Source organism: Arcticibacter svalbardensis MN12-7 (genome assembly GCF_000403135.1).
Taxonomy (GTDB): domain Bacteria; phylum Bacteroidota; class Bacteroidia; order Sphingobacteriales; family Sphingobacteriaceae; genus Arcticibacter; species Arcticibacter svalbardensis.
On record NZ_AQPN01000049.1, the window covers coordinates 1 to 84,418 of the forward strand.

The 84,418-nt window shown below is 38.8% G+C and carries 72 protein-coding genes and 2 pseudogenes; 20 read left to right on the top strand and 54 right to left on the bottom strand.

From position 1 onward, the window contains the following. The 3 genes from ADIARSV_RS05955 to ADIARSV_RS05965 all read right to left on the bottom strand — a co-directional run. On the bottom strand, window positions 1–818 hold an 818-nt coding region (locus ADIARSV_RS05955), incomplete at its 3' end, for an ABC transporter permease (protein ID WP_040299261.1). An 11-nt stretch (window positions 819–829) separates the two neighbouring features. Further along, entirely contained in the window at window positions 830–1,507 is a 678-nt protein-coding gene (locus tag ADIARSV_RS05960; RefSeq protein WP_016194525.1) for an ABC transporter ATP-binding protein, read from the bottom strand. Between the two features lie 10 nt (window positions 1,508–1,517). Beyond that, window positions 1,518–2,771: an efflux RND transporter periplasmic adaptor subunit gene (locus ADIARSV_RS05965; protein WP_016194526.1), complete on the bottom strand. Its 1,254-nt coding sequence runs from the start codon at window positions 2,769–2,771 to the stop codon at window positions 1,518–1,520. Between the two features lie 401 nt (window positions 2,772–3,172). On the opposite strand from ADIARSV_RS05965, the gene ADIARSV_RS05970 reads away from it, so the two are divergent. Further along, on the top strand, window positions 3,173–4,525 hold the full coding sequence (locus tag ADIARSV_RS05970) for a sigma-54-dependent transcriptional regulator (protein ID WP_016194527.1): 1,353 nt from the start codon (window positions 3,173–3,175) through the stop codon (window positions 4,523–4,525). Then, complete coding sequence (locus ADIARSV_RS05975; protein ID WP_040299262.1) at window positions 4,515–5,867, top strand: sensor histidine kinase; 1,353 nt, start codon at window positions 4,515–4,517, stop codon at window positions 5,865–5,867. The genes ADIARSV_RS05970 and ADIARSV_RS05975 overlap by 11 nt, the downstream gene beginning before the upstream one ends. Before the next feature lie 27 nt (window positions 5,868–5,894). On the opposite strand, the pseudogene ADIARSV_RS22390 reads toward ADIARSV_RS05975, so the two are convergent. The 14 genes and pseudogenes from ADIARSV_RS22390 to ADIARSV_RS06035 form a co-directional block, all read right to left on the bottom strand. Continuing rightward, window positions 5,895–6,074: pseudogene (locus ADIARSV_RS22390) on the bottom strand (type II toxin-antitoxin system RelE/ParE family toxin); the annotation flags it as partial. 12 nt (window positions 6,075–6,086) lie between these two features. Next, a complete protein-coding gene (locus ADIARSV_RS22395) occupies window positions 6,087–6,224 on the bottom strand; it encodes a hypothetical protein (protein WP_016194530.1) in 138 nt (45 codons plus the stop codon). Next, window positions 6,214–6,420 (bottom strand): hypothetical protein, encoded by a 207-nt coding sequence (locus tag ADIARSV_RS05985; RefSeq protein WP_016194531.1) that lies wholly within the window; start codon window positions 6,418–6,420, stop codon window positions 6,214–6,216. The genes ADIARSV_RS22395 and ADIARSV_RS05985 overlap by 11 nt, the downstream gene beginning before the upstream one ends. Before the next feature lie 144 nt (window positions 6,421–6,564). After that, complete coding sequence (locus tag ADIARSV_RS05990; protein ID WP_040299263.1) at window positions 6,565–7,233, bottom strand: START domain-containing protein; 669 nt, start codon at window positions 7,231–7,233, stop codon at window positions 6,565–6,567. Between the two features lie 156 nt (window positions 7,234–7,389). Next, window positions 7,390–8,706 carry a DUF4302 domain-containing protein gene (locus tag ADIARSV_RS05995; protein ID WP_040299264.1) on the bottom strand — a complete coding sequence of 439 codons (1,317 nt, stop codon included), beginning with the start codon at window positions 8,704–8,706 and terminating at the stop codon, window positions 7,390–7,392. Between the two features lie 17 nt (window positions 8,707–8,723). Beyond that, window positions 8,724–10,037, bottom strand: coding sequence for a DUF4302 domain-containing protein (locus tag ADIARSV_RS20450; RefSeq protein ID WP_016194534.1), 1,314 nt, complete (start codon window positions 10,035–10,037; stop codon window positions 8,724–8,726). A gap of 11 nt (window positions 10,038–10,048) precedes the next feature. Further along, window positions 10,049–10,903 (bottom strand): zinc-binding metallopeptidase, encoded by an 855-nt coding sequence (locus ADIARSV_RS06005; protein WP_016194535.1) that lies wholly within the window; start codon window positions 10,901–10,903, stop codon window positions 10,049–10,051. 55 nt (window positions 10,904–10,958) lie between these two features. Continuing rightward, entirely contained in the window at window positions 10,959–12,410 is a 1,452-nt protein-coding gene (locus ADIARSV_RS06010) for a RagB/SusD family nutrient uptake outer membrane protein (RefSeq protein WP_040299265.1), read from the bottom strand. A gap of 10 nt (window positions 12,411–12,420) precedes the next feature. Then, on the bottom strand, window positions 12,421–16,050 hold the full coding sequence (locus ADIARSV_RS06015; RefSeq protein ID WP_016194537.1) for a SusC/RagA family TonB-linked outer membrane protein: 3,630 nt from the start codon (window positions 16,048–16,050) through the stop codon (window positions 12,421–12,423). 24 nt (window positions 16,051–16,074) lie between these two features. After that, window positions 16,075–17,037 (bottom strand): FecR family protein, encoded by a 963-nt coding sequence (locus ADIARSV_RS06020; RefSeq protein ID WP_016194538.1) that lies wholly within the window; start codon window positions 17,035–17,037, stop codon window positions 16,075–16,077. 164 nt (window positions 17,038–17,201) lie between these two features. Then, on the bottom strand, window positions 17,202–17,849 hold the full coding sequence (locus tag ADIARSV_RS06025; protein ID WP_016194539.1) for an RNA polymerase sigma-70 factor: 648 nt from the start codon (window positions 17,847–17,849) through the stop codon (window positions 17,202–17,204). Window positions 17,850–18,001: 152 nt separating this feature from the next. After that, window positions 18,002–18,193, bottom strand: a pseudogene (locus tag ADIARSV_RS23140) (QcrA and Rieske domain-containing protein); the annotation flags it as partial. Between the two features lie 35 nt (window positions 18,194–18,228). Next, entirely contained in the window at window positions 18,229–18,657 is a 429-nt protein-coding gene (locus tag ADIARSV_RS06030; RefSeq protein ID WP_016194540.1) for a DUF5777 family beta-barrel protein, read from the bottom strand. Window positions 18,658–18,772: 115 nt separating this feature from the next. After that, window positions 18,773–19,969: a M14 family zinc carboxypeptidase gene (locus ADIARSV_RS06035; RefSeq protein WP_016194541.1), complete on the bottom strand. Its 1,197-nt coding sequence runs from the start codon at window positions 19,967–19,969 to the stop codon at window positions 18,773–18,775. 83 nt (window positions 19,970–20,052) lie between these two features. Here ADIARSV_RS06035 and ADIARSV_RS06040 point away from each other — a divergent pair, with 83 nt between their 5' ends. Beyond that, window positions 20,053–21,378 carry a D-alanyl-D-alanine carboxypeptidase/D-alanyl-D-alanine-endopeptidase gene (locus ADIARSV_RS06040; protein WP_235048368.1) on the top strand — a complete coding sequence of 442 codons (1,326 nt, stop codon included), beginning with the start codon at window positions 20,053–20,055 and terminating at the stop codon, window positions 21,376–21,378. 33 nt (window positions 21,379–21,411) lie between these two features. Continuing rightward, a complete protein-coding gene (locus tag ADIARSV_RS06045; protein WP_016194543.1) occupies window positions 21,412–22,821 on the top strand; it encodes a voltage-gated chloride channel family protein in 1,410 nt (469 codons plus the stop codon). Here the strand turns inward: ADIARSV_RS06045 and ADIARSV_RS06050 are convergent. From ADIARSV_RS06050 to ADIARSV_RS06060, 3 genes are all read right to left on the bottom strand, one after another. Next, on the bottom strand, window positions 22,818–23,231 hold the full coding sequence (locus tag ADIARSV_RS06050) for an EamA family transporter (RefSeq protein ID WP_040299266.1): 414 nt from the start codon (window positions 23,229–23,231) through the stop codon (window positions 22,818–22,820). The two genes, ADIARSV_RS06045 and ADIARSV_RS06050, sit on opposite strands and share 4 nt — an antisense overlap. 90 nt (window positions 23,232–23,321) lie before the next feature. Beyond that, entirely contained in the window at window positions 23,322–23,861 is a 540-nt protein-coding gene (locus ADIARSV_RS06055; protein ID WP_016194545.1) for a DUF2059 domain-containing protein, read from the bottom strand. Window positions 23,862–24,125: 264 nt separating this feature from the next. Further along, complete coding sequence (locus ADIARSV_RS06060; RefSeq protein WP_016194546.1) at window positions 24,126–25,091, bottom strand: hypothetical protein; 966 nt, start codon at window positions 25,089–25,091, stop codon at window positions 24,126–24,128. A 582-nt stretch (window positions 25,092–25,673) separates the two neighbouring features. On the opposite strand from ADIARSV_RS06060, the gene fabF reads away from it, so the two are divergent. Beyond that, the gene (fabF, locus tag ADIARSV_RS06065; protein WP_040299267.1) at window positions 25,674–26,918 is read left to right on the top strand and encodes a beta-ketoacyl-ACP synthase II; all 1,245 of its coding nucleotides are present in this window, start codon (window positions 25,674–25,676) and stop codon (window positions 26,916–26,918) included. Between the two features lie 38 nt (window positions 26,919–26,956). Here fabF and ADIARSV_RS06070 read toward each other — a convergent pair whose 3' ends face one another. Continuing rightward, entirely contained in the window at window positions 26,957–27,562 is a 606-nt protein-coding gene (locus tag ADIARSV_RS06070; RefSeq protein WP_016194548.1) for a TetR/AcrR family transcriptional regulator, read from the bottom strand. A 147-nt stretch (window positions 27,563–27,709) separates the two neighbouring features. Between ADIARSV_RS06070 and ADIARSV_RS06075 the strand changes: the two genes are divergently transcribed. Further along, on the top strand, window positions 27,710–28,564 hold the full coding sequence (locus ADIARSV_RS06075; RefSeq protein WP_016194549.1) for an alpha/beta fold hydrolase: 855 nt from the start codon (window positions 27,710–27,712) through the stop codon (window positions 28,562–28,564). 151 nt (window positions 28,565–28,715) lie between these two features. On the opposite strand, the gene ADIARSV_RS21800 is transcribed toward ADIARSV_RS06075, so the two are convergent. From ADIARSV_RS21800 to ADIARSV_RS06130, 12 genes are all read right to left on the bottom strand, one after another. Then, on the bottom strand, window positions 28,716–28,862 hold the full coding sequence (locus tag ADIARSV_RS21800; RefSeq protein WP_016194550.1) for a hypothetical protein: 147 nt from the start codon (window positions 28,860–28,862) through the stop codon (window positions 28,716–28,718). A gap of 54 nt (window positions 28,863–28,916) precedes the next feature. Then, a complete protein-coding gene (locus ADIARSV_RS06080; RefSeq protein ID WP_016194551.1) occupies window positions 28,917–29,333 on the bottom strand; it encodes a sulfatase-like hydrolase/transferase in 417 nt (138 codons plus the stop codon). Window positions 29,334–29,579: 246 nt separating this feature from the next. Beyond that, entirely contained in the window at window positions 29,580–31,418 is a 1,839-nt protein-coding gene (locus tag ADIARSV_RS06085; RefSeq protein ID WP_152439785.1) for a fibronectin type III domain-containing protein, read from the bottom strand. Between the two features lie 87 nt (window positions 31,419–31,505). After that, a complete protein-coding gene (locus tag ADIARSV_RS06090) occupies window positions 31,506–32,966 on the bottom strand; it encodes a glycoside hydrolase family 28 protein (protein ID WP_016194553.1) in 1,461 nt (486 codons plus the stop codon). A gap of 224 nt (window positions 32,967–33,190) precedes the next feature. Continuing rightward, a complete protein-coding gene (locus tag ADIARSV_RS06095; protein WP_152439786.1) occupies window positions 33,191–34,180 on the bottom strand; it encodes a DUF4466 family protein in 990 nt (329 codons plus the stop codon). Between the two features lie 15 nt (window positions 34,181–34,195). Beyond that, the gene (locus ADIARSV_RS06100; protein ID WP_235048369.1) at window positions 34,196–34,642 is read right to left on the bottom strand and encodes a hypothetical protein; all 447 of its coding nucleotides are present in this window, start codon (window positions 34,640–34,642) and stop codon (window positions 34,196–34,198) included. Window positions 34,643–34,674: 32 nt separating this feature from the next. Then, window positions 34,675–36,492, bottom strand: coding sequence for a RagB/SusD family nutrient uptake outer membrane protein (locus tag ADIARSV_RS06105; RefSeq protein ID WP_016194556.1), 1,818 nt, complete (start codon window positions 36,490–36,492; stop codon window positions 34,675–34,677). A gap of 78 nt (window positions 36,493–36,570) precedes the next feature. Further along, window positions 36,571–39,951, bottom strand: a complete 3,381-nt coding sequence (locus ADIARSV_RS06110) for a TonB-dependent receptor (protein WP_200864723.1) — start codon at window positions 39,949–39,951, stop codon at window positions 36,571–36,573. Window positions 39,952–40,082: 131 nt separating this feature from the next. Next, window positions 40,083–41,231, bottom strand: a complete 1,149-nt coding sequence (locus ADIARSV_RS06115) for a FecR family protein (protein ID WP_016194558.1) — start codon at window positions 41,229–41,231, stop codon at window positions 40,083–40,085. A 116-nt stretch (window positions 41,232–41,347) separates the two neighbouring features. After that, on the bottom strand, window positions 41,348–41,941 hold the full coding sequence (locus tag ADIARSV_RS06120) for an RNA polymerase sigma factor (protein WP_016194559.1): 594 nt from the start codon (window positions 41,939–41,941) through the stop codon (window positions 41,348–41,350). 145 nt (window positions 41,942–42,086) lie between these two features. Next, window positions 42,087–42,803, bottom strand: coding sequence for a 3-ketoacyl-ACP reductase (locus ADIARSV_RS06125; protein WP_016194560.1), 717 nt, complete (start codon window positions 42,801–42,803; stop codon window positions 42,087–42,089). Window positions 42,804–42,837: 34 nt separating this feature from the next. After that, entirely contained in the window at window positions 42,838–43,233 is a 396-nt protein-coding gene (locus ADIARSV_RS06130; RefSeq protein WP_016194561.1) for a GlcG/HbpS family heme-binding protein, read from the bottom strand. 225 nt (window positions 43,234–43,458) lie between these two features. Between ADIARSV_RS06130 and ADIARSV_RS06135 the strand changes: the two genes are divergently transcribed. Continuing rightward, window positions 43,459–45,621, top strand: coding sequence for a polysaccharide lyase 8 family protein (locus ADIARSV_RS06135; RefSeq protein WP_040299269.1), 2,163 nt, complete (start codon window positions 43,459–43,461; stop codon window positions 45,619–45,621). A gap of 128 nt (window positions 45,622–45,749) precedes the next feature. On the opposite strand, the gene map is transcribed toward ADIARSV_RS06135, so the two are convergent. Continuing rightward, window positions 45,750–46,595 (bottom strand): type I methionyl aminopeptidase, encoded by an 846-nt coding sequence (map, locus tag ADIARSV_RS06140; protein WP_016194563.1) that lies wholly within the window; start codon window positions 46,593–46,595, stop codon window positions 45,750–45,752. A gap of 91 nt (window positions 46,596–46,686) precedes the next feature. After that, window positions 46,687–47,253: a sugar O-acetyltransferase gene (locus tag ADIARSV_RS06145; protein WP_016194564.1), complete on the bottom strand. Its 567-nt coding sequence runs from the start codon at window positions 47,251–47,253 to the stop codon at window positions 46,687–46,689. 210 nt (window positions 47,254–47,463) lie between these two features. On the opposite strand from ADIARSV_RS06145, the gene rlmF reads away from it, so the two are divergent. Further along, window positions 47,464–48,405, top strand: a complete 942-nt coding sequence (rlmF, locus tag ADIARSV_RS06150) for a 23S rRNA (adenine(1618)-N(6))-methyltransferase RlmF (RefSeq protein WP_016194565.1) — start codon at window positions 47,464–47,466, stop codon at window positions 48,403–48,405. Here rlmF and ADIARSV_RS06155 read toward each other — a convergent pair. Beyond that, complete coding sequence (locus tag ADIARSV_RS06155) at window positions 48,395–49,444, bottom strand: Atu2307/SP_0267 family LLM class monooxygenase (RefSeq protein WP_016194566.1); 1,050 nt, start codon at window positions 49,442–49,444, stop codon at window positions 48,395–48,397. The genes rlmF and ADIARSV_RS06155 overlap by 11 nt on opposite strands. 222 nt (window positions 49,445–49,666) lie before the next feature. Here ADIARSV_RS06155 and ADIARSV_RS21805 point away from each other — a divergent pair, with 222 nt between their 5' ends. From ADIARSV_RS21805 to ADIARSV_RS06170, 4 genes are all read left to right on the top strand, one after another. Then, the gene (locus ADIARSV_RS21805) at window positions 49,667–49,831 is read left to right on the top strand and encodes a hypothetical protein (protein WP_016194567.1); all 165 of its coding nucleotides are present in this window, start codon (window positions 49,667–49,669) and stop codon (window positions 49,829–49,831) included. 99 nt (window positions 49,832–49,930) lie between these two features. Further along, a complete protein-coding gene (locus tag ADIARSV_RS06160; protein ID WP_016194568.1) occupies window positions 49,931–51,424 on the top strand; it encodes a gluconokinase in 1,494 nt (497 codons plus the stop codon). A 7-nt stretch (window positions 51,425–51,431) separates the two neighbouring features. After that, a complete protein-coding gene (locus ADIARSV_RS06165) occupies window positions 51,432–51,683 on the top strand; it encodes a gluconate permease (protein WP_016194569.1) in 252 nt (83 codons plus the stop codon). A gap of 17 nt (window positions 51,684–51,700) precedes the next feature. Further along, window positions 51,701–52,189 carry a gluconate permease gene (locus ADIARSV_RS06170; RefSeq protein WP_016194570.1) on the top strand — a complete coding sequence of 163 codons (489 nt, stop codon included), beginning with the start codon at window positions 51,701–51,703 and terminating at the stop codon, window positions 52,187–52,189. A 114-nt stretch (window positions 52,190–52,303) separates the two neighbouring features. Here the strand turns inward: ADIARSV_RS06170 and ADIARSV_RS06175 are convergent, their stop codons facing one another. Together ADIARSV_RS06175 and ADIARSV_RS06180 are read right to left on the bottom strand one after the other, a co-directional pair. Continuing rightward, window positions 52,304–53,137 carry an alpha/beta hydrolase gene (locus ADIARSV_RS06175; RefSeq protein ID WP_016194571.1) on the bottom strand — a complete coding sequence of 278 codons (834 nt, stop codon included), beginning with the start codon at window positions 53,135–53,137 and terminating at the stop codon, window positions 52,304–52,306. A gap of 35 nt (window positions 53,138–53,172) precedes the next feature. After that, window positions 53,173–53,925: a ThuA domain-containing protein gene (locus ADIARSV_RS06180; protein WP_016194572.1), complete on the bottom strand. Its 753-nt coding sequence runs from the start codon at window positions 53,923–53,925 to the stop codon at window positions 53,173–53,175. Window positions 53,926–54,195: 270 nt separating this feature from the next. Between ADIARSV_RS06180 and ADIARSV_RS06185 the strand changes: the two genes are divergently transcribed. The 4 genes from ADIARSV_RS06185 (at window position 54,196) to ADIARSV_RS06200 (ending at window position 57,618) form a co-directional block, all read left to right on the top strand. After that, window positions 54,196–55,683: an alpha-amylase family glycosyl hydrolase gene (locus tag ADIARSV_RS06185; protein ID WP_016194573.1), complete on the top strand. Its 1,488-nt coding sequence runs from the start codon at window positions 54,196–54,198 to the stop codon at window positions 55,681–55,683. 221 nt (window positions 55,684–55,904) lie between these two features. Next, complete coding sequence (locus ADIARSV_RS06190) at window positions 55,905–56,480, top strand: Crp/Fnr family transcriptional regulator (RefSeq protein WP_016194574.1); 576 nt, start codon at window positions 55,905–55,907, stop codon at window positions 56,478–56,480. A 79-nt stretch (window positions 56,481–56,559) separates the two neighbouring features. Next, entirely contained in the window at window positions 56,560–56,976 is a 417-nt protein-coding gene (locus ADIARSV_RS06195; protein WP_016194575.1) for a VOC family protein, read from the top strand. Window positions 56,977–56,982: 6 nt separating this feature from the next. Continuing rightward, a complete protein-coding gene (locus ADIARSV_RS06200) occupies window positions 56,983–57,618 on the top strand; it encodes a DinB family protein (protein ID WP_152439787.1) in 636 nt (211 codons plus the stop codon). A gap of 60 nt (window positions 57,619–57,678) precedes the next feature. On the opposite strand, the gene ADIARSV_RS06205 is transcribed toward ADIARSV_RS06200, so the two are convergent. The 6 genes from ADIARSV_RS06205 to ADIARSV_RS06230 all read right to left on the bottom strand — a co-directional run bounded on the left by ADIARSV_RS06205 (window position 57,679) and on the right by ADIARSV_RS06230 (window position 69,177). Further along, window positions 57,679–59,862 (bottom strand): glycoside hydrolase family 3 C-terminal domain-containing protein, encoded by a 2,184-nt coding sequence (locus ADIARSV_RS06205; RefSeq protein WP_235048371.1) that lies wholly within the window; start codon window positions 59,860–59,862, stop codon window positions 57,679–57,681. Window positions 59,863–59,969: 107 nt separating this feature from the next. Then, a complete protein-coding gene (locus ADIARSV_RS06210; RefSeq protein WP_040299271.1) occupies window positions 59,970–61,304 on the bottom strand; it encodes a DUF5125 domain-containing protein in 1,335 nt (444 codons plus the stop codon). A gap of 17 nt (window positions 61,305–61,321) precedes the next feature. After that, a complete protein-coding gene (locus ADIARSV_RS06215) occupies window positions 61,322–62,821 on the bottom strand; it encodes a glycoside hydrolase family 30 protein (protein WP_016194579.1) in 1,500 nt (499 codons plus the stop codon). Window positions 62,822–62,831: 10 nt separating this feature from the next. Next, complete coding sequence (locus tag ADIARSV_RS06220; RefSeq protein ID WP_016194580.1) at window positions 62,832–64,352, bottom strand: RagB/SusD family nutrient uptake outer membrane protein; 1,521 nt, start codon at window positions 64,350–64,352, stop codon at window positions 62,832–62,834. A gap of 12 nt (window positions 64,353–64,364) precedes the next feature. Beyond that, entirely contained in the window at window positions 64,365–67,340 is a 2,976-nt protein-coding gene (locus ADIARSV_RS06225) for a SusC/RagA family TonB-linked outer membrane protein (RefSeq protein ID WP_016194581.1), read from the bottom strand. A 211-nt stretch (window positions 67,341–67,551) separates the two neighbouring features. Then, window positions 67,552–69,177, bottom strand: a complete 1,626-nt coding sequence (locus ADIARSV_RS06230) for a DUF6377 domain-containing protein (protein ID WP_016194582.1) — start codon at window positions 69,175–69,177, stop codon at window positions 67,552–67,554. A gap of 168 nt (window positions 69,178–69,345) precedes the next feature. Here ADIARSV_RS06230 and ADIARSV_RS06235 point away from each other — a divergent pair, with 168 nt between their 5' ends. Continuing rightward, a complete protein-coding gene (locus ADIARSV_RS06235) occupies window positions 69,346–70,560 on the top strand; it encodes an MFS transporter (protein ID WP_016194583.1) in 1,215 nt (404 codons plus the stop codon). A 16-nt stretch (window positions 70,561–70,576) separates the two neighbouring features. On the opposite strand, the gene ADIARSV_RS06240 is transcribed toward ADIARSV_RS06235, so the two are convergent. The 7 genes from ADIARSV_RS06240 to ADIARSV_RS21810 form a co-directional block, all read right to left on the bottom strand. Further along, a complete protein-coding gene (locus ADIARSV_RS06240) occupies window positions 70,577–71,242 on the bottom strand; it encodes a GDSL-type esterase/lipase family protein (RefSeq protein ID WP_016194584.1) in 666 nt (221 codons plus the stop codon). Between the two features lie 131 nt (window positions 71,243–71,373). Further along, on the bottom strand, window positions 71,374–73,107 hold the full coding sequence (locus ADIARSV_RS06245) for an alkaline phosphatase D family protein (RefSeq protein WP_016194585.1): 1,734 nt from the start codon (window positions 73,105–73,107) through the stop codon (window positions 71,374–71,376). Between the two features lie 89 nt (window positions 73,108–73,196). Beyond that, window positions 73,197–74,414 (bottom strand): DUF3999 family protein, encoded by a 1,218-nt coding sequence (locus tag ADIARSV_RS06250; protein WP_016194586.1) that lies wholly within the window; start codon window positions 74,412–74,414, stop codon window positions 73,197–73,199. After that, window positions 74,407–76,761 carry a DUF2339 domain-containing protein gene (locus tag ADIARSV_RS06255; protein ID WP_016194587.1) on the bottom strand — a complete coding sequence of 785 codons (2,355 nt, stop codon included), beginning with the start codon at window positions 76,759–76,761 and terminating at the stop codon, window positions 74,407–74,409. Before ADIARSV_RS06255 ends, ADIARSV_RS06250 begins: the two co-directional genes overlap by 8 nt. An 85-nt stretch (window positions 76,762–76,846) precedes the next feature. Further along, complete coding sequence (locus ADIARSV_RS06260; RefSeq protein WP_040299274.1) at window positions 76,847–77,329, bottom strand: hypothetical protein; 483 nt, start codon at window positions 77,327–77,329, stop codon at window positions 76,847–76,849. A gap of 366 nt (window positions 77,330–77,695) precedes the next feature. Continuing rightward, window positions 77,696–78,262, bottom strand: coding sequence for a dihydrofolate reductase family protein (locus ADIARSV_RS06265; RefSeq protein ID WP_016194589.1), 567 nt, complete (start codon window positions 78,260–78,262; stop codon window positions 77,696–77,698). A 248-nt stretch (window positions 78,263–78,510) separates the two neighbouring features. Then, window positions 78,511–78,684 carry a hypothetical protein gene (locus ADIARSV_RS21810; protein WP_160166644.1) on the bottom strand — a complete coding sequence of 58 codons (174 nt, stop codon included), beginning with the start codon at window positions 78,682–78,684 and terminating at the stop codon, window positions 78,511–78,513. A 182-nt stretch (window positions 78,685–78,866) separates the two neighbouring features. On the opposite strand from ADIARSV_RS21810, the gene ADIARSV_RS06270 reads away from it, so the two are divergent. The 3 genes from ADIARSV_RS06270 to ADIARSV_RS06280 all read left to right on the top strand — a co-directional run bounded on the left by ADIARSV_RS06270 (window position 78,867) and on the right by ADIARSV_RS06280 (window position 80,204). Beyond that, window positions 78,867–79,187 (top strand): ArsR/SmtB family transcription factor, encoded by a 321-nt coding sequence (locus tag ADIARSV_RS06270; RefSeq protein ID WP_016194591.1) that lies wholly within the window; start codon window positions 78,867–78,869, stop codon window positions 79,185–79,187. Continuing rightward, window positions 79,184–79,684: an SRPBCC family protein gene (locus ADIARSV_RS06275; protein ID WP_016194592.1), complete on the top strand. Its 501-nt coding sequence runs from the start codon at window positions 79,184–79,186 to the stop codon at window positions 79,682–79,684. The genes ADIARSV_RS06270 and ADIARSV_RS06275 overlap by 4 nt, the downstream gene beginning before the upstream one ends. A gap of 79 nt (window positions 79,685–79,763) precedes the next feature. Further along, window positions 79,764–80,204, top strand: a complete 441-nt coding sequence (locus tag ADIARSV_RS06280) for a VOC family protein (protein ID WP_016194593.1) — start codon at window positions 79,764–79,766, stop codon at window positions 80,202–80,204. Window positions 80,205–80,631: 427 nt separating this feature from the next. On the opposite strand, the gene ADIARSV_RS06285 is transcribed toward ADIARSV_RS06280, so the two are convergent. From ADIARSV_RS06285 to ADIARSV_RS06295, 3 genes are all read right to left on the bottom strand, one after another. Beyond that, window positions 80,632–82,437 (bottom strand): L-fucose isomerase, encoded by a 1,806-nt coding sequence (locus ADIARSV_RS06285; protein WP_016194594.1) that lies wholly within the window; start codon window positions 82,435–82,437, stop codon window positions 80,632–80,634. A gap of 33 nt (window positions 82,438–82,470) precedes the next feature. Continuing rightward, window positions 82,471–83,967, bottom strand: a complete 1,497-nt coding sequence (locus tag ADIARSV_RS06290) for a rhamnulokinase (protein ID WP_016194595.1) — start codon at window positions 83,965–83,967, stop codon at window positions 82,471–82,473. A gap of 5 nt (window positions 83,968–83,972) precedes the next feature. After that, window positions 83,973–84,418: class II aldolase/adducin family protein (locus tag ADIARSV_RS06295; protein WP_040299294.1), on the bottom strand; the 446-nt coding region annotated here is incomplete at its 5' end.

Sequence of the window (84,418 nt, forward strand, 5' to 3'; positions counted from 1 at the left end):
TCCTTAAGAGGTATCAAATTAATCCTGAAGTAGTTCCCACTTTTCTCAAAAGCCGAATAAGTCGTCTTTAATTCGGCCTGCACTTCCGCACCGCTATGTCGTTGCAAAAAACCGTTTAAGGCACCTTCAAATTGCTGCACATCAGCTCCCTCTTTTAATAACACATAGGTATTAAAGTTACTTCTTAACCATTTATTTTCTCTGCTTTCCGGCAGAGAGGACATGGAAAGAAAAAAATCGAAGTTAAAATGAGAGGTTTTAGGCAGGTCGCTAATTACACCTGTTACTTTATAATTGAGGTGATCATCGAGCAGTAAAGTACGACCAAGCACCTGGGTACTATTGAAATACTTTCTGGCTGTCGACTCTGTGAGGACTACCGTATTGGGCTCCTTTAATGCGTTAAGCGGGTTTCCTTCAATCATCGGCAAAGTAAATACCTGAAAAAGGGACGGATCAGCGTATACTAACTTATTTTCCCGGATGGTAACATTTCCTTTTTTTATACGCGCCGACCAGGCATTTCTAAGACGTACCGCATCTTCTACTTCCGGGAAATCATCCTTCAAAGCTTGCGCCAGTGGAGACATGACCACAGCGTAAAGCACCTCATTGTTGCCAAATTTAAGATCCTCATTTACACGATAGATCCGATCTGCTTTTGTATTAAACCGATCATAGCTCAACTCATCACTGACGTAAAACACGATCAGCAAAAAGGCAGTTAGGCCTAAAGCTAGCCCCAAAATATTAATCGCAGCAAAACCCCTGTTATTTTTAAGGCTCCGGAAAGCTGAGGTGAGGTAACTCTTCCACATATTAGTAAATTTTAAATCAGGATATTTTCTAATACAGTCTGACCATCCAGCAAACGTATAATGCGGTGACTATACCGGGCATCATGTTCGGAGTGTGTAACCATGATAATGGTAGTACCCTGCTCATTGAGGTCCGTTAATAGCTCCATTACTTCATTGCCATTGCTGCTATCCAGATTACCTGTAGGCTCATCTGCCAAAATGAGTTTAGGATTGTTCACCACTGCACGAGCTATGGCAACGCGCTGTTGCTGTCCCCCGGATAACTGCTGCGGGTAATGGTTCCTCCTATGCATGATCTGCATCTTTTCCAGCACCGCTTCCACCCTGGCCAACCTCTCTTTGACTGGTACTTTGGTATAGATCAATGGAAGCTCGACATTTTCAAATACCGTCAGCTCATCAATCAGGTTGAAACTCTGAAACACAAACCCAAGGTTATGTTTACGCAGATGGGCACGTTTACGCTCCGTATAATGTGCAATCTCAGCGCCATTGAATAGGTAACTTCCACCATCAGCATCATCAAGCATCCCCAATATATTGAGCAATGTAGATTTACCACAACCCGAAGGCCCCATAATGGCTACAAACTCTCCGGTATTTATCTCGAGAGATAACTTATTCAAGGCAATAGTTTCTACTTCTTCAGTGCGATAAAATTTTTCGAGATCAGTAATCTTTATCATAATCTATAGCTTATTTTTTTAATATCAGTTCCTGCATGTCACCATACGTTTCATAACTTGAAGTCAGTACCTTATCGCCAGGTTTCAACCCTTGCATCACTTCGTAGTATTCCGGATTCTGCCTGCCAAGTTGAATGTCAGTTCGGTATGCTTTTTTGCCGTCTTCACTTACCTTAAAAATCCAGTTCCCGCCAGTTTGCTGGTAGAAACCACCTTTGGGCACCAATACAGCCTTGGTTTCATCACTCAGGGCAAGCCTGATCTGGAGCGTTTGTCCGCGGCGAATTCCTGCCGGCACTTTCCCTTGAAAGGCCATGTCCACCTGAAAGCGTCCACTAGTAACCTGGGTATACACCTTTTTGATTGTTAACTTATAGGTCTTGTCGGCGAAAGAAAAATCACCAGCCAATCCGTTGTAAATCCGAGGAAGATAATGTTCGTCAATGTCTACCTTGACTTTGTAGCCTGATAAAACATCAATTTGCCCCAGCCGTTCCCCTTTATTTTTATTCTGTCCTACTTCGGCATCCATGGAAGTAAGCTGACCATCAACAGGAGCCCTGACAATAAGATCGCCCACCTTTTTGCGCATCAATGCCAGAGTAGATTTCATATTTGAATACGATTCATTAGATTGATCCAATTGTTTTCGGGTAGACAGGGTATCCTGCTTTAAGATCTGCATGGCCAATTTCATGCGGCGAACCTGGTATTGGTAGGCGTTTTCAGAAGACTTAAACTCTTGTAGCCCGATTGCTTTTTGCTCAAACAAGTGTTTATTCAGTTTATAAACCCGATCCGCTTCCTTCAGACCATTGTCCACGTCAGCCATTTGATTCAGTTTGGAAATGGTATTCTGTTGAGCCTGATCACGGGAAATCTGCATTTGCGTTAACACATTAAATACCTGGGTTTGCTGGTTTGCCAGACTTAATTCCAGATCGGTATTAGCCAGCTGCAGAATCGGATCGCCCTTTTTCATTTCCGCACCATCTTCTACAAATTTACGATCCACCCGGCCGCCTTCTATCGCATCCAGGTAGATCGTCGTTAAAGGCATAACGATCCCGTTAACAGGAATAAACTCCTGAAAGTCGCCTTTTGCTATTTCACTGATGGTGATTCGTTCTACATCCACATTCAGCTTACTTTTGCCAGAACTAAAATAAATACTTCCACCGAGTAATACCACCAAACCTGTGATACCGGCTATAGTCAGTACCCTTTTAACGTTCCACTTCTTTTTTTCAATGACTCTGTCCACTGTTTATTCGCTATTTCCATTAAGAGCTACACAAAGGTATGCCATGATTTAAATTGCTGATTTTCAACAAATTAAATAGTACTAAATAGATAGAGCGTACGCTTCCGTTACAACAGGTGTACGGTAATGATACAGTGGTTTTTATTGATAGAGTTCCTATAGACTAATGGCGTTTATGCACATAAAATGTTGATTTACATACCTAATAACCTGCAATTACCGGCTAGGTTACAGGTCAAAATAAGATTGCAAACTACATTGTGCTCCGACTGCAACAAGCGTTTGGAATAGCTTGACAATAGGTCAATGGATTAAACATATTTGAGCAAAGCAAATGATGCCTTTTTAAAAACTTCGATATATAATTATATATTTATCACAAGTAAAAGCTAAACTCGATCATGATTCTTAAAAAAGCGAATGTATTAATAGTTGACGACGATCCGGATGTTCTTACCGCCGTTAAACTTTTGCTTAAAAAAGAAGTGCACGAAATAATAACAGAAAAGAATCCGGAAAACCTGCATGTTTTACTCCAGCGTAACGCAGTTGATCTGATATTTCTTGACATGAATTATAACAGCGCCATCAACACAGGAAATGAGGGAATTTATTGGTTACGTAAAATAAAAGAATGGAAGCCTACAGCCTGTGTGGTCATGATAACGGCTTATGGCGATATCGATATCGCCGTACGATCTCTAAAAGAAGGAGCAAATGACTTTATAGTCAAACCCTGGCATAATGAAAAGCTGATTGATACCATTAAAGACCTGCTGGATAAAAGAGAAGGAGTCAAAAGTACCAGTGTTGCTCTAAAAGGAAAAGCTGGCACAACTTTTATTCTTGGGGAGTCGGATGTGATGCTGGATATTTTTCATAAAGTAAAAAAAATTGCGCCTACTGACGCGAACATATTGCTACTGGGTGAAAATGGAACAGGTAAAGACCTGATGGCGAAAGCTATACATGAACAATCTTTAAGAGCAAAGTTTCCTTTCATAAAAGTGGATGTGGGAGCACTAACCGATACACTGTTTGAAAGTGAGTTATTCGGACATAAAAAAGGCGCCTTTACCGATGCCCGTGAAGATCGTCAGGGACGGTTTGAGGAGGCTCAAGGAGGCACTTTATTTTTAGATGAAATTGGTAATATCTCCCTGCAGCAACAGGCTAAATTATTGACAGTATTACAAAACAGACAAGTTACCAGACTGGGTACGAATAAAGCAGTTGATATTGACATCCGGCTGATCTGTGCAACCAACTTACCTATTCATGAACTGGCAAACGAAACGAGGTTCAGGAAAGATTTAATCTACCGGATCAATACAGTAGAAATCACCATGCCTCCGCTCCGCAAACGAAAGGAAGACATAGCGGTTCTGGCACAGCATTTTGCCAATTTATATGCGGACAAATATATGAAGCCTGCTGTAGAATTTGATTCGGCAGCTTTGCAAAAGCTAATGGCGTATGCATATCCCGGTAATGTGCGTGAACTTCAATATGCGATTGAAAGAGCGGTTATTATGGCTGATGAACCTATTATTAAAGCAGAAGACCTCCTATTTTCGATACTGGAAAGCCAACCGGTAAGTATAGATCAGGATAATGTACCTCTTAGCGCAATGGAGAAGAATGCTATTTTAAGAGTAATAGATAAGCATAGTGGAAACATCACAAAGGCGGCAAAAGAACTTGGATTAACACGTACAGCACTCTATCGCAGACTGAGCAAGTATGATATTTAAAAAATATGAATGGCGACTGGTGCTGCGGGTTGCCCTGCTATTGGTCGCATTAACGGCCACTTCTTTGGCCTTAATAAAAGGGATGTACCTGTTTCTGCTGATTACACTGCCTCTGGTGGGGTATCTGGTAGTTGACATGATCCGCTTGCAGCGGCGAATTCTGGAGGAGGTAAGGCAATTTATAGAAACCGTACGCTATCGGGATTTCTCACGTCATTTTGATGTACGAAAAGCACCTGCGGAACTTAAGTTAATCCGACAGGGGTTTAATGATATTAACACAACCTTTAAGTCGATTAGTAGGGAAAGGGAAACTCAATATCAGTATCTGCAAAAGATTTTGGAACTAGTTGACACAGGAATTTTGTCGTACGAGATGGAATCAGGAGCGGTCAGTTGGGTAAATGAATCGTTTAAAAGACTGCTTGATATCCCTTATATTAAAACGATCCATTCTCTGGAGAAGCGGGAGGCGGCATTTTATAAGGAGATCATTCAACTTAAACCGGGAGAAAGTAATGTAATCAGCCTGACTCGCAACCAGCAGGTTATCAAGATCCTGGTCTCGGCCAGTATCATGCGGACGGATCAGCAGGTGAATAAACTGATCGCTTTTCAGAATGTAAGTGAGGCTATTGACGAGACAGAATCAAAAGCATGGCAGAAGTTGCTGAATGTGATGACGCATGAGATCATGAATTCGGTAGCCCCTATTTCTTCGCTTGCCGATACACTTAAAAAGCGATTACAGAGTCCTGATTTAGTTAACAGTACGCTTAGCGAAGAGTTGGATGATATTGAACTTGGGATTGACACGATAAAAAAACGCAGTGATGGTTTGCTAAAGTTCACCGAAAGTTATCGAAACCTGAATAAGATTACCAAACCTGATGTAACCAAAATAAGGCTGCGCAACTTGTTTGAGGACCTGAATAATCTGATGCGTCCTACACTTGAAAAAAAAAGGATTGAGTTGGAGATTATACTTCGAGATCCGGGTTTAACGGTGGAAGCGGATGTTCACCTGATTGAGCAGGTGATGATTAACTTGCTGGTCAATGCGATAGAAGCCGTGAAAGATAGTGAGCAGCCCCGTATAACCCTTTCGGCTGAAATACTGAAAAATAAAACGCTTGTAAAAGTGACAGACAATGGTTCAGGGATTCCTTTGGAACTACTGGACAAAATCTTTATTCCTTTTTTTAGTACCCGAAAAACAGGCAGTGGCATTGGATTAAGTTTATGCAAGCAAATTATGCTGTTGCATAAAGGAAACATCCAGGCGCAATCGGCTAAAGATCAGGGAACTGCTTTTATATTGCAGTTTGCAGGGGCGGTATAAATGCTTATCAGTTGTAATTGCTTTTAGCTATTGTGGAATTGCTTTTAGTAATTCTTGCAATTCTTTAGGGGATAAATTTTCTTTTTCGGACTTATCATAAATAGAAATAAGGAAGACTGTACTTTCAGAAACAACAAAATTGGTTATTAACCTTGCACCGCCAGACTTTCCCTTGTTTTTAGAAGCAATTGCAATGCGTATTTTATAGCAGTTATTACCCTATGCAATGCCATGGGTTGGATCTTTTTCTAAAATCTCAAATAAAATAGTTAAATCAGATTTTAGAGAATGGTATTTTTTAGCCAGTTTTTTAAGTTCTTTTCTAAAAGAAGGAACAGCTATAATATCATAACTCATCTAATAATTGCTTTGCAGGGATGCCTTTTAGTTTACCTTGACGAATTAAGATAAGTTCGTCAACAGCTTCCTTTATGTCTTCCATCAACACCGCTTTTTCATTAGAAATCGTTTTGGCTTTCACATAAGATAAACCTTTCAGCACTTCCAATAGGTGCAATGCTTTATCGTCTTTAATGTCTAATAAAACTCTCATCTTTTTCTATTTAACAAGTTCGTTATTTAAACAAATATAGGCAGAAACTTACTTTCATTAAGTATCTCCTAAATAATTAAGGAAAAACGTATTATCAGACGAAATTATTCAAAGAATATTTTCTACTTTATTTGCAATTCAATATTACCAATTCACAATAAAAGGAAGAGTGGCATTTCGATATCTTGGATGCGTTAATTGCTCTTTCATATTCCGGAAACTTTCAAGTGGTCCCTGAGCGGCAAAGGTATTTACTATCCAGGCGGGAATAACTCCTCCGGGATCTACCTGCAGGGTATATTCAAGCTTAACCAGGTTCTGGTCTAGAGGTATAATTTTCCAGAACCCCTTCGAGTGACTGATTCGTACAATTCCCTTTTTAATAGGTATTATACCGGATACTGCCGGAGCATCAACTGTGACAATCTTTGTTTGAGAATTTTGGAAGACACGAATATGAGCAACAAAATCGCGGTTTTCCATAGGCCATGGCAAACTAACTTCTGCGTAGTAATAAATATCTGAAGGTGAAACTTTACGTACTAAAACACAAGTCTTGGTATGATATACCCATTGATCCGTTTCGTTGACATCTAAAAGTAAAGTGACTAGTTGTGAAAGAGTCGTTTTTAACACGCATTCGACTTTAAGTGCTTTGACTTTTGAGTCGGGAACTGTACGGGAGAATACCCGTATTCCGTCCTTTTCTGTGCTTAATTTCCAAGGTGATTGTGCAAAACTATTTGCAATCGGTAAAAGAAGAATTAGAAAAATCACCAGTTTTCCACTTCTGTGATAAAATTTACACCCCATTATTATTCGCCGCATTCATTGCTATAAGTGCAATGTTATAATTAAAATTTTAAATTTTGTGGTAATGAGTAATAATAAACTAGTTATTTAGCTCCAGTAAACAAAAAGGCGCCTCAATAATTTGAAGCGCCTTTTTGTTTACTGCGAAAAATATCTTTATTCTGAGTAACTTCCAAATATCCCTGTAAAATAGATTGATGGGGTTTCTACACTTTTGAATTGTCCTAAAGCCCCAGTAGCTGTATCATAGTAATTCAAGGTATAGGAGCCAGTTTGAATAAGATCGGTGATTGGCTGCATTTCTGCAGATATATAATCTGCATTTCCACCGGTATTAGTCTCTGTGTTGGTAGGCAGTTGCGTAAATTTAAAAGTGCCATTGGCCGATTTAGTATACGAATAACGGTAAGTTCCCTGATAGACCGATGTGAGAGAAAGATTATAGAAATAAACCTTCAGGTCCATAGTTTTATCCGCATCGTTCATATTGAACTCTACTGAATACAGATTAAAACCTGATTCGTATAATCCATCATCTGCGGTTAGCCATAACTCAGTAAAGGCGGGAGACCAACCTGGAAGATCAATAAAGTAGGGAGACCCTAACGAATACTGGAAGTAGCCAACAGTACCTAATAAATATTGAGGTGCAATGACTGGGATATCCGAGAGCTGAATATCCAGTCGTGCACCATCTATTTCCACATATAATTTTTCTCCCTGCGCATCCCAAAGTACCTCATAAACTGCTTTATCATTGATGAGGATCGGGTTGCGAAAATAGATCCCCCTTGAGGTATAGGTATAATCAGATGTTGAGAATTTAATTCCCTTAGTAGTATTGAGCGAATTAGAGGTATATGCCTTACTGATCGGATTGATTGAAATCTGAGTAGTGGTAGCTGCATCTTTTTTGAGGACCATATACACCGTGGAGTATAAATAATCTGAGATGTTACTTTTAATCCCAGCCATTTGTCCGGATGTAAATACCAATGCCGTAGGTGCAGAGGCTTTAATCAGCTTTAACTCGTTACTATACCGATTTCCAAGCAGCATTATCGTATCACCCTTGCTGTACTGGTAGGCGAATTCTTTATCAACTCCAGCCTTTTCCAGACTATCCAGCTGGGAACCTTCTTCAAACGAAAGGGTGGGATTGGTAACCTGTGTAGTTTGCATAGAAAATTTACTTTTCGAAGGTGTAGTAAGGGTTTCATCATCCAGATCCATGTAAAGAGTAGCCTCTTTGGCAACGGTATCCAGCTTGATGAACCCACTTATAATACCATCTTTAGTTTTAAGAAGTGTCGTCCAGCCCTCAGGTGAAGAAGAAAGGGTAGTTTTGAAGGCTGCTAGTTGTTCCGCGGGATCCACAAATGACTTCTCTACTTCAAAAGCCAGATCTTCACTCTTCTTACAGGAGCAAAATAATATGCTCAATAAACCTATATATATTATATTCTTGATCATGATTTGACGTTTATGGATTATTCAAGATTCCCGGTAAAGAAAAATAGTGGACGTTGCTGACTTGTCAGCTGGCCAAGTAAGGAAGTACCCGAATTATAGTAATCCACTTTAAAACCATCCGTCTCTATATATTTTAGTATAGCAGCCATCTCTACTTCAATTAATGAGGCATTGCTATTTGAGGAGAGCCTTGTAAACTGGAATAATCCTGCTGAAGATTTAGTGTAGGAATAATCAAATGTTGCAAGGAAGTTATTTGCACCCTGAGCAATAACCAGAGTGATTCGCATTGCTTTAGCCGTACTGTTAAAACTAAACGTCATATCCTTCATTGTTAAACGATAGCGCCCGTTAAGAATAGCAAGCCTGCTTCTATTGTATTCAGTTACAAATAAAGGGGACGTTCCCGGAAGCGGATTGGTACCTGTACCCTGGGGTACGACTACATCAGCATATACTAGTCCCAGCAGCGCACTCAAAGGAGCAGTAGGAGCAGTTGATGCTTGTACCGGAATCCGGGTACTACCTGATAAGGCATAATAACTTTTAGATTCATCATCCCAGATCAATTCATCAATAGTTACGCTACCCAAGACCAATGGAATGGCAAAATGAATTCCATAGGTAGTGAAGCTGAAAGCTGACCTGACTATTTTATCTTCATTATTTTCAGAGTAGATTAGGGCCAGTGCTTTATTTTCAGGAGAGATAATGGTTTCGTATTTTATATTCCCAATCTGCACAAAACTGAACGGTGTTCCTTCAGTATAGGTTTCAGCGTTTATGTGCATTTGAAGTAGAGCACCTGCCTTGTAAGCATCAGCTTCGGCCTTAGTAGCCCTTACCATTATGAGCTTGCTCCCTAAATTATTCCCGGTAAGCTTGATGGTATCGGTGCTTACGGAATCAATAGAAAACTCAAAATCGGAATACCGTCCATAACCTGCATCCCCTCCCAGTATATCTGGATCGGGGTCTGCTAGCAAGTGGAGATAGGAATAGGTATCAAATAAAATGGAAGGTTTTTGTACCGCTTTTAACCTATAAGAGCTTTCCGCAATGACAGTAGATGACTCATCACCTAAATCGGCATACATCTTCACCCGGTTACTGGTGTTGAACTGAAACATAAAGCTGTAAGCTTCCTCACCATTGGTATATAAAAATGCCTTCCAGCCATTTTCTGCACCCGTGAGTTCTTCGCTATAAGCAGTCATGGCTTTATTCAACCGTTCGTCAGGGTTTTCCCCAAAGACTGATTTATTATCATCCTTTTTGCACGAAGCGAGCACAAGGACAAGAAACAGCATATATAAGTATGTCTTTTTCATGTTGATCTTTTTTATTGGGTGATTACTTGAGCAAGCTCTGTTTGAACATCCGTTTGAAGTTTATAGAAGTCAATTTTCCATGAATCTTTGAAGTACTTGACCACTATTTGTTCTTTTTGTCTTAAAATAGGCTGTACAGCTACTGGTGAGCTGGCTACGATTTCATCAAAACCATCGCGACCTTCGATCAGCATAGTGGAAATCATTTCTACAAAATCTTCATCAGGACCAGATCGTGCATAACTAGTCACAAAGCCTAATTCATTTGCTTCAGCATCAGAATAATTAAACCAGGTGACCGAATATTTTCCTACGGATATATTTTTATAGGCAACCGGATAGAGGATAGTTTGATGAAGGATGTGTGCAAACTCATGATGAATGGTGTGCAACTGTTGTTTCACTTCAGCGACATTATTATATTCGAAAGCATTTACCTTATAGAGGACGATCTTCCTACCACCTTCTGCTGTTCCTAGAGTAATGGTATTGTTGGCATTAAAGGAAGGACTTCCAACAAGCACAAACTGTTTAGGAGCATATTTCTTAATGAAAGCATCACCGGCCTCCTTTGTATATGGATCGATCCAAACCTTCTTTACCGCGTTCATCAGGGGTATTACTTTGTTCTCCATAACGGGCACCAGATTTTTATCCTGATCAAGTTCAAACCGGTCAAAGCGATATTTTACATCAATGTTGTAAGGTTGTACGTAGTTGGTCGACAACCAGTCATCCAGAGGGCCTTTAACCCAGGTCTCGCCTCCAAGTCCTACGATATCACCTGTCAGGTCTTCCTCTTTGGTACAGGAGGCAAAGCTGGCAATGAATGCAAGGAGTATTATATAGAGTTGTTTCTTTTTCATCGTTTTAATTTTTTTGAGGATAAATACATATTCGGGATCATAAGCCGGTGTATGGTTATCTTGGGTTAAGTTCAATTCCTGCCTGTGCTGCTTCCTGTGGAATCTGGAATACGCGGCGCGGATCATTAGCACCAAGAATTATTGGGGTAGTGGTACCCAGAATATTATGCGATACAGGAATATTATGCCTCAGCATATCGAACCATCTTAATCCTTCATGCATAAATTCACCCCTTTTAAAATTAAGGATCGTTTGAATCAAAGCCGTCTTAATATCTAAGCTATTGTAATAGGTGAGTGCTTTAGATGTAGTAAGTTCATCTGATCCAGGATCATAATCCTCTATTCGTGTACTCAAAAAGACATTAACGAGATTTACCGCTTCCTGGTAATTCCCTAATTCTACGTAGGCTTCCGCTTGATTAAACAGTACTTCTTCTGAAGTAAATAAAGGCACCATATTGTAAGCATCCCCGATTTGAGAGTTGGCATCTTCTCTTACAAAATGTTCATAAAACTTTGGAATATTGTAAACGAATTCTGTTCCTCCATACACCTGGTAAGCCAGACCAGTTCTAACCGGATTTTTAATTCCCAAAGCGTCTGTTAATACAGAAACAGAAAGGCCATAACGATAAGAGGCAAAATTCCTTCCCCAATAAGATGGTGTTTCCACGAGTAAGAGATTGGCATTTTCGGTAGACTGGGTATAGGTAGATTGGAGTTCATAATAAGTCAACGCCAGGTAAGTACTATTAATAGGCCTCAAATTGGCTGCAATAGTTCCAGTAGGGAAGGCGGCATTAGCATAGGTCAGTACTTTGGCATAATCTTTCTTAAAGAGATAAAAACGAGTAGCGAATGCATTGGCAGCTATGCTATTAAAATGAAACTTCGGAATTTTATAATAGGAATCCTTGATTAAAGGCAGACCTTCTGTTAAGTCCTTTTCAATCATCTCATATACATATTGCACTGTCTTTCTTTCATACTTGGCGGTAACTACATGTTCGGGACTAGTCACATAAGGAATGCCAGGGTCAGAAGATGCGGTAGCCTGGTTATATGCTTTAGAGAAAAAGGTAACCAACATAAAATGAGCATAAGCGCGGGCTACTAATGCCTCACCTCTTAAATTGGCCGTTGCCGCTTCCTCGGGTAAAAGGTCGAGTGCATGCAATGCTTCATTAGATGCTGCGATGGCTGCATAACAGGCGTTCCAATAATAATCAGGGGATCCTTCTTCTTTGCTTTGCACATCATTAAACAGGTAAGGGCTCTGATTTTTTACATCTACCATTCCGCCACCTTTATCACCTGCGTTGTCTGATATAGATTCTGCAAAGGTGATATAGTCCCCTTTAGGGTAGGCAGTAGCAAGAAGTTCGGAAATCTTTTCCGTCGTATTTAAAGTGCTTCGTTGATCTGGAGTTTGCTCCAGGTATTTTTCACATCCTGATAAAATGATCAGCATGCATAAAGAGATATATCGTAATGTCTTGTTCATGATGTACTATTTAAATACCTACTTTTAAAGAAAGAGTAAACTGACGCGGCATGGGTAAAGCAACACCTCCTGCTCCATAGAACTCTGGATCTTGTCCGTTCAATTGTGAATCTGAATAGATCAGGAACAGGTTATTCCCTACTACACTTACGGAGGCATTATTAAACCCGATCTTACTCATCTGCTTTTGTGGCAACAGATAAGATAAAGAGACCTGTTTCATTCGTACGAATCCTCCATCTGCAACGCGTTCTGTCGAATAATTGTAGTTATTATATGGGTAGGCACTTTGTAACCGGTATTGAGTGGTTACATCCAGAATAGAGGGCACATTGGTTATTGCTTCATCTCCAGGCAACATCCATCTGTTCAGAAATGCTTTGGGCATGGCATCAAGGTCGTTGTAACTTGGCTGATCATTATATAAACTACTTTTAAAAGCAGAGGCCAGTCTGATCTTGTTCCCGGCACTAAAGGTGATTAATGCGGATAGTGATACATTTTTAAAGCGGATGGAGTTAAACCAACCTCCATTTACGGTTGGATCAATAGCTCCTTCATATTTCAGGTATTGGGTCTGATCACTTTGCAGATATACATTATTACTCTCCTCACCCTTTTCGTTAATAAATGTTGGTGATCCGTCTGCTGGATTTAATCCAACAAACTGGATGGAGAATAGTCCGCGGTACGGATACCCTTCTTTAGGTCCTCCATCAGCAGTAACCATATCCCAGATTTGCGGATTATTTTTCAGATTGGTAATCACTCCTTTATTGTATCCGAATGTAACTTGTGTACGCAGGTCCAGTTCTTTTTTCTTGATAATGCCACCACCCAATGTTACTTCTACACCATTCGATTTCATATCAGCGTAGTTTGCACTTTTTTCATACTGACCACCAATTGCAGATGTACGGATTGGGCTGATCAGGTCAAAGCTCTGGTGATTGTAATAGTCAGCCGTAAGGGTCAGCCTTTCATCAAAAAAGGCGATATCAAACCCGGCATTGAACTTATATTGTTTTTCCCAGGTAAGCTCTGAGTTCTGCAGCTGATCAATGGAAATAATAGATTCCTGATCAGTCAAATATGGCCTTAGGGATATACTGTTTTTCAGCAGAAGACTGGAATTTTTGGCATTACCTAAATTTGCTGTTAAGCCGTACGAAGATCTTATGGTTAACCTGTTGATCATACTTTGCTTCTTCATAAATTCCTCGCCATCTACATTCCATGAGCCACTGACATTCCATGTTGGAAGCCAACGTGCTGACCGGTCTTCACCCATTAAGTTAGAGCCGTCATAACGTAGCGTAGTGCTGAAATTATATTTATTATCATAAGAGTAAGACGCATTTGCCATATAAGCCAGGAAGCGATCAAAGTACTTTTGTGCTCCATAATAGGACAAACTGTTTTCTACCCCTTTTTTAATGATATTGGGGTCAATGAAAGGAATCCCTCCCTTGTCAAATTGATAGCCATATCCATCGAAGTTTTTATTCTGACGGTCAGCATAACGCATTTCCTGAACACCAAGGAGTCTGATGGAATGCAGAGAATTGATAGTCGTTCCCCATTCCAGGGAGTTCCTTAACAGATAACTGGTCAGATTGTCCTGATTGGTATTATAGAATCCACCATAAGGCAGAACCACAACAGGCTCAGCTTCCGGATTATTAGGATCCCGATATAAGAACCTGTTTCTTTCCCTGATTGTGGCATCGCCTGCTGCACGATAAGCCATAGGCATATTTGAGTTCTCCCTTACCTCGTGATCCTGATCAGTTTTGGCATATCTCACCGCACCAAGCAGATTATACTTAAATCCCTTAAAGATCTTATAGCTAAAATCTCCCTGCAGCTTTAAATCAATCATCGAGAGATCAAGTGTATTATTATCAAGCTCATTGATAATATTAAAGGGAGCATAATTGCGTTGAAAATATTCCAGGTTACCGTTCTCATCATAAGGAGTCATGGTACGACTGGTATTAATAGCATAACTGAAAGGATTGATATCAAAATCGCGATCGTACTTACCGGTTACGGCATTACTTACCCTTCCTACAGATCCGGGAGCCCGCTGATCGCGGATAGAACCCTGTGTGATCAATCCAAAGGAAATCTTATCCGATACATTAAAGTCTGCACGTACGTTTCCCGTAAACCGCTTTACATGATCACCTATGGTCCATCCATTATCCTGCAGATAACTGGTGGAGACGTATAACTGCGATTTCTCCGTTCCTGAAGAAACGCTAAGCGAATGTTCCTGCATGAATGAGTTTTTAAACAGGACGTCAAACCAGTCTGTATTCGCACTGGCATATCGCTCTAAGAATCCTTTTTTAGCTTCCGTTGTATTCTGAAGACCAAAAGCACCCTCGGATTCATTATACTGTGTAATAAGGTCAGCCATCTTTAAAAAGACGCCGCCATTTTCACTTCTGGATACATCTGAGTAGTTTAACCAACCTTTACGATCGAGTTCAGCATAGATAGACATCTGATCATGAGAGTTCATGATGTCGAACGTGTTATATGAAGGTTTAAGGTAACTGGAGAAGTTGGCAGTATAAGAAACAAGGGGTTTGCCTATTTTACCACGTTTTGTGGTGATTACAATTACCCCATTCATGGCTCTTGCCCCGTATAAAGCAGTGGCTGCAGCATCTTTCAGAATTTGAAAGCTTTCTATATCATCCGGATTTAATCCAGCAACGGAAGAACCAATCAACGTATTAGGGTCTCCTGTAGAAAGTTGTTCATTCGAGATATTGATTACATCTTCAATGATCACATTATCGACTACCCATAGTGGCTTATTGTCGCCAGTAATTGAAGTGGCTCCCCTGATCCTGATTTTAGGAGCAGCACCAAATGTACCAGACACATTCTGCAAGGATACGCCTGCAACACGGCCTTCCAGCATTCTGCTGACATCATTTATTCCTTCTCTCCTTGATTCGGATGCTTTTATGGTAGTGGCCGCACCTGTAAACTTACGCCTGTCGATGTTTTGATAACCGGTTACAATGACTTCACTTAATGCGTTTACATCCTCTTCAAGTGTGACATTAATTGTTGATCTACCTCCTACAACAACTTCAACACTCTTAAATCCAATCATTGTAAATACGAGTGTGGCACCGTCACCTACTGTGATTGAATATTCACCATTCATACCTGAGGCTGTTCCATTTTTAGCTCCTTTTTCTCTGATGTAAACACCGGGAGTCGTCTCTGTACCGGTTTTAGTATGAATTTTCACCACACCGCTTACTCTTATAACTTTCGATGTTGCAGTCATCGCCTGTGCTTTAAGAATAATCTTATCCTCGATAATTTTATAGCTAATCCCATTTTCAGGTAACTGACTTAAAGCTTTTTCAAGCGGTGCAGCATTTTGATCGACGTTAATCTTCTTTTCCTTACTTAGCTGAGAGGCATCATATACAAAACTCACTTTGTACTGTTTCTCCAGGTTATGAATAAAGTCCTCTAATCTGGTTATTGACTTATTGTCTTTGGGGTTTCTTTCTGCGTGTACTGTTGCTCCTGTAAATACGATGGCAAATAAAAAGAGCAGCGTTCTCCATCTGTGTTTGTTTTTTTTGTAGAGCGTTTCATTCATAATCGATGAATTGTTATATAAGATTTATTTGTTTTTTATAATGATGATGCTATCCTTTTGGTTAATCGTTAGCGGATAGGTCTCCTTGATGATCGCTAACACTTCATCAATAGTATTATCTTTAAAACGGGCATTAAACTTGTTGTATGAGGAAAGGGAATCTTGAATCTGAAAGCGAATGTGGTAGTAGTTTTCAAGACTACTAAAGACCTCTGAGAGAGGCGCATCAACAAAGTTGAGTTCATGAGTGAGCCATGCAAACGTACTTCCAGTTTTATCCTGATAACGTATTGTTTTTCGCTTTATGAAATCATATAGCAGCCCTTCTCCTGCTATTAGGATCGAAGTGTTTGAACCATTGGCTAATTCGAACTTTACTTTGCCTGTTTTTACGTTAAGCGCAATTTTTCCATCTGTATTCCTGATGTTAAAAGATGTACCGAGGACGGTAATTCGTGATGACTTAATATCGACAACAAAAGGATGTGTCTTATTGGGTGTAACTTTAAAAAAAGCTTCACCTCTGAGTAAATAAACCTTACGGACTGCTTCATTAAGCTTATTGGGATACTTGATGGAACTTCCTTCGGATAAATAGATTTTTGTACTGTCCTGGAGCGTAATGGAATCAACACCATTCTTTGCCGTTTTTTCCAGATAGATTACTTTTGAAGAGGCTGAATAGATCCAGTACGCCGCTCCCAAAAGCAGCACTATTGCTGCTACATTTCTTAACCAGTAGGTATATTTAAACCTTTTCTCTTTTTTCAACCGAAGTGAAAGTCTTGCTGTTGCCTGTTCAACATCAACCGCATTTAAACTACGAACCTCTGGAGCAAGATTCCAGAGATAGACGATCTGGTTATAAAGATCAAGATTAGCTTCAGAGGCATTTTTTTGAGCTTCAATCTCTTCAAGGAGTAATTTATCCTCCGGATTGTTTAAATGTTTAACTATTTTTTCTAAAAACTCCTTATTTTCCTGCATTTGTAGTATAAATTCATAGGAGAGACAATCAACTATCCCTTATACCACTAGTCAAATTGTAAATTTTATTCATATTTTAACTAAAACATGGACGATATGGCACAAAATGATTAAAAAAGATATTTATTAGCAAAAAGAAAGATTTATAATTAGAAATATTTCAATTAGGGCTTTGAATTCAAGAATAACTCTGAGCAACCTAAAAGTGTGGCAATGGCAATGCAGGCACTTGAATTATAGAGTGTAGTTGTAGTTGAAGCCTCCTGAAGCAACCTTGGACGCAATATTTTTAAGGCATTAACAATATGATTTTCTACTGTTTTTTCAGATATATTTAAAGCAACGGCTATCTCTTTGTATTTAAGCCCTTCAAAACGACTCATTTTAAAAATTCTGCGACATTGTTGAGGCAAACGCTCAATCTCTTTAAAGATAATTACTTTAAGCTCTTGCTCTTCATACAAATCCTGAATATAGGCATCAGTCATCTGCTCTGCTATAATAAAATGATGCCTCTCTATTGTCTTTTGCCTGCTCAGATAATTCAATGACTGATTAACAACGGAACGATAAAGGTAGGGACGTAATACAGTGATAGAATCAAGACTGGATGGGTTTTCCCACATTTTAATAAATACGTCCTGAACAATTTCTTCGGCTACAAAGATATCCTTCACATATTTCTCAGCAGTTAACAGAAGCATTGGAAAATAGCTTGAATAAAGGAGCGTAAATATGCTATGATTAGCTTCTTTTAGGCCCAAAATCATTTCTTTTTCCGAATACTTCCCTATTCCTGAAATGTTTTTCATAGATCTATGCAATATAACAATCATTATTATTATATGAAAAGAACATGAATAATTTATCAAGTTTTTAAAAAAGAGGTTTTAAAGATATAGTATCAACGAAATACTCAGCGTAGATAACCGGCACAAATATCCTAAACTTTGTGCCGGTTTCGTTATGCGGTAACAGTGAATGCACTGCCTGAAATGGCCACGGTATAATTTTTCAATGCGGTTACAGCAGGGCCTTTTAAAACAGCACCAGCAGTGCTGAATTCTCTAAAATGGTTGGAACAAATGAATTTTCCCTGAGCCGTATTGTAATTGATGGAAGTTCCCTGATGAGTACAGGCTACCTGAACGGCAGTAAATGAATCTGTTGCATTGGCTTGCGCTAAGCGAACTAATGGGAAAGTCGCGAAGAGAACTTACGGGCAATAACGGCTTGTACAAAGTAATTCAGCCGGTTGGTGTAATCGTCAAATACATTTGTGCTGACTTCGTAGGGTTTTAATCCTGTTTTCCCGACCAGGGTTATAGCTTTGGGCATGGCATCATTTACTGTTTGTTGCAATAAACTGTACTTAAGACCCATTTCCAGCAGTTGTTCATATTTACTGCGGCCAAAATCTATATCCAGTTTACTAGTCAGACCAAATTCAAACCCAATATAAATGTCGGATGAGTTATCAAAACCCCAAAGAGTTTTGCCTCCCCCATCGGTGCCCGCAATGTCACCAAAGCGATGTATAACCACGAAGTTGAAGTTGTTTTTTTTATTAGTTACTGCCGTTTCTGATAAAATGAGCCGCGTAGATTTAAAGGAGGCCATCACAAAATTAATCCAGCATCCCCTACTTAATAACCGTTTATATCTATCACGGGTGATATTCAAGAAAGGTTGCTTCGTAATTGATTATTTTTAAATAAAAATAATGATGAGGATATTACGCTATCATTACACCATCCTCAAGATAAGTTAAGGTCCCATCCGAATGCTTAATTCTTAAATTGGGTCTGCTGTCAATACTAATTGGCGATAAGACAACTATAGATTCTGCTTCAATTATTTCATAGGCACTAAAAGTAGAAAGGTCTCCAAAATCAGCTATCGTATACAGATGTTCCTTTGTTGAAAATTGCTCGGTATAGTTCAACCCTATGTCTCCAATAATTACTCCGTTGACGGTTTCTATTTTACAATTTTTGATGAGCAGATGAAAGATTTCTTTGTTATTGAAAGGAATCTGTAGATAGTCAATAGGATTTTCATTCCGGTATGCTGTGGAAGCAATCTTTTCAAAAGCATACAAAAGAGCTTGAAATATTAACTTTCTCCCCTTTTGCTTTTCACTAGCACTTCCTCCTGATTCGATCAGTATAGTGGCAATTCCTTTTGTCTGAAAACTCTCCCCTACTGCTCTAGGTTCATATTCATCTCTCCAGCGGCCCACTTCACCTGGAATTTGTTGTTGCAGTAACCTATTCATCGCACAAATGACTTGAATCGCTTTAAGCATGGAAGGTGTAGGTGTACTGGTTGAATCAGCTGGTGGTGCTAACAGAGAAATCGTTGCAGGCTTTTTAGTTCCACTGACAGACCATAAACTATCCTGATCATGCAGATTAAAACCAAAATCTGGTTGTATTTCTTCTTGTAACTTGACTAAGGCACGTGCCTCCGGACTTTGTTGAGCCAGGAAGTCGCGGTTAACATCAATTCCCTGTGCATTACGTCGCTGCCACACTTCTGCTCCATCCGGATTAAGCATAGGGACAAAGTAAAGGCTGCAATGGTCTAAAATTAGTTTTCTTAAGGCATGATACTGATCCTCTGATTGAAAAAACTTAAAAAGATCAAATAAGGCAAGGGTTGCGGTGGATTCATCACCATGCATCTGGCTCCATAACAGCACTTTTATTGACCCTCTACCGGCTTTAAGCATATATATTTCCCTATTTTGTGCAGAACAACCAATTTGCTTAACTTTTAAGATGCCCTCTTCCTTTATTTGTGTAATTCTATTTTTGAGTGTTACATGTTTAAAAAAACGATCCTGAAAGTAATTATCCTGATATAAGACATGATCAATTGAAAGAATATGCAGCATTTTAATAGGTATTTGAGAAAATTCATCAATCATCCTTTAAAATATAGAGTCAATTCAAAAGATGTTGAGTAATTTTCGAAAGTATTACAGAAATGCTTCAAAGATCAAATAAATCAATGAATAGAAGAACAACAATCATCATTATTATGCTGCTCATCTGCACTCTGGCAGCTACAAGTTGTCGGGTTCAGCAGGTCAGCAAAAGTAAAATTCGTAATCTAATTAACCATTCGTCCATCAATGCAGACCATTTCACCGGATTTGCCTTATATGACATAGAAAAAAAGAAGATGGTTTATGATTTAAATGGCGATAAATACTTTACTCCCGCATCTAATACAAAGCTTTTTACTTTTTATACAGCCCTAAATATGTTGGGCGATTCAATTCCCGGATTACGTTATATAACAAAAGGAGACTCACTTATTTTTTGGGGAACAGGTGACCCATCCTTCCTTCATACCACGTTGAAATCTACTAAAGTATATGAACTGTTAAAAAACAGCAAGCAAAAGCTTTATTATTCCTCGGGAAACTATTCCGGCAATTTCTATGGAATGGGCTGGCCTTATGGTGACTTCGACGCTTATTATCAAGCAGAAATTGGCGCTTTACCCATTGAAGACAATGTAGCCGTCCTTTCTGCAGATGCAAAGGGAAAACTTCAAATCTCACCTTCTTTTTTAAAAATCTATTTAAAAGCCGACAGTTCCTTTCATCCCAAGTCATTTACAGTAGAAAGAGATTTGACGAATAACACCTTCCGGTATCCTTTAGGAAATGTGCCACCAGATTATAAGCAGGAAATTCCATGGAAAACAAGTGATGAACTCACACTTGCCCTATTGCAGGATACTTTAAAAAAACCATTGGAACTGATTAGTGTAAATATGCCTGAAACGGCTAGCACACTATACAGCAGCTTGTCTGATTCTGTATATAAAAGAATGTTGTGGCCAAGTGATAATTTTATAGCGGAACAACTGTTACTGGTATGCTCTTCTACCCTGCCAGGACCATTAAGTACCGGCAAAGTAATTGAATACAGCAAGAAAAACTTTTTGAACGACCTCCCACAGGAACCGCAATGGGCAGATGGCTCCGGACTCTCCCGGCATGATCTATTTACGCCCTTCACGATGGTTGCTCTTTTACAAAAGATCTGGAATAAGGTAGGCGATGAAAACAGGCTCCTGGGCATGCTTCCCGCAGGAGGAGTTTCGGGAACGCTTAAGTCCGCTTACAAAACAGATAACGGCAAAGCTTTTGTATGGGCAAAAACCGGATCTTTATCTAATAATCATAATCAAAGCGGCTACCTGGTGACACGAAAAGGAAAAAAATTCATTTTCTCCTATATGAATAACAACTTTACAAGACCAACCGCAGAGATCAGGGCAGAAATGGTTCGAATTATGACTGAGATCCATAACCAATTTTAAACAAATACAGGCATCTTACAGAGCCGTTCAAGCATGACTACTATTACATCAATATCATTAAAGGAGCACTTTGCTATCTTAAAACATCTGGTTAGATGGACCCTGTTTGTGGTACCCATTGCCCTGATTATAGGAAGCATAGTCGCTTTATTTCTTTGGTTACTTACTACTGCCATTCATTTTCGATTTGAACATAAATGGATCCTCTTTTTGCTCCCTTTAGCAGGTCTGCTGATTCACTTTATCTATCAGTATTTTGGAAAATCTTCAGAAAAGGGAAATAACCTGATTATGGAAGAGATCCATCAGGAAGGTGCTGGAGTTCCTATAAGAATGACGCCTATCATCCTGATTACAACTGTCGTTACCCATTTATTTGGTGGATCAGCAGGAAGAGAAGGAACGGCAGTTCAGATAGGGGGAAGTATTGCAGCTCTATTTGGACGATGGTTTAAACTAAAAGGAATGGATATGCGCATGATCCTGACCGCTGGTGTAGCCGCTGGTTTTGGAGCTGTATTTGGTACCCCGGTAACCGGAGCTATTTTTGCCATGGAGGTATTAACTATTGGCAGGATTCAGTACGATGCGTTGATTCCTGCTCTCATTGGTGCGGTTGTAGGGGATATGACGGTTGGTGCATGGCACGTTTCACATATGCACTATTATATCGGCGCCTTGCCTGACAGCCCTTATCTTCTTTCCAATATCATAAGGCCGGATCTCTTATTGATGGGAAAAGTTATTATTGCTTCTGCGGTATTCGGACTGGCAAGCTTTCTCTTCGCAGGGATGGTGAATGAAATCAAAACGATCTGTTTGAACGTATTCAAATTTAAATGGATGATCCCTGTATTTGGAGGTCTGGTTATTATCGGATTAACCATATTGATGGGGAAACCGGATTATCTGAGTCTTGGTGTCGATGCCGAATATCCAGGTTCCATTACCCTAAGTTCTGCATTTCAGGCAGGTGGATCAGACACATGGAGCTGGTTATGGAAGACAATATACACCAGTATAACATTGGGTACAGGTTTTAAAGGTGGAGAAGTAACCCCACTGTTTTACATTGGCGCAACGTTAGGCAATACACTATCTGGTATACTTCATGCACCTGTGAGTCTTTTTGCAGCTCTGGGCTTTATTGCTGTATTTGCAGGGGCAACCAATACGCCATTAGCCTGCACATTTATGGGCGTAGAATTATTTGGTGGTCAGCATGCTTTATTGTTCGCCATAGCCTGTTTTACAGCGTACATTTTTAGTGGACATTCCGGCATCTATAGTTCACAGCGCATTGCTGTTCCTAAAGTTTTTGGTGATTATTTCAGCAATGAGCTCTCTCTAACGGAAGCGACGAAACGAAGGGGTTATATGTATCGAAAATTAGCGAAGTACCACTTATTTAGGAAAAAGAATAAGGATGGAAACAACGATTAAAAAATAAGCACTAATGTTCCAGCGATTATAAGGATTGCACCTACCGCCATTTTTATCGTAAGGGCCTCTTTTAAGATGACCACAGATAATACGATGGTTAAGGCAACACTTAACTTATCTACCGGTGCTACTTGCGATACCTTACCTATTTGCAATGCTTTGAAATAAAAGATCCAGGAAAGTCCTGTTGCTACGCCTGACAAGATCAGGAACAATACATTCGTTTTTGATAAGTCAGCTATTCCTTTTAGTTCTCCCCTTGATAGTGCAATACCCCAAGCCACAAAAAGAATCACTACGGTACGAATGGCTGTAGCCAGATCTGAATTGACTCCGCTTATCCCAATCTTAGCACAGATGGCGGTAAGCGAAGCAAAAACAGCTGATAGTAAGGCATAGATCCACCACATATTCATTTCATTGAATATCAAATTTAGGCTAATTCAATGAAGTTTTTAGTTTGTAAATCCAGTATTTTAAATGAGGCCTAATTTCTAAATTTATTTTTTAGCAGTAGCTGGATTAGAAGCAGGATACTGGTTATGCAATTCTTCCAATTTCGTTTTTAATTTTGATTGAAAAGCAGGCATGTCATTCGCCATAAATGAAGTCATAAACTCTTTTTGGATTGCAGGTGTCATTTCAAGCATCTTTTTCCCTGCTGGTGTAGCATAAAAATCAATATAATATTGTATTTCTTCATTTGTAAAATATTTGGAATATAAAGTCACCATGTCTTCATTCATTATTTTTTTCATCATTACCTTCCCCTCTTGAGTAACATAGTTCATATATTCAGTAAATGCCTTGTTATCTGCTTTATTTTTCAAACTGCCACCTTGTTGTCCCATTATTGCCATCATGTTGTCCATCATGCCACTCATCATTTTATCAGATTTCATAATCTGAAAAAGCTCAACAACTTTCTCATTGCTTGCTTGTGCAAAGGAGCTGAAAGATAGACCGCTTAGCAGAAGAGCCAGCAAAATATTTTTTTTCATAATTCGGTTATTTTTCTCGAAAGGTAATATTATTTCCATCGATAACAGATAATAAAAAAGATATTTTTAGACTGTGTTGAGCAATTACAATAAAAGCAGAAAATGGCTAAAAATTTGTTCATAAACCAAATCAGGATCTTAAAGATGAACTGCGATAACAGACCTTTCCATAATCCCGGTACTTTGAGTCTGCTGTAACATACTCTTTCATTACCAAAATCGGGAGTGTTAAGTAGACATTCATACTTTGCGCTTTCAGAAATGGAAAAACTAAAATGGCCTGTTACAATAAACCAAGCCTCCTCAACCTTTTTTGAACGACACCCGCTTTCCTGGTGAAATATCCGAAATCACCGGTTTTAATTTTATCGTTTTGGGATTCAACTTAGCCAGTTTAACGAACCAGGAATCCAATCCCAGCATCAGGACATTCCCTTTGTAAAACATCTCTTTGATCTTCTCTTCTCTACCTGGGTAGTGAGAAGGTTGCATCTCAACTTCTTTCAATGGATAATCAGAGGGGTTTTCAGATTGAAATGTACCGATGATCGCGCAGGGACTGAATGCTGCGCTGTTTAGCAAAATGCTTTCATTGGTTTGGCTCATAAATGAGTAAAACATCAGCGACATACTCACTAGTGCCAAACAGTCTTTTGGAACTGCTTCATTAAAAGTAATAACTTGTTCTTCGATAGTTTGATACCCCTCTAAGTCCACATCCCGAAAACCCAGGTTTTCATAATATTCTTCCCTGAAGTTAAAAGCAACCAACATCAATCTTATGCGATGTTTCATGTAGGCTCCGCTTACCGCTATAGGCCTTTTAATCCCCTTTTCAGTGTCTAAGGAGCCCAAAGTAACACTAACCAAACCTTCTGCGTTTTTACTTACCGAGTGGCTCATCTGCAGAACTTCATGCAGTTTACTGTTCGCATTAAAGTTTAATCCCTGTAAAAAAGATAGGTCTCCGTCATGCAAATCCCTTTTTCCCTTCTCTCCTGTCACATTATTTAAGATCGACCGGTACACTAGTTGTGTACTTCTGTAAGCTGCTGTCCCATCTTTAAAAAAATAAGCCGGTTCAAATGCAGTTCTTATAACGGCTGCCGAAGAACTTGAAAGTCCAAACTCAATAGCGCTCCTTTTAGTTTTTTCGGTTTGCTTAAATCCTTTTGCCTTGCCCTGTATAATGTTCTTCCCCCGGTACTCCCGGTAGATCACAGAACCAGCAGTTCCATGTACCATTCCCTTATTGTCTATTGTAGCCATATCTTTAAAATTTATATGGTCAAAGGACTTATTTAAAAATTTTAAAGACGAAAGAAAGGCAGAATCTTCCTAAATCTTCTCATATACGGCACATTCTTCCAAAATACGCTATCATTTTATCATAAAGGTCTTTACGGTTGAATTTAAAAGATATATGATTTTAACTCATAGCAAAAACAAAAGCATAAGAATCACGTGTAAGTCCAACTTGAACTATCCAATACCGGACTCATTCTAGATCCTTATTGCATTTTTATTAGATTACTCTACTATCAGGGTTATATGAATAGTAACGTATTGTGCGATTAAGAAACAAAGATATAAATGGACAAAAAGATCCGCATGACACTTCACATCAGTACCTAATATCAAAAACTAGAAACCCATTAACAGGCTTAAATAAATCCTCAATTATTATCGTAAAATCCGTATTTAGAGGACAAAAACTTAATGCGTCTGGCAATTTCTTAACAGTCCTTAATTCGCAATTCATAGCCTCATTCAATAAATTCGAATAAATATACCATTTGGTATTTTATTCCTATCTTTGCCTAATATTGAATTTAATTAATTAAGATATACATGTTAAATAGAGTTGTGATAACTGGCCTTGGCGCCCTAACACCTTTAGGAAATAATATTGCTACTTTTTGGGAGAACATTATCGCTGGAAAAAGTGGTGCGGCAAGGATTACACGTTTTGACCCCTCTCTGTTCAGAACACAATTTGCATGTGAACTTAAGGATTTTAATGCAGCAGATTTCCTTGACAGGACAGAAATAAAGCGGACTGATCCTTTTACACAGTATGCCCTCGTTGCATCAGATGAGGCCATAAAAGATTCAGGTTTTGACCTGAATAAAATGGACCCTTTTGATGTTGGCGTAATTTGGGGAACAGGACAAGGAGGAATGGAAACATTTGAAGAGCAAGTTGAAGCCTATGCTTTAGGCGACGGACATCCCCGTTTTAGTCCATTTTTTGTTCCTAAACTAATTGCTAATATGTCATCCGGTATGATTTCCATCCGCAACGGTTATATGGGCATTAATTATACTACCGTATCCGCTTGTGCTACATCGAATACGGCTATAATGGATGCTTATAACTATATCAGGTTGGGAAAAGCAAAAATCATTATAACCGGTGGATCAGAAGCACCCATTACTGCGGCGTCTGTAGGTGGTTTTAGTTCTATGAAAGCGATGTCTACCCAAAATGATGCCCCTGAGCAAGCATCCAGACCATTTGATGTAGACCGCGATGGTTTCGTAATGGCTGAAGGTGCAGGCGCATTAGTTCTGGAAGATTATGAACATGCTATCAGTAGAGGAGCTCATATTTATGGCGAATTAACCGGGGCTGCCATGACTTCAGATGCCTATCACATGACTTCTACTCACCCCGAAGGTATTGGTGCAGCTAAGGCTATGCAACTAGCCCTACAGGAAGCAGGGATCTCTATTAACGAAGTCGATTACCTGAATATGCACGCAACTTCTACTCATGTAGGTGATATCTCTGAAATCAAAGCATTGCTTTCTTTAACGGGAAATAATAAGACAAACATGATGATCAGTGCGACAAAATCGATGACGGGACATTTACTTGGTGCCGCTGGAGCTATTGAAGCCATCATCTGCCTGCTCTCTATTCGGGACCAGGTCATTCCTCCAACAATCAATACAGAGAACCTTGATCCTATTATCCCCGAGAGCCTGAACATTGTATTAAAAGAAACAATAGACCACAAAGTAAAGGTGGCCATGAGTAATACCTTCGGTTTTGGAGGACATAACGGGATTGTCTTATTTCAATCCCTGTAATTTTTTAAATAGGCACAATTCTAATGGGGTTGTGCCTATTATTTAACCGTCAGCTGATTGATCAGCATTTCTACTGTTTTTAAAATATCATCCAGATTTTTCTGACTATCGGTCACCTTAGCTATCATAACCCCTCCTTCAATTAACGCAATAATGGAAAAGGCTATTTGAGAACTATCCATTACAGGCTTAAATTCGCCTGCAAAAATCCCTTCCTGAATTAACTTTACGATATTTTCTTTCCATTTAAGGATCGCTTCTGCGGCTCTATTTTTCAGCAAACGATTCGTGTCATCTGCTTCAATTGCAGTATTTAAAATGGGACATCCTCCTGTTGGAGATGATCTTTCCATAAAATCATGGTAAACGCTGGAATAGATGAGCAACTTTTCCCTAAAAGAGCCAGCCTGATTAATTAATTCATGAGTTGTGTAATGAATCCGTGCATAATTATAATCGAAAACGGCTAAAGCAACTTGCTCCTTATTTTCAAAGTTTCCGTAAATACTACCCTTGGTTAAACCTGTTGCTTGTGTTAAATCGGATAAAGAAGTGCCGGCATAACCCTTAGTATTGAAAATACTGGCTGTCCTTTCTATAATAAATTTCCTGGTACGCTCTGCCTTTGATAACGTCTCATCCATGAGCCAAATATACCAATTGGTATTGTTATATTATTCCTTATATACTGAACCTGTATGTCATTTTTTTGAATGCTTAAAAAGAGTCACCCTCTAACATTATTGATGATGATTTGTATGTACTAAGAACATAAATTATCTTATCTTATTATGAAATTCATAACTTCTAAACAGAATGATGGAACTGAGGTGAAATTATTCTATCATGACATTGGGCAAGGCAAGCCTGTAGTTTTTATCCATGGCTGGCCGGTTAACAGTATGATGTGGGAATATCAGTTAGCTGAATTACCCAAATATGGCTTACGCTGTATCGCTTATGACCGGAGAGGGTTCGGAAAATCAGATCAGCCCTTTAATGGATATGACTATGATACGCTGACTGATGACCTTAAGGCATTACTTGATGAACTTGACCTTAATGACGTCACTTTAGTTGGATTTTCAATGGCTGGTGGTGAAGTGGTGCGTTACTGCAGTAAATATGAAAGTGCAAGGGTGTCCAAAATCGTTTTGGTTAGTTCGGTAGTACCTTATATGTTGCTAACAGAGGACAATCCTGATGGAATTCCACCTGAGATGGTACAGCAAATTACTGACGGCTTAAATCAAGACCATCCCGGATTTTTAATGGAATTTTTCAAACAGTTCTTCGGCGTCAGTTTATTAAGTCATCCAGTAAGTCAGGGAATACTTGATTCTTCATTGATGTTAGCGATGCAAGCTTTGCTAAAAGGCACTATTGACTGTGTACACAGTTTTGCTGAAACAGATTTCAGAGAAGAAATTAAGCATATCAGCACTCCAGCCTTGATTATTCATGGAGATGCAGATCAGACTGTTCCAATCAAAGTGACAAGTGATGAAACGGCTAAGTTATTACCTAATGCGCAATACATCGTATACGAAGGTGAACCTCACGGATTATACTATACTTCTAAAGATCGACTTAATAAAGATTTAGTTCAATTTATTAACAGAATAGGCTCATTAGAAACGTTATAATACGGTAAATAGTAAAGATTAAAGGCCTATAAATATTTCATTAAGAAGCCTTTAATCTTTCATTTACTCCACCATAACAGTATCAGCTATTAATTTTAGTGTGATCTATATGGTTTGATACTGTTATCATTTTATTGCTTTATAACTTAAGCTACTTTTCAATATCCGACCAGTCAAATTCCTTATTTTCAGGCAACGTTTTAGACGGCTTCATGATTACTTTGAGCTTAGCTACTAATGTTGGGTTAGATGTGATCAAATTCTTTTTTTCGCCTACATCATTCTTTAGATTATACACTTCGTAAACCTCAGGCTGAGACTTTCTCTTAAAACGTAAGAGTTTCCAGTCACCCTATATCAATGCTTCCTGCAGGTATTTTTCATTAAACTGCCAGTAAAAGTGGTCATGTTGATTAACCTGTTTTTTACCTTTCAAAGATGCCACATAGGAAAGGCCATTTATATCCGGTAAAGATTTGGAATGGGTTAATTCAGAAAATGTAGGAAGAACATCCCAAAATGCCCATGGAGTATTACTTACTTTTCCAGCAGGTATATTTTTAGGGGACCATGCAATCAGTGGCACCCTAATTCCCCCTTCATAAAGATCTCGTTTAACGCCCCTGAGAGGACCAGCACTATTGAAATATACCGGATCGGCGCCTCCTTCTTCATGCGGACCGTTATCTCTAGTGAAAAAGATATAGGTATTATCATCTAATCCAAGTTGTTTAACCAAAGCAACTATGTGCCCTACATCCGAATCCAAATATGGGGAGTAGGAATTGGGCTCTTAGGATTAAAACTTTTCACATTTCCATAACCGAGGTCATCAGCCAGAATAAAAATAATATTGGGCTTGCGGGTTTAATGCACATGCCGTGCGCTTAATTATTACACTGCTTTCCATGCTATGGATTTAGAGTTAATAGATATTGGTCACAAAGAACCGCATATAACGATCATTAGCTGCATTAAAGATACGTGTACCCATCCAGTGTCTCCTACAAAAATCTTATTTCTTCTCCTCCGCAAGGTTTCCGTAGGCAGATTTACCATTTACACCTGTTGCCCTTACCCGGTAAAAAAAGGTTCCCTTCGTCGCTTTTTTATCCAGAAACATCGTTTTATTTGCTGGTAAATGGGCTATCAGTTTAAAATCGCTCAATGAATCAGTAGATCGTTCCACTTCATAACCAGTTTCAGAGGGCGAAAGGTCATCCCAACTAATGGTTATGTTTCCTGCTGAATGTATTGCTTTTACTTGTGCAGGTGCATCCGGAGGCATTCCATATTTTAAACGCTCTTTTAATTGAGCCGTATACAAAGACGGGATTAACGGAAGCTCAGCAGTGCCTTCAATATATCCGGTTGGTTGCTTAAAAGGTCCATCTCCTGAAATAATCCCATCACTCATAAAGCAATAATTTTGTCCTGTTGGCGGTTTCTGTAAGATAATCTTTTTCCCGGGAGCCTTCACATTCCATATTACAGAATGAACGGCTGCCCAACCATGACCAGTACCAAATGATCCCCGGTTATAAAGTGCCAGTACTGGTTCTGGTGCAGTGCCCTTAGTAAACGTAATATTATCATAAAGTAAACCCTGACTCCATCGTCTGTGTCCTTCAGAAGTATTCTTCGTAAATTGGGAAAGGCAGTTCAGGAACACCACTCCTGATGTTGTACTGGCACCATTAGAAACAAAGTCATGTCGCGCATTCGTTGCTTCACAATTTTCAAATAAGATATTATTGGAGGCCATATCTGCATTAAAATTATATCTCCTTCCTCCGGTGACTACAGAATGAGGATAGAGTGCCTTACAATTTTGTACAGTAATAAATGTGGCATTTTGGGTAATGAATCCAGACTGTCTAAAATGAAGAGCAATTACCTTTTTCGCCCAGGCATTTTCTACTTTATTAAAAGCTACTGCATTGTTAGCATGCTTTTCGCTCTTCGAATCCGAAGATTCAATATCAATTCTCAAATCCTCTACTCCTACATTGGATACTATTCCGGTACGGTCGTATTTATAGATATAGGATTGCGAAAGACTACGATTGAGGTGATTGTAAACTGGAGCATCTATGGTTATCATATTGCCGTTTATCGCTGTAATAGTTCGATTATATAAGATATCGAGTTTACCTGGAATCCAAACTTTATCGGAATCAGTTCCCCCACCCTGCACGGCGTCTATCCATGCTTTTGTACTGGGATGTTTTATAATAATATTATCCCCAACTTTAAACCGAGAGGCATTACTCACTGTAAAACTTCGTGAACCAACAGGTAGAAATTCAGTCATAATATTGGTACGTGTTCCAGGAATGGAGTCAACCCATTCACTATCTTTCTTTCCTCCAATAACGAGTATGTTACGTTGATGCGGAACATCTCCTTTACCTATCAATATCGTATTAGTAGACGAATCACCATTATCTCCAGCACCCCGGAGAACCACACCGCTGGCATTGATATGCAGAGTCCCCTGGATATTATATTTACCGGCTTTTAAAAAAACTGCTCCACGAAATCCATCCGACCCTAAATCAAGAGTCGACACTTTATCCAGCGCACTTTGGATATGAGCGGTATTGTCACCCTCAATCGCTGAAACAGTTTCTACTATTTTTACTGTAGGAATGGGTACTCCACCCCCTTTGTAACCAGCATAACTAAAATCAGGAACCCTATTACCATCACGGTCTCCAACATAAGTAAGCCTTCCACTCTCCATGTATACTATTTTAGAAGCAGTCTGACTAAACACCTGTCCAGTACCCAATAACAAGAGAAAAAACAATAGGAAACAGGATCTATGTGACAAATTTACAGGGTCGCTCATATTTATATTATCGTTATGTGTTAGATAATGGTTTAGGCTATTAATTGTTTATAAAGATTTTGTAATAGTGTCCATTCATTAAATAATCTATTCAGGGGATACTGGAATACTATTGATCGTAACCTCACGCATGAGCACCTGATCGGTATAACTTATTTCAGGCGCTTTCAGGCCCATATCAATACGAACCTTATTTAAGAACACTTTCGTAATATGCTTATCCGCAACACCCGATATATGAATACTTTTATCCAATGCTTTCCGGCAAGTAATGTCTGATAAGTAAAATCCGCTAAAATCAGGTGGGAAATGTCCACCCCTCCAACTATGGTAGTCCATTTGAAAAAGGATAACATTACCTGAACAGATATTTAAATCGTAGTTCCTGAGGTACACCTCTTTAATATACCCCCCACGGTCTAAATTGCATTTAAAGTTTATTCCATTTTCAGATTTTAACGATTGGCAGTTTTCAAAGAATACATTTTTAACACCTCCTGACATTTCTGAACCGATACAAAAGGCATTGGCTATCTCAGAGTTCAATATGCAATTTCTAATGATAATATTTTTTGTTCCCTTCCGTTTCCATGCATCCTGATCGCGTCCTGCTTTAACTGAAATAGCATCGTCGTTGGTTGAAATAGTGCAATGTTCAATTAATACATTACTGGATGATTCGGGATCTATACCATCATCATTAGTAGTCCCCTTAAGAATGGTTAAGTTTTTAATCATAACATTTTTACAAAAAACAGGGTGCACTGTCCAGAATGGACTACTCTTTAAAGTGAGACTATCCAGTAGTATATGCTGACATTCGTAAAACTGGATCATGTCCGGTCGCAGGTAATGTGGTTTCCCATCTCCATATCCAGGCATTGATTTATCAGACCCTATTTTACCATTTCCGAAAACCCTTTTATTTTCAGAAACGCCATCATTCCCCATCTGCCGAAGTACAACCTTATCACTGTCCTGATTTTTACCTCCATTGCCACTTTTCCATAAACTCCAGGATCCCTCAGTGCCGCCATCTATTGTTCCGCTCCCCGTTATGGCAATATTTTTCTGTTTATACGCATAGATCAGCGGCGAATAGTTATAACAAACAACCCCTTCCCAGCGCACTTTAACTAGTGGAGTATAATAGCCTGGATTGGTTCCAAATTTGAGTAGAGCACCCTTTGTCAAATATAAATTAACATTATTGAGCAGGTGAATAGGCCCGTTGATCAGATAGGTACCTGCTGGAACAGTAACTTTTCCTCCACCATTTTCTGTACATGTTTGAATGGCCTTTTGAAAAGCAGCATGGCAATCTGTAGTTCCATCAGCAATTGCACCAAAAGAAAGTACCGTGAAGATCTGCTCTTTAAATGTAGGTTCTTTAATATGCCTTAATATCCCTGGAACTTTGCCCCAAGCTTTAGATTCCTTTTTTAAAGCTATTTCAGAAGTAAATGACTTGTTTTCCTGTGCTTGAATTCCTTCATATGCAGAAAGGAATAACACGAGCAATACAATACCTATTCTTCTTACTTTCATTTTAATAAGTTAACTAAACAACAACAGAACACCGGTAACAATTCAGGACTAAAGTACGAAAGTTATAAGTTGAAAACCGTTTACCCTTTATAAAACAGAATACAAGTTCATGCCAATAGAATCTTATTTCACAAGAGGTAATTAGGCCCTATATTTTTATAAATAATAATGAATTATTGAATACAGCTAAAATAACATCATTCCATAATTCTTCAAGAATTGAATTAAAGCAGATAGCGCTTCATACTAATAGTCATCTGTTTTGTTGTTCCTGCACTAACACTGTTTACAAATATATATGCCCTGTATTTTCCATCAGCCGTCTCTACCCAAACGCCAGCTTCTACCTTTAAATTAATAGCAAAGTTAGCCGCGGTCGAAAGATCAAGTTGTTGAAAATCAAGATCATCTACATATTCATTATATTGAAGATTAGACAAATCCCGGTCTTGCAAACCATATACTTTAAGTACTTTGGTATTTTTATTTACACCACTAGGTAACGTTACCCCAGGACGATACTGGGCATCAGCCGCAGGGGCAACCAGGGCATGTTCAAAAATAAGAGGAGTTAAAGAACGGTAGAGATAAACCAAATCTATTTTGTCAGCATTTAATGCTGCATCTGCCTGATCATAAACCGCCATATCGGCAATAGAAACATAGCAGTTTGCTCCATCGGTAACCACCATGTTTAACTTATAATCCATTTTTGGAACATCATAAGGCCCCATTTTATACGACACGATTGCACCATCACTGCTCTTTGCTGAAAAGGTAAAGGATACTGTTTTTCCACGGGCAGCTTCAGGTACCACATAATAATAGCGTAGAGTGGCCGCACTGGTATCAACATTAAAAGTAACCGTTGTAACAGCTCCATCATTTACAGATGGCAGTCCAATTGGAACGGCTACATCTACACCACTTCCATTCGTATAGTAAGAATTGTTTTCCAGATAAGTAGTGCTCGCGCCAGCTATAGATGCTTCAACCTGGGCGGAAACTAAGTTGCCTTTTGTTTTAGGAAGTGCCATAGCATACGCAAATTCAATCTTCAAGCCTACCATATTAGGACCTAATGACCTTTTAATGCAATCGTTCTGTAATGCTGTGCCTGCATCCGGTATGCTATAGTCATCATCCTTACATGCCGCCATAAGGAATATAAACAAAAGCAATAAATGTGAATATTGAAAATATTTAGATTTCATGATCAATTTTTTAATTTATAAAGTTGGCGTTTGTACCGTGATAAAAATTGTAAAAGGCGTTCTCACTTTTCTGTTGCCTGAAATAACCGTATAGACTTTAGGATTAGTCATATCAGAGAAGTCAACTTTACCCGTAATTTTTGGATCTAGTTTTGCGTCTTGTGAGAGCGTAAACTGCGGATAGAGATTTTTGAGGTCAGTACCAAAAAGCACCTCCACATTTATAGTTCCTGCAATGGTATCAATTACAGCAGTTTTACTTCTTACCGTAACGAAGTCTGTGCCCAGCAGTTCAAAATTAGTCACAGCACATTCAGTCCTGGTGGTTATAAGTAATCCATCTTCATCTATGGGTTCGTCCTTCTTGCATCCGGCAAATATCGATATCAGCAAAAAGAAACTTGCAGCTAGTACGAAATGATGCTTTATTGCGATGTGTTTTATGATCTTATGTATTTTCATTTTATGATTGTATTAATAAATGAGAAGACGATTTACCGCCAAGGAAGATTTTGAGTTAAGTTGGGATTACGATCCCTTTCTGCCAGTGGTATTTGGAAGATATACATCTGTTGATAAGCCAGCTCCGCTAAATTTTGATAATACCGGGTTACATTAGCTCCCTGAGTATTAATTGTCCACTTACCATCTCCCCCCGGAGCACCCCATACTCTACTCAATGCTCTCCAGCGTCGAAGATCAAATGAGCGTTGTCCCTCACCAATAAGTTCAACAATTCGTTCCTGTTCAATGGCACTAAAGAAAGCAAACTTATCTGCTGTCTTACTCGCTGCAAGAGCAGGCAGATTACCACGGTGGCGAACTTTGTTTACCACGCTAATTGCTTCGGGTAAAGGACCACTTACTTCATTTGATGCTTCTGCATACATTAAAAAAACATCAGCTAAACGCATAACCGGCCATGTCAGGTTTCCATAATTTCTTCCATTCCCCGGATAGTCACGCACAAACTTGCGGAACAAATATCCTGAGTTTACATCTGACGCATTTACTGTTGTATAATTCACTCCGTTAATTTTTTCCACTGCTCCCCACTTCTTAAAAATCCAGGGATGATATCCAGTTTCCGCCAGAGCAGATAGTCCCATCATCATCTCGTAATCCCATAAAATGGTAGATTTCATGCGATAGTCGCGATTCGCATAACTTTGCGGATTAACAGCCGAATTAGGGGTTGTCCTGCCAGCTCCACTCGGATCCATGGGAATTAAGGGAGTGGTAAAGTCGCCGGTAATGGTTGACTGATACCTGTTTGCTATTTCATAACGCGGATGTACCCAAGCCTGTGAATTTTCAGAGGTTCTGCTACCAAAATCACGCATCAGCTCTTCTCCCTGACCTGTACCAGTGACGCCATGCGTAAAGCCCATAATTACCTCCGAATTACCATTAGCAGTAGGTTGAAACAACTCAAAGTAATTAGGAAGAATGTCAGCCTTGCCTAGCGCATCTATCGAACCAGGTTCTCCATTCTTGTACAGCGTTAAACCATAATTGTCAATTACCGCCTTAAAATCAAGAGCAGCGGCAGCATAGGCAGCGGCGGCAACAGCTGCATCCGGAGTAAACGTATCCAGTTCAGGCCATCCGTTTTTATTCCAGCAAGCCCAGAATAGCTGTAACTTCCCACGAAAAGCAAGTGCCGCAGGCTTAGCAGCACGACCTGCTGCAGGAGCCACAACGGGAAGCTTTTCAAAAGCATACGTAAAATCAGCCATAATAGAGTCCTTTACCTGTGCCAGGGGCATACGAGATAGGCTTGATACCTGTGTATTATCAGTAATCACATTTCCAAGATAGGGCACATCTCCCCACAATGAAATTAATCGAAAGTAAACCATACCCCGTAGAAGACGAGCTTCACCAATAGTGGCCTCCAAATTGGCAACTGAAGATGGTTTGGCTGTTGCCAACATCTTAGTCACATTCTCGATTACATAATTTGTTCGGTTCACTCCTCCGTAAAGCGCTGTCCACATGGTACTAAAAGCACTTCCTATTCCTGAAGGGTTAAACCGGCAAAACTCATAATCATGACCACTTGGGGCCTGCCCTCTAACCCTTACAAATTCCCCATGACCATCATAGTAATAATCCCTATCAAAAAGACCTCTTACATCGGCATAGGCACCATTTAAAGCAAACGTTGCATCCTGTTCTGTTTTCCAAAAAGAAGCAGCATCTAATTCAGTAGTAGGTTCCTGATTAAGTAAGTCCTTATTGCACGAACCAGCAAACAAGGACAATCCTATAACTGAAATAAATATTAGTTTTGAATTTATTTTTTTCATTTGAATACTTTTAAATTTGATAGATCTCTCTTCTATCCGCTTCATCTAAATAAATGAACAGAAGATTTTCTTATCTATTTAGAAACCTACATTTAGACCAAAAGACAAAGACTTGTTCAATGGATAGATATCCCGGTCGCTGCTTGATTTTTCAGGATCAAGACCCCGATAAGATGTAAACGTGGCTATATTTTCAGCGTTCACAAACAAACGAAGATTATCAAAGCCTACTCTTTTTATCCATCGCTGAGGTATTTTATAGCCGAACTGAAGATTTTTTACACGAAGAAAGCTCATATCGTCTACCCAGAATGATGAGTTTTCCTGATTACCGCTGGCACCTAATTGAGGCCATGTGCCATCCCGGTTATCAATAGCCCAGGGATTTGTAAAATGACCATACGTAGATGCATAACGGGACACTTGTAAACTACTCGTTAGATTGTAGTTATTCAACCAGAAATCTTTACGTCCTGCCGACCCTTGAAGAAGCATACTAAAATCAAAACCTTTCCATGCCATATAACCATTGAATCCAAAATTGGTCGTTGGTCTGTCAGTTTGATATTTAGGATAAGCCTTCAAATCATTTCCGTCAATACGGCCATCACCATTCAGATCTTTCCTAAGAATGTCTCCCGGAGCACCACCCTGAGGAGTGGTATCATAAACTTCCTGCCAGGTTTGAGCAATACCTGTATCTTCATACGCGTACAAGAAGTGGTACGGCATATTCAAAAACGTACTTCCTCTTCCTAAATATTCGTTCCACTCTTCCAGTGATGTTGAATTATAGGAAACATTTAGATTTACCGAATAATCAAAACTTCCTTTTCTGTCTTTCCATGTGAAGTTCCCTTCAATTCCCCTATTGCGAAGATTACCTATATTCTTTCGAGGTGCGGTATAAGCTCCGGTAAGAAGGGAGGACAAATCTGAAGGACGAAGCATATCAGTAGTCAAACGATCGTAATAATCAATTTCAGTAGTCAAACGATTCTTCAGGAAGCCAAGGTCAAGACCTAAATTTAAAACAGTAGTTGTTTCCCAGGTCAGGTCCTGATTTACCATTTTTTGATAAATAAACCCTTTTGCTATAATATCGCTAATCAGATAGTTACTCGTTCCAAGTGTTTCTTTTTGCTCATATCTTCCAACTCCACTATTATTTCCCAATGCACCATAAGAGATCCGAAGACCACCCTGACTTAGCACATTATGAGTCAGCTCCTTTACAAAGTTCTCTTCTGAGAATCTCCACTTAAAAGCTGCTGATGGGAAAAAGGAAAACTGACTTCCCGGAAGAAATTTAGATGATCCATCATACCGGAAACTAACACCTAAAAGGTACTTACCATAAGCCGAATAATCAAACCGACCAACATAAGAACGGAGTCCTTCTTCATATGAGCTCCCACCTGTAGTCTGCGTATCCATTAATGCACCATCAATTTCATGAAGTGTAGGATACAGGCGGTCAAGTCTCGAAGCATTCAGATTCCGATTATACCAATACTCTTCACTATAAAGTGCCAGAGCATTTATGGTATGGTTTTTACCTAAGGTCCTTTGATAGTTTAAACTTCCACTCAGCTGTGTTTTATAACCACTTTCCGAAATATTTGAAATCCCTTCATTAGCCTTTACATAAGCCCTGTCTGTAAAGGCGCCAGTCTGAAAATTATATGCCTGATTAGGTGTAGCCGCTGCATATTGAAATTGATTATTGTAGTTTAATGCATAATCTATCCTGGCTTTTAAACCCTTAATGGGTGACCAGTCAACATATACATTTCCATTTGCTTCCTGACGATTGCGGTGAGTCAACTGATTTACAAAGTTCGTGTACGGATTAAAAGCATTAGGATCCTCACCATATGCCATTACCCCACCATAATAGCCCGTAACCGGATCAAAAGGAAGAATTCCAGCCACTGCATATTGCATATCTTTGTTTCCGCTATTGGTAAAACCTTCTTCCATAGCGTAAGTGAATTTTGACCAGTTGCCACTAAACTTAGTCCCAATATTTATATTATGACGAAGCTTGGCATCATAATTTGCACGAAAGTTATAACGTGTGTAATCATTATTGATCTGAAGTCCCTTCTGATCCATGATCCCTGCCGAGATAAAGTAATTTGACTTATCGCTTCCTCCCGATGCAGAAAGGTTATGATTTTGAATTGTACCATCGCGCACAATCACATCAAACCAATCTGTATTTGGATAATGAAAAGGGTCAATCATTCCCAATGCCATCCATTGATCAATTGTACCATTCTTAAACTGCTGCTGTGAGGGTAGTGTATTATATGCTGCTGCACGCTGATGCACGGTTAATGCCCGTGGATAATCGGCCATAAAATCAATCCCTTTGGTAGGTTGTTCGACCGAAAATGAACTTGATAACACTATACTGGGGGCAGTTTGGCCTTTACCTGTTTTAGTTGTGATTAAGATGACACCATTCGCTGCCCTTGAGCCGTAAACTGCTGCGGCGGCTGCATCTTTCAATACAGAAATGCTCTCCACATCATTCATGTTCAAGCGATTGATATCTACATCCGGCAATCCATCTACTACAACAAGGGGTGAAGCATTATTAACAGTTCCTAATCCACGAATGATTAGTGACGCGCTATTATTACCGGCCATCCCACTATTTTGACTTACTGCTAATCCTGGCAAAAGTCCTGATAATGCGGATGAAACATTGGAAAGCGCTCGATTTGTAATTTTCTCATCGAACTTAACTGCTGCTACCGAACCGGTTAAATCAACCTTTTTTACAGTTCCATAACCCACTACTACAACCTCATTTAAACCAGTCTGATTTTCTACCATCTTTACATTAATGGAACTTCTTCCATTGACAGGTATTTCCTGAGTTACGAAACCAATATAGGATACCACCAAACTCTCATTTGGGTTGCTAACCAGAATGGTAAATCTTCCCGCTGTATTGGTGCTAACAGATAAGGCGCCAATTTTAAGTTTAATGCTTGCCCCGGGAAGAGGATCACCCTGTAAATCGGTAACAGTTCCCGTAACGGTAGTCTGTTCCATTTCCGTTGCTGAAATTTCAGCAACCTTTTTCTTTATAACAACCGTCTTGTTCTTATCATTTATAATATAGGTTAGTTTCTTATGATCAAGAAGTTTCTCCAGCACATCCTTCAATGGCATCTTTTTGACGTTTATAGATACAGGTGTAATGCTTTTTAGTACCTCAGCATTACACAAAAAGTCATAATCAGTCTGTGCTCTCAGTTGACTGAAAATGTACTCTGCTGTTTGATTTTCTGCGCGTAAAGTAACCACCTGTGCATAAGAACTTGCTTTGGCCTGAAATAATGCAAAAATGAATAGAAGAATGGTTAGTTTCATTTTGAGCCAACGATCAGAATTAGCACAGAATTTAGGTATGCATAACAATGCGACAATAATTTTATACATTTGAATGTTAGTTTTTATAATATGTTGTTCGTAGCAATTATTTGTAACTAATTAACATCTAGTAATTTATCAGGGGCGCTCTAACGCTCCTGGTATTTCTATAATACTATTATCAATTAGTTATGTAATCTTTAATTCATAACAATAATCCTCCTTCCTGTAACCTTAAAATGAACATCGCCTGTCTGTTCCAGATCTTTTAACAGGTCAACTAATTTCTTTGATCTTGAATAAGTACCCCAATAGTAAGTTTCTTCCAGATTATCTTTAAACTCTACATCCACGTCATACCACCTGGAAACTTTATTAAGCATACTTTGCAGATTTTCATTATTGAACTTGAAATAACCTTGTTTCCAGGATATTGCATCGTCAAGATTTACTTCCGCAAGAGTAAATGCACCAGAGTTCACACTTGTTGTAGCCGCCTGTCCTGGTTTTAACATAACCATAACATTATTTTTAATAATTTTTACTGAGCCTTCCAACAAAGTAGTCACCATTAACTTTTCATCCTGATAGGCCATCACATTAAAGTGGGTTCCTAATACCTCAATGACCTGATCTCCTGACTTTACCAGAAACATACTGTTCTTTTTCTTAACCACTTCAAAATAAGCCTCTCCGGTTACCGTAACAACTCTTTCACCTGCTGAAAAAGAAGCAGGATAAGAGATAGAAGAAGCTGAATTTAACCAAACACCAGAGCCATCCGATAATACAAGATGATAATAACCTCCCCTAGGGGTTGACATTTTATTTATGGCTACATGATCATCATGGAGAGAGGACAATTCATTATCCTTATATATAATAGTACCGTTCCTTAACTTGACAACCATTTTTCCAGCCTGATTGGAGATCGTTCCATTTGCAGCATCATCCAGCGTTATATTACGTCCATCAGCAAGAGTTAATGTAGCCCGTTGGAATGCAGGTTCGATTGTTTCATGTTTGCGCTCCACTACCTTTACCTTTGCCTTTTCACCTTCTGCTTTATAAAACAAAAGGGAAACGCCTATAACTAAGGCAATCGAGGCAGCTGCTGCTATCAACCAACGAAAAGAATGACCTTTCTCTCTAGCAGCATTATTAATATGTTGTTGTGTTAAATCCCATATTTCAGCTTTCTTGTCCTCCAGATTAAATTCATTATCAAGAAGCGTGCGTTTAGCGGATTCTTCGGAGTAAAACTTTTCTAGCAGGAGTTCCTCTTCAGGAGAGCAGGTGCCTTTGAGATATTTATTGATTAAAGCTCTTGGCTCTTTACTCCTGTTCATAATTTGGTCTTCTATATTAAAGACACCTACCAGATGAACAGGTAGTATATAAATTATAATTATTTTTTATTTTGAATTAAAGGGCAATGAAGAAATCATTTATTTTAAGAAATGTATTATTTAAAAAGGTATCCAGTCAGAAAAATAATAGTGATAGTACCTTCCAACTTCATTTTAATTCGAAGTATTTTTAAAGCATTGCCGATTTGCTTTTTAACTGTATGATCTGTTATATTCAATTGTAAACCAATCTCTTTATGAGAAAGATGAATATATCGGCTTAATTCAAACACCTTCCGCATTTTTTCCGGAAGATGTGTAATCTCCGATTCTAAAGCAGAGGCAAGTTCCTTTTCGCAAATTTTGTCTATAACTGAATACTGATTCTGATCTATATACAGAGCCAATGCATCTTCAAAGCCTGCACGGGTTTTCTTTTGCCTTATATAATTAAGAACCTTATTTCTAGTTGCCACATACAGGTACCCAGCCAAATTTGTATGCAACTGAAGTTCATTACATTTTGTCCACAAGGAAGCGAAAATATCCTGCACCAAATCTTTTGCTTCATCTTCATCCTCAAGCATTCTTAATGCATGAATGTACATCTTATCCCAATACCGATTAAATACTTCAGTAAATGCTCGATTATCCCCCAACCTCAAAAGGTTTAAAAGATCGATTTCATTTATTGTATTATATGAAGACATAAATTTTTGAGAATGCAATTTTGGTTCGCTTACATAAAATTATGAATTATAATATTAGGAAAAGAATTTATTACTATCAGTGTTTCAATATTTTAAGCAATTGAACTTGGCATTTAAAAGGATATTTTCGACTTACGTTTATTCTTTATGGATTTGTGGACCACATCGCAGCATCTTTAATAAAGACCCGCCTGTTCAATTTCAATTGTGCAACAATCAATTCTGCAAGATCTTCAGGATGCATGACCCGCTCTTCATTGTTATTAATCAGATTGGCACTTTTAGCCAAATCAGTCACTACAGTACTTGGAGTTAATGCTGTAACCCTGATATTATGTTTACGCACTTCCTGCATGAGGGAATCTGTTAAACCCATTACGGCAAACTTCGAAGCACTATACGCACTTGTAGTTGCCGCCCCTCTTAAACCGGCAGTAGAAGAAATATTGATAATATCACCTGTTTGTCTTTCAATCATCTGCGGAAGTACAGCCCTGGTTACATAATACACGCCAAATAAATTAACCTTGATTTGATTTTCCCATTCAGCAGGCTCCAGTTCGAGAAACTTACCAAATGTTGCTGTGCCTGCATTGTTCACCAGGATATCGATATTGCCTAATTCCTGTTGGATACTATCCACTGCTGCATTTACTGATTCGATGTCACTTACATCCGCAATAGCCATAGCAGCATTGACACCCAAAGCCTTAACTTCTTTAGATAAGTTCTGAAGGTCATTTTCGGTACGGGCTACCAGACCTACATGAACACCTTCTTTAGCTAGTGCCAACACAATCGCACGGCCAATACCTTTTCCTGCTCCTGTTACTAAAGCAATTTTTCCTTTTAATGATTCCATATGTGTGCCTAATTTACAAGATTTTTTAGCTTTTTTAAAATGCTGCCACGCCTGCTTCTGCAACGGCATGATCCTGTTCACCCGATCCTCCACTTACGCCAATTGCTCCAACAACCTGTCCATCTTTTTTTAGTGGAATCCCTCCGGCAAATATCATGACCTTGCCATCATTAGAGGCGTGAATACCATAAAACTGCTGTCCGGGTTGCGAATTATCTCCCAGGTCCTTTGTACTAATATCAAAGGCACGTGATGTAAAAGCTTTTTTAATGGAGATATCAATACTGCCTAACCAGGCACCGTCCATTCGCACATGTGCGATCAGATTTCCACCTGCATCTGCTACTGCAATGTTCATAGGCTGTCCAATTTCTTTTGCTTTTACTTCAGCTGCTTCGATTATTTTTTTTGCATCTTCTAATCTGATCATCTTGATTTACTTTTGGCTTGATTATATAATTGTTACTTTTGTTTTTATAAAAGGCTGGCCATTCACCTGAAAGCTACCTTTTTATGTATAAGCAAAATTTAATTTAAAAGTTTTAGCGCTTATTTCTTATTCGAAAAACCAGCGGTATCTTATAATCTAAGCCGTCTTTAAACCAATAACTCCCTTTGGAGCTCAAGCCTGATAGTATTGTAATGATCCAGCTCAATGAAAAATTTAACTAAGAACTTCATCCTCTTCCTATGTTTCACAGCTGTTACTTTTAATAGCAATGCCGGCCCATTTATTACACGCTTAAAACCTGACTCTAATGACCTCTCCGTTATAAAAGAAAGGCTTTATGACAGGTATTTAAATAAACCCAACCTGAACAAGGAGCCTGTAGCCGCTCTCTTAAAGTCAATACAGAAGAATGGAAGCTGGTCAGTATATAATTATGACGAACACCCTAAACTTGGATTGAAGGCTATTGGCCATCTTCAAAAATTAGTCAGCATGTGTATTGCTTACCGTTCGAAAAACAGTGCCTTATTTGACAACAGCAACCTGAAGGACAACATCCATACCGCATTAAATTTCTGGTATGATAAGGATCCTGAAACTGATCACCACTGGTTTAATGAAATTGGTGTCCCCAGAGAATTGACCAAGATCTTAATCCTGATGGAAAATGAACTATCCCCTGCAGAATTAAAAAAAGGCATTCGAATTCTAAAAAAAGCCAATATTAAGGGCGTGCTTCAATATGGTAAAACAAAGGCAACAGGTCAGAATATGATCTGGATCGCAAGGATCCAAATGGAAGCCGGATGTTTGGAACAATCCCAGGAATACGTTAACTTCTCGGTTAAGGCAGTGGAAGAGGAAATTGTAGTGACTACGAAAGAGGGTATCCAGGTAGACTGGAGTTTTCATCAACATGGCCCTCAGTTATATTCGGGAGGTTATGGATTAAGCTTCACTGTTGATTGTGCAGAATTTGCTGCTTTAGTGAATAACACCACATATGAATTGGGTCATGAACAAATTGATATCTTATCACATCATATACTAGATGGTCAGCAATGGATGACCAGAGGAAGTTTTCTGGATTACGGAACAATGGGACGCGAAATTGCTCGCATGGATAAAGATGCTATTCCTATTGCTCTTGCCTGCGAGGATATGGCTTCTCTCAATACCAGCAGAAGACAGGAATTTATTGATTTTAGCACTAGAATACAGGGCTTGCAGTCCATCAGTACAGGACCATCAGGCAACCGTCATTTCTGGCGATCTGACTTCATGGTACACCAAAGACCCCTATATTATACTTCTGTAAAAATGGCCTCTAACCGGGTTAATGGTACAGAGTCAGGCAACGGAGAAGCCAACTTTAATTATCACCTTCCTGATGGCTGTACATACCTCATAAAAACAGGAAAAGAGTACCGCAACATTTTCCCTTTATGGGATTGGCAAAAAATTCCAGGAGTGACTGCTCGCCTATCCAGGCAACCCTTGCCCATTCTAAACTTCGGCAAACAATCAGCAGGAAAAACAAGCTTTGTAGGCGGAGTTTCAGATGGAAAATACGGTATGTCCGCCTTCAATTTCGACAAAGATTCCGTAAAAGCTAAAAAGGCTTGGTTCTATTTCGACAATGAATATGTGTGTTTAGGCACTGGGATCAGCTCAAACGTAAATGAAAATGTTATCACAACTGTGAACCAATGTTTCAGCAAAGGGCAGACAATGGTATCAGACAAACAACTAGAAGGTAATACATTTGCCTTCAAAGGCAAGGGCTGGGTATACCAGGATGGAACTGCCTATCTATTCCCTAATTATACTGACGCTCAAATAAGCGTTGAACAACGTTCTGCCGATTGGAAGGGAATCAACACCTTCCTCGATAAGAATAGAACAGAAAATGGAAAGGTATTTACTTTGTGGATAAATCATGGTTTAAAACCAACTAATCAGTCTTATAGTTACATCGTGATTCCAGATATAGCTCTAAATAAAATTCTTATAGAAATAGCGAAAAAGAACATTTCCATTCTTTCCAATAACACAAAGATCCAAGCCGTAAGGAACCATACCTTGAACTTAACTCAAATTGCTTTTTATGAAGAAGGAAGTATTAATCTGGATGATAAAACTGTAGTTGAGGTCGATCAGCCCTGCCTGCTCATGATTCGTCAGACACAACTAGCTACCAGCATTACCCTGAGTAATCCCGAAAACAAACCATTAGCTGTTAAAGTGAAGCTGACAAGGAAGGAGGGTACAAGTCAAAAAAAGACAGCCAAGGATGTTCAGGTGCTATTTGAATTGCCGGATGGTGCTTATGCCGGACAAAGCATTACAAAGTATTTACACCCCTGAAAATTACCTTTCTTAAATGGACTGATTCACCTTGTAATAGCAGAAGAAATAAAGGGCTGTATCGATTAATTTCTACTATCGATACAGCCCTTTACAAATATTCTATATTTGAAGAAAATTTAATGCATCTAAGCTTCTAATACCGGAGACTGAGCCACTGCCTTTTCAATAGTGTAGTAACTGCTGTTCAAATTAATATTACTTTTTTCAGCTTGTTCAATCAGACTAAAATCAGTAAGAATTTCAGGTTTACCCTTCTTCACACACACATTATGTTCAAAATGAACCGCTAATGATCCATCATCAGTAACAATCGTCCAGCCATCTTCCAATGCATAAACTTCAGGACTTTTCATGGTAATCATAGGCTCTATAGCTAAAACCATATTCTCGATTAGCTTTTTACCATTTCCTCTTCTACCGTAATTAGGAACCTCAGGATCTTCATGCATCTGTCTTCCAACACCATGCCCTATCATTTCCTTCACCACACCATATCCATGGTTACCATTGGTATATTTTTCAATAGCATAACCAATGTCACCATTACGATTTCCAACTATAGCTTGTTGAATCCCAACATAAAGCGACTCTTTAGTAATTCTAACCAGATCAAGGATTGCAGGAGTTGTCTCCCCTAAAATAAACGTATAAGCACTATCCCCATGAAATCCGTTTTTATAAAATACAGTATCAATGGATACCAAATCACCTTCTTTTAACACATACTGACCAGGGAATCCATGAACCACCTGTTCATTAACGGAGATACAGAGTGAATAAGGATATCCATGATATCCTTTACAGGAAGAAACGCCACCATTGTCTTTCATAAATATTTCAGCCATAACATCAAGCGATAAAGTCGTGATCCCAGGTTTCAATATTTTAGCAACTTCAGCAATCGTAGCATCAACCATCAAACAACTCTCCCGTTGTATTTCTACCTCTTCATTCGTTTTATAAAATTTCATTTCAAAAATTTTTAACAGTATTCTAAATGCAAATTTAACATTAAATGAAGGTTTAGCGAGCTTAAATATAAAATGACCTTAAATTTGAGGACTAAACAGATGTTACTCCATTCAATTTGCGGATCACTTTTGCGGGATTTCCAACCGCAAGCGAATCATCAGGAATATCTTTTACGACTACGGAACCTGCTCCTATCACACAACGGTCACCAATTGTTATCCCCGGACATATCGTAACACGCCCACCTATCCAGCAGCGCTCTCCAATAGTAACAGGCTTGCAATCTTCCCACACATCACGTTGGTCAGCATCCAGAGGATGTCCGGCCGTATAAATATGAACGCCTGGGGCAAGCATGGTATGCGCCCCGATCGTAACTTTCGCACCATCCAGAATAACAGCCCCAAAGTTGATGAACACTTTCTCTCCCGCATAAATATGGTCACCATAATCGCAATAGAAAGGTGGCTCCAAGTGGATGTTCTGAGCTGAATTAGGACAAAGTTCATTCATCACTTCTTGTGATTTATCCGTGTAATATTCAGTGACATTCAATTTATGCAGAATCCGCTTCACCTTAGTACGAATAGAAATCATTTCAGCACTATGCGCATCATAAGGCTCACCATCAAACATCTTTTCCTTCTCAGTTTTCATTTATCTTTAATTTAAATCATCAGGAACAATCCCTTTTATGTTTGCATCCTGAACAGGTCTACAAAACTAGAACGATTTTGGTTTTAACTGTTGCAATTTAACAATCCTTAATGAAGCATTTCTTATTTTTAGCACATCAGAATGGACATGAAATTCAAATTTTATACTAATTCTAAATTATAGGTAATTTAGCACCGTAAATAAACGCACATGTCAGTCCCCTCCAATCGCAGTATTGAAATAAAGAATCAGCTCCATCCTCGGAATAAACATAAATATCGCTATGATTTCCCTGAACTGATTGCAGCCTGCCCTGACTTATCAAAATACGTTTCGCTAAATCCATACCAAGATCTCTCCATCGACTTTAAAAACTCTGATGCTGTAAAAACACTTAATAAAGCATTACTTCAGTATTTTTATGGCATTTCATTATGGGATATCCCGGCAGGTTATTTATGTCCCCCTATTCCCGGAAGAGCAGATTATATTCACTACATAGCCGATTTACTGGCCACCACTCAGGAGGGAGTCATTCCCCGGGGAAACACAGTTAAGGTGTTGGATATAGGCGTAGGAGCCAATTGTATCTATCCGCTGATTGGCAACCGCGAGTATGGATGGACCTTTGTAGGCTCAGAAATTGACCCTTTTGCCATCAGTTCAGCAAAAAACATCATTGACGCCAACTCTTTATCCTCCCATATCACCATCAGGAAGCAAAGTTCTACGGCTCAGTTTTTTACCGGAATAATTAAACAAGGCGAACACTTTACGGTCACCATATGTAACCCTCCCTTTCATGCATCCCTGAAGGAAGCTACTGCAGGATCTGAACGTAAATGGAAAAACCTCGGACAAAAAAGCAAAGCAGGAGGAACACTAAATTTTGGTGGCACAAACGCAGAACTCTGGTGTGAAGGAGGCGAAGAACGATTTGTCATCCAAATGATTAAGGAAAGTGCGGACTTTGCACAATCCTGTCAATGGTTTACCTCCCTGATCTCCAAAAAAGACACCTTACAAGGATGTTATCGCGCATTAGATCGAGTCAAAGCAAAAGATGTCAAAGTCATTAACATGGCACAGGGACAAAAGATAAGCCGGATTTTAGCCTGGACGTTTACCGAACCAATTCCCACTAAACCATAATATCCTTCTTAACTGCCAATTCTTTTCTGATCACTGGTGCTACCTGTGTGCCATATAATTCAATAGCCTTAAGTACATCTTTATGTGCGGTAAAACCAGTCACAAATTGAGCTAAAAAGCGAGTATTATGGAACAACTCATACTGACCCATGATTTTGTCGATCGCCTGTTGTACGTTACCAACAATTAAGGGCCCGTCATTCCGCAGAAATTCAAATTGATTCCTATTCATTGGCGACCAGCCTCGATCACGACCCACCCGGTTCATCAAAGCCTCATAAGAGGGATAAAAATCATTTGCAGCCTGTCGGGAATCCTCTGCAACATAAAACTGAGAACTGATCCCCAACTGCAATTTACTCACATCGTGACCAGCCTTACGCGCTGACTCCCTATAAAGTTCCACAAAAGATAAAAACTGTCTCGGTGGACTTCCTAAAATAGCAATCACCATAGGAAGATTAAGTTTACCCGCCCGCACAGCAGAAGCTGGCGTACCACCAACACCTAACCAAATTGGAATAGCAGACTGTAAAGGCCTTGGATAAACCCCTTTATTAGCGATTCCTGCCCTATGTTTACCTTCCCAGGAAACGACTTCCTGTTCATTTATGCGCATTAACAGCTCCAGTTTTTCTGTAAAAAGAGCATCATAATCGCCCAGATCGTAACCAAATAAGGGAAAAGATTCAATAAACGATCCCCTACCGGCTATAATTTCCGCTCTTCCATTTGAAATCAGATCAACAGTAGCAAAATTCTGAAACACACGAACCGGATCAGCAGAACTCAATACGGTAACAGAACTGGATAACCTGATATTTTTAGTAATAGCAGCTGCAGCTGCCATCAAAATTTCAGGAGCAGAGATCACAAAGTCCGGTCGATGATGCTCCCCGAACGCAAATACATCCAATCCAACCTCATCAGCAAGTTTTACTTCTTCCAGTAATTCCTGTATTCTTTGATGCGCATGTACGGCCTTGCCCGATACACCATCCGGTTGAACTTCCCCAAACGTACTTATCCCTAATTCCATGTGACGTCAATTTATAAAAAACACGAATTCTTTTTAACCATGATTTACTTAAACAAACATAATCAAGTTATTGTTCATCTTACTGCCGACCAGGAAAATTCTAAACTAATAAAGAAAAACTAAGCCCTGTAATTCAGTACCAATTGCTTGTTTTTAATAAATGTTATAAATATCTTTAATTACCAATAGAATACTCGTTATATACCTTAAAATCAAGATTCAATGGTTACCCAATTTGAGCAAATCCGTGAACAGCAAAAGCAGTCATGGAACAAATTTTCATCCGGATGGAATAAGTGGAACACCTTTATGATGGCCTTCTTAGGCCCTATAGGCGAAAGTATTATTAGTAGTTTGGACTTAAAAGATAGTTGCCGCCATGTCTGAAGCAGATGAACCAACAAAAGCATTAATAAAACGAGATGTCTCTGAACTATCCTAAACCCAAAATCATTATTTACGGAGAAAAATAGCGCTATGAACTAAATGCTGGAGTATATAATAGGAATTGATATTGGCACTGGTAGCACAAAATGTGTTGCTATGGATCTAAAGGGAGCAGTTATTGGCACCTCCCAACAGCATTACACCATCTCCCATCCGGAGCATGGTTATAGCGAACAGGACCCTGAACTAATCTGGCAGGCCTTTGTCAAATGCTTTAAGGACCTTTTAACCAGACTTAAAGAAGATCCCCTGACCATAAGCCTGAGTACGGCGATGCATAGCGTGATCCCAACGGATGAAAATGGAATGGCACTATCCAATATGATTACCTGGGCGGATATCAGAAGCGAGAGTATAGCCACTAATCTCAAAAACTCAGCTGAAGGCGAAACCTTTTACCGTTTAACCGGCACACCTATCCATCCAATGTCGCCCTTATGTAAACTGATTTGGCTTAGGGAAAATAAAGCAGCATTGTTCAACAACACCAGCCGGTTTATTTCCATCAAGGAATATATCTGGTATAAACTCTTTCATGAATTCCAGATCGATTATTCCATTGCATCCGCTACAGGGCTGTTTGATATCAAGAAATTAAAATGGAACGAAGAAGTTTGCTCTTATGCCGGTATCGACCGTCAAAAGCTATCCACACCAGTTAACACCAGTTATAGCCGGAAAGATCTTAGTCCACATATAACTACTCTTTTAGGTTTAAAGACAAACGTTCCCTTTGTAATAGGTGCCAGCGATGGCTGCTGCGCTAACTTAGGGAGTTTTACCACTAAACCAGGAACAGCCGCACTCACCATAGGAACCAGTGGTGCTGTCCGGATTACAGGCACAGATCCGGTATATAATTATAGCGCCATGATCTTCAATTACCTGCTTGATGAACAAACATTTGTAAGCGGCGGTGCAGTAAATAACGGGGGCAATGCAGTAAACTGGTTGCTGGAAAACTTTCTTAACAAAAGCCCGGTAAGCCCTCAAGACTATGTCAATCTATTTAATACCATTGAAACAGTTCCTGCGGGAAGTAAGGGTCTACTATTTTTACCCTATTTGTATGGTGAACGTGCCCCAATCTGGAATGCTAAAAGTAGCGGAGCTTTTTTAAACATTCGTCCCGAACATGATCAATCCCATTTTTCAAGGGCGGTACTCGAAGGGATTTGTTACGCCTTGAACGATGTGCTAAAAACCCTCGAACAATCATCTCCCCCTATAGAACGCATAAATGTGAGCGGTGGATTCATCAGCTCGCCTACCTGGTTACAAATGTTAGCTGATATCACCGGAAAAAATCTTTATGTGCTCCAATTAGAAGATGCCTCCGCCATTGGTGCAATTTACATGGCTTTAAAAGCCCTATTCCCTGATGTTGCTTATTCAACCCCGGACCAAAACAACACCCTCATTATTAAACCAAACATTCAAAACCACGAGTTATACGCTAAATCCTTCATCATATATAAAAAAGTAGTTCAAAATATGAAGGAATCTATGGATCTTTTCACCTCTTTAACCTAACCAATTCATGGCCCTACTTTATGTCCTGGCCGGTATTATCATCTTGTTAATACTAATCTTAAAGAAGCTTAATCCAATGCTGGCCTTGCTTATCGTATCTATCCTGACGGGATTAATGCTAAGCATGCCGCCAGAAAAACTAATGCTTTCCATTGGCAATGGTATCGGCAATACCCTTGGTGGCATGGTGATGATCCTTACCCTTGGCGCCATGGTGGGTAAACTAGCTGAAGATAGTGGTGGTTACTCATCCCGATAAGTCAGAAGTTTAAAACCATGCAAAGCATAATCATGCAAACGGAAGAGGGACTTCCTTCTTCTTTTAAAAGTTTTGCTATCACCTTAATGCCTATTTTCCTGATTGCTGGAGGTCATATAGGCGCTTTAATTTTCCATGGTAAACTCCAGCAGGTCTTTAGTTTTCTTGCAGCCCCTACAGTCGCCTTACTTTTATCCGTCATCATCTTATTTATCCTGAACATTGAGATAAAGAAGGCAATGGAATCCTGCGTGGAAGGCGTAAAAAGCGTCGCCATGATCATTCTGATCATTGCAGCTGGCGGTGCTTTTAAACAGGTACTTATTGATAGTGGTGTTGGTAAAGAAGTAGAGCTCATTGCCTCAACCTGGCATGCCTCACCCCTATTTCTAGGCTGGGCAATTGCTGCACTTCTACGTATTACACTAGGGTCCTCTACTGTAGCGACACTCACCACTTCAGGCATGGTGATGCCCTTCGTTCATTCAGGCACCTCACCCGATTAGGTAATTGACCGAAGAAGCCAATTTAAACTACTCACAACCATTTACTAAAATAGCAATGTTACTCTCTACCTATATGCAAAATTATTACACGACCTTCCAAGTTTTACAATAGTATTAAATTTTTCTAGCTGCTTTGACCTCCTTTGTAAGGGCAGCCACTTCTTTCAGTAATAAAGGAAAAGCCGGCTCAGCCATGCCACCATGATCAAAACCCTGCAGCTCATATATCCGGGTACGTTTATGTCCGACCAGCTTCATCATACGAAACAGGTAAGCGTTTTCTTCATACCGGCCAAACAACTCCATTTCACGATCACCAGTAATTAAAAGCATGGGTGGTGCATCAGACCTCACGAAGTAAAGTGGGGCATACTCATCTATTTGAGGTTGTGTTTCTTTAATGCCCCTTTCCTGACGGATGGTAAAATGTGTAATAGCCTGTCCACTGAATGGAATAAGTCCCGCAATGCTGTTGGCATCAATATTATACTTACTTAAGTACTTTTTATCCAGCGTAACCATCATTCCCAGATAGCCACCAGCAGAGTGACCAGATACAAAAATAAGATCCGGATTTCCACCATATTCGCTGATATGCTGAAAGGCCCAGGCTATTGCTGCAGCAGCATCTTCAATATAAACAGGTGCTTTAACTTTAGGCGACAAGCGATAACCAACACCGATTACAGCATAACCTTTATCCATGAGCGCCTTTGGTATTTCTTTGCTCCCACCGGTTATACCGCCTCCGTGAAACCAAATGATGGTTGAATAGTTTTTAACTCCTTTAGGATAGTATAGATCCAGTCTGCACTGTGAGTTTTGATAAGCGTCTTTTTTGTCGGTTAAATTTGAATAATAGGGTAAGTCTTTTTCAGTAACATAAGCCTGTTGGGCATGAAGAGTCAATGTCCCTAAAAACAAAAATAGCAGGATTAAGCGTTTCATAATTTAATTTAGGTAAGAATTAATTAGTGAATTTATCATTTCATTTTCTTGGTTCCTAAAGCATACTGCAAACCTCCTAAAAGATGTTTCAAGAAAAGCGGATCAGAATAAGATGCTTCAGTATGTCCCAATGCGGTATAAAAGGATCGACCACCATCAAAGTCATGATACCAGCTCATCGGATGGTAGTCGCCCATTTTAGCAGGTCCTGCATCATAACTATGCTCATCAATAGTAATTAGCACATGCAAAGGGTCTTTCGTCATCCATTTAAAGTTATACCATTCGTCTTTTCTTTGCCATTGATCAGGCAGATGAGAAGTGGCAATACTATTTTTATCGACTACATTTAATACAGCCGTTTGCTGTTCAGGGTGTTTAGCAAAATAAGCACCTACTAAATCACCAAACCAAGGCCAATCGTATTCGGTATCTGTAGCAGCATGTACTCCAGCAAAACCGTTCCCTGCCTGAATGTAGTGCTGAAAAGCACTTTGTTGTTCCTCATTTAACACATCACCTGTTGTACTTAAAAACACAACTGCCTGATACTTTTTTAATCCCTTTTTAGTAAATAAGTCTGCTTTACTCGTGGTATCTACATCAAAACCATTTTCCTTTCCCAATTTAAGTATCGCTAATTTCCCCACCTCAATGGAGGAATGATGATACCCTGCGGTTTTACAAAAAACAAGTAATCTGGCTTTCCTTTGAGCCATACTAGTCACACTAAAAAACAGGAATAGCAGGAATAAAGTCCCTCTTAGGTTTATTGTTTTGTTTATCATGGTTATTGAAAAAGTTTATTTATTGGATTATATTTTTATCAAGATAGTGCTTATTTACTAGTATTTTGGGTATCTCCGATTATTTTTTAACCTGTTTAAATATTTGGTTCTTAATTTCAGCGCACTTCCTACCCACCTCAGTCGCACCTCCTCCGCACCTTCTCCGCTCGGCAAGCGAATAAACTGAAACTTAGGTCAAAATTAAATCCCTTTTAAGTATACATAAAACAACAAGGTGGCTGCTTTAAAATACCTGTATTTGAAATCAGTGTGGCAACAACAAAAACGGTTGTGCTATATTTACACTATATAGCACAAAAAGATAACCTGGCAAAACCCTATCCGGTTCTGTTAGTTTATCAACGCATAAGTACTATGAACAAACACATCTCCTCTTGGGTTAACAAAGCCATTTTTTATCATATCTATCCCCTGGGCTTATTTGGCGCTCCTTTGGAAAATGATTTTTTCAGTCCTATTGTCAACAGGTTGGAACGCCTGCAGGACTGGATCCCCTATATGAAAAGCATGGGCTGCAATGCCTTATACCTGGGCCCCGTATTTGAATCCGATTTTCATGGTTATGATACAGCAGATTATCTCTTAGTAGACAGAAGGCTCGGTACCAATGAAACTTTAAAAAATTTAAGCAGCAGTCTGCATGAAAATGGGATCAAATTGGTGCTCGATACCGTCTTTAACCATGTAGGACGCAATTTCTGGGCATTTAAGGACCTGCAGTGTAATGGCGAAAATTCCCCATATAAAGATTGGTTTGATGGGGTAGATTTTAGTCGTAATAGCACGTATGGCGACGACTTCTTTTATGAAGGCTGGTACGATGCTTATAACCTGGTCAAATTAAATTTAGAAAACACAGAAGTTAAGAAATACTTGTTTGAGGTCGTATCCTTTTGGGTTGATGAATTCAAAATTGACGGACTACGTTTGGATGTAGCTGAGATTATGAGTAAGCAATTTTTAGCCGAACTTGCTGAGCATAGTCGGCAACTGCAACCAGACCTGTGGCTGATGGGTGAAGTAATATATGGTGATTATAATGAATGGGCGAACAAAAATATGCTTGATTCTACAACCAATTACCAAGCTTATAAAGGCCTCTATTCCTGCCACAATGATTGCAATTACTTTGAAATCGCCTTCACATTAAACCGTCAGTTCGGTCTGGATGGTGTTTATAAAGACTTACAGCTTTACAATTTTGTGGACAACCACGATACAACACGAATAGCCAGCATCTTAACAAATGAGCAGCACATGTTTCCTTTGCATGCCATCCTGTATACCATGCCGGGAATTCCTTCCCTATATTATGGGAGCGAATGGGGTATCAGAGGTATTAAAGGAGCACATGAAGATACATTGCTCCGACCTGAGGTTGCTATTATACCAGATCCTTCTTCGTCATCCATCAGTCGCTATATTCAACAGTTAGCAAAAATCAAACTGGATTCCATTGCACTTCAGGAAGGAGATTATGAAGAGCTCTTTGTGGATCATCAACAATTTGCATTCAGTCGTTCAACAGCCAACGAAATAATTATTATTCTGGTGAACTCAGCTCAGGAGTCTGTTTCAATCACATTAGTATATGACCGGGATGAGGGCTTGCAATTTCAGGATCAACTGGATCCTGAATATCTGACGACTGTACATCAGCAACAAATTGTGGTGAATGAAATTCCGGGTTATGGAGCAAGGATATTGATCGGCATAAGAGTTATTGAAACACTGTAGCAGCAAAGCTTTGTTCCCTATTTTTTAACAATTTTGGTTTGATATTTTTCTGTATTACCCCAATCAAAGGATGCTTATTTTCTCAGCAAAGATATAAGATACTGTAAATGAGTGCAATTATTCCTTTATTTGTAGCACGCAGTATCTATAATCCTAAATGATTAAAAATGCTTAGTAATTGAGAAATCAAATCATGGTTGGATAATCAAAAAACCTAAAGAATGTCAGCTTTACAAACTATCTATCGCCATCCCCTATTGACTGCTGAAGAACTTGAAATCATTTTCAAAGCACATAGAAAAATCACTTTTAATAAAGGTGATTTTCTACTAAAAAAAGAACAGGTTGCCGATGGCTATTTCTGTGTAGAGAAAGGACTCATTCGCTCGTATGTATACGATTTTAATGGTAATGATATCACCACAGGATTTATAGGTAAAAACGAAATTGCTATTGATGTCATTTCCCTATTTCATCGGATTCCTAGTGTTGAATATTTTCAGGCCTTAACGGATTGTGAGTGTTATGTCATCGATTTGGAATCATTTCAGAGGTTATATCACTCGATCATAGGACTTAATGAATGGGGACGCGCATGGATGTCAGAAAGCTTATTTGAATTGAAACAACGGACCATTTCAATGATCACTGATTCTGCAACTGAACGCTATGAAAGATTACAAAGCCGGCATCCGCATATCGTACAGCAATCTCCATTAAAATTCATTGCCAGCTATTTAGGAATTACCGATACGTCTTTAAGCCGGATAAGAAAAGAGCTGGTAAAAGAAAATTAATTTGAATTTCTTGTCTTATGGCAAGTAGATTGAAACTGGATTGTCTTAGTTTTAGATTAAAACTTCAAAACCACTTCATATGATAGTCAACCCATATCTAAATTTCAATGGAAATGCAGAAGAAGCTTTCCAATTCTACCAGTCGGTATTCGGTGGTGAGATGTTTATCCAGAGAATGAGTGAAGCGCCTGGAACAGAAAACCTTTCAGATAAAGAGAAAAATATGGCCATGCATGTATCGCTACCCATCGGTAACGGGCAACACCTTATGGCATCAGATTGTATAGAATCTCAGGGGATGACCTTGAATTTGGGCAACAATAATTACATAGCGCTATCAACGGATAGCAGGGAAGAAACAGATAAAATATTCCATGCACTTTCAGCCGGGGGAATTGTGGAGATGCCCTTGGAGGATATGTTCTGGGGAGATTATTTTACATCGTTTAAGGATAAATACGGCATTTGCTGGATGTTAATATATTCCAATAAATAACAAATTATGAAACGACTAATTGCTCTTTTATCAATCATGCTCCTGTCGGTTTACAACCTTTCTGCGGAGCAGACTTATCCTAAAGATTCGGTTACTATGGGTTCTTTAAACGGAAAAGATTTTTTACTTCATTATTATCAGCAAACTTTGGATTCGCTCCAGAAAAGTGTAGAAGGATTGAGCGAAGCACAGTTGCAATTTAAAGCAGGTCCGGATCGATGGTCTATAAGCCAGTGTTTAGAACATATTGTGCTTACAGAAAAGGCAATCTTTGCTTTTGCTTCTAAAGGAATGAGTGGTACTGCAAATCCCGAACGCCGAAAAGAGATTAAAGCTACAGATGATGTAATTATAAATGGAATGAATGACAGAAGTCATAAAGCAAAAGCCGACCCGGCATTGACGGGAAAGGGGAAATACAATACGTCCGCTGATGCAATAAAGGATTTACAAGATTACAGAAAAGTAATTCTGGACTATATCAACTCGGTTCCATTACTTGATTTGCGCAATCATGTCAGTGACTCCCCTCTTGGTGTTATAGATGGGTTTCAATCATTTTTGTTTATCGCCGCACATACCTCCAGGCATACCTTACAGATTAAAGAAGTGAAAGCAGACGTTAATTTCCCAAAACAATAAAAAAAACGAGCCTGTGCAATTAAGTCCAGGCTCGTATAAAGTTTAGAAAAATTTAATTTATTATTTCAATTTGAATGCGACAGCAGTACGAATATCAGTTGAAGATGCACCAACTAAAGCGTTAAAATCACCTGGTTCTGCAACCCAATCATGCTTTTTAGGATCGAAGAAACTCAAAGCAGTTTTATCAATGGTAAACTTAACAGTCTTTGTCTCGCCTGCTTTTAAACTAATCTTATCAAAAGCCTTCAATTCTTTTACCGGACGAGGTAAGGATGATTTCACGTCGTTGATATATAATTGAGCGATTTCCTGTCCTTCTCTTTTACCGGTATTCTTGATGTTCACTGAAAAAGTTATTTTACCATCGGCGGTCAGATCTTTTTTATCTGCAGTGACCTTTCCATATTCAAAAGTGGTATAATTTAATCCGTGACCGAAGCTGAATAAAGGTTTAATCTTTTCTTTATCTGCCCAACGGTATCCAACAAAAATACTTTCATTGTATTTCTCTTCACCCTTTCCTGGATATACACCCAGTTTATGTGCTCCGTTGTCTGCCAGTTTTGCCGGAAAAGTAAAAGGCAATTTACCAGAAGGGTTCACATCGCCTACTAAGATGGCAGCCAAAGCATTTCCAGCTTCTGTTCCCAAATACCAACCCTGAACAATAGAAGGTACTTCATTCACCCAAGGCATGGCAACTGCATTCCCTGAAATCATTACGACTGCCAGATTCTTGTTTACTTTAGTCAGTTCAGTGATTAGTTGATCCTGGTTATAAGGTAAACTTAAAGATGCCCGGTCATTACCTTCACTATCCTGTTTATCATTTTTATTCAAGCCACCAATATAAATCACAAAATCTGCTCCTTTAGCCAAGGTTAAAGCTTCCTTCATCAATTGATCAGCTGAACGGTTATCGGTGATACTATCTCCAGTGCTCAGTCCATCCTGTGCTTTAGGTTGCTCACCTACATAACCCCGCGCATAAACAACCTCAGCTTGAGTGCCGATACGTTTCTTTATACCATCCAAAGGAGAGATCTCATATTTAGCTTTTAGCGATGAACTTCCTCCACCAACAGTCATCAGCTTCACTGCATTTTCACCTATAACAACTATTTTCTTTGTTTTAGCTAAATTGATAGGCAACGTGTTGTTTTTGTTCTTTAACAATACGATTCCCTCTTCTGCAATCTTGCGACCGGCTAAAGCATGTTCCTCTGTTGCGAAAGATCCCCAGGGACGTTTGGTATTCATATTGGTACGGAAAACCAAACGGAGAATATTGCGGACTTTTTTATCTACTTCCTCTTCTTTCACTTCACCTGATTTCAACAATTTAAGAAAAGGATCGGCCAGATAATAGTTATCGTATGCATTGGAGGCACCCATAGTCAGACCATTGGTCCAGGAACCAAATTCCATGTCTAAGCCATGATAAATCGCTTGTTTAGTATCGTTTATTCCGCCCCAATCCGAGATAACCACTCCGTCAAAATGCCATTCGCCTCTTAAGATATCGTTCAATAGATACTGGTTTTGACCGGCCCATTGTCCTTTATATTTATTGTAAGCACCCATGATGGCCCAGGCTTTACCTTCCTGTACCGCAGCTTTAAAAGCAGGTAAGTAGATTTCGTAAAGAGCACGGTCATCTACATCCACATTCACGGTATGACGGTCAATTTCCTGGTTGTTTAAAGCATAATGTTTCACACAGGCAGCAACTCCATTCGATTGAACGCCCTGTATATAAGGCACAACCATTCTGGAAGAGAGCAGCGGATCTTCACCCATATATTCAAAATTTCGCCCGTTGAGTGGTGTACGGTAGATATTTACACCCGGACCAAGTAAAACATTCTTATTACGGTAACGGGCTTCCTCGCCAATTGCTTTGCCATAAAGAGAGGATAGATCTGTATTCCATGAGGCCGCCAGACAAGTTAAAGCCGGAAAGGCGATACATGAATCATTCGTCCAGCCTGCCTGATCCCATTTGTCCCAGAATACTTCAGCACGAATACCATGAGGTCCATCTGTCATCCAGTTTTCAGGAATCCCTAAACGAGGCACTCCTGCTGAACTAAATTTAGATTGTGCATGGCACATCGCTACTTTTTCCTCCAGGGTCATCCTGGATAATGCATCTTCTATGCGTTGCTCAATTGTTGCCGTTTCATTTAAGTAAACAGGTAAAGTGTTCTGTGCTTCAGTCTTAGCACCTATACTGACCATTAACAAAAGAATTAAAATTGATTTTATTGGTTTTAACATCATGTATGCATCTATTTTATAGTTCTCATCTGAACTCACATTGAACTTAATTACCTGTTTACTATTGCTTATTTTTTAACAACGGTCATTACTGCTTTATCGTTTCCAGCGCTTAAGTCAACTGTTATGACATAAGTAGCCCCAGTTTCGAGAGTGGTTCCAGTAGGAATTCCTAAATTCCCTGAATCGCGGCCATTCGTACCATCACCTATAAAGAGGAGAGTACTCGTCGTAGTTAAACCTGTATTTTTAAATTCACCTCCCCATCCTTTTTGATAGAAGAACTTGAAGTTAATTACGTCAGCCTTTACAGTAGTACCGGCCACTACGGTCATCTGATATTTCTTATTTCCTATTGGAGCCATACAAAGGGCCTTTTCAGTAGTCCAGCCAACTTGATTTGTAGCTACAGAAGGTTTCCCGATTCCTTCGCCAATAATCCACATCGCGCCAGTGCCATCATTCTGCAAAGTTGCCAGAGCCGTTCCGTTTAAGGCTTCAACAATGAAGTACTTCATTGTAAAGTTTGCGGTTATACGGTAGTTCCCGGTAATAGGAAGGAAAGTCAATTTACCACTTGCATCTTTACTGAAGTAATCAGGATCGATCCACCAATTAGCCAAATCTTCGATACCATCAATGGTTACTTCCTGGCCTTTTGTCAGTGCTAAATCAGCCTTGAAATTATTATCATCAACCCGACTCAACACGTTACCGTTTACGGCATAAGCGATAATAAATGGAGCTGCCTGATAATTAAAGGTATTAAATACAATTGAATAAGTACCTGATGATGAATTAGAGAAAGGAATATTGGTCATTGAGCCGTTAATAACAGCATTATCTTCCCAACCAAATGTAATCTCATTTCCGTATGTCCCAACTGCAGGTGCCTTAATGTAACCTTTAACAGTGAACGGGAATACTTGGGTAGCAGCGTAATTGTATAAACTTTTACGGTCCATTCTGTATTCATGATCTTCCGTAACTAAAGTCAGGTAAGGATAATCAGGTCTTGTTAATGGTAAATCGTATGATGTTTCGGTAATGGTTAAATGAATATTTTGCAGCACAAATTTCAATGTTGCTGTACCATTCGGAACATTCGCATAATAAGGAATGTAAATTTTGCTTGTATATTCACCATTTGTTTTAGTACGTATAACGGTCTCTGAAACCATTTCGTCGCTATAAAACAATTGAACTTTCACTGTAGACAGTGGAACATCTGCATCAGATACATTGACCTTGAATTGCAAACTGTCGCCAAACAGGGCTCCCTGGGTATATTGAGTTGGAGAATCAACCACTGGATTGCCAGCAGATTGGGCTTCATCTTTCTTACAGGAGTTGAAAAAAATCGTCCCCGATACTACGAATAATATATATAGATATGTTTTCATATTAATATTCTTTTTTATTACCAACGATAGGAAACAATTGATTTTGATGGTACACTATAACTGAAGTGTTTTACTCCGTCACTTAAGGTGATATTCTTTACATCAGTGGTGTTATTAAGCAGGACAAATGCATAGGTTCCGTCTGTATTCTTGAAAGCAGAATAAGTAACACCAGTTGCCGAATATCCACTCGCACCAATTCGCACCGCTCCAGGTTTTACAACCGCTGAAAGATGACCGATAATGTAATAGTGCGAATTTTTAGTGATCGTTTTGTAGTCAGATTTATTGATATCTACAGCACCATAACAAGTCTGACATCCGCCCTCACGATTTGGACCACGCTCCGTATCAAGCATCAAGTTCCATACGATCACAGCCTTGCTCCAATTGTTTATCGTACCCAAACCTACATCTTGCATATCATCCATCAGGCGGGTAGACAAGTTCTGACCATCATTCCATGTTCCAATAGAAGTTTCCGTAAAAATCAGATCTTTATCAGGACGTTGATTATGGATGTCTAACAGTTCTGCTTTGTCGCCTCCATAGTTATGGTAGGCAGCACCTGCCACATAAGCGGCAGCTGCTGCATCCTTGTATATGTTTACAGGATAGTCGTTTTGAGAGGCGACTTTATCGTAATCATAATTATGATCGAACAGATAGATTTTAGTAGCCAAACCGGCTGCTTTTAACTTAGGTCCTAAAGCAGTTTTAATAAAAGCCAGCTGTTCTTCCCAACCCATGTATAAGGATGCAGAATTACCCCGGTTCAATGGTTCATTCTGTGGAGTGACGGCATTTATTGTGACTCCTTTTGCAGCCATTGCCTGAATCCATTTTACAAAATAGGTACCGTAATCCGAATAATATATAGGATTAAGCTGTCCACTTGTCCATGAATTGAAGGGTTGTAAATCAGTTAGATTATTCACCTTCATCCAACGGGGACTAGTCCATGGAGCTGCTATGATCTTAATATTCGGATTGATTGCCAGGATTTCCTTTAAAATGGGGATGATATAGTTATTCTCCTCATTTTGCAATCCAAAGTTTTCTATCCCTGGAGTATCCCAACAAGTGTACTCACTTAAAGAGAAGTCAGAGCAACCAATTGCAATACGGATATAGCTTTGTCCCATGCCTTCAGTTTCAGAGAAAGTTTCCTTTAAGAATTTGGTCCTGTCAGCCTGTGCCATCTTTAGCAAGTTATAACAAGTAGAACCTGTTATAGCGGCACCGAAACCATCCATAGTTTGATAAGTCGTGGTTGGATCTAAAGTGATCGTGGTTGGCGACATATTAGAGGTCTTACTAAAATCAACAAACTTTTTAGCAAAATCAGACGAACGGTTATTGGTTGTAACATAAATGGTCACATCTCCTGTAGTCGCAACCGGATCGGGAGTTATTGGTTCTGTTGTACTTTTATCCGTACCGCAAGCCGTTAATATGGAGCTTAAAAGGCAAATAGCCAGTATTGCGCTTTTTAAATTTTCGGTATACTTCTTCATATTGATTATATTAATAGCCAGGGTTTTGAACCAGATTAGGATTTTGGTCCATTACAGCCTGAGGTATAGGTAAAAGGTAAGAGTCTGTATTAAATTTGTATACGAGTGTTTTTCTTCCTGAATCCTTAGCAAAGACAGCGTTCATCACGGTCTCTACTTTATCTAAGCGAACTAAGTCGAACCAACGCTGACCTTCAAAAGCCAATTCTAAACGACGTTCCTTTAAAAGTGCGTCTAACATGGCATCCTTATTACCTCGAACAGATGTAGGTAGTTTTGCTAAACCTACACGTAAACGAATCCGGTCAATGATGTCGGCTGCTGCAGATAAATTTGGGCTAGTACCCATAATGAGTGCTTCAGCTTTAAGCAGAAGAACATCAGCATATCTGAATTTGATGATACTGTTGTATGCCGACCTTGTTTTGTACATGAAAGGGTAATTGATGGCAGGATAATAATTGCTCCAGGTAGTTTGATAGTACACAATCGATTCGGAATAGCGGGTTTGATCACCTTCATCCTGAAATGCTTTAATCAGATTGCGTGAAGGAGTGATCCACTTAGCCCAGGTAAAGCTATTGCCGTAATTGCTTAAATCCCGTCCTAACATCCAGGTAACCCAGTTTCCTCCACCTGTGAAGAATTGCGCTTCGAGTATAGACTCCTTGGTATTTCTAACTTTAGCATCAGTCTTTGTTGCGTTCATGCCAAACAGATCACTATAATCAGTTACCAAATCAAAGCCATCTGCTGTAATTGCATCACAGTATTGGATCACTTTGGAATAGTCTCTGAGCGTTTTTTCAGCGTATATTTTAGCTAATAATGTGCGGGCAACTGATTTAGTAAACAGCGTTTTATTGGTCGCGTTATTGTTTGGAGCAGAAACTAAAGCTTCGAGCAAATCTTTTTCAATCTGGCGGTAAGCTTCTTCCTGTGTATTTTGTGCAGGAAAGTAATCACCATAGACATCTCCTATGGTTTCCGAAGTGATATCTCCTGCTTCTTTTGTAATCACAGGAATTGATCCCCAAAGACGAACCATATCAAAAAGAACCATTGCTCTGAAGATTTTACCCTGCGCTTTGATCTCTTCCCTTTGAGTATTGGTAAATGAGTTGTCTACTACAGAGTCTACATTATTAATTAATCTGTTCGCACGGGCAACATCTTCCATATACCTGTTCCAGTCTCTGTTCATAACCGTGTTCGAGCCTTCAATTGAGTTGTTTTCGAAAGGTACTACCTCAGCTCCTGTAGTTCCCGCATACGCATTATCTGAGTGCGCTTCAGCTACCAATAGAAGATCGAGATACCAGTGTTCCTGGCGGTCTCTCATTTGATTATAAAGTGTCGTTAAATGGCTCAGTACAGCAGCCTTATCTTTGAATACAACATTAACCCCAGCCGAGTCAACACCTTCTGTTACATCTGAATAGGTATCCAGCGGATCTTTTACCAATGAGCAAGATGCAACGATGAATAAGACGCCACAGATTAAGCCTTGAAATATATATTTAAGTTTCATATGGTTTAAATTTTAAAATTCAACATTAATACCAAGCACAAACGATTTGCTCTGTGGATAAGTTCCCCAGTCTATTCCTTGTACTGCACCACTATTTCCATACTGATTAACTTCAGGATCCATCCCTGAGTAATTAGTCCAGGTTAAAAGATTACTTGCCGAAAGGTAAGGCTGCAAACGGCTAATCTTAAGTTTCCTCAATGCCTCTCCTTTTATATTGTAGGACAGAGAAACGTTTTTGACACGTAAGTAACTACCATCTTCAATAAAATAAGTTGAATTTTTCAAATCAAAAAGAGCTTTCGGTACATCAGTGATTTGACCTGGAACTCTCCATCTATTAAGCACTCTTGTGGATTGATTTTTACCGTCATACATTCCTTCTGTCTCCATTCTTGAAGCATTGTAGATATCATTGCCATAAGAACCCTGTAGAAAAACACTCAGATTAAAATTCTTATAGGAAAATGAATTGGTTAAGCCAAAAATGAAATCAGGATTAGGATTTCCAATATAGGTTCTGTCTGATACAGAAGTCTTATTATCCCCATTTAAATCCCTGTATATCAATTCTCCTGTCTCAGGATCTACACCATCACTGATAAAACCGTAGAATCCACCCAAAGCACGTCCAGGTTCATTACGTACAACCGTTTGGCCCACTACCTCATTAGTTGTCGCTGCATTATATATTTTTTGCAATTCCAGGCTTACAAGCTTGTTTTTGTTAAAGGAAATATTAAAATCGGTATTCCATGAGAATGCCCCTTTCATATTTAGGGTATTTACGAGTACCTCAAAACCCTTATTGACCATTTCACCTTCGTTTCGAATGATTGTGTTTGATACAGCGGCACCTGCAGGTATGGAAACATTCATCAACATGTTGGTTGTTCTCTTGTTGTAATAATCAAGATTTACGGTCAAGCGATTTTTAAATGCAGTGAAATCAAGACCTATATTAGATTGAGTGGTCGTTTCCCAGGTCAGATCCTTTGTACGTAAATTTGCTGGCGAAATGGTAGGAACTGCTTGTTCCTGCCCTACTACAGCCCAATTTACACGTCCAATATTATAAAGTTGTAAATAAGCATAGTCACCAAGACCTGACTGATTCCCTGTCTGTCCCCAACCTCCTCGCAGTTTTAAATCATCAAGCCAATCCATTCCGTCCATGAAATCTTCTGAAGACATGCGCCATGCAGCGGACACTGAAGGGAAATAACCCCAGCGATGATCGGGATGTAGTTTTGAAGATCCATCTTTACGCATATTTACAGTCAATAAATACTTGCTGTCAAAATTATAGGCAATACGACCAAAGTAGGACATAATAGCCCATTCTGATGCTCCGGATCCAGTATTGTCCCATGCAATCTTATTTGCGGCATTCAGGGTTTGGATCAGGTCATTACGGTAATTTGAACCATTTATATAATTATTTTCATACAAAGATTCGGTTGATGATGAACCTGCCATTGCTTCAATGCCATGTTTGTTGAAGCTCTTCGTATACGTCAGCACGTTATCAAATGTTAATACCGTATTCATATTACGGGTGTCAGAAGCCGTTCCAAATTGATTACGGCCCCAACCTGTGGATATTGGATCAAGGAAAGTAGTGTTCAACCCGTTTCTCCTATCCATTGTTAAGGATGATTTGAAAGTAAGCTCAGGCATAAAAGTGATCAATGCATTTCCTGATGCAATTAATCTATTTTCTCTGGCTTTATTGTTTGCGGACCGGGCCAAGTTCTCAAGCGGGCTCGTAACGTTTACTCCATAGAAATTATCATAATACTGAGTAGGAATGTCAGGATTCCATATTGGTGCAAAAGTAGGTGTATTAATAACAGAAAGTATCACTCCTCCGCGATTAGCACCAGTACCTGTGGAGACACCGTTACTTATATTATCAGCGTAATTCACATTCGCAGCAACAGTCAACCATTTACGTACCTTATTATCAATATTTGCACGAAAATTATACCGTTTGAAAAACGAAGAATTCAAAACTCCGTTTTCACCCAGGTAACCAGCTGAAAGATAGTATTTCAGTTTTTCGGTACCATCTGATATCGATAACTGATAGTTCTGCAGTTCCCCTGTTGTATAGGTTTCATCAAACCAATTTGTTTGATCTGTCAGGCCATCCGGCAAAACAACAGCACCTATCTCGCTTTGCAAATCCCGGTATTGAGCTACGTTAAGTGATTGGATTTCGTTCGTTACTTTGTTTTGAGTGTACTGCGCATTCAAGGAAATTTTAGCTCCATCTGTTGTTCCTGACTTAGTGGTAATAAGAATGACACCATTGGCAGCACGGGAACCATAGATTGCCGCAGAGGAGGCATCTTTCAGAATTTGCATGCTCGCAATATCAGTAGGCGACAAGAAATTGATATTATCGACAGGTACCCCATCTACTACATAAAGTGGATCATTACTTCCATTAAAAGAAGTTGTACCGCGGATCCGGATGGACATTTCAGCTCCGGGAGTACCATTTGGTTGAATGACCGAAACACCGGCCGCTCTTCCCTGTATGGCCTGAGCGGCTGATACAATAGGACGTTGGTCCAGGTCTTTGGTAGACACACTGGATATGGCCGTCGTAACATCCTTACGTTTCACTGAACCGTAACCGATAACAACAACATCTTCCAATACATTACTAGAAACTCTCAGTTTGATATCCAATTTGCCGGAGGTAACTGGTATTTCTTTTACCTCATATCCGATATAGGAAACCACTAATACGGTGCCTACAGGAACATCTGAGAGGATATACCGTCCGTTAACGTCTGTTGATATTCCATTTTTTGTTCCTTTCTTAGTGACTGAAACACCAATAAGAGTTTCCCCGGTATTAGCATCAGTCACCGTACCTTCAACCCTTAAATTGTTTTGGCCAAAGACAGGAAGTGACAACACACACCCAAAAACAATAAAAAGATAGAAAAGTCTTTTTGTAAATAAAAGCATCATAGATTCATGATTTAATGGTTAATTAACTGGTTGATAATATTGGTTTACAAAAGCGTTAGTATTTCCTTTTGTCTCTCAAATGTAGATACATAAAAGCTCCAATATTTTCATTGCAATAAATAAGTACCTAAAAAAAAAGGCTAACTACTTATTTATAAGCAGTTAGCCTTTTTTGTATAATGAAAAAAGTACTTGTTTTAGAAGATATTTCTTATCGATTCCGCATTAAGGTCCCAATATCTTTCACCGTTTCTTCAAATTCATCACGCGAATCAACCGCTCTGTTTCGAACCTTAGTCCGGTAATTATATACCGTTCTTAAGGAGTACCGCAAGAAACTTGCAATTTTTACACTATCTGTAATACCTAAGCGGATCAATGCAAAAATCCGTAGTTCGGTATTCAATAGTTCACCTCGCTTAGGTAAGATCTGCTGATCAGGAGTAAGCAATACATTGAAATCTTTGACAAAAGTGGGGTACAAATTCAAAAAGATACTGTCAAAGCTTTTGTACAACTCTTCTAGTTCACTTTCTACAACAACCGTAGATTTTAACTCCTTAAACAATTCATCCATCTGATTATTGGTGGCCTTCTTATTTAAAGATTTACGGTAGTTTTCCATCTTGTCGATATAAGTAGAACATAGATCAAAGAAATGAGCAATATATTCTTCTTTAATATGGTTTGATTCAAATAGATTATCGTTTGCATGTTGCAAATCCCGGTTCAGCTTATTTAACTTCTTATTGGTGCTATGCAATTCCTTTCTAATTTTCGACACCCTTTTCATTTGCTTGTAGACATACATGATGCCTGCAATCAGAAAGAGAGATAAGATACTGATTAAAATAAGGTACAAGCGAAGTTCCATCCTCTGTTTACTTTGCTTCTCCTGGAATGAAGCATTTATAATAGGATAAAAAAAGGAAGTTTCTATAGTTCTATACCGAACGTTGCAAAATATAGCATCATTTATTGCTGCTTCAATAAATTTGAACGCCAGATCAATATCACCAATTTTATAATAGGTAAGTGCAAGACTTTGAAGTGAAGCATTGTCCTTAATAGAATTCTCCACATCTGTGATAGCGGAAATTGAAAAATACCTTTTCTGTAATTCTACATTTCCTTCATCCTTATACATAACTCCTAATAAATAGGCAATTACTGCACGTTCTGGATTTTTATCGGTGGTTTTATCCAATAACGAGAGGAGAGACTTCTCCGCTTTTTGTTTTTGCCCCTGGAAAAGAATTTTGGTGGCATATGCTATTTGATAATTTAAAGACTTAGGATTGAGCACTGTTAATAGAGAATCGCGATATAATTCGCTTTTAGTGTAATAAACCGTATAGTTATTACTCTGTCCATAATTACTGCAAAATGCATTATAACATTCAAAATAGTTGGGAAGGAGGTCAGCTGTTAAAGTAGACCGGTCTATATGGTCCAGCAAGCCTTTAGATTCAATGTACAAACCCTCTGTTGAATACAACCATGCTAATTCAATATCAGCTTTATTACGGAGCTTGGGGTTGTTAAGCTTGTTGGCAATTGTTATATTTCTTTTAATATAAAAGACAGCAGAGTCTGATTTATACTTTTTATACTCATTACTCAGCTTCATATTGATATCATAGATCTGCTGAGATGACAACTTGCCTATATTCAATAATTGCTTTAAAGTTAGAATCCGTCCCTCCTTATTGGCCGTATAAAATGGTCGGTTATCCATCACTTCATTAAGCCGTGAATACACTGAATCCCGCTTATTCTGAGGAAAAGCGATATACCCGATCAACAGTAAACAAACAGTAAGTATCAGGTTTTTCATATTTTGTTTAAAAGTATCAATAACATCTTTTTTTTATACACTCCTTTCTTTGAAAAACGAGAGGATAAACTTAGTCATTTAAGACCGCTATTAGCTTTCTGGTGAATAAAAATACCGCTACATTTGCGCTTATTCATTACTCTACTACAAAGAGGCACATCTATCACCATGAAAAAGTTTTCCCTTTCAGCCTTATCTGAAAAAACGAATGTAATAATTGCAAATTATGTTTCCCTTACCTTTTATGGCTATTTCTCTATAGGTCTAACCCTTGCCGTATTGCCTATATTCATACATGTACAATTAGGCTACAATACAATTATTGCAGGGGCGGTAATCAGTGTGCAATACATCATGACCCTTTTCATGCGTGCTTACGCCGGAAATATTGTAGACCGAAGAGGTCCCAAACCAGCTGTTATTACCAGTATGCTGTGTTTTATACTTGCCGGTATACTTTTAATCGTATCTTTTTTGACCTACCACAATCCGGGACTGAGTTTAACTATATTAATCTTCTCCCGGTTATTAACAGGTTGTGGGGAAGGAATGGTTGGAGCAAGTCCTGTTAACTGGGCCATGCTTCATGTTGGGGAAAAACATACTGCAACTGCGATCTCGTATAATGGGATAGCGAATTATAGTTCATTGGCAATAGGAGCACCATTAGGCATCTGGATGTCAATCAGTTTAGGAAACTGGAGTATCGGAGCATTAACTATCCTGATTGGCCTTATAGGACTTGGCTCTGCATTTTTGAAGCCCGCCCTTCAAGGCTATCATGATGATACTGGAAAATCTTTTTTAGAAGTATTTAAGTCCGTTAGTCCTTATGGTGCCGGGCTAGCTTTAGCAGGAATAGGTTTTGGCACTTTATCCACCTTTATTACGCTGTATTATGCCTATCAGCATTGGGATCAGGCCGCTTCCTGTATTACTGCTTTTAGTGTATTATTTATAGTAGGACGACTCTTTTTTGCAAGTGCGATAAACAAATATGGTGGGATCAAAGTCAGTATAGTGTGCCTGACTGTTGAAAGTTTGGGGATGCTGGTACTTTGGCTGGCAACCAGTTCTGATCAGGCACTCTTTGGCGCTGCGCTTACCGGCTTAGGCTTTTCTTTGGTATTTCCCGCTTTGGGTGTAGAGGCTGTAAGCAGGGTTCAGGCCTCAAATAAAGGAGCGGCTTTAGGTGCCTATGGTGTATTTATAGATATTTCCCTTGGTATTACAGGACCTTTGGTTGGCTTTGTCGCAAAAAGCTTTGGCATGGAGTACATATTTCCATTTAGCATGGTGATGGTGCTGATGGGATTAGTGGTTTGTACCGTTTTAAAAGTCAAAGCTGGAAAAGTAGTAAAGGAAGATGTATCCCTTTACTGATAAAAATCAATTTTATTTACTTTTTAAATTTCAGCAAATGTGGTTCAATAGCATTTTCCCAAACAGCATAACCATTAGGTTTCATGTGAAGCATATCTGTCTGAAATAATTCAGGTCTCGGCTTACCATTTTTGAGCATTAACGGAACAATGTCAACAAAAGTCACATTCTTTTCTTTTTCAAAATAACCTTTAATCAAGCTATTGGTTTTGATACATTTTTCAAGATATTTATCACGTGATGGACTTGGCTTCATAGCGATATAAATCAGTGGGACGTCAGGGAGTTTTGTACGGATCAATTTGTACAATGTAATCGTTTTGTTTAAGATGGTGTCAGGTGTTTTGTTTTCAGCAGGCAGATCATTTTCACCAACGTATAACACAATTTGCCGTGGTTTATAAGCAAATATAAGGTCATCAATATAAAAGGCGATGTCATCGATAACAGTTCCACCTACACCACGGTTAATTACGTTGTACTTACCAAATACCACTTGTAAATCATCCCATTTCCGAATAGAAGAACTTCCAACAAAAAGAATTGGATTTTCCGGCACTTGGTAGATCTGATCATATTTTTTGATTGTTTGAATATCTTCCCAAAAGTTATGAGGAACCTGTGCGGATAGGTTACCAATCAATATAGACAGGCATATAAAAAGAAGAAAATGCTTTTTCATTTATTTTTATAATTGAGGAATGTGACAATTATAACTAATAAAATTTAAAGCTATTGATTATTCTAGTTAATAGGCCCATCTAGATTGACTGCAGCAATCGCCTCAAACGATATAAAAGCGATTCTATCTACCTACGATTCCATAACTGTTTTACCAGTAACTGTAAGTGCACTTTTACTCAAAATAGTACTTACATACCTCCACTCCGCCTTTGCTTCATTCGCTGTAAAAGCAGCCATCACATAACCCCTTTTAGAAGCGTCAACATATTGAAGATCATCAATCAGTAATGTATTTACTTGCTCAAATGCTGTAATTGTTTGGGGATTACTCCCAAAGATAGCTTCAAAACCAGGAGAAGTAATTGAAGAAGTTGCGAATTCAGCTCCTACTTTTCTGCCGTTACTATCAGACAAAACAGAATACCAGGCATTATGCGTATCACCTGCCAATGAAACTATCTTTTTACCGGGAATTGCTGCATAGATCATTTCCCGCTCAGCAGGGTACCCATCCCAAGCATCCAAATTGTAAGGCAATACCGTTTGAACTCTTGCTTTTTCAGCGGCTGTCAATGTCGGGTCATTCTGTAACATGCGGGTTTTGATAGTAACAAGCTCTAAAGCCACCTTATTATATTGTGCTAACAAAGCAGGATCGGTGCTTCCTGAAGAAATTTGTGCTGTCAACAAAAGCTGCTCTGCAGGAATAAACATTTTCCCCATCAAAACCTGGTTACCAAGTACCTGCCACTTACAAGTACTCGTGTTTATTTTCGAAACAAGCCAGCTTTTTTGTTCCTGTCCTAATATGGTACGTTGCGGGTTCTGCCAGTCTGCCAAGAATTTAGTACTGTTCAGCCCAGAAGATGTCAGATAATCCGCATAGTCTAACTGTTTGTCTCTTCCTATGATTCTGGTATCCAGCATCATCAAATTGACGAGACCGCCAATCTCAAAACCTCTATAGATCTTTGCGTTATCTTGTACCCGTGCAGGCAGGTATTCATGCCATACCTGGATGGCGCTCATTTTCCGTGTATTAAAATCGCCTTCATTCGCCTGATGATTTTCAGCACCATCTTTATAGGCATTATTTGCAATTTCGTGATCATCCCACACGCAAATAAACGGTTTTAACTGATGCGCTTTTTGCAGTTGTTCATCACTACGGTATTGACGGTACCTTTCACGGTACTCTTCTACTTTAATAATTTCCCCTGCTGGTTGATGCAGCCGATTCAATGCTACGGTTGACGCATTTGATCCATAACTACCTACTGGATATTCATAAATATAATCACCCAAATGAACAACAACATCTGCATCAGACTCTGCAACTGCACCATAAACATTAAATAAACCTGCCTGGAAATTGGCACAGGAAACAACGGCTAGTTTAACTTCGGAAACCTCTCCTGTAGCAGGCAATGTCTTCGTTTCTCCAGTTACAGAAATCGCTTTGGTCTTCTCGTTTCTGAACCTGTAGTAATACTTCGTGTTTGACGTCAACTGACTTACATCCACATATACGGTGTAGTCACTATTCGTATCTACTTCCACCGATTGACTGACTACTACAGTATTAAAATCCTTATCTTTTGCAACATCGAGAACGATCGTCGGCTTTGATTGTTCCTGAACGGCAGGCGTATATCTCGTCCACAGAATTACCTTATCCTGAGAAGGATCAAAACTTGCAACTCCCTCATTAAAACCCTGTCCTTCAAAAACTTCATTGTCATCATCAGTCTTTTTACAGCTTAATATGGCTGATGGTAATAAAACAATCCCTGTTGCCGCAATAACTGAATTACGTAAGAATTTTCTGCGACTTAATTTTTTAAGTAAATTTTCTGGGTTCATATAGGAAGATATATATATTACTAAAATATAACGCCCAAATTTTCCTTGCGTAAATATAATATAACCTTTAGGTTAAGTTTCTAATAAATTTACTTATACCGTACTTTTTTCTTGTCGATCTCTTTTACCATTCTATAAGTAAGTAAACCTAAAACAGCTAGAACAAGGGCTATACCTACCCAAATAGACCAGACAGGAAAAAGGGGATCAGCTTTAATTTTAGGACTATATAACGGATTAGCACCAATGTTACCTGTCTTTAAAAGCACTAGATTGCGCTCAACACTATCCGCGAAAAATTTAAGATCGTAATTTGGAGCCACAGCTAACGAATCACCAAATAGCAGACTATATCTTTGTCCCTTATTTAAATATCCGATAATAGATTGATTCAAACTAAATGCCTCTATAGCCTTAATAGACAGTGGTGGGTTATCGTCATTCGAAATAACCAATTCAATAGTTTTAGCTATTGTGGTGATAAAAATATCATTAGTTGGGGCAGAACTGAGTAATGTATCAGCTATAAAATCACGTTGTTTGCCTGTTAACGCATAAATGCTAACACTCCGTTTAAAATATTTAGAACCGGTAATGGTCAGACTGATTTTATTTACAGGGTAGACCTCATTAAGTTGAATAATAACTTTACTTAGTTTTCCCGAATCCCTTTGATGAAAATTTGTCCCAATCAATTCAGTATAGAGGGGAGTAATTGGTTGAGTTTGGTATACACCCGCCTGCAATATATTTACTGGTTCCTTACGGCGGTTGTTTACAGTTATCTTCAAATACCGATAGCTATTAGCAGGGAAATTAATCACCAGTTCATATATTTCCATATGCGTATTATCGGATACGCCCGAAAGAGGGACGTTCTCTTTAATTGCATACCAGTCACTTAAATCATCACTTCCTGATAAGGTAAATAAACGTTCCGCTGAGGTATTTCGCAGGCGTAAACTTAGCTGATTGATGGTACGACTAACCTTATTTTCTACTATAAAAGTGGTTAAGCTATCGGCCTGTTTAATATTTTTAACCTGAGCAAATTCCATAAACCTTCTTTCGTTTTTAACCGGCAACTGGTTACCATATATAAAAGACACCATCTTGCCGTTCCCATCTATCAGACGAATGTCAGATAACCCAGGATCGGATTTTGTCAGTAGAGCTGGAGATAAACCAATGCGATAAAACGCTGTTGAATCAACTTTCTCAATAGCAGATTTAAATTTGAAGGTTTGCTGCGCAAAAAGGCAACAAGTACATGTGATCAGTACAAGCGTAAATGAAAACTTATACATCTGCTTCTTTTTTATCACCATCAACCAATATTTTTTTAACTTTTTGATACATAAACGAAATAATGAGTAAGATAACGCCCAGACAGAAAAAGGCGGCTATTTTACCTGCCGGCGGTATGCCTTGTATATCAAACGCGAACAACTTTACTAATGTGATTGAAAAGAGCGTTAGCGATATAATACGTAAAGTCTGCACTTTGAGTTGCATACCCAATATCATGAGTGCGAATGAGCATAAAGCCCAAAGTATTGGTAGACCTACTTGAACGTATACTGTCTCTATCCTATCAATTGAAGTTGTTGGAGAATAAAACAAAAGGTTAAATGCTAAACAAATCTCCAAGCTCAGAAAGGTTACAATAACAGCCGAACATATCCAGGTTGCAATTTGTTTCACATCATCACCTAAATTATCCTTTAGTGTAAGAACCAAGTGATAAAGCAGTATAGCCATAAATACTGCTCCTAAGAAATGCGCATAAAAATGATTAGCTGATAATTTATGCCCCACCAATGCCACATATTCCAAATTAAAAATTATAGAAATACTTAGCAGATAGACCGCTACACAAACCATTATAATGACCGCATTAACGATCCATGGCTGTAATATGCGCCCTATTCGTTTGGATATAAAATAAAAAACATAAACAAATGCCGGCACATATAATAACAGATACAAAACATTCAGATCGGTGTTTGGATAACGGTTTAAAAATTGATGATTAACCTCTAATAGTCCACTCATAAAAAGCAATATAAATGAAGCGTATCTGTAAACATCAGCCGGAATTTCCAGTTGATAAATCTGTTTATTCTCGTCCTTAATGATCTGTAAATACATCAGATAAGAACTTATAGCAGTCATCAAAGTGGTTATAAAACCTTTGTTTGCAATAATGTTAAGGGTTAATGCAGATGAGCGGTATAAGTAGCCCCAATCCATTAACAAGCTTATAATCATTGCAGCCCAAATAATCAAGGAAGCCAGCTTCATCAATTGAATTTTTGATTTAAGATATAACCAATACAGCAATACCGTTTCGGCAGCCCAAAACATGGTTATGTAGTGCCCATTTAATTGTATTGGCGCCGTAAGAGAGATAAAGGTAAGTGTGATCCCAATGAGCAAATATAATATATTGCTATCTGCCCTTTTATTCTTAAACAGTGCAAATGATAATAGTAAGTTAATGACGGCCAGGCTGACAGAAAATAGGCCACGCATATTTTCATGATGCATTACGGTTAGCAAGTAAAGTCCCGCTGCAAAGTAAAGTGATGTATTAACAAGCAAGATGCTAAAATCTGATGCAATAAATTGCCTATTTTCCTTGATATTATTAGCCACATTAATCCAGAAAAATAGCAGGTAAAGAATACTGGCATATACAAAACCGGTCAGATAAGTTGGTCCGGTCAAAGAAGAAAGTATCAGACAGAAAACAAGAACCGTTAAGCCAAATGCCGTTGCGTTGAGGATACGCCAACTCTTGTAGTAAGCGATAACCAACATGCCTACGTTTAATAACACGATATAAGTAAACAAGCCTACATAATTAGCCTCACCACTGCTTACCATAAATGGACTGGAAAGACCACCCACTAACGCTATAACAGCAAGCTCCTGTTTATCATATAATAATGATAATACAACGGCAAAACAGGTAATTGCTATGAGGATAATAAGAGATGTAAGCTGGTTAAATAAATGGAATTGGTGGTAAGCTAATGTGATGGTAAAATACAAAATAGCCAGACCACCACCAACCAGTACAGAACTGAATGCTTTATAAGAATTCCGCATACGATGTGCTATCCCAATTAATATACCACCGAAAACCACTCCTATAGCTACTCTACCAACCGGACCAACCCAGTTATTATCAATAGCATATTTCACAAAGAAGCCAATAGCTAATACTAATATGGCTATACCTATTTTGTTGATCAGATTTTCACCAATGAATTTTTCAAGATCAGGATAGCGTTCAAAAAACGAAAGCTCCGGTTCAGGGGCCTTGTATGCAGGCCTCTGTGGTACAGGGCGACCAATAGCTTTTACAGGTTTAGGAATAGTTTCAAGCGAGTTTGCAATGACCTCTCCCTGATCTTTTGCAACTTTGGGTATTGGAAGAGGATCAGGAGGTCTTTTAACTTCCTCCGGTTTGTTAACTGGAGCAGTACTAGTTGGTTCCGCAGGTTTACTGAATACATTCTGCTGAAGCAATTTTTGAAGATCCATAATACGAACTTCCAACCGCTCAATTCGGCTGGTGTAATGGCTTTTATTCTTTTGAAGTAAATAAACAATTGCAATTAACAAAGCAATACTTACAATTTCCATTTCGATATTTTAGGTCTATAAATATAGGCTTATTATCAAATATCCAACAAGTTAATTATGTCGTAGGGAAGGGTCAGTCATCACCTCATTTATTCAAATCAGAAAGAATGTCTTCGGCTTTTTCAAGTATTTTATCATAATATTTAAGTACCCTCCAGGCAAATGCAAAGAAGAAGAAAAGCATCACTGGAAAAACAAGATTCCAATAATCAGGTACCTTACTCAAGTCTGCACCAAGAATAGCCATCATTACCGGCATCCCCATTGTCATTAAAATCAATCCAAACAAAACGCTTAACTTTTGAAACTCATTTTTAAGTAGTGGACCAAATGGCGGCGCTACCGTACCCAAATTTAAATTAACAACACCATCAGCACTATTAAAACTACGGGTTACAGGGTAAATATCTTGGGCATTGGCATTAAACCGATCATAACATACCTCCTGAATAATATAAATAAGGATCAGCAAACAGCAGATTAGTCCTATCGTTAAGCCCGAAATATTAATAAATGAAATAAACTTGTGCCTGCTCATATTGCGCAAAGCACTTCGGTAATGATACATTTTTACTGTAATTCTGAATAATTATACATTTTACAGCAATTCATATCCGTTATATATATTTTACCGAAAATAAGTTCTCTATACAACCTATTGGGAAGTTCTTTAGTATGTATTGCGATAGTATCAATGTCCTGGATTATTTTTAGCAATCTATAATGCTTCTGCAAACTCTTCATTAAGCCTAGCCTTTTCCCAATGTGCTTAATTTATTAAATACTGTCGGAATAAAGTTAGCAAATGGTGCTGTGATAAAGTTAGCAAATGATGTTAAATAGACACAGAAATCATCTCGGTCTACTTATGATAGATTTTGCATTACAAATCCTGATGCACTGGAAACTGGGAGTATTTTTTGATACTCGAATCTCACGCTCGCGCATAATGTAACCCCACTACTCCGCTTTTTAATGATGTTGCTTTTACTAACTTAAGATTGGTTTTGTTTTTTATGTCCTGATATACAGGAATACCACTTCCCAACAGTACCGGGTTAAGCGTAAGCTGGTATTCATCAATTAAATCAAGCTCCATAAACGAATGCGCCAGTCCGGGACTGCCAAATATCACAAGGTCTTTCCCCGGTTGTTGTTTAAGCTTATATATTTCTTCTGCAATGTTATCATTTATAACTATAGTGTTATTCCACTCTGCTTTTTTCATGGTTTTGGAAAACACAATTTTGGTTGCTTTATCTACCCATTGGGCATGTGCCTTATCACGTTCGCTTGCATCGCTATTATCGAGCACTGTAGGCCAGTAACTTACCATCAATTCATAGGTTACCCGTCCATATACAGGAGAACCAACAGTAGCCACTATTCCGTCAGCATAATGCTGCAATTCACTGTCATAAGAAATCCAATCCAGCCCGCCGTTTGCATCTGCGGCAAAACCATCGAGCGATACGTGCATAAATAAAACCAGCTTTCTCATAGTAGTATTTAATTGTTATCTATATTGTTAGTAAGATTCGTTTTTTATTGCTTCCTTCATAAAGATATTACTGGCTAGCATCCCCATGTCCAGTACTTAGAATTCTTCCTATCTACCTGATCGATAATGAAAGTTAGCGAAAAAATATAATGGTCCAAAACCAGTTCTATCATTTTTAATATACAGGTGGTGCTTTGATTAATTAAGAATGCATGATGAACCGCTTTAATTTACTTCTTTCAAGTATATCATATAAGATTATTTTCCATAGGTGATTTTTTAAAATGCCAATGGATGGTGCCTTTATCCTTATCTTCAGTCAGTAAAATTTTAGCCCTTCTAAATTCCTCACTTAACGCATCAGGTAACGCTTTCACGGCCTGCTCCCAAATCTCCAACACTTCCAAAATAATATAATTCATAAAGAAACTTAAGGAATAGTTAACCCTTTTCAAAGGAACACGGTTTGTTAGTTATTGAAACCAATACCAATTATGAGTAAACTTCCCGTCATAATTTTTCGAAAAAAATTCAAATATACTTGCGCAACTCAAAAGTTGCACATATATTTGCAACCTTAAGGTTGCGCAGTTAATAATCAAGAATGAAACAAGATATATTCCAGGCCATATCAGACCCAACACGCCGGGCTATTTTAACGTTAATCGCTATCCAGGCATTAACACCAAACGCAATGGCGGAAAAATTTGATATGACCCGCCAAGCAGTATCAAAACATATTAAAGTATTGCAAGAATGCGAATTGATTAAACCTGAGCAGAGCGGTAGGGAGATATATTATCACTTTAATGCGAAGAAAATGCAAGAATTTGACAATTGGTTAGCCCAATTCAGGCAAAACTGGGAAATTCAATTTAATCAACTTGATGATCTATTATCAACAATTAAAGAACAGAAAAAATGAACAACGATTTGCTATTTGATTTTAATGTTGACAAACCAGCGAAAACGGTATTGATAACCAGAGAATTTAATGCCGGTCTTTCTTTAGTATGGGATGCTTTTACTAAGCCAGAACTACTGGACCAATGGGGAGCGCCTGCACCAATGCGCGCCAAAACTAAGTATATGGATTTCAAAATTGGAGGGCAAAGATTTTATGCGATGATAAGTCCCGACGGACAAGAGCGTTGGTCAATTCAGAGATATACATCCATTACTCCGAAAATAAATTTTAAAATGTATAACTCTTTTGCAGACAAAGACGAAAATCCAGAATTGCCTGGTTCTGAATGGGATTATATTTTCAGCGAACAAAATGGCAAAACAAAAGTGAGTATCACCATTTTTAATGAATCGTTTGAACGAATGGAAAAATTATTGGAAGGCTTTAAAATCGGGTTTACCATAACATTAAAGAACCTGGAAAATCTGTTAACAGCCTTATCGCAGAAATTATAAAAAGCAAATTATCAATCACATTGACAACGATAATACTGAATAGCGTGATCAGAAAAATTAAAATCTTAAATATAAAGTTATGAGAACAATCAACCCCTGGATCAACTTTAATGGAAATGCTGAAGAAGCATTCACTTTTTACAAATCAGTTTTTGGCGGAGATTTCGCAAAGGTCATTCGTTTCAAAGACCTATCAAGCCCTGAATTTCCGGTAGAAGAAAACGAAGCAAATAAAATAATGACCATTGTTTTGCCTATAGGAAAACACAATGTGTTAATAGCCAATGATGTTCCGGAAGTTATGGGCCGCGTAAACGAAAACGAAAACAGATCTAAAATATCAATTAGTGCCGAAAGTCGTGAAGAAGCAGACAAAGTTTTTAACGGACTATCAGCAGGCGGAAATATTGAAGGGCCAATTGGTGACAGTCCTTGGGGTACATACGCTGGAATGTTTAGAGACAAATATGGCATTGAATGGATTGTGGAATATGACCCAAATTATAACGGACTAATTTAACCGAAAAAAAAGCGGCCCCTCATATGGCTCAGATAGCATCTTTGAGAATAGATTTAGCCGTGAGGTGCTTGTCAACAACAAAATGGAAAGTATCGATGTATTACGAAAAAAGGCCTGTTTCTAAGCGAAAAAGACCTTTTTTTTGTGGTACCACCTGGATTAGAACCAGGGACACAAGGAATGTAATATTTATAATCAACTTTAGAAAGCTGTTTATAAATATTAAATGAAGGACTCCTCATATATAAGTTTTATCAGCATATTCAGCCGCAATTCATTTATATAACAATCTTAAATTTATATCGTAGCAATAATTAAGATTTGTTCAACGGGAATAATTGAAAATAATGGCCAGTGTACCAAGTATACACCAGCCATTATTTTTGAAATGTTTCAGTTGTAAATTTTGCAAACTTGTTCCTTGCAATTATTTATAGAGAGGTCCATAATTGGCACAAGAACGGTAATCTTGAGCTTCCTTATCTGATCCAAAGGCACTCCAACTACTCGGTCTAAAGATTTTTTCTTCATCCACATTATGCATGCAAACAGGAATCCTTAACATAGAAGCAAGGGTAATAAGATCCGCACCGATGTGACCGTAACTTGCTGAGCAATGATTGGCACCCCAGGCAGCCATTACCGAATATACATCAGTAAACGACCCTTTACCGTTCAAAATAGGCGCAAACCAGGTAGTAGGCCAAGTTTTATCTGTGCGATTATCAATTACTTCGTGGACCTCCGCTGGTAATTCAACACTAAACCCTTCAGCTATTTGTAAAACCGGACCAATACCCGCAACTAGATTAATTCTAGACATCGTCATAGGCATACCTCCTTTTGAAAGGTAATTTGATGAGTAACCTCCTCCTCTAAAATACTCAGCACTAGCAGAATACCAAGTTGTAACTTCAAGACATTTTTGGGCTTCACTCTCTTCAATTTCCCAATAAGGTTTCATGGCTGGTTTCCCGTCTAACATTTCCTGACCAGTACCGTCAAGAGTGGCAGAACCAGAATTGATAAGATGAATAATACCATTTTCAGCCAGTCCGGATAAGGAATATCCGGTTACTCTTTTAACAGATTCAGGACTCCAATAAGTTCTGACATCAGCAAATATCTGGGCAGTGTTGGTAAGTAAATGTCCAAAAAGCATGACTACCGCATTAAGGGAATCATTTTCAGTTGCCACAAGGTAAGGCTGGCGGATTCCGTTCCAGTCGAAGGAAGAGTTTAGTATTGCTTCCAAAAAGTCTCCGTTGGGAAAATGATCGGTCCATTGCCTTTGACCTTGAAAACCAGAAATTATAGCGTTATGACCTAATGCTTCCTCTCCAAAACCAAGATCGTCAAGAACTGGATTACCAACCATAAGATCTCGAGCAATGATGGTCATTTTTATAACAAACTCCCAATTTTCATCCTTCTTTTGTCTTGATTGCTGCAATTCTAAAGGATTGAAGTCAAAACCTTCCTTGCAATACTTTTTCACCCATATTAAAGCTTTTTCATATTCCTTTCGATCAAAGATATTCTCATCAATTCTTCTTGTAATTTCTGTCATATCAACATACTCGTTGCGCATGCCCAGATAATTTTTAAAGAAATGATCATCTACAATACTACCAGCAATTCCCATAGAAACAGAACCGATAGATAGGTACGATTTGCCCTTCATGGTAGCTATTGCTAAACCTGCTTTCGCGAAACGTATCAGCTTTTCACCAATATCGCTAGGAATATTATTATCTCCCATATCCTGAACTTCGTGTCCGTAAATGCCGAATGCTGGAAGGCCTTTCTGAGTATGACCAGCAAGTGCTGCCGCAAGATAAACTGCTCCAGGCCTTTCAGTTCCATTGAACCCCCATATTGCTTTGGGCATAAAAGGATCCATATCAATCGTTTCACTGCCATAACACCAGCATGGTGTAACTGTTAATGACACTGCTACTCCATTAAGTTTAAACTTCTCGGCAGCCATTGCAGCTTCTGCTACTCCACCTATACAAGAATCAGCTATTATACACTCTACTGAAGTGCCATCGGCATGCTTAAGATTTTCTGTAAGATACTTAGCAGCATTTAATGCCATTTGCATGGTTTGAGCCTCTAAAGACTCCCTTACACCTTTTCTCCTCCCATCAATGGTTGGTCGGATTCCGATCTTAGGGTTACTTCCTTTTAAACGATTTACTGGTTCATTTTTAAAAAAATCCTTGTTCATATTAGTTTAGTTAAAATTAGTTGATTTAAATTCTTATGATAAAGGGGGGAGATCTTGTTCTATAAGAACACTGATCACTTTATAACGATTATAAGCTTGATCCCATGTAAGAGTGTCAACTGGTTGATAGACTTTAATGTCTGTTGAATTTGCAATAATTTGTCTCATTTCACCAAGAGACTGAACATACCCTAATCCAAGAGCCTGAACCATGATATTACCAGCCGCACTTCCTTCAGCCAGTCCAGTTTTAACAGTTTTTGTAGTAGCATTTGATGTATACTGGCATAATAACTGATTATTTATACCACCTCCTGTAATATATATTTCATTAATTGACCTACCCGTAATTTCAATGATCTGCTCCATAGTTTCTTTATACTTTAAAGCCAGTGATTCAATAATTATTCTTGTAAATTCACCCGGACTAATTGGAATTTGCTGTCCAGTTTTCAAACAATATTGAACAATTGCTTCAGACATATCCGGTGGATTTAAAAAAGAAGGATCATCTATGTCAATTATCGACAAAAACGCAGGAGCAACTTCGGCCATTTCAATTAGCTGCTGATAAGAGAGTGAGTTATTACAGCAACTTTTTTTAAATTGTTGCAAGAGCCAAAGCCCCATATGGTTCTTAAGAATATTAAAAGTATCACCCACTCCACTTTCATTAGTGAAATTCATACTCAGAGTTTTTTCAGAGAGCAGTGGAATTGGAGACTCAACACCCATCAAAGACCAAGTACCCGAACTTATAAAGGCCCAGTTATCACCCGAAGCAGGAATAGCTGCTATTGCTGAATTGGTATCATGCGTAGCAACCGCAACCACCGGAATTTTTTTACTAAAAGTGATCCGGCATATCTCATCTTCCAATACACCTATTATCGATCCCGGCTCAACAATTTTCGGCATAATGGCTGAAGGAATTCCTAAAGCACTAAATAGTTCCTCTTCCCAGCATTTCTTTTTAGGGTTATATAACTGTGTTGTACTGGCAAAGGAGGTATCAGTCCGCTTTTCACCAGTCAAAAAATATGCGAGAAGATCAGGTATAAAAAGGAGATTGGCAGCTCCATCTAAAAGTTCTACATGTTGTTTTTTTGCAGCATATAACTGAAAAAGGGTATTATAAGGAGCAAAAAGAGTCCCTGTTAATTCATATATCCTTTCTTTCGAAAAAGATGAAGTAAATTCCTCGATAGCATTTGCAGTACGAGAATCTCTATAGGCATAAGGAAGTCCTAAAAGTGTACCGTCTTTTGTAAGTAATCCAAAATCAACGCCCCATGTATCAATACCAATGGATTCGGGCTGTACCTGCTCCTGTTTTACACAGATCTCAATACCTTTTATGATTTCATCGTACAAATGCCCAATATTCCAGTAATACTTATTCCGAATATGTAACATTCCATTACAAAAGCGATGAATTTCTTTAAGGTCAAGTCTATTCGAATTAAGAGTTCCTAAGATCAGGCGACCGCTTTCGGCACCAAGATCAATAGCTAAAAAGTGATGCTTCATACATTTTAAATAAAAATCTCAAGACCTTTCATTTCTTCTTCTGTCAGGCCTTCAGGAATAAAGCCAGCCTGAAGACATTTCATATAGATCAATACTCCTTTATTGGCCACATCCAGGTAATCAAAAGCTTCATGCGCATCTACACCTGTAGCCAAAGCACCATGTTTGCCCCACAAAATAACGTCCCTATACTTCAGGCCATTAATAGTAAGATTAGCAAGAGCTTCGCTTCCAGGAAGTTCATAAGGTGTAATACAGATCCCCCGAGGAATAAACACCCTGGTTTCAGGAAGCATGCTCCATACCGCTTTGTTCAATGCATCCTCATCATGGCCAAATACATGATGATGAGATATGGCAATAAGTTCTATGGGATGAGTGTGAATCACACAGCGATGATTGTTTTGTGTTATTTCATTAAATAAGTGAATGCTTAGATGAGAAATAAATT

Excerpts from the sequence above, each read along its gene's own strand:
- ADIARSV_RS05960 (WP_016194525.1), bottom strand. The coding sequence starts at position 1,507 with ATGATAAAGATTACTGATCTCGAAAAATTTTATCGCACTGAAGAAGTA.
- ADIARSV_RS05970 (WP_016194527.1), top strand. The coding sequence starts at position 3,173 with ATGATTCTTAAAAAAGCGAATGTATTAATAGTTGACGACGATCCGGAT.
- ADIARSV_RS05975 (WP_040299262.1), top strand. The coding sequence starts at position 4,515 with ATGATATTTAAAAAATATGAATGGCGACTGGTGCTGCGGGTTGCCCTG.
- ADIARSV_RS22395 (WP_016194530.1), bottom strand. The coding sequence starts at position 6,224 with ATGAGTTATGATATTATAGCTGTTCCTTCTTTTAGAAAAGAACTTAAA.
- ADIARSV_RS05985 (WP_016194531.1), bottom strand. The coding sequence starts at position 6,420 with ATGAGAGTTTTATTAGACATTAAAGACGATAAAGCATTGCACCTATTG.
- ADIARSV_RS05990 (WP_040299263.1), bottom strand. The coding sequence starts at position 7,233 with ATGGGGTGTAAATTTTATCACAGAAGTGGAAAACTGGTGATTTTTCTA.
- ADIARSV_RS05995 (WP_040299264.1), bottom strand. The coding sequence starts at position 8,706 with ATGATCAAGAATATAATATATATAGGTTTATTGAGCATATTATTTTGC.
- ADIARSV_RS20450 (WP_016194534.1), bottom strand. The coding sequence starts at position 10,037 with ATGAAAAAGACATACTTATATATGCTGTTTCTTGTCCTTGTGCTCGCT.
- ADIARSV_RS06005 (WP_016194535.1), bottom strand. The coding sequence starts at position 10,903 with ATGAAAAAGAAACAACTCTATATAATACTCCTTGCATTCATTGCCAGC.
- ADIARSV_RS06010 (WP_040299265.1), bottom strand. The coding sequence starts at position 12,410 with ATGAACAAGACATTACGATATATCTCTTTATGCATGCTGATCATTTTA.
- ADIARSV_RS06015 (WP_016194537.1), bottom strand. The coding sequence starts at position 16,050 with ATGAATGAAACGCTCTACAAAAAAAACAAACACAGATGGAGAACGCTG.
- ADIARSV_RS06020 (WP_016194538.1), bottom strand. The coding sequence starts at position 17,037 with ATGCAGGAAAATAAGGAGTTTTTAGAAAAAATAGTTAAACATTTAAAC.
- ADIARSV_RS06025 (WP_016194539.1), bottom strand. The coding sequence starts at position 17,849 with ATGAAAAACATTTCAGGAATAGGGAAGTATTCGGAAAAAGAAATGATT.
- ADIARSV_RS06030 (WP_016194540.1), bottom strand. The coding sequence starts at position 18,657 with ATGGCCTCCTTTAAATCTACGCGGCTCATTTTATCAGAAACGGCAGTA.
- ADIARSV_RS06035 (WP_016194541.1), bottom strand. The coding sequence starts at position 19,969 with ATGATTGATGAATTTTCTCAAATACCTATTAAAATGCTGCATATTCTT.
- ADIARSV_RS06040 (WP_235048368.1), top strand. The coding sequence starts at position 20,053 with ATGAATAGAAGAACAACAATCATCATTATTATGCTGCTCATCTGCACT.
- ADIARSV_RS06045 (WP_016194543.1), top strand. The coding sequence starts at position 21,412 with ATGACTACTATTACATCAATATCATTAAAGGAGCACTTTGCTATCTTA.
- ADIARSV_RS06050 (WP_040299266.1), bottom strand. The coding sequence starts at position 23,231 with ATGTGGTGGATCTATGCCTTACTATCAGCTGTTTTTGCTTCGCTTACC.
- ADIARSV_RS06055 (WP_016194545.1), bottom strand. The coding sequence starts at position 23,861 with ATGGAAATAATATTACCTTTCGAGAAAAATAACCGAATTATGAAAAAA.
- ADIARSV_RS06060 (WP_016194546.1), bottom strand. The coding sequence starts at position 25,091 with ATGGCTACAATAGACAATAAGGGAATGGTACATGGAACTGCTGGTTCT.
- fabF (WP_040299267.1), top strand. The coding sequence starts at position 25,674 with ATGTTAAATAGAGTTGTGATAACTGGCCTTGGCGCCCTAACACCTTTA.
- ADIARSV_RS06070 (WP_016194548.1), bottom strand. The coding sequence starts at position 27,562 with ATGGATGAGACGTTATCAAAGGCAGAGCGTACCAGGAAATTTATTATA.
- ADIARSV_RS06075 (WP_016194549.1), top strand. The coding sequence starts at position 27,710 with ATGAAATTCATAACTTCTAAACAGAATGATGGAACTGAGGTGAAATTA.
- ADIARSV_RS06085 (WP_152439785.1), bottom strand. The coding sequence starts at position 31,418 with ATGAGCGACCCTGTAAATTTGTCACATAGATCCTGTTTCCTATTGTTT.
- ADIARSV_RS06090 (WP_016194553.1), bottom strand. The coding sequence starts at position 32,966 with ATGAAAGTAAGAAGAATAGGTATTGTATTGCTCGTGTTATTCCTTTCT.
- ADIARSV_RS06095 (WP_152439786.1), bottom strand. The coding sequence starts at position 34,180 with ATGAAATCTAAATATTTTCAATATTCACATTTATTGCTTTTGTTTATA.
- ADIARSV_RS06100 (WP_235048369.1), bottom strand. The coding sequence starts at position 34,642 with ATGAAAATACATAAGATCATAAAACACATCGCAATAAAGCATCATTTC.
- ADIARSV_RS06105 (WP_016194556.1), bottom strand. The coding sequence starts at position 36,492 with ATGAAAAAAATAAATTCAAAACTAATATTTATTTCAGTTATAGGATTG.
- ADIARSV_RS06110 (WP_200864723.1), bottom strand. The coding sequence starts at position 39,951 with ATGTATAAAATTATTGTCGCATTGTTATGCATACCTAAATTCTGTGCT.
- ADIARSV_RS06115 (WP_016194558.1), bottom strand. The coding sequence starts at position 41,231 with ATGAACAGGAGTAAAGAGCCAAGAGCTTTAATCAATAAATATCTCAAA.
- ADIARSV_RS06120 (WP_016194559.1), bottom strand. The coding sequence starts at position 41,941 with ATGTCTTCATATAATACAATAAATGAAATCGATCTTTTAAACCTTTTG.
- ADIARSV_RS06125 (WP_016194560.1), bottom strand. The coding sequence starts at position 42,803 with ATGGAATCATTAAAAGGAAAAATTGCTTTAGTAACAGGAGCAGGAAAA.
- ADIARSV_RS06130 (WP_016194561.1), bottom strand. The coding sequence starts at position 43,233 with ATGATCAGATTAGAAGATGCAAAAAAAATAATCGAAGCAGCTGAAGTA.
- ADIARSV_RS06135 (WP_040299269.1), top strand. The coding sequence starts at position 43,459 with ATGAAAAATTTAACTAAGAACTTCATCCTCTTCCTATGTTTCACAGCT.
- map (WP_016194563.1), bottom strand. The coding sequence starts at position 46,595 with ATGAAATTTTATAAAACGAATGAAGAGGTAGAAATACAACGGGAGAGT.
- ADIARSV_RS06145 (WP_016194564.1), bottom strand. The coding sequence starts at position 47,253 with ATGAAAACTGAGAAGGAAAAGATGTTTGATGGTGAGCCTTATGATGCG.
- rlmF (WP_016194565.1), top strand. The coding sequence starts at position 47,464 with ATGTCAGTCCCCTCCAATCGCAGTATTGAAATAAAGAATCAGCTCCAT.
- ADIARSV_RS06155 (WP_016194566.1), bottom strand. The coding sequence starts at position 49,444 with ATGGAATTAGGGATAAGTACGTTTGGGGAAGTTCAACCGGATGGTGTA.
- ADIARSV_RS21805 (WP_016194567.1), top strand. The coding sequence starts at position 49,667 with ATGGTTACCCAATTTGAGCAAATCCGTGAACAGCAAAAGCAGTCATGG.
- ADIARSV_RS06160 (WP_016194568.1), top strand. The coding sequence starts at position 49,931 with ATGCTGGAGTATATAATAGGAATTGATATTGGCACTGGTAGCACAAAA.
- ADIARSV_RS06165 (WP_016194569.1), top strand. The coding sequence starts at position 51,432 with ATGGCCCTACTTTATGTCCTGGCCGGTATTATCATCTTGTTAATACTA.
- ADIARSV_RS06170 (WP_016194570.1), top strand. The coding sequence starts at position 51,701 with ATGCAAAGCATAATCATGCAAACGGAAGAGGGACTTCCTTCTTCTTTT.
- ADIARSV_RS06175 (WP_016194571.1), bottom strand. The coding sequence starts at position 53,137 with ATGAAACGCTTAATCCTGCTATTTTTGTTTTTAGGGACATTGACTCTT.
- ADIARSV_RS06180 (WP_016194572.1), bottom strand. The coding sequence starts at position 53,925 with ATGATAAACAAAACAATAAACCTAAGAGGGACTTTATTCCTGCTATTC.
- ADIARSV_RS06190 (WP_016194574.1), top strand. The coding sequence starts at position 55,905 with ATGTCAGCTTTACAAACTATCTATCGCCATCCCCTATTGACTGCTGAA.
- ADIARSV_RS06195 (WP_016194575.1), top strand. The coding sequence starts at position 56,560 with ATGATAGTCAACCCATATCTAAATTTCAATGGAAATGCAGAAGAAGCT.
- ADIARSV_RS06200 (WP_152439787.1), top strand. The coding sequence starts at position 56,983 with ATGAAACGACTAATTGCTCTTTTATCAATCATGCTCCTGTCGGTTTAC.
- ADIARSV_RS06205 (WP_235048371.1), bottom strand. The coding sequence starts at position 59,862 with ATGGTCAGTATAGGTGCTAAGACTGAAGCACAGAACACTTTACCTGTT.
- ADIARSV_RS06210 (WP_040299271.1), bottom strand. The coding sequence starts at position 61,304 with ATGAAAACATATCTATATATATTATTCGTAGTATCGGGGACGATTTTT.
- ADIARSV_RS06215 (WP_016194579.1), bottom strand. The coding sequence starts at position 62,821 with ATGAAGAAGTATACCGAAAATTTAAAAAGCGCAATACTGGCTATTTGC.
- ADIARSV_RS06220 (WP_016194580.1), bottom strand. The coding sequence starts at position 64,352 with ATGAAACTTAAATATATATTTCAAGGCTTAATCTGTGGCGTCTTATTC.
- ADIARSV_RS06225 (WP_016194581.1), bottom strand. The coding sequence starts at position 67,340 with ATGATGCTTTTATTTACAAAAAGACTTTTCTATCTTTTTATTGTTTTT.
- ADIARSV_RS06230 (WP_016194582.1), bottom strand. The coding sequence starts at position 69,177 with ATGAAAAACCTGATACTTACTGTTTGTTTACTGTTGATCGGGTATATC.
- ADIARSV_RS06235 (WP_016194583.1), top strand. The coding sequence starts at position 69,346 with ATGAAAAAGTTTTCCCTTTCAGCCTTATCTGAAAAAACGAATGTAATA.
- ADIARSV_RS06240 (WP_016194584.1), bottom strand. The coding sequence starts at position 71,242 with ATGAAAAAGCATTTTCTTCTTTTTATATGCCTGTCTATATTGATTGGT.
- ADIARSV_RS06245 (WP_016194585.1), bottom strand. The coding sequence starts at position 73,107 with ATGAACCCAGAAAATTTACTTAAAAAATTAAGTCGCAGAAAATTCTTA.
- ADIARSV_RS06250 (WP_016194586.1), bottom strand. The coding sequence starts at position 74,414 with ATGTATAAGTTTTCATTTACGCTTGTACTGATCACATGTACTTGTTGC.
- ADIARSV_RS06255 (WP_016194587.1), bottom strand. The coding sequence starts at position 76,761 with ATGGAAATTGTAAGTATTGCTTTGTTAATTGCAATTGTTTATTTACTT.
- ADIARSV_RS06260 (WP_040299274.1), bottom strand. The coding sequence starts at position 77,329 with ATGTATCATTACCGAAGTGCTTTGCGCAATATGAGCAGGCACAAGTTT.
- ADIARSV_RS06265 (WP_016194589.1), bottom strand. The coding sequence starts at position 78,262 with ATGAGAAAGCTGGTTTTATTTATGCACGTATCGCTCGATGGTTTTGCC.
- ADIARSV_RS21810 (WP_160166644.1), bottom strand. The coding sequence starts at position 78,684 with ATGAATTATATTATTTTGGAAGTGTTGGAGATTTGGGAGCAGGCCGTG.
- ADIARSV_RS06270 (WP_016194591.1), top strand. The coding sequence starts at position 78,867 with ATGAAACAAGATATATTCCAGGCCATATCAGACCCAACACGCCGGGCT.
- ADIARSV_RS06275 (WP_016194592.1), top strand. The coding sequence starts at position 79,184 with ATGAACAACGATTTGCTATTTGATTTTAATGTTGACAAACCAGCGAAA.
- ADIARSV_RS06280 (WP_016194593.1), top strand. The coding sequence starts at position 79,764 with ATGAGAACAATCAACCCCTGGATCAACTTTAATGGAAATGCTGAAGAA.
- ADIARSV_RS06285 (WP_016194594.1), bottom strand. The coding sequence starts at position 82,437 with ATGAACAAGGATTTTTTTAAAAATGAACCAGTAAATCGTTTAAAAGGA.
- ADIARSV_RS06290 (WP_016194595.1), bottom strand. The coding sequence starts at position 83,967 with ATGAAGCATCACTTTTTAGCTATTGATCTTGGTGCCGAAAGCGGTCGC.